This is a genomic window from Flagellimonas sp. 2504JD1-5, assembly GCF_053618295.1.
The window spans coordinates 1,219,350-1,334,692 of sequence record NZ_JBSIOU010000001.1; the positions used below are offsets into that span (position 1 = coordinate 1,219,350).

The window sequence follows — 115,343 nt, forward strand, 5'->3', positions numbered from 1 at the left end:
CTTTAGAAGGTTCGAATTGAATGTAGGAGACGAGTGGGGTAATGTATATTCCAGAGGTTTTGAGCGTGATGCCCAAGGTCGAGTGTTGGTTACTGCTGACGGATTACCTCAGGTAACAACTGGTCAAAGTGTTTTAATTGGAAACTTTAATCCAGATTGGCTTGGAGGTATTTTAAATAGCTTCGACTACAAAAACTTTAGCTTTAGTTTCTTGATAGATATTCGTCAAGGAGGTGTCGTTGGAACATTCACAAATGCCATTTTGGCTTCCGATGGGGCTTTAACAAGAACACTGCAAGGAAGAGATGGTTCTTTGGTATTTGGCCAAAACATCTTCCCAAATTTAGAAGTTGTAAATGCCGACGGTACGCCGAATACGACACAAGTTTCTGCTGAAGCATTTTGGGGACAAATTGGAGGTAGAAACTCCCCAGCGGGAGAAGCCTTTGCTGAAGATGCATCCAACATTAGAATGCGTGAAATGACTTTTGGATATAGATTTCCACAATCATTATTGGATAAAACCCCAATCAAATCAGCTAAGATCTCTTTAGTTGGAAGAAACTTGTTTTTCTTTTCAAATAACGCGACCGTAGATCCAGAGGTAACCACTGGTGTAGACACAAATGTTGATGGATTCAGTTCATTTGCACCTCCGGCTACAAGAAGTTTAGGCCTTAACCTAAAAGTAGGATTCTAAATCAAAAAAGTTGTAAATTTAAAAGAAAAAGACATGAAAAAATTAATTAGAAAAATTAGTTATTTAAGCTTGTTGGGCGCTATGCTCATAGGCTGTACCAGCGACTTTGCTGAAATTAACACAAATCCCTTGGTTTTGGATACTGGAGCATTGGAAGAGAGTCAGGTCCTTCAAGGACAGGCTTTTGCCCAAGCGCAGTATGTGGCCGTAAATGGATTGCACTGGCGTTTCCAAATTTCGCAGAATTTGTTTTCTGATATCTGGTGCCAGTACTTTGCCACTACGGCGTCTGGATTCGATTCCGATCGTTATGTACAGGTTGGTCGATGGGCCGATTTGGCATGGGGGTCTTTTTACGGACAAGCCGCTCCTCAGATTAAGTTGATAGAGGACTTATCGGAGGCAAACGGTAACGATGTTGGTAATGCGATGGCCAAGATATGGAGAGTACATTCATACCATAGGATTACGGATTATTGGGGTCCAGTTCCCTATTCCGCTTTTGGTAATGAGGAACTTACAGTTGCTTACGATTCGCAGGAATCTATGTACGATAATTTCTTCACAACCTTGGATGAGGCTGTAGCTCAGCTTTCGGGAGGAGGTTCTTCATACGCAGGAAGTGATAGAATTTATGGTGGCGACGGAGCAAAGTGGTTGAGATTTGCCAACAGTCTTCGTTTAAGATTGGCTATGCGAATCAGATATGCTGACCCAGGAAGAGCGCAAGCAGAAGCTGAAAAAGCGGTTAATGCTGGAGTTATTACTGACAATGCAGATAACGCTTTCGTTTCGGTTGACGACACCAATAGAAACCCATTGGAAACTATCACCGATTGGGGCGAGTTTCGTATGAGTGCTACCATGGAAAGTATCCTTAAAGGATATGATGATCCTCGTATGGCGGAGTACTTCGCACCTGCGGTTGATGGTGATTCCGACGGAGATGGTATTCCTTACGAAGGTCTATTGAATGGTCAAACCAGAGTTTCTTTAGAAACAAGCAAGAATGCAGGACATTCCGATTTGGCAACTAAGTTCATCGATGTGGCCAAAGGAGGAGAAAACCCGCCGATTGAGTTAATGAATGCTGCTGAAGTATTCTTCCTTAGAGCAGAAGGAGCTCTTGCAGGATGGTCAATGGGAGGAACTGCCCAAAGCTTATATGAGGACGGTATCAGAGCTTCCATGACTCAAAAGACAGGAGCTGATGGAGCTGCTATCGATGCATATATTGCAAGTGCAAATGTTCCTGTAATCTATGATGCTGGTACTACGGCAGTTTCCGATATCCCAATTGCATTTGACGGAGGCGGTAGCACCGAAAGACAGTTAGAGCAGATTATCACCCAGAAATGGATTGCTATATATCCTAACGGATGGGAAGCGTGGGCAGAGCTTAGAAGAACAGGCTATCCTAGACAGTATGCCAGAGTGGAATCACAAAACCCTGATGTAGGGGTGGACGAGATCATGAGAAGAATGGTCTATGTACAAAGTGAGTTCGACACCAATGGTGATGCCGTTAATGCTGCAATCGCACTTCCTGAAATGTCAGGTGGTGACAGAAACAGCACCAAAGTATGGTGGGATAAAAAATAAATAGTTTGAGTTAGGTTTAAGTAGTGAAAATACCAATGTGATTTTTAGCATTGGTATTTTTTTTCCCTTTTATTGTTCTTGCCCAACAAAGATTCAACTGCTGGGATAAAATAGTATTACCCTATTTATAGATATGAAAAATATTCTTCTTAAAGCGATTGTTTTGCTGTTGCTAGTGGCTCTTCAGCTATCGTGCGAAAATAAGCAACCCGAAACTATGTTCACACAACTGGATGCAGATGACACCGGAATTAATTTTGTGAACAAGCTACAGGAAACCGAAGAATTCAATGTATTGGAGTACGGCTATCTGTATAACGGGGGCGGCGTCGCAGTAGGTGACATCAATAACGATGGTCTGCTGGATGTGTATTTCACGGGCAATATGGTAGGGAGCCACCTCTATCTTAATCAAGGAGATTTTAAATTTAAGGAAATTGCAAAAAAGGCCGGTGTGTTTGCGGAAGGATTATGGAATACCGGCACAACCATGGCCGATGTGAATGCAGATGGATTATTGGATATATATGTCTGCCGATCAGCTGCAAAAGACCCAAACAAAAGAAGAAACCTATTATTCATAAATAATGGCGATTTAACTTTTACTGAAAAAGCCAAGGAATATAGCGTAGATGATTCAGGTTATACAACCCAAGCTTCCTTTTTTGACTATGATAATGATGGTGATCTAGATCTTTATGTGTTGAATCATTCCACGCAAGAATATGCGGGTTTTGATCGTATCACATATCGATTGAAGGACCGTAAAAATAGCGCGTATTCCGATAAACTCTATAAAAATGATAATGGGGTATTTAAAGACGTTAGCGAACAAGCTGGACTAATTTCCAATGTGTTGGGATTTGGTTTGGGCATTTCCGTTTCCGATCTAAACAATGATGGATGGTTGGATATGTACGTATCCAACGATTATAACGAACAAGATTATCTCTATCTAAACAATCAAGACGGAACCTTTACCGAAAGTTTGAAAGAATATTTGGGTCATACCTCACTTTTTTCAATGGGGAGTGATATTGCGGATGTCAATAATGACGGCTATACTGATATTATCACCTTAGATATGTTGCCTGAGGACAACTACAGGCAAAAAATGGTATCGGGGCCGGATAATTACGAAAAGCACAGTCTTCTTGAAAAATCCGGATTTTACCATCAGACCATGCGAAATATGATGCAATTGAACAATCAGGGGAATTCCTTCTCGGAGATCGGACAATTTTCAGGTATTTCAAATACCGATTGGAGCTGGGCTTCTCTAATTGCGGATTTTGATAACGATGGCTATAAGGATGTTTATATAACCAATGGTTATAAACGCGACTATACCAATATGGATTTCATCAATTATGCGGTCCAGGAAAAATTGAATGAAAATAAAACGGGCCAACGAACAGCTATTTCCGAACTTTTGGAAAATATGCCATCCGCAGTTGTAGAAAATTACATGTACCACAATAATGGTGATCTTACCTTTTCCAAAATGAATACCGACTGGGGATTGAACCAAAAATCCCTTTCCAATGGTGCAGCATATGGAGATTTGGACAATGATGGAGACCTTGACCTTATTGTGAACAACATTGATGAAAAAGCATTTGTATATAGAAACAATAGCGAGCTAATTGAAGGGAACAACTATCTAAAAATAAAACTCAAGGGAAGCAAAGACAACAAATTTGGTGTTGGTGCCAAAGTTGAAGTAGAGTACAACGGGAATACGGTGGTGCAGGAGATGATGCCGAGCAGGGGCTACCAATCCTCCGTGCCTTACAATCTCATCTTCGGATTGGGAAAAGACAGCGTGGTACAAAGGTTAAAAATCAATTGGCCAGATGGGAAGGAGCAAGTGCTGCAAAACATCAGCGCAAATACTACCCAAGAACTCTTCAACGATGATGCCATCACTATTTTGGAAAGTAAAATAAGCGAAGAATCGAGCGCTTTGATGATTGCCACAACTGATACCCTCATACGATATCGACATGTGGAAAATGAATACAACGATTTTAAAAGAGAACGCCTACTACCACATCAATTGTCAACACAAGGCCCACGAATAACCCAAGGAGACATCAATGGAGATGGCCTTGAAGATGTTTTTATTGGCGGAGCCAAGGGAAGTTCAGGGCAATTGTTTCAGCAGAGCCGAAGTGGTGATTTTTTGGTCCAAAACAATGATTTTCTCTTAGAGGATATTAATTCAGAAGATATTGGAGCAGAATTTTTTGACGCTGATAATGATGGAGACCTTGACCTTTATGTGGTGAGCGGAGGCAATGCGTTCGATAAAAATGCCCAAGAACTTCAGGACAGGATGTATATCAATGACGGGAAGGGCAATTTTAAAAAGAAAAAGGGCGCCTTACCACAAATGCTGACTAGCGGCTCATGTATAAGTGTAGGTGATTTGGACAATGATGGAGATTTAGACCTTTTTGTAGGAGGCAGGGTAGTGCCGGGAGAATATCCAACATCACCCAGAAGTTATGTTTTGATCAATGATGGCAATGGCAATTTTGAAGACAAAACCAAGGCAGTGAATCCAGATTTGGAATTCCCTGGCATGGTTACCGATGCAGTTTGGGCCGATATCAACTCCGATGACCAACTAGATTTAATTGTTGTAGGTGAATGGATGCCTATCAGGATATTTACCAACGATGGAAGTGTGCTAAATGAGATTGCAGATGCCCCAGGAACCGAAAATTCTGAAGGACTTTGGAACAAAATAATCGCCGATGACTTTGATGGCGATGGTGATATGGATTTTGTTTTGGGAAATTTTGGACTGAACTCACAGCTTAAAGCTTCAGCCGATGAACCAGTTTCATTGTACGTCAAAGATTTTGACAACAACGGTTCGGTTGATCCTATACTTTGCTCCTATACGATGGGAGAGGAATTCCCAGTTTTTTCGAAAGATGATTTGGTAGAGCAGCTCAATGGCTTAAAAAACAAATATGTGAGCTATGAAGACTACGCTAATGAAAAGATTACAGATATTTTTTCTGCTCAAGAATTGGAAAATAGCACTGTGTTTCAGGCAAAGAATTTCAACAGCGGGTATTTGGAAAACTTAGGCAACAATCAATTTCAATTTATCGCTTTGCCCAAAGAGGCGCAATTATCCCCAGTCTATGGAATACTATCTGCGGATTTTAATGGAGATGGCCATAAGGATTTGCTTTTAGGCGGTAACTTTTTTGGCACGCGGGTTAAATACGGAAGGTATGATGCCAGTAAAGGAACGTTGCTCTTGGGTAACGGAAAAGGAGGTTTTAAAAGTACTAGTGCAAGCGAGCATGGCCTAAATATAAGTGGAGAAGTGCGCGATTTGGCCCTTTTGAAGCTGACCGGCGATAAAAAAGTAGTGGTGTTTGTAAAAAATGATGCTCCGGTTGAGGTCTATTCTTTGGATTAGCAAACTGCCGGCATGCAATGTAAGAGGAACTTGGAAGTTCTTTTAGAACCGAAAATCAAAAGTAGATGAATTTTATTTTGATGGAGAATCATAAGCTCAAGAAGCTGATGCTTACGTTGATTTTTATAAGTGTTATCGTTAACACTAATGCTCAAGCCACAAAAAGAGAAAAGCAGGTCATTAAAATCCTCAGCTACAACATCCATTATGGAGTAGGCATGGATTTAGAAAAAAACCTGGATCGTATTGCAAAGGTGATCAAGAAATATGATCCGGATATTGTGGGGCTTCAAGAAGTAAGTGATTCGATTATGGTAGCAGAACTTGCAAGGTTGACAGGCATGGAAGGTGTTTTCGGAGCTTCTACTGAAATAGAGCCTCCAAATTTGTATCGATTATTGGAAATTCCTGTTCCAGCTTCACAATTATTCTACGGGGATGCTATTTTATCCAAACACCCCATCAAATATATAGGCAACGTGTCCATTCCCAGTGCAAGTAGCAGTAGATATGAAGCCATGTGTGTGGATGTGAAAATCTCAAGATTAAAAGGAAAAGAAGACCAAATAAGATTTGTGAACACGCATTTCGACTATTTGGAAACTATAGGTTCCAAGGAAGCAAGAAATGCAAGTGTAGAAGTAATTGAACAAACTTTTTTTGCAGAGCATGTGCCCCTGGCGATACTCACCGGAGACCTTAATGTTGTTCCAAATGCTGAACCCATGCAACTACTTGAAGAAAAAGGATGGATGTATGAAAACTTGGGAAAGGAGTTGTTCACAGTTCCTGTGGTTCAGCCCAAAAAGCAAATCGATTATATACTTCCAAGACCAAAATCAAAATGGAAGGTAATAGCTGTTGAAGCCGTACCAGAAACTATGGCTTCGGACCACTTGCCATTGTTGATGCACTTGGAATTGATTCAAAAAAAATGACAATTTAAACCCATTATCAAATGAGAACGCAATTAGAACAGATCACAGGCTCGTTAATGTCAAAAATGCTCGGAACCCTGGCAATTTTAGTTTGCTTGCCCAGTTTGTTGATGTCACAATCCGCTACCATTAGCGAAGAGGTACGACAGTTGGATACCTATGGTTTTGGAACCCCGAACCCTGTGCCGATCCTGACTGAAAATCCAAAGATATTTCCATACTTCAAATTTGAGGGCTACTCCCATACTGCACAAAAAAAAGGATGGAAGGTAATCAAGCTGGAAAATGAATATATAGAAGTATATGTATTGCCCGAAATAGGAGGAAAGGTATGGGGAGCCATTGAGAAAAGTACCGGCAATGAATTTTTGTATAGAAATGGGGTCGTAAAATTCAGGAATATTGCAATGAGAGGTCCATGGACCTCTGGTGGAATAGAATTCAATTTTGGGATAATTGGGCATCATCCCGGTACGGCAACACCTGTCGACTACACAACCAAAAAGAATGCTGACGGGAGTGTAAGTTGTGTAGTGGGCAACCTCGACCTTCCTTCCAGAACCTATTGGCAGGTAGAGATTAGGTTGGAAAAGGACAAGGCCTATTTTGAAACCAATGCTTCTTGGTATAATGGCACTCCCTTAAATCAATCTTATTACAATTGGATGACAGGAGCTGCACCGGCCACCAATGATTTGGAATTCTTCATCCCAGGAAATGGTTATTTGGAGCATGGCGGGAAATGGCAAAAATGGCCTATTGATGATGAAGGTAGGGACTTGTCTATGTACAAAAACAACAATTTTGGACCTTCAAAGTCGTACCATATAGTCGGGGATTATAAAAATTATTTTGGGGGATACTACCATGATTCCAATGTAGGCTTTGGACATTTATCACCCTATGAAGAAATGCCTGGGCAAAAATTATGGCTTTGGGCACTTTCAAGAGCAGGAGGCATATGGGAAGATTTGCTCACGGACACCGATGGTCAGTATATCGAATTTCAGGCAGGAAGATTGTTCAATCAATACTTTCCAGGAGAGGAAAACCCGGTGTCTCAAGCCAATTTTGACCCATATATGATGGATTCTTGGCAAGAGCTATGGTTTCCGATTAAGCAGATTGGGGGCATGGAAGCCGCTTCCGAATTTGGTGTTCTTAATGTGGAACGTGAAGGCGGTAGTGCTGTTTTGGGCATCAATGCCCTTCAGGCGTTTAATGAGTCCCTGCAGATTTTAATCAATGGAGAAGAAGTTTCCACCGAAAGTCTTCAAATGGAACCTATGCAGGTTTTTGAAAAAACATTCCCTTGTAAGGCGACCGATACCCTTGAGATATATGTAGGGAAAGATAAAATTCAATATACATCAGTGAATAAGACTTTACTCAAAAGAGATTTTGTGTATAAGCCAGAGGTTCAAATGTCCGATGTTGAAAAACTATATCACGAAGCTTCAGAAGCCATAAAATACCGTGAATATGATTTGGTCGATGAAAAATTGTCTGAATTGTTGGCCTTGGATGCAACCCATCCTAGAGCATTGGTTCTTTTGGCCGAAGCCGAATACAGAAAAACCAGATACAATATGGCTTTGAAGCATGCCAACACGGTGTTGCAACTGGATACCTACAATCCAGGCGCCAACTATATGGCAGGGATTGCGTATTGGGCCAAAAATGATGCCCTTAATGCTTTGGAATCTTTGGGGTGGGCTGCTAGGTCCGTGCAATATCGTTCCGTTGCCTTTGCGCAGATGGCAGAGATTTATTTGCATATGGACAACACAAAAAAGGCAGTGGAATATGCCAAAAAAGCCTTGGCTTTTAATAAATATAACTTAAATGCAAAGCAGGTTTTATTGGTTGCTTTCAGAAAGTCGAACAATAAAGAGGCTTTTAACAAGCAGCTCACTAAACTTGATCAAATTAGTCCGATAAGCCATTTTGCCACTTTTGAGAGAATACAATTTGAGCAAGGAAGTGCGAATTCCATCTTGGCAAATGTTCAAAATGAATTTGGTGAAGAAACCCTATTGGAACTTGCTTTGGAATACCTTAATCTGGGACAAGATCAAACCGCAATGGAATTGTTGCATTTGAATGGTGCGGATAGTAAATCCAAATTGCTGCTAGCTTACCTATTGAAAAGCAAAAACACAGATAAAAGCACTGCTTTGATTCAAGAATTGGCGAGCGGTTCTCCCAATTTCGTTTTTCCATACCGTAGGGAAATGATTCCTGCATTGGAATGGGCTGCTTCCATAAATGATAATTGGAAGTTTAAATATTACCTGTCCCAAAACTATATGGCCGTTGGATTAAAAGAGAAGGCACGTACACTTTTGGAACAGTGTGGAGATTCGCCTGACAATGATACTTTTTACAAGTTTAGGGCCAAAACTCTTGGTAATGCTTCTTATGAAAATAAGCTAAAGGATTATAGTAGAGCTTTGGATCTAAACAACAATTATTGGAAAAATTGGGATGACTTTATGCTGTTTTATCTGAAAAATGACAAAAACAAAGAAGCTGCTGCCATGGGCAAAAAGTCAGTTCGGAAGTTTCCCAATAATTACAATGTAGGTCTTAGTTATGCAAAGGCGTTGGTTGCCACCGGGGATTATCGTAGGGCGATTTCTGTTTTGGGCGAACTGAATATTCTCCCCTTCGAACATGCATCAGAAAGCAAAAACATATACAATTCGGCCCACATTTATTTGGCAAAACAGCATATGGACAAAAATCAGTTTGATAAGGCAATTGACTTTTTGGAAGATGCTAAATTATGGCCGGAAAATTTGGGAGTGGGAACGCCATACAATCCTGATGATAGATTGCCAAACTATTTGTTGGCACTTTGCCACCAAAAGTTGGGTAAAAGAGCTGAAGCGCAAAAACAATTTGAACTTGTGGCCGACCATGAAGGGAATAACATTGCCAACACAAATTCTCTGTTTAATTTACTGGCACTTGAAAAGGGAGGAAAGACAAACCAGAAAGAAGAATTGTTGTCAAAACTCAAGAAAATGTCAGATAAAAACTCAAATTCAGCTTTAATTTTGGCTTTATATGAAAGGGATTTTGATACGGTAGATTCGATTGCGGCATCCAAAAAAATGGACCAAAGGTTGATGGATATCTTGAAATATAGCTTGAACTGATTAGTATCAGTAATGAAAAAACATCAATTCTTTATTTATTCCATCCTTGTCTTTTTGACTGGGTCCATACAACTTATCCCCAATTCGGTTTACGCTCAAGAAAAGAAAGATAGGTTACTGTACTTGGATTTTGAAAAAAGCACTTTTACAGAATCTGGCGATTCTATCATAGAGCAGAAATATGTTAAAGGGATTAGTGGACGAGGATTGGATTTGTTTAATTCAGATTCCGGTGTCAAGTTAAAGAAATTGGATGCTGGGTGGTTTAACAACCAGAAGGACTTTTCGATAATCCTTTGGGTAAAATCCGATGTGATCTCAAAAGATACTGCCATTGTTCTTTCCAATGCCGATTTCAAGAAAGAAGACATGGGAATCTATGGAAAAAGAAGAATAAACAACGGTTTTACTTTGTACAGTACTAACGGAAGTTGGGGGTGGAATCTTGGAAATGGAAAATCACATTATAACTACGAACCATTAGTTATTGATCAACCAGTTGCCGATGGAAAATGGCATCAGATTGGTATTACTCATGATGCAGACCACAAAGAAGTACGGTTGTTTTACGATGGCGTTAATAGAGCAACCTTGAGCATTGGAGATTTATTAGATCAAGATTTTGCAAGCCAAAATCCTTTGCAAATAGGAAATAATAGAAGTATTGATGGGTATAATTCGTTCCCTGGGGTTGTGGACGAAGTGCAGATATGGGGGAAGACCTTATCTCGAGAACAGGTTAAAAACCTGTATTCTAGATATTTGAAAAATGTAATGGAACCTGAAATACAAAATGATATTTTAACTGTCTTGAATTGGAATATTTGGCATGGAGGCACCCATTTTTTGAAAGACAGGGATGGTTTTGATGGTGTAGAGCGGATTATTGAACTAATTAAACGTTCCAATGCCGATATTGTTCTAATGCAGGAAACTTACGGGGCAGGATCCAGAATTTCAAGTAGTTTAGGGTATTATTATTACGAAGCGTCTAGCTCAATTGGTGCAGTTTGGGGTGCTAACCTTTCTATAATGAGTCGATTTCCGATGGAAGAAGTTTATATGATCGAAGAAGCCTCCAATTATGGAAAAAATTATGCATTTAACAACGGAGGGGCCAAGATAAGATTGTCCGCAAACAAAAGTGTAGTAGTGTTTTCGAATTGGTACAATGGAAACAAACCGGAAGATTTGGAAGGAGCTTTAAAAAAATGGGAGACTTTAGTCAAAAAAGCCGGGAGCACTCCCATGATTTGGGCAGGGGACTTCAATTCAATTTCACATTTGGATGATGGAATGGGCAAATCAGGGCATAGCAAACTTATGACAAAAGCAGGGTTTACTGATGCATATAGAGAGCTGTATCCCGATTCTGTGGAATATGCAAGCCTTACATCTCCCAGTGGGCAGAGCAGAATTGATTTTATCTACTATAAGGGAACTAAATTAAAATTGATTGAAGCAGGAATGCTAATCAAAGACTTTCAGGGAAAGTTTAAGCATTCAGGTTATCCATCTGATCATTTGGGAATCACTGCAAAGTTCAAAGTGAATTAAAGCCAAAACATCAATAAATAAATTAACCAATCCAAAACAAATAAAAAAAATGAAATTAAAAATGCTACTGGTTCTTGTGTCAATCCTTGTTTTTTTACCTATTTCGGCACAGGAAAAAAAAGATGATAACAGAGTGGTAAAAGTACTTTCCTTCAATATTTTAGGAGGGCGTACCACCAAGGGAGACTTTAATTTGGACGTCTTGGCAAAACTTATTAAGGATGCCGACCCTGATTTTGTAGCAATGCAAGAGGTGGATTATAAGGTGAACAGGTCAAAAAAGTATGATCTGGTTACCGAATTGGGTTGGAGAACCAAAATGGCATCTATTTTTGCCCGGGCCATGTACTATGATGGAGGAGAATACGGAGAAGGTATACTGTCAAAATACTCTTTTTTAAGCACTAGAAATGTACCTTTGCCCTACTTGGATGGGCAAGAACCTAGAGCGGCAGCCGAAGTTATTGCAGAATTGCCTTCAAAAGATACGATTGCATTTGTAGGCACTCATTTTGCGCATGAAACTAATGAAGGAAGAGAAATACAAGCAAAAAAAATCAATGAGGTTTTCTCCAAGAACAATTATCCAACAATTCTTGTAGGTGACCTGAATGCGAAACCCGGTAGTGGACCAATCAATACCTTGGAAGAAGTGTGGCAAGCCACTTATGACAAGGACAATCCAGAACCCACTTTTCCTTCAGATAATCCACGAGTGAAAATAGATTATGTCATGTTCTATCCAAAAAATAGATGGCGTGTGCTGAATAAGGAGGTCATTTCCGATACCTATGCTTCCGACCATTGCGCATATTTGGTAACCTTGGAACTTTTGGATGAATAGGGGCCCTTACAAAATAAATTAAGATGAAATTGAAATTTGGAAAGCTCAAAAGCGCTAGCTGTTTTGTTATGATTTTGACCAGTACCCTCATAATGGGTCAGGAAATCAAAGTAATGACATGGAACATATGGCATGGTGGATTGCATGGAAAGAGAAGTGAAGAATTCAAAAAAGACACCCTCAATACTCAAAACGTTCTAAAAGTACTGAAGGCAAATCAGGCAGATGTGCTTTTAATACAAGAGACGTATTGTTGTGGAATGGAAATTGCACGCGAAGCAGGTTATCCTTACTCTTGGCGAAGCAGTTCCAACCTATCTATCCATAGTAAGTTTCCCATTATAGATACCCTCAATGTATATAAGCCTTTCAATAGTCAGGGTGTGGTACTGGATGTGAAAGGAAAAAAAGTACTATGTTTTAACATTTGGCTGGATTATCTTCCGGATACCTTTAAGATGTATCCAACACATACCCCAGAACAAATGATATCTGAAGAGAAACTGACTAGGGTAAAGGAGATCAAGGCTATATTGAAAGAAGTTAATGATCTAGCTGTTGATATGAAGACTCCAATAATTATGGGAGGGGATTTTAATTCTGCTTCCCATTTGGATTGGGTGGAGAGTACAAAGCAATGGCATTTTGGAAAGGTTATTGAATGGCCGGTAAGCAAGGTTATGGAAAGTAATGCATTTGTGGATTCGTTCAGGAAGGCCAATCCGGCACCTGAAGACACAATGCAAGGTACATGGGGATTTCTTTCTGACGGAGTAATTTCAGACCGGATAGATTACATATACTATAGAGGTGAAAAAATTGAGGCGAAAGGTTCTAAAATTATTTTGGAAGACCCTTTAGGAGGTTTTTTTAATTCCGATCATAGAGCGATAATCTCACTGTTCGATTTAGGGGAACGATAGTTTAAAAGGGCACTCATATACCGCGTATTGCTGGAAAATCATTTGTGGAGTAGAGATTCCCTTAAAAAAGACAATTTGAAATCTTTTGAAGAAAAGCAAAGTACTTAACTTGATAATAGTCTTTAAACAAAAAAGCCCCACTAATGTGAGGCTCTATCTTGCGGTCTGGACGGGTCCCAAACCTTGATTTTATCATACTGAAAAACAATTTCTTACGTGTTACAATCCTTTGCTGGTAACCGAATTGGTCGCCTCAAAATCCCAAAAACCGAAAGAACATCAATTGATTTTAAATATAGGCAAATTTCGAGAAAGGGCTTACAAGATTAGGATGGATGGATTCAAAAAATTACCTGGATACATTATTTTTCAAAATTTCACGCTGATTTTCCAGACTGATTGACCTAACTCTAAACTGAACTCAAAATGGTGTGTTCCAATGAAAGATTTATAGAATACAGAGATATAAATTCGATTGAATAGGTCAAGAGTAAGGAATAATTTAAACTTACGATTGCTCTATATAAATAGTTAGCCGCTGTGGACTGCTGAATAGCTTTCATAAAGTGAAATCATAGTTCTTATCCCATTGTAAAAATTTGAAATCCCAAAATGTTCATTGACTCCATGAACATTATCTGAATTTAATCCAAAACCAATTAGAATTGACTTGCTGCCAAGCTCTTTTTCAAAAGTACCCGCAATAGGTAAACTTCCACCACTTTTCAACTCATAAACATCCTTTTGATAAATTTCTTTTAGCGCTTTTTTTGCTATGCTCAACCATTTATTGTTACTATTTATGTGATATGGCTCTGCACATGGCAGCTTCAAGATTTTTATGGTGATATTACCAGCCACATTTTCTTGAAAGTAAGCTATTAATTTCTCTTGTATTTCCTTTGCATTTTGGTTTGCGACCAAACGCAACGAAATTTTGGTTGAAGCCTTATATGGAATGATGGTCTTGATTCCTTTTTCCATAAATCCCCCTTGTATCCCATGTACATCCAGGGATGGTCTTATTGAAACATGTTCAAGCGAGCTGTATCCATTTTCTCCATTAAGAAACCTCTTTTCCTTTCCACGAATCTTCAAAGGATATTGATTGAGTATAGCTCTGCCTTTGTCGTCCATTTCCAGTACATTTTCGTAGAATCCATCAATCTTTATCTTGGCATACTCATCCTTTAACCCAGCCACCAACCTACAAAGCTCAAAAACTGGGTTTATAAATGCTCCGCCGAACAGTCCAGAATGCAAATCATCTTCTGTTGTTTTTAGACTTACTTCAAGGCCGGTGAATCCTCTCAAGCCCGTTGTTATTGTGGGAACATCTTTTTCCACAAATGCGGTATCTGAAATTAACACAATATCCGATGCGAGAAGTTCTTTATTGTCCTTTACAAATGTGTGCAGATTTATTGAACCTATTTCCTCCTCTCCTTCTACAATAAATTTGATATTACAGTTGAGTTGGTTGTATTGAACCAAATATTGAAATGCCTTAATGTGAATGAACAATTGTCCTTTTTGATCTGATGCACCCCTTGCCCAAATAGCCCCTTGTGGATGTAATTTGGTAGCTTCTAAATATGGCACAAAAGGGCCATGATTCCATAATTTTTCATCTCCGGGAGGTTGTACGTCATAATGTCCATAAACCAAAATTGTAGGGTAGGATTTATCTTTGATATATTCCCCATAAACCAAAGGGTTTCCATATCTTGTTATTTTGCTGGTTTTCGTACAACCCGCTTTTTTTAAAGAAGAAAGAACAAAATCTGCTGCATCTTCAATACTCCCTGTGTAGGCTGAATCGGTACTAATGGATGGTATTGACAAGAATTCAAACAACTCTTGCAACCACTCTACTTTTTGATTTTCAAAATTTATTGTACCCAAAAGATTTCTTTTTATGATTCCATCCCCTTAGCTTCCAATGCTTTGCCAAAAACTTCAATGCTCATTTCAATATCCTTCGTTGTTGTTCTCCACGAACAGATACTTATCCTAATGGCAACTTCTCCTTTCCAAGTGGTTCCACCTACCCAACAAACTCCAGAGTTTTGAACATAATCAATAATTTTATTTGTTTTTTCATCAGATTCAAACCTCACCAAAACTTGATTGAACACTACCTCGTTTAATACGGTATATCCGATATTTCGTAAGCCTTTTTCCAGTTGTCTAGCATGTTGATGAAAGCCGAACACCATTTCATCAATTCCATGTTTTCCCAATGATTTCATAGTTGCCCATAATTCAATGGCACGGGAACGTTTTGAAAGTTCAGGGGTCGTCAACAAAGGATCTTTTTTCTCACTATACAGAATGTATTCACCAGTGGCTTGTAATGCTCCTATTAACGATTGTGGGTGTCTGCAAAGCACTATTCCAGAATCGTAGGGTGTATTTAAGGTTTTATGTCCATCGACCGCCCAAGAGCAGGCTTTTTCCATACCATCCGTTAGATAGGATAGTTTTTTTGTGGCAGCGGCCCACAATCCAAAAGCTCCATCTATATGTGTCCAGGCACCAACTTCATTGGCTAAGTCACACGCTGTATTGAAATCATCAAAAGAACCGGTGTTGGCGTTCCCTGCTTGCAGGAGTACCAAGCACGTATGGTCTAATTTGGGTATTTGATGAACGATTGCCCTTCCTTGATCATCGGAAGGAATCCATTCGATACTATTTTTACCATAACCAAGCATTGCCAATGTCTTCTTTATGCTGGCATGTATTTGATCATGTGCAATTATTCTTAGTGCTGGTGCTCCATTAAGTCCTTTTTCATTGACATGCCAGCCTTGTTTTTTTAATAAATGCAACCGTGCCGCGGCCAAAGCACTTAAATTGGCCATGGAGGTTCCGCTTACGAAACCGGCAATTGTTTCAGGAGGTAAATTGAACAGCTCCTTAAGCCATCTTTCACATACAATTTCCAATTCGGCATTTATAGGTGAGGTAAGGTACAAACCTCCGCATTGGTCCCAAACGTCTGCCAGCCATTTAACGGGTAACGATGCAGGTACCGCTCCTCCGTTCACAAAGCCAAAATAACGCCCCCCGGTCTGGGCTACCGTTCCTTTTACTCCGATGGTGGCCAGGGCGTCCAGTACCTCTACAGACGTGGAGGGCAAATTAGTCAAAGGGACGTGAAAAACCTTCAGAGCATCAATCTCATAGTCATTTGGATAGACCCTCGAACTATCGACATTGCTCATATACTTTATAGCGTATTCTTTTGCCTTTTCGAATGCGGTTGGGTCATTGCTTTCACCCAACATTTTATCTTGAATGTTCATATACAATTTATAATCAATTGGTTTGGGGTTTATATGTTAACCGTCGGGGTCCTCATAGGCGTTACTTTTCTATCAAGCCATTAAGATAGATTGCCAAAGGAGGTCTTTTGTTGACCTGCCATTTTCCAAAGCTATTATCCCTATGCAATACTTTATGTCTTTTATTTTTTGAATGTGAGAAAAATATTAGATTCTGACCTTTTTTGGCATACCAAACACGTACCCATTCCATAGTGACCAGTATTTCATGGTCAACCCGAACATCTTGGTCAATCATATTAAATGTAATCCAGTGATCGTGCTTTTTTGAGGTAACATACGCCGGTTTTTTCAATATGCTTTCAAAACTTAACTTATCAAGCACTCGATAAACATTAACCCGAAATAAAATGCTGTCTGCAGTGTTTTCTCTCAAATGAAATTTTATGTTCTTAATCTTATATTCTTCTTTTGACTTGGGCAATACAATTCCCCATTCCCCTCCCCAGCCAAATTCTTCATTTCCGGATTTACCCGTAGTCGTGGTTGAATTTTTATAGTTGCCCAGTTTGATTTTTTTAAATCCATTTTCTCTGGGATTCACCACAACCTCAGTAAGTGAAATTGTTGAAGGTTGCAGCACCACCTTAATATTTAAATTTTCAATTTTGCCGATCGAAACAGAAAATTCTTCATAACCCAACATTGAAAAGAAAAGACGTTCATCTTTTCCAATTCCATCCAAATCAATAAAAAAAGAACCATCATTTTTTGATATAACACCTTTGGATGTATTTTTTACACCTACGTGAACATAAGGTAATTTTTCTCCTGTCAGCCCATCTGTTATTATTCCTGTTATGGTTTGACCGTGACTATCCAAGCCTTTGTAACAGAAAAGAATTACAAGAAGAACACTGTTCAATTTTTTCAAAATGTCCACTTAATATTAACACAAGGGAAGTTTTCCATTTTCACTATACTAAATATGTTCAATACTCCATTATTTAAATCTATTGGGTTAGAGACCAAAGACGAGGGAGCGTTATATCTTTTTTAAATAAAACTCGCCTTGGGATAATACAATAACGTTGCCATAAATGGATTGCTCGGTTAAGTCAACACTTTTTTCTGACAGTTTTAGCTTTATCTGAAAACTACCTCTAATTTTGGTGCTATCTGAAGATATTGCATCTATGATAATATAATTCTCAAAATCTTTATCTTCAAGAACATCATAACCTTCTCCAAATACATCGCCATCTCCATAGGCGAGGTCAAAATAGGCTGTTGGTAAAACTGGTTGTTCGCTTCCTCTTTCTTCAAAATATAAAGGGACTTTTCCAGTTTTCAAATCAATATTTCGAATTCTGATTTGTTCTCTTAGGTAGCCAAGGTCATTGTACACCTCGAACTTGATAATTTTTTTATCATCCAATAAATCCCCATAGTAGGCAACTTCGCCATTTTTTATTAGGGTGTCATTTACTATTACATTGAAATAAATTCTGTCTTTGTCAACAACAATTTCATCAGAATTGGAACAGGATAAAAACAGTAATATAATCCCTATTGTAACCGCAAGACCTATTTTTGAATCAATCCTTTTATATATTGTCATTTCTTCTTTTTGAAATCTTCGGTTCTAATTCCTTCCATAAAATAAAAACCTACCTAAAGCTTGGCCCAACTTGTGCCCCGTGTTGCTGTTGGTGAACATCACGAAGCCCATTTTTTGCTTAGGGAAGATCACAAATTCGCTCTGAAAATCACCATTACTGCCTCCATGCATTATTGCTTTCCCTAAAGCAGTGTCCTGTGTAAAAAAGCCCAGACCCAATCCTTGATTCCAGTAGGGAAGTTTATCGGTTCTCGATCCCGTTAAAACCTCTGTATGGAACATTGCATCATACTGTTTCTCTGAGAGTCCTTCACGGTTTATCAAGGCATTGACAAAATAAGAGAAATTGTATGCTTCCGTAAGCAGACTGTGAGCCACTCCTGGCTCATCGACCATATCGTAGTAGGTAGGGTAATTTTGCACATGCCCCTGCACCATGCTTATGCTATCATTGCCGTTAAGATATAATTGGGGAATATTGAGCGGTTCAATTACTTCTTCCTGAAGCAACTGGGCTAAATTTTTATCTGTGATTTTTTCAACCACCCTTCCCAAATATTGAAAAGCCTCTCCAGAATACCCATAACCTTTACCAGGGGCAAATAGCAAATCTGTCTTTTGACCGTCCATCCATCCATTTGGTCCTCCCCAGGCCCAGTTGGGCAATCCAGATTGATGTGAAAGCACATGACGCGCCGTCATCCCCTCGTAGAGAGGATCATGCTCTATATTTTTAAAAACGAGATACTCATGGAGGGGTTTGTCCAATTCCAGAATACCGTTATCAACTAGCCGGTTTGCAATAAAGGCAAAAACGGGTTTGGTGACAGATGCCGCTTGAAACACGACCTTTTTATTAACAGGTAACTTGGTTAAAGTACTCTGCACACCGAAGGTTTTATAGTAAGCTAGCTTACCTTCTTTTATCAGGGCGATAGACGCTCCAGGTACATTGAAATAGTTTAAATACGTTGTCACAAAAGCATCTACCCTATTGGTGTCCAAACCATTTTTGTATGTTAATATTCCTTTTTTTGGAATCAAAAAATCTGGCACTGAAAAAGTTTTTAGTTCTAATAAGTTTGCCTTCAGATTGGATTGTAAATCGACTTCAACATTTTTTGTCTCGTCAATCCGAAACTGGTTTTGCTCTCCCCAGCTTGCCCAAGGATTGGATATTTTATATGCCGATGATATTTGGTATTCCCCTTTGGGTAGATTTACGGAGTAATTTCCAAAGGAATCCACTGCTGCGATCACCCATAAATCAGGGTTTTCTTTTGATGAAAACATAAGTTCATCTATAGTTTCTTGAATATATTTGTCTTTCCATTTTACATTCCCGGTTAGGTGCAGTAATTCCGTGTCTTTTTGGAGCAGGACCAAATCCCCCAATTGACCGCTATTGTATTCTTTTAAAAATCCGTAATAACCCTTGCCCCAGTTTAGATATTCCGTATCCTCATTTTTGTCCTCATCGATATACAACAGGTCAAAACCAATAGTTTTCAAGGGACGTAAATACCCCCCTAGCTTTATCTGGATTTCATAGTATTTTTGGTTTCCACTTTTCAAAATTTTATGGGAGACGTCATTTTTCGAAATTTTCGCATGTACAGGATCTTTAAAGATGTCGTGTTTGAAAAGAACAAACTGATCACCTTCAAACTTTAACATGAGGTTACTCGGTGCACGTTTATAATGGCCGGCATTGATATATATCTCGAGCACTTCTTTTGGTATGAAGTGGTTGTCGTTCACCATAAAACCTATGGATAACAATTGCTTGTCATAGTCACAAGCAAACTGAAGGGTCCCATAAAAATCATGCGGATTTTTTCCAATGATCACCTTATGGCCTATAGCCTTCCAATCGGCGAACTTGCCATCCACGATTATATTGTGGGCATTTACGTAGGCCACTTTACCGTTGTGACCTAATGCAAAAAGACCAAAGCACAGATGGAATATCAGTAGAACTCTTCTCATCTAGATTCTTTTAAACCATAAATTCCTGATTGCATCATTTCTTACATAAAACCCTGTTATGTTTTCATTGTCGTCTTTGGAGAATTCTATACTCCGCATGAACCATTTATCGCCTAAAAACAAGGTGGGTTTTATTGGAAGGTAAACCATATCCCCAATTTTTGCATTGCTCAACACCAAACCATTTTTTGCTGCTCTAGCCTTGAATACCACACCATACTCTTTGTTATAATATGTTCCTTCTAGTTTATTTTTGAAGTTTTGTGCGTTGTACGTTATCGGTTTATATTTTTCAAATTCTATAGGTTTAGCACCAAAATATTCGTAAAACATAGTGTTGGGATCATCCTTTGGGAAATTGACATACACCTTATCGTCGAAACGCATTTTCATTTGAAATTTGCCGCTATCCAATGGAATCAACGGCGTTATATTTTCACTAGATCTGATATATCGTAAGGTATCATCAACGACCTTTATCTCTCTAGTAAGTTCTCCTTCTTGATCCCAGTAAAATCCCTCGTGTTTTTTTAGGTCACGGGCATGTATTTTTTTGGTCTTTATCGTACTAAAATCGACGGTCTCAGGTTCGGTAAAGTGCTGCTCCAATATATTGTGGGCAGCAATTACCCCTGTATAGCCATTATAACCATTGCCATCGTTACTTAGCGCGATGGCAACATAATCTTGGTTCGGGAATTTAAAAATTGAACTGTCGTGTCCCCCCAAACTTCCAACTATGTAGGTTGAGAATACACCTCTTTCTTTATGTCCGTATAACTGGCCTAAAGTGAGGTCGCCCCAACTTGTGCTATTAGTTCTGCCATCATCCAATGTAACAGATGTATCCATTAGGTCAATGATTTGTTTGTGCTCATCATTCTTATTTGCAAGGTGTTTTTCCCATAGGATCAAATCTTCAATAGATGAGAAAATATTATTATTTCCTGATAATTCGTTCCTTGATTCATTGCCGAAAATCTTTTCGTCTTGATTGCGGTAAGCTTTGGCTATCCTATCATCCAGGCTGGTTGAATTAGTTCGCACAAAGGTGTCATTCATCCCGAGTGGAATGAAAATATCCCCCTCCATGTAAGCCTTAAAGCTTTTGCCCGATATTTTGGCTATCAATCTTGCCAATAGCACAAAGTTGGTGTCCGACCGGGTGTACGCTGTGCCGGGTTCAAACACCGGGTTTTTTTGTAATGAAATTAGTTTTAAGATGTTATTTTGGGAAAAATTGTCTGTGGGGCTCCAACCACAAATTCCCAGCAGCACATCATGATCATATATACCGCTTGAGCTTCTCAGTAAATCTTCCAAAGTAACTTTTTGGTCAAAATTGCTTAAGGGTTCCAAATGTTTTCTAACATCGTCCTTCAAACTAATTTTACCCTCTGTTACCAATTTTAGCATGGCATATGCCGTGAAATGGACCGATGTATGTGCAAGATTAAACCGTGTTCGCGAGGTGATAGGGATTTTATTCTCAATATCCGAAGCGCCAAAGCTTTTTTTATAGACTACGTTCCCGTCTTTTATGATGGCAAATGCAATACCCGCTGTGTGGGGCATTTTCCAACCTGCATCCTCAAATATTTTATCAACTTTTTTTTCCTGTTCAGGATCAAGAGTGGATATGTTTTGGGCATATGTTTTAAAAGTTACTATTAGTAAAAGGATATATTTTGATGTTTTCATTATGGCTTAATTTATGTTTTGATTTTCCAAAATCTCGATTACTCGCTGTGCCACCAGGCCAGAGCCGGTTGGGTCTTGTCCGGTTACTATCCTACCGTCTTGCAGGTAAAAACCATCCCATCCTTCCTCCGAATACTTAAAATCACCTCCATTTTCAATAATTTGTTCTTGGATTGAGAATGGAAACTCTTGATAGTAATCGGCGTTCTTGTCTTCAAATAAATCAGGGAATCCGGTGATTTTTTTCCCTGAAACCAAATAAGTGCCATCCGTTCTTTTGAGGTTGGCCATTCCTGCGGTGCCGTGACAGATGGCTGAGATGACCCCTTTGTTCTCTTCGTAAACATTCATTGAAATGGTCTGAATCTCTTTGCTATAAGGAACAGTGAACATGGCACTTCCTCCCCCAGTATAATAAACGGCATTATATGTCGTGTAATCAATTTCATGTGGCGCCTTGGTCCGTTGCAATTGGTTCATAAACTCGGCATCATAGAGATATTTTTTGGTGATTGTATCGGAACTGTAGATATAGCCCACAGCAACCTCTCCTCCTTTTGGACTTACAAAGTCCACCGCATATCCGTGCTTTGCAAATTCTTCATAAGCATATATGATTTCAGGGAAATGGTTGGTGCATTCTATTTCTGAATCTCCGTAATGATGTGCATTGCTGACTATGAAAAGGATGCGCTTTTGTTGTATGCCATCTAAAACAGATTCCCCAGTACCCTCCTGTTTTTTACTTGATGGTTGGCATCCAAGTAAAATGAAAATGCATAGCCATTGTATTGTTTTCTTCATGTTCTGAAATTTCAACACAATTAAGCACGAACTGTACAAAAAAAGATTTCTGGTAATAATTCAGGAATACTGAATTATAATCTAGGAACTAAAGATTCACCTCGGATTGTGAATTTCGATACTTCGCGGGTGTAGTTCCCGTGTGCTTTTTAAAAGCGACATAAAAGGCTGATTTGGAGTTGAATCCGCAGTCATATCCGATGGATTCAAAGGAATGACTACTATGTTGTTTTATTAGTCTTTGGGCAGATGTGATGCGTTTTTCGTTCACATAATCAGCAAAACTGACATTCATATTGTCGTTCAGCAAAAGTGAGAGTTTGTTAGGGAGTATTTTGAGTCGCTCCGAAACTTTGGGCATCGTAAGGTTGGCATCTTTGTACAATTCTTCTTCTTCCATCAACCTTTCCAGCTTGGTTATCAAGTGTGCTGCTTTTTCACCATCAATTCGCTTCTCCCGGTTCCTCGGAGGAACTAAAAATAGTAATTGGTTGCGCTTTTTGGCAAATAGCAACAATACTATGAGAAGGTAAAAAACAAATGAAAAAGATAGAGCTCCCACAATGTAAGAGGTGTAACTTGCCGTATTAAAGGCTATGCAAATAATTGCATTACCAATATATACGCTCAAGAACCAAAATTTAAAGGAGGGCAGCACTCCTTGAGCTTTGGAGATCTTATGAAAATTTTTCCTTATTAAAAAGCCGGTAATAACGACGTATGCAATCCATTGAAGATAAATAAAATCAAAAAACCAACTAATCCATAACTTCTCGTAGTTGCTTCGGGGAAACAATAAGAACAAAGCAAGGGCGACAGGTATTAATATTGCGAAATGTAATCTGGTTTCCTTGGCCAGGTCTTTGGAGACCATCAATGCGGACTTTACATAAAAATATAGAAAGGGACCAATGAACCAACAAGCGAACAATCCAATTTGTATGTAGATATCTGCTAAATCATAGTTAAAGAAAAAGAAGACCGATTTTCCTACACGCACGCTCAGAGCAAGTAAGAGCAAGCCCAAAAACAGATGACTTTTATGTTTTGGTCTCACATGAAAAAGAAAAAAAAGACCCATCAATACCCCGTTAAATGCTCCCAGGGCACTAAAAAAGAACAATAATTGTGATTGCAGATCCATAGATTCACAAGGCAAAATTAGAAAAGGCGGTACAGTAATATTAATAAAAAGATTGTTAAGGCGGCAAAAGCGAAGAGGTGGGAAAAGTAATTTCCATTGGCTTTGTTTAAGATATCTTAGATATCGAACTCTTCATTTTTATTTAATTCGCATTCGGAATCTATTTGGTTAGGGGCACCATCTTCAATAAGCCAATATTCATTTAGCAAGGAAGAATAACAGACACTGACTTTGATGTCCCGTATTTTTTTTTCCAAAAACCGGGTTTCCGGAGTCCATTTTAGGAATATTAGGGTTTTTGTTTCTCCTGGACCGATCATTTCATTCCTTATGTTTCCCGAAGTGCTTATCAAACTATAGTCTATGTTTTTTACTTCTGGAGTTAGCGTGCTTACTACATCGAACCATTCTTTAAAATAAATACTATCATTGTACACTTTGTATGAATGGACTTTTGCCAATCCATTGCCACTATTTTTAATTTGCACCCCAAAACCTTTTCCTGCATAAGTCCACCCTATGGTAACGTAAGGATACATAGTGGCTTTTTGTTGCGTGCGCATGATACGTACCTCCTGAGTTGAGATAAAAAGTGCACAGACACTAACAAATAGCGCACTCCCGGCAACCAATATATTTGTATTAATGGTTTTAATTCTTTCAATGAGTTTATCGCGAAATTTCATGTCAATCTTTGAATAATTTTAGCACACCATTCTTGTTGTCCTCACGGACAGTGACTAAATACTCTTTTACACCTATACCTTTGTCCCTATAAACTTTAGTGCCAATACTCCAGCGTTCTTTTTTGACGGTCCCGGGAAACATAGCAAACCCATAACTAAAGTGCCCTCCATCTTTTTTGGGACCAATTACCACAAACTTGTTTCTATTCCATGAATTGTTTTTGATTTTAAGGTTTATCCATTGAAGGTTTTCTTTGGGAAGAAATCTTTGTTTTTCAGTCAAATTATTTTGCTTAATGGTTTTGAATTTGGGTTCATTTTCTAAAACCAACACACCATCTTCATCAATTTCTGAACTTAATCTGTCTGTTACGTTTAAAGCAACTTTACCTCTGCCAGTTATATGGACATCTGCATTTTTGGCAATCAAGTTAGTGGCATCCACGGCACCGTGTTTTGCAATGATACTAAGGTGCTTAACATTGCCGGCGACTTTGATTTTCCCAATGGTTGCAGTCAATTCCAAACTATCTCTATTTACATTTGAAAGCCTTACAGTTTCATGTGTGTCCACTTCCAACCTTTTAAGTTTACGTGCAATAATTTTGATTTTTACCCTTTTGGAAGGCTCAATCCATTTTAATTGGCTTAAATGAACAGTAGAGTTTTTAACTTTTTTGTCAACCAAATCCAATAGGTTTTCATCAATGGTTATGGTCAATGACTCCTTGGTTCCACAGTCTATAACAACTTCTGCGTACATATCCAAAACGAAGTTTTCCACATTCTGTATGGCGTAGGTTTTGGTCACGATTTTTTTGTTTCCTTTTGTCTGCGCAATACTAGCTATATTGGTCAGTACTATTACCAGTGTAATCAATTGTTTCATGGTTATTTTGTTTTAATTAGTTCTAATACGCCATTTAATTCCGTGTCCACCCCTTTTACTAAATCATATGGATTCTTGTTTAGCATCATATTAGGCTTAACACCTCCATCCAATGGCACTTCACCAGTAGGGACATACATGTTTACTACTGGTATATCCACCACTATTTTCGTGTTTGGCAACCGTAAAAAGAAAATGAAACTTCCATTTGTGCCCATTTTGTTTCCACCTGTTTCTTGTCCAACTAGGGTTACATTGTCCAATTTTTTGGCATACATGGCCATAAGATGTGTTGCGGAACTGTTGGACGCATCTATCATCAAGTAAACATCACCTTTAAACCCATCTTTTTTGGGTTTGTACGTTTTTCCTTTTACCGAATACTTTTCTTTCAGCATATATCTGCCATTTTGCTCATGGGAGTATTTGCCGCTGAAATCATATGGAAACTTGTCCCAGGTACTGATATGTTTTTTGAACTCTATGGGAATCGTAACATATCTGACCGAAGCTTGCATGGGTGGCATTTGCAGGGGCTTCTCAATTATCCGTTCCAGAATATATTCGCCAACCTCGCCTTGTCCACCTTCGTTTCCCCTTATATCGACTATGAAATTTGCAATGGATTTTTCATTAAGTTCTTTAAAAACATTATCCAAATACCCTTTCCAATCAAATTCATTACGGTGAACTGCAAAAGACTTTATGGCTAGTTTGGCAGTATTGTTGTTTATGATTTCAAAATTCCACCCCTCTTGTAATGATATGGCCAATTCACCATAACGCTGAACCAATCTTCTGGTTCTATTGGTTTTGGATATTGCCTTTACCGTTGCTTCAAAAGTTTCTTGTGAACTGATATCTTTTAACTGAAGTTGAAATGTTTTTGCACTTCCAAATTCGATAGGAAAGAAAATATCGAATAATGAGAATTTTTCCTCGCCGGTTACCAAAAGCCTTTCAAGTTTCTTTTCGTAATTACTGCCATCTGAGGTTATATAATGCGCCAATTTTGACAACACTTGGTCAGTAGAAACTCCATTTATACTTAAAATTTCGAGCCCTTTTTTTAATTCGTTGTTTTCTGATGCATTTTTATCAATAAATAGCCTTTTCCCTATTCTGTTAAACGTAAAAGGAATTTTGTCGTGTTGCGAAAACAATGCCCGTCCTACAACATATCCCTGATTCCATGGGTTTGTAAATGTGTGGCTACACTTAACTTTTGCCACTGTTTTTGAAATGGCGCCATAAGCATTGGTCAAACTGGGATTTGCTTTTAAACTATCCTCTAGCAGCTTAAAATCGTTTTGCAAGCTGACCGAATCCCTGAACTTGTAAATGGCAGGATGTACGTGTTGTATTATCTTTTTTAGAATGTCCACGTCTTCTTCAATCTGTTCGCTGGTGTATGTCAGCGAGACCACTTTTTCCTTGTCATAAAAGTTGAATTCGTTAAATACGTAATCTTTTGTTATGCTTGGATCATTAAACCCAAGTGCTCTGTTATTGGAACCTTGAAGTTCTAACTCATCATTCACTTTAAATTTGAATTGCAATGCTCGTTTTGAAGTCTTGAACGGAATCGTAACTTGGTAAATGCCGTCACCATCTTCGTCAGTCATTGGATAGTCCTTGTCCCATGACAGTGGCGATATGTTACCCACCACGGCAGCTTTATTGACATTGTCCAGTGCATTGGTGTTGACCGAAAGTGTTACCTGATAATCTTGGGCACTGCAAGAAAGTATTCCAAAAATGAAGAATAGTCCCAATGTATTTATAGCATTGGAAGTTTTATGGAATATAATGTCAAATAATGGTTTGTTTAACAAATTATGGTCCTTCCAACTGTTGCGGATGATGTAATCAATTCCAAACCGGTCCGAATCCAATACCATACCGTATATCGCTACCCGTAAAGATCCCATTGTCAGAGGCATCTGCCAAAGTCCGTTGTTCCATTTTTGGCCAACCGTTGTACATAACTGTTCTATAAATCGTCTCATACCACATTTGTTTGGTTCAATGATTCAAAGGTGGTGAGAACCGCAAAGTCTAAGGTGTCAAATGGTGGCCAAAGGGTATCATCCACGAATTGAGACGTGTCGATTTGTTAGCCCAATGAAGTTTTTAGCGTTTTTAAGTACTCCGATGGCGAGGTGTTGAGTGCTTTTTTAAAAGCCCTGTTGAAGGTGGCCTTGCTATTAAAACCACATTCATATGCAATACCTATCAAAGATAGTTGTTGATGTTTTCCCTGGGCAAGACTATCCTTGAATTCTTCTATTCGATAATAATTGATAAAATCGTTAAATTTTAGATTGAATCCTTTATTGATGGTCTCTGATAATTCTTCTCTGGTGGTCCCCATTTTTTTTGCCAAGCTTACCAACGTCAAATCAGGTTCTAAATAAGGTTTGTTCTCTTTAAAATAGGATTCAATTTTATCTTTATGCTGTTGTAATTTTTTGGGCAATTCAATTTTTTTACTCCTGCTTTCGATTTCTTCAACAATTTCCAGTTCTTTTTTATCCTCTAAAAATGTTTGAACATCCAACCTTTTCAATACTCCCAGGTCCGTAAAATACCCTTTTATCCCAACATAAATAATTGCAATTCCTGATAGTAAATAGTACCACCATTCCTGAATCCAGCTTAAATCCGCGATAGTGGCATTAACTACAATTTGAATGCTGTAATAAGCGAACAAAAAGGTATAGATTATTAAGAATAGACGCAGCCAATTAAGCTCCAATTTATAGGTGTTTGAAAAATAATGCTGAATCTTCTCCCGATACCCGTAAAGAGCCTGAAAAGACAAAACCAAATAGGCAATCATCTGTACTATGGACAATAATGCAACTATTGGATCAAGGTATTTCCATTGAAAATTAATTACCAAATAACCGTTCTGTGTAGTGTTGAAACCTTCTTGATTAGCATCGTAGATCAAGATACATAGGTGAATCAATATTAGAATGGAGACGGGTATGAAATGGGTTAAATCCTTCGAGGAGAATTTCTTTTTTGGGTTGGTAATGGAACGAAAATAAAAATAGATAAGCGGTGCAAGAGCAAAAGATAAATTAACCAGATAATAGTTGATTTTAGTAGTTCTAAAAGTATCATACCATCCCATAAAGCCAATAGTGTAGGTGGTTTGGTGGTAGCAAGTAATTAATAATATTAGCCCTAGTAATAAATCTGAAATGTTTTTGCTTAAAGAAAATCTATAGAAAAGCAAGCTACAGAAAACTAATCCTTGCAGGGTCAATATCAGTAAAGGGGTACTGTATAGGTTGAAATCTGGAAACATGCTCCATAAAAATACTGAATTCGATTTTGATAAGTCCTACAACGTTGTTGACGAAGTTTAGGATCAACAGACAATTATACGACCTGTCTATAAAGGTAAAGGAGAACCCAGGAATAACTGGATTATGAAATACCCGCCTTTGTTATTTGAAGACAACTCGAAACTTGTTTTGACCCATGCCAGTATTTTTTAGCCCATCAGGGATGGGCGCCTAAAGAAATGTCTTCACTTTTAAGGTCCTTCTACTTGAGGATGTTATGGTTTTGAAAAAACATTTTGCAGGCATGTTTATTATGTAAGGTCAAATGGTGCGGTATGAACCTTTTTAGATACTATGGATTTTAAAATCAAAGAGGTGGTCAATTCACCATATTCGGCCAGTCTGGCGTTTAGGTTTTCCAAATGTCCAGGGTCTTTAACATACCCTTTCATGAGCATACAATCGTGACCTGTGAGTTTGTGGCATTCATGGATTTCAGGAACGGAACCAATGTAATTCTCAAAGCGCTCAACTTGTCCAAATCGGATTTTTATTGAAATATACACTCCCAAAGGATATCCTATACTACTCATATTCAATACCGAAGTGTATTGTTCTACAACCCCAAATTCCTCCAGTTTCTGAATGCGTTCTGCAACGGTGGGGGAGGATAAATTTACTGCTTTGGCAATCTCTTTGAGTGAGCTCCTAGCATTCCTTTGAAGAATTTCGAGTATTTTCCAGTTTATAGCATCTACCTTCATTTGTTAGGTGTTTTTATATTAAAACATTCAAAAGTAATAAAAATAGTTATTATGATATTATTTAATTAAATCAATATTTAATGCTATGTAATACCTTTGAAAGAACAAATTGGTGTAAAATGAGAAACGCAGAATTGAGCAAGAACGAGTTTGATGCCTATTATGGAAGATACATTTATAAGGTTGAACCTGAGGTGGATCTTAAAGAAAGATTTCAAAATGGGCACAAGGAGGTAATTAATTTCTTTAAATCCCTAACAAGGGAACAGCTTAACTACCGATATGCCATGGACAAATGGAATTGTAAGGAAATATTACAACATCTCATTGACACAGAGCGTATATTTATGTACCGATGTTTCCGTATCGCCAGGAATGATAAGACGGATTTGGCAGGATTTGACCAAAACATCTATATAGAGCCATCTGCTGCTTCCCAAAAATCTGTGGAAGCACTGCTCGAAGAATATACTACTGTCAGAAATGCTTCAATTTCATTGTTGAAAAGCTTAAGCGATAAAGACTTGGCAAATACGGGTAATGCGAATGCGGGGACCATGTCGGCTAGAGCTGCTGCTTTTACGATTATCGGTCATGAAATATGGCATATGGATATTATTAAAGAAAGGTATTTATGAAAAGAACATTTAAAGGCTTAGTTCAAGTTTTCATTTTGTTTGTTTTGGTCAATGTTATTGCTCAAGACAGAGAAGTGGGGTTCCATGTCAAAGGATTTCCCGATAGTGCAGCGGGATTTATGGGGATTAGAGGTGACACCCATCCCCTGTCATGGGATTCCACAATCTTGATAAAAGATGGGCATCTAACGGTAAAGTTTCCCGATTCCGTTACGCAAATCGAATATAAATACGTAATTGATAAGAATGGCGTGGCGGAATGGGAAGGTATCCAAAATAGACTTTTGAAATTAGATGATGAAAAGCTTTTGGTCAATGACATTTGGAACAAGGAGACGCCCGTCGACATCACCATGTTGCCAAATATTTCGAGCAAAGAACTTTTGGAAGATTTTAAGCTGATCAAGACCATGGTGCTAGAGGTTCACCCCGGAACCTACAGGTACAATTCAAGTACTTCCATCAATAATGCCTTGACCGAACTACAACATGAATTTCAGAAAAAGCTATCCATCGGCGAGGCATATTTGGCAATGTCAAAGTTAACCGCCGCCTTACAATGTGACCATACCAAAGTTGGGTTTAACAATCAAACCAGATATGTAAATACCGTTATCCATGAGCAAAAGGATAAGCTCCCATTTACCTTTAGATGGTTTAATGATAAAATGGTTGTTGAATACAGTGCAGCGACAAACCCTTTACTTAAAAAAGGCACACAGGTTTTAAGCATAAATGGACATGAAGTGGGTGATATTAAGCGTTCTTTAATGTCTTACGTTGCTGCGGATGGGGCGACCGATTTGAACAGGGAATCCAAATTGGAGGTAGACGGCTATGATTTTAGGTATAACGCTTTTGACATCTTTTTTCCATTAAAATTTCCTTCGGATAAGCAAAAATTTGATTTGAAAATCAAAAACGGGAATAAGATAGATTCAATTTCAGTAGACGGTATCCATCGTGAAGAAAGGGCGTCGATTTTGGGAGAGAAGTATTCCGATTTTCCCAAGAACAGGGACGCAATGTGGAATTTTGAGTTGGAGGGAAATGTGGGAATATTGACCTTGAATTCCTTTGGGTTATATGGATGGAAAGCCATGCGTTTGGATTACAAACAATTTTTGACCAAAGCATTTGATGTTTTGAATCAAAAAAAAGTGGCCAATTTGATTGTGGATATTCGAAAGAACACTGGAGGGAACGATGAAATGGCCGACGAACTTTTTAGTTATTTAAGTGATTCGAGCTTCAATTTTGAAAGGGAGGGTAGAACACGCTATTTAAATTTTCCAGAAACCATGAAACCGCATATACAAACCTGGGGCGATAATCCATGGTATTATAAGTTAAATCCAAGGAACAATACTTCCATGGATGGATACTATATTTTCAAAGAAAATTTTAAACCTTCCAAAAAGAACCATGATAAAAATACCTACAAAGGAAAATTGACTTTGTTGGTTGGACCCACAAATACCTCTTTGGCTTTTTATGTTGCCAATAGATTTAAGCTGCAAAGACTAGGGGTTATGATTGGGGAAGAAACCGGAGGGAATTTAAACGATATCAATGGAGGGCAAATACTTTTTTTAAGACTGCCCAACTCTGGTATTGAAATTGACTTTCCTGTTATGGGAGGTTTTACAAACTCTCCCCAACCAAATAGTGGAGTAATCCCCGATATTGTAGTAAAAGAAAACATTAAGGACTTTCTTTCCAACAGGGATGCAGTGTTGGAAAAAGCCATGGAACTAATACATGAGAACTAATGTTAACGTTGAGACCAAATTGTGAACATTGTGGTAAATCACTTCCCAGTACAAGCGAAGAGGCCATGATATGCAGTTTTGAATGTACTTACTGTGACAAATGTGCCATGGAAGTGTTTGAAAATGTTTGTCCGAGCTGTGGGGGGAATTTTGAGAAACGCCCTATACGTCCAACGGCCATGCTTCGAAAATATCCTGCATCTACGGAAGAAATCCTTGCTCCAAAAGAAGAAGGCTTAATTGATAAAATGAAGCTAAAATATAAACATCTAAAACCTAGTCAAAGATGAATATTTCTTTCGAAACCTATGAGCCTAGGAAGATTTTACCAGAGGGATTGATTTTGGTCAATGATTGGTATTTTAAAGTATATACTATTTCAAACAAATCGAATTTTGGATCATATGCCATTTTGGAAAATGTAAAAAGCAATTTTCCTGAATGGACCTCCATGATGGATAAATCAGACCTACCCAGTTATAAACAAGCATTTGTTATTGTCCACGAAGCCCGAGAGGGCGTTTGGATACTTCTCAACTGGTGGACTGGTGGTGAAATGGTTCAAACCAAGGTCTATTTTTCAGATTTTGAGGAACCGGGGCAAATTAAAAATTCGCCCTATGAAACAAATGCACTTCTTTGCGTTTGGGAATTGGAAATTTTTGCGCACGAACGCCGTGCTTGGATTCAGAACGTTTTACTTAAAGCACATTCACCAGATTTTGAAACGTATGGCAAAGATATGCTTGTAGGTATTGCCTAACATCTTATAAATTACTTATAATCAATTAATTATGCAAAAAGCATTGTTTTTTGCACTGGGATTGTTTTTCCTAGTGCCAGAGATCCTATTATCACAAGACTCCATCCCGAAAAGAGTATATAGCACCACTTTCGTCTCCGGGATTGATGCTCCAAAAATTGATGGTATCATGGATGACGCAGCTTGGGATTTGGTAGAGTGGAGTGGAAATTATGTGGAATGGAGTCCAGACGAAAATACCTCTCCTTCGTTTCCTACCAAGCTGAAAATTTTGTACGACCGTAAAAACCTTTTTGTGGCTTTTAGGTGCTACGATGACGAACCTGATAGGATAGTGAGCCGGCTCTCACGCCGTGATGGTTTTGATGGGGATTGGGTCGAAATAAATCTGGGAAGTCTTGGTGATAAAAGAACTGCTTACTCCTTCACCATTTCCGTTTCTGGGGTAAAAGGGGAGGAATTCATTACCAATGATGGTGGAAATTGGGACAATACTTGGAACCCTATATGGTATGCAAAAACCAAAATTGACAATGAGGGTTGGACGGCTGAAATTAGAATACCCCTTAGTCAAGTGAAATTTGGAAAAGGAAAAGATCAAATTTGGGGAGTACAGTCCACTAGACGCTTTTTTAGAAAAGAAGAACGCTCGGTTTGGCAACGAAGTCCACAAAATGTGGCGGGTTGGGTAAGTAGTTTTGGAGAACTTCACGGGCTTGATAATCTTCAACCACAACGACAATTGGAAATACAGCCCTATGCTGTGGCGAGGCTCAACACTTATGAGGCTGAAACCGGAAACCCTTTTAGGGATGGTAGCGACCAAGATTTGAATGTGGGCTTGGACGGAAAGCTGGGTATTACAAACGATCTTACCCTGGATTTTACGATCAACCCAGATTTTGGGCAGGTGGAAGCCGACCCATCTGCCATAGCATTGGATGGGTTTCAAATATTCTTTCCTGAGCAACGCCCCTTCTTTATTGAAAACAAAAACATCTTCGATTATAGGTTTTCCAATTCGATAAACAATAATTGGACCTTTGGTTTTGATAATTTGTTCTATTCTAGGCGAATTGGAAGGGCACCCCAGGGGTTTGCTACCCCGTCCGAAGGTGAATTCTCAAATCAACCCGGGGTGTCAACCATTTTGGGCGCGGCCAAGTTCAGTGGTAAAACACGTGATGGATGGTCCATTGGTATTCTGGAAGCAGCAACCGAAAAAGAATATGCCGAAATTTCAGATGGATCCACAAATCGTTCCGAGGTGGTGGAGCCTTTCACCAATTATTTGATTGCACGGGTTCAAAAAGATTTTAACCAGAACAATACCTTTATTGGGGGCATTTTTACCGCCACCAACAGAAGCCTTGAAGACAATGTTGATTTCTTACATAGCTCTGCCTATACCGGAGGATTGGATTTTCGTCATCAATGGAAAAACAGAAAATATTACTTGACGGGTAACTTGATCTTTAGCAATGTCAACGGGTCTTCAAATGCCATAACCAGAACACAAAGCTCCATTACTCATCTATTTCAAAGAGAAGGGGCGAGTTATCTGGCTGTGGATACCGATGCCGAATCATTGACAGGTACGGGAGGTAACCTTCAGGTTGGAAAGGCCTCAGGAAACTGGAGGTTTCAAACCGGAACAACCTGGAGGTCACCCCAATTAGAACTGAATGATATGGGTTTTCAGTTGAGGGCGGACGATTTGAGGTTATATGGATGGTTGGGATATAGAACAACTAAACCCTTAAAGTCCTTGCGTTCGTGGTTGGTGAATTTTAATCAATATGCCGCATTTGACTTCGGAGGAAATTTGAATGAGGTATTGTTGAATGCCAATGGATGGGTCAATACCAAAAACAATACATGGGTAAACCTTTTTGGACATATAAAGCCTACCAATTTTTCCAATTTTTTGTTGCGGGGAGGACCGCGTTTTAAACTCCCTACAGAGTTTAATGTTGGAAGTTTTGTAAATACGGATTTACGCAAAAAATTACGGTTTAATCTAAACACCTCTTATAGAAGATGGGATGAAAATGCCCTGAGTAGTGTCATCACGGGAGCAAGGATTACATATCAGCCAACAAATGCTTTACAATTGTCACTGTCATCTAATTATACCAAGACAAAAGATAAACTGCAATATGTATCGACTCAGAATTTTGGTGATTCCAGAAGGTATGTGATTTCAGAAATTGAGCAACAAACTTTGAGTATTCCATTAAGGCTTGATTATATTTTAACGCCTAATTTGAGTGTGCAATATTGGGGTCAACCCTTTATTTCAAGAGGAATCTATAGCAATTTTAAATATGTGACCAATCCCATCGCCGGGCAGCTTGAAGATAGGTTTGATTTTTACTCAGAAAATCAGCTCGAATTGGAAAATGGGATATACCATATAGATGAGAATATTGATGGACAGGCGGATTATTCCTTCTTTCAACCTGACTTTGCTTTTGTGCAATGGCGCTCAAACATGGTGTTGCGATGGGAGTATATTCCTGGCTCGGAGTTGTATCTGGTTTGGAGTCAGGACACTTCAAATTTTGGCGATTTTAACCAAGGATTGGTCAATGGCTTGAAGAACAATATCAAGGATATAAATAATATTTTTCTAATAAAACTGACCTATAGGTTTGCCCGATAGGTAGATGGAACAATACCTGTATTACAATGAAATTTAAAATTCGATTCGCCGAGCTTTATGATGTAAATGAGATTGTTAAAATGTGCCAACTTCACGCAAGTTTTGAAAGGGCCAGCTATGATATGTTTGGCAAAGCAGAAAAGTTGGCAAGAGATTTATTTGCTAAAAAACCTAAATTGTATTGTTTGGTAATCGCGGACGATCAAGTATTATTGGGTTACGCTACCTACATGAAACAATATGCCACTTGGGACGCCAACGATTATGTCTATATGGATTGCCTTTTTATCAGAGAATTTGCAAGGGGAAGAGGGTTGGGGGAGTCGTTAATGGAACGGATAAGGATGGAAAGCAAGCAATTAGGATGCGATCAGGTACAATGGCAAACACCAAGCTTTAATATAAGGGCAATGCAGTTTTATGAGCGGTTAGGGGCTGTTTCAAAATCGAAAGAGCGGTTCTTTTTACCAACTAACGCTCAAGTCAATTCGAAATCAAGTGATTAATAATAGCCATTATTATATTTAATTACCAGCATTTTTCTTAATGATTATTTGATTATAAATGGGATAACCTAAAACTTGCATTGTGATAACAAAAATAAAAGGGCGAGTGAAACGAAGTTTCACGCTGCAAGCCCTAAATCTTACCAGGGACTAATACTACTGAGCGAGGCAAATGTTCCATTTCAAAACAAAAATGGGTCAACTTTTTATACCGTTTATAAGGCTTTCAAGAGAATTTGACCCAATTTCTCAGAAAAAATCAATTAAAATAGTAGCAAGCCTATCCATTAGAGCTGAGTAGAAGGAACCATTACTTTACTTAAGATTTTCAGATTTTTACAGTAAACTTTTTCATTGTCTTTGGGAGTTCCCAGGGTTTTTACAGTAAAAAATGAAAATTTCATTAAGAGAATTAATTGGTAAAAGGCGGTGATTCTACTGGCCTTTTGGCCAGAAATTGGACAACGTAGCACCGCTTTAGCGTGCTACCCTCTCGCTATACCACCCAACTCCTTTTAGGTCGTTGTCTGGTATACCTTCGGCCTAACAAAAAGAAGGTTGCGCCCCTATCGTTTTTTTGCCTTGCGCTTATCTTTCCGAACGCTGCAAAAACCCGACAGGAACCAAGCGCAAAGTTTTGTAGTAAAATTTGGGACTTTATATTTGGCCTTGAGCTGGATTTGTCGGACCCATGAAGCTCTTTCCATCCAATCGTTCTTGAAGGCTGTCCATATCCTCACGAAGTTTCCTGTCCACCACTTTGGCATATATCTGTGTGGTCTTTAAGGAACGGTGGCCTAACATTCTGCTGACGGATTCTATAGGCACACCGTTGGAGAGTGTTACTGTGGTGGCAAAGGTATGTCTTGCTAAATGATGGGTAAGGTTCTTTTTTATTCCACACAGCTTGGCCACTTCCTTTAGATAAAGGTTCGTTTTTTGATTGCTGATTACTGGAAGTAGACCCGTATCTCCTCTCTTGGGAGATCTATCCCTATATTTTAAAATGATTTCCTCGGCCAATCCCAAAAGTGGAATATCACAACGTACCTTGGTCTTTTTTCTATTGATTCGAATCCATTTTTTTCCCTTTATGTCCATGGTCAAATCATTTTCAGAAAGTCGTTTTACATCGGAGTGGGCCAATCCAGTGAAACAGCAGAACAGGAATATGTCTCTGACCTCTTCTAGTCTTGTGGTGTTCATATATGCTTCTCTTAAACTTTTCAATTCTGATTCGCTTAACGCTTCCCTTTGTACCGGGGTCCATACGGCTTTCCAATGGTAAAAGGGATCATGTTCTATCCATCCATGCGCATGGGCGATCCGTACAATTTTCTTAAAGTTGGTCACATACTTGGTGATTGTGTTCTGCCTCCCAATTTTTTTGTCCTTCAGGTAGCGCTCAAAACGTTTTATGAACATAAGGTCTATGAGGCCCACAGGGATATCACTTACCCCATATTCTTTTTCCAAGTACGTACCAAGGTGCTGACACGTTCTTACGTGCTTCATATAGGCACTATGGGAATATCCAAAACCTATGTTGCTCCTAAGTTCATTATTGTGACCTCTGTAGATTTCTAGGAGTAGTTTCGGCTGTTCGTCTTTTCCCAAAAGGGTGTTGGATAATAGCTTCGCAGTATAGATTTTCCCTTCCTCAATGTATTGTCTCTGTATCCTACAGGTTCGCGATTCCATTTGTTGGAGATGGCCGTTAATCTCCTGCGCTTCTTGGCCATATCCCTTGGCCCTCCAAGCTTGTGGGTTCCAGGATGACCGCTTTATCTTTTTTCCGGTACTTACCTCGCTACGTTTTCCATCCACGGTCACTCTCATGAATATGGGGATCAGTCCATTGGAATCCATTCTGTTGTTCCTTAGGTAGAACAGCAATGAAAATTTCTGTCTCATAACATCGGCTTTACTGTTAATTTCACCAATCCTTTAGGTACAAAAGGCTGATGTACATTGTTTTAACATGATGTTCCCTAAGTTTTGAGGATTTTGTAAACGGTAGCAACGATGGTAACCGAATTGGTTACCTATTTTATTGGTTTCATATGATATTATATGATTGCCAAAAAAAGGAAAGCCCTGATAAACAACTGTTTATCAGGGCTTTTTGATTCTTCTTGAATCTTAAAAGCGGTCTGGACGGGACTCGAACTTTTCTTGAAAATGCCTTGTATTAAAGGGTTGCCAGAGGGTGCATTTTTGGACTCACCGCACGGCTCACCTTTTAACAAAGTTTAACATTTCCATGATTGTCTTTATTGGATTTTGGTGAGCAATCAGACAACAAAGCGAACTTAGTTTAGGATGACTCCGCATATTCAAAAACTTTAGCTTATAAATCCGGGACCAATATTTTGACAATGGATTTCGGGTCAAAAAGATTAAAACTTGCCACATTTGTTCGTTCCCCACCTTGTTCAATAAAGAAGATAAATTCATTGCTATTATGATTTTTAATGAATCCAACCCCTGCAAAATCTGAATATGATTTTACCTGATTGGCAATATCTTGTTTCAACTGATCAAGGCGGTCAAGTATTTCTTGAGTTGGCACAGCATCAAAAATGGCCTGGGCACTGATCATAATATCACTGGTTTCCGCAATGAACTTAACGTTATCCGCTGCTGTATTAAGTTGATTGACTTGAGTATTGGTTAATACTTGAAAATTTAGGCCAACATCCCTATTTGTGGTTAAGGGTACCAAGCACCCTGTGATTTTCCAATCACTTTGTATACTGGCAGTAACGGTCTTATTCACGTGATTTAAGCTTGCTAATTGCCGCAGGGACGCTTCAAGTTCGGTCCTCGTCTGGTCATTATCGTTTTCATTGTTTACTGCATTGCGCATCCGAATCAGGGCATCCTTATAAGGTTTGACTATAGTGTTGACCACACTTGGAATATTATCACTACAGAGAACCCTTCCGCGTTGATCAAGCTCTTGTCTGGCTCTTCTACGCCCTTCATCAATCCCTTCAGCTACTTTATCATCTATCGTTTGTAAAGCTGTAGAGATTACTCCTGGTAAAACTTGTCGTAACCCTCGTAGGCTCAACTCAAATTCATAGTCAGAGACAGCTTTTTCCAAATTGGCAAGGGCATCTTGGGCAACGGTCAAAGTCGAATCAATTCTTTGGGATATTTCCACATCCAGGCCAGAAACAAAATCGGTCGGTGCGCTGACCACCACTTCGCTCTCGTCTTTTTTTATGGCCGCTTGTACGGACCATTCTTTATCGTTTTTAAAGTATGTACCCCCTATTTCAAACGCAGGATTGGAAAAGCGCATGGCTCCCTCAATACCCTGTTGGTTGTTTGGTGTTTCAATACTAAAGGTTCCCTCAACCCCAATATCAAAAACTCCATCTTGGTTTACATAACCATCTGCACTCAAACTGCCATCGGGTTTAATAGGGATAAAATTGGGATACCATGATAAATCCGGATCTACTTCACCGTTTATAAAAGCCCTAGCTTCAATGCCATTATTGGTAGAAGCTTCGGCAACCACTGCTGCACTTCCTGAGGCTATCGGAAAACCGAAGGAGATGAACGAATTAATTTCAAGCGCTAGATCCATCTTTCCGTTGAAACCAGAGCGATAACCAACGCCAATATTAGAGGACAAGGGGTCTTGTAAATCAGCGTCAATACTAAAACCTTTGTTCTCGTACAAGAGCCCACTCATCTCAACTATTTTGAAGAGAGAGGCGGAACCACCCACTACGGTTTTGGCACCAAAGCTTACCACATCATCAACCGGATTAGTGGGTTCGTAAACGATATTACCCCCAAAAGAACCTCCAAAGCTGACACCTAACAATCTACCATCATTACTGCTATTACCATTATCCCCTCCATTATTGTCACCACCGTTATTGTTGTTGTCTTCTCCATCCCCGCCAGCAATGCCACCTCCAATAGAGAAAAAGAACATTGGATCTGTATAATCTGTTATAAGAGCTATACCGGCACTTCCTGGGCTTATTGAAAGTGGTTTGGTAGCGTTGGGATCGTCATTGACTCCAATTTTAAGCTCAATATTGGCTTGTATGTTGAAAACAAAATACGATCTATCGTCCTTGAGAACAATTTCATAATTGCGGTTTTCATTTAGATATTTCCCGGAATAGAATCCAATATCGGCCTGGAGCGGCTGTGCGAATTCAAAAAAGTTTTCCAGCGGAGGTACTTCAACATTTCCAGTTAAATCTTTTAATGTACCATCATCATTAAACGAGATATCGATATCGGCATTTTCGAATACAACTTCGCCGATGGAATCCAATGGAATGGTCAATTTACCCTCTAGCATATAGCCATCATCCGTTTCGGTGACAGTACCCTCTGTCACAAATGATTCTTGGTTAAGGCCCGTGGCCGGGTTTTCGCATTTGTCGGGGCATTCGTCAGGATTGGCGCAAGGGTCATCACAAGGTTCTACCCCAATTGGGTCAGTGGGGTCTGGCACTACAACATCTTCAATATCTTCGCTACCGCATGATAGGGTTAACGCAAGTATGAGCAAAAGACCTAATTTCTGAAAAAGAGCGTTTTTGGTTTTCATAATCCTTTTGTTTTGTGGGTTAAACTTGATTGGATTTTGTGTGACTCGCTCGGTAACTGTCCGGAACTCTTAACCGAGCAAGACCACAAAACGGTTGTCATTGCTTAGATTGGTTTTCAATGACATTTCAAACTTAAAGCGCTGGTTTCCAGTATAAAAAAATGCTGTGGGGACAAAAAGGGGACAAGCCCGTAAAGCCTTATTTTATTGGGTTAATGGGAGGTAGCTTCTAGTGATTAGAGCGCCGCAATAGTGGTTTCCAAAGAATCTTGACGTTCTAGATTCATTTTTTTTCGAAGGCGTTGGCGGGCTTTTTTAATGCCCTCACCGGAAATGTTCAAAATATTGGCGATTTCTTTGGATGAAAGATTCATTCGAATGAGTGCCATGAGTCGCAGTTCACTTTTGGAGATGGTGGGATAGGTCTGTGCTGCGTTTTTGGAGAAATCTTTATGTACCGCCTCAAAGTATTGGGTAAAGCTTTGCCAATGTTTATCGTCTTGTTGGTCAAAGGTAATGGTACTGATAAGCTCTCGGTAATCGCTTGACGTTTCTTTTTCTTGTATCTCCGTTACCCTTTGCTTTAAGTTTTCCAGCACTTCGTTCTTTTTTGCAAGATGAAGGGCGTGGGTGGTCAATTCTTTCTTTTTAAAAGCCAATTGGGCATCAACTTTTTCTTTTTCCAGCTTGTTTCTTTTAACCTTTTGATGAAAGCCATAGAAGCCCAGTCCCAGTACAATTAGTGCAAGGCCCAATCCGCCTCCTAAGAGTAATTTTTGCTGATAACTTATTTGAGCTTCTTTCTCCAAAACGGCGATGTCCTTTTCTTGCATGGCAATTTGCTGCTCTTTTTTTTCTGTTTCGTATATCGTCTTAAGCTCCTCTATTTGCTGTGATTTTGTGTTGTTATATATGGAATCACTTAACTGTTTGTGGTATAAATGATCATCATAGGCCAATTTGTGGTTATTTATCCTGGCGTGGAGCTCCGACCTCCCTTTATAAGCATTACTGAGATTTGCTTTCGAACCCCCTTTATTAATATTTTCAATGGACTTAGAATAATAAGAAATTGCCAAATTATTGTTGTTCAACCCGGCATGTACTGCCGCCAAGGCATTATACCCTTCCACCATTTTGTTTTTGGCTCCAATTTTTTCGGCAGTTTCAATTCCTTTAGAGATATAGTTTATGGCTTCACTTGGTCGATTCGATTTGGCATAAGCATTTCCCAAATTGGTTAAAACAGTAGATTTGAGACTTTGATTTTTAATAATCTTGTTTACCTCTAGGGCTTTTCCCAAATACGCAATAGCCTGTTCATAATTTTCAAGCGAATAGTAATTGAGACCAATGTCATTTAATACATTGACTTCGAATAATTTATCATTGAATTCTCGGTATACTTTTAGAGCCTCCAGGTTATACTCAATACTTTTCTCGTAATTGGCTTGAATGCTTTCTGTGCTTGCCAGCAAATTCAGAGCATCGGCCTTTTGGATAGGCCTGTTCAATTTTTCAAGAATCCGCAGTTCTTTGATAACCTGCTGTGTGGCAATTCTGTAATTCCCTTTAAATTTATGTATCAACCCTTTATTATGGTAAAATGGAATTAATGCTGTGCTATCACTGCTATGTTTGTTTAAGGTAGCTATACCCTCGTCTAAAATCTTAAGCGCCTCGTCATAATTGCCTAAATTGTATTCTACACCCGCAAAATTTCTGATGGCTACCGCTTCTAATCCATGGTGTTCAATATCTTGAAAAATGATTCTGGCTTTGCTGTAATCTATTTTGGCCGAATCCAAGTGGGAGCGATATTCGTCTAATACCCCAAAATGCAAGTAGGCCATTCCCACTCCTTTTTTGTAATCAAGTTTTTGGGATAATTCTAGCTCTTCAATAACGTACTTCTCTGCTTCCTTTAGATTATTGTTCAAGTAACTATCAAAAAGAAGTTTAATGGTGCCGATTTTGGATGTGTCTTCAGCTTGACTTTGGTATACTTTAAGTAAGCTATCAAGTGTTTTGGTATGTTGGGCACTGGCAATGGATGCCATGAGAAATGCGAATACTATATAGAGCGATGAGGATTTCATAGAGGTCGGTTTACCTTTTAAAAATAAGCAATTTCAACCAACGCTCTGTAAAAGAATTGATTATAGAAACGAGCGGTCAAAATGTGCTTTAACCTCAAAAAATATGGACTCTCAGTCGTCCACTGTGGGAATCTCATTTTTGTACATCTACAGAGTGTACAAGGCTGGATTCGGAACGTTTTGAATTAACGGTAACTCTATACGGGTGTTTTTACATCTGTATCGAATCGTTTAATTGAACTTTATTTATCGTATATACTATCTAATTCATGCAAGAAATCAATATAGTCCCAGCTGTCCTTTATGCTTGAAAAGTTAAGCCTAATCATGGTGTCTAGCTCTCTCCTTCTTAATCTCATATCCAAGGTTTTCTTCTCCTTAGTAACCGAGTCACCTACTTTTATGAACTTAAATAATCCACTCCACTCATAATCCAGCCTTATCTCCCTTGTTTCAGATTGGTTCACAAGAACTACTTTTCTAAATCCATGCTGCTCCCAATCAATAAATTTTTTAGATACGACCCCGCTAAAACAATCATTGTAATATGTGTTTGCAACTTTTATGAAGAAATCATCATTAAGCCCTACTGCTTCATCGACCTTTTTTTTCATTAAATAAAATCCAAAAATCCATCCGACAACAACCAAAACCACTATTACTAAAATCTTTAGACTTTTCACAATCGTTTATTTGAACTTTTATATTATTTAGGACCTCTAACGTAAATTGGATTATTCTATTTCAATTCCAACCAGTACCATTTTATCTGATTTTAACTCTACTATCCTAAAGATTGTTCCATTTCGATTAATTGGTTCAGATGTTGTCAATATCCATTCGTCTTCGTCCAAACTCCAGATTCCGTTGTAATTATGGGTTCGAAGCATTGAGTCGTTCCCGCAAGGTGCAGAATAGCGACTTCGAAATTCTCCACTCTTCAAAATCTGAATCCTTAGTCCATATTTGCGCACATTTTCTACTCGCCTTTCAAAAGTCAACTCAGTCGTTCTATTATCGTAGGTTGGATACCACGTTCCAATTAAATCATCAGCATTAAAATCAAGTATTGCATATTCTTGGCCAAAACTGAATTGAAGGCCAAACATGACTGTTAAGCTTAGCAAAAGGAATTTATTTTTCATGAGGTCGATTTTCAAACTTCAATCAAATACCGTTCCTTTTATATTCTGACGAAGAATTGCGCATACTTTATCCTTTATTTGAACTTTCAACGGACCGGCCATGAAGCATAGGAACGGTTTGGTTGGTTAGGTCTATGCTTTATAGCCATTGCTGCAGGTAGTTTTTTTATCAATTATTATATATCCAATAATTCCGATACTTGTTAGAATCAGTGCTATTATTCCAAACTTAACTCCTAGAGCTGGATTGTCATAAAATCTCTCGTTGAACAAGCCAAAAATTAAGGTAAATATTTTAGTTGGTACAAATGCCAAACTAATTAGTATGGCCAAATATTTTGGATTCGAGTATTTTGTTAAAACTGAATGAATAATTGGTGCAATATGTATTTCGGATATTGCCAAAAATGATAAGGAAACTAAAAAATAAATTGTGTGGTTATTTTTTGGCACTTCTGGTATAAACAATAAAGTTCCAAATGCAATTGCTCCGAATAAAAACCCAATCAGTAATTTAAAGAATTGAGAATTATAAAAATAAGTCCATACTATAATTGCAATTAAGCTGATTGGTAATGTAAAAACAGAACTCAATGATTGCCACATACTTTTTGATATTTCTAATGTTGAAATCTCTGCTAACTTAAGTTGTAAGTCAAAAATTCTAATATTAGATATCTCGTAAACTCCCCAAAAAAGTCCAACGATTATGAAAGTCATAATTATAGTTAAAACTCTTTTTCCAATTGATATTTTCTCTTTTTCTTGAAACTCACTTTCTTTTGTTTTTAGAATTGGAATTAAGGATAGTAGAGTCAAAAATCCACAAATCAAGAAGCCAATATTGTATCCAAATTTTTCGCCAGAATATCCAATGGCTAAAATTCCAAGAAATGAACCTAAATTAATCGCTAGATAAAAAATTGTAAATCCAGCATCCAGTAATTTGGTTCTGTTTAAATAAGATTTGCCATAATTGGATATGATATTGGGAGTAAAAAGACCAGTTCCTAGTACAACAAGGAATAATCCAATATAAAGGCCGTAGGTCGAGGGTAAACATAAAATAAATGCTCCCGCTGACTGTATTATTCCACCAATTATTATGGATTTTTTGTTACCAATTAGGAGATCTCCCAGTAAAGCACCAAATATTTGAGAGAAAATGATTGAACTTGTAAACCAACCATATATTACAATTGCTTGTTTGTCATCCATTTTCAGGACTCCTACTATCATATATAAAACCAACAGAGCACGTAGACCATAGAAGGACGCCCTTTCAAACATTCTGGCTAAACTGAAATAAAGAGTCTCTTTTGAGTGTTTTTGATTTTTAATTATTCCCATTCGGTTTATTTTGTTGGGTAAATTACTTACAACAATTGTGTATGATCATTAATCATATATCCATTATACGTAGAGCTGTATTAATGTTACTATTCGAATATTATTCATTTGTAAATGGTTATAGTTTATTTGAACTTTAGCTGTTAATCTTTTCTTGGTCCATAAGTTTACACTTAGGTAGTATTCTTAAGACACCCAATAAAGAATTAAATCTTTAAATCAATGTTCAGATTTTATCTTGTCCTCCGCCGGTTGCAAGGTAAAACCTCTGGTGATTTTGAATTTCTCACTATCCGCTATCTCTGAAAAATAAAAAGTGGAAGATAGCATACCCACAAGCTTACCCTCTTTGGACAAAATTGGTCCTCCAGAATATCCACCAATCACGCTGTCACTGCGAAAATTTATGAATTCGGTGTTTATATGATTGGACTTAATTTTACCTTTAGACAGAATAACCTCGGAGGCAGTTCTAAATTCTCCTGAATCAACGTCATAGCCAATGTAACGTATCTCATCCCCTGGCTCAAGTTCATCAAAACTTGTAGTCTCTAAGAAATCATCTGTTATGGGATTAAGGCTTTTAAAAATTACAATGTCAGCTGATTTATCAACAAAATAAATCTCCAATGGTATAAATTCCGATTTATCGGAAAATGGATTATAGAAAATCGACTTATAATCGCCAGCGCCATCCAAAACGTGTTCAGCGCTTATTACAAAATTATTTTGCATAAAAACGAAACCTGTTCCCTTAATCTTCCCCTTACCGCTATCATTATAAGTAAATGCAATAATACCAACAGACCTTTCTGGAAAATTCAACTGCCCTTGCATAGAATTAAAAATTAGTAGGGTTAATATTGCGGTAATTATTTCTTTCTGCATTAATTGGCAAAAAATCCTTTTTTTTAATTTTTAATGAAGAAAAATTCCTGCTAAATAACCCCGTTCAATTTGAACAGTTTCTCTTGGTTCCTTAATTGAATAAGAAATATAATCCTCTCCCTCCATAATTTCAAACATTATACACTCAATGGGAACATCGCTTTTCACATATGCACTTAAAAAATCATTTTGGCCAACAGCGTATAGATTCTCTGGATTGTGTAGTTCACAGACAACATAAAGAGGATTGTCTTTGTCAATGGGGTAGCTGAATATTTTTCTCTTCTTCATCTTTTATTTGAACTTTATTGATTTAAATATTGATTGTACATTATCATGGCCTTCTTAATGTCCTCCTCTATCAAATAATCTGAATTGTTTTCATTTGAACGGCTCAACTTGACGTCCATATTTCGATAACTCTTTTGTGCACCACCAACCAACCTGATGGCAGAATTAAGTTCATTTAAACTAGCAATCAAATGATGTTTAGCATCGATTGTCCATATCACTTCATGAAGCAAAACAGTCTCGTTTTTTGTAAATGTTCCTTTTAGAATGCTAGCAATTTCGTTGACTATTTGACTCTTCATATGTGAATCCTTTATTTGAACTTTCAACGGTCTCGGCTATTAATAGTTGCGTGGTTTAGCACTTAACTTTGCAAGCACACGCCAAACTGAAAATCCGCGAGGATTTTCAGAAGTAGGCGAGAATAAGCAATTATTTATAGCCATTGTTAGCAAACGTTTTTTAGTTGGTCAATTCGTAAAATTTAAATCGACCATTCTTTTTATTTTCTTTTTTATATCCTTTGGCGTCTTTATGTTCAGGAATTTCAAAGACACTGTTTTCAATTTCTTTATTATTGATTTTAACTAATTTATATTCCTCAGATAAGTCCGCATTTTTAACGTCCAACTTATAATAGAAGAGTATAGAGTTTTTCAATTCAGATGCTATTTGTTTTGGATGTATTTGTTCTCCGATATTCCTTAATATGTTTCGATTGTCAGTCAGCTTAAACTCTTCAGAATTCGAATAAACATAAGTTTCATTTCCATATTCTCTTTCTACGAAAAGCTTTTTTAATTCACGATTTTTTTTATCGAAATTTAGAATTGTGTCTGATTTGGATAATGAAACTATTTTTCCAAAATGTGAATTTTCTCGATTGTAAAGTTTTCCAAAATTCAGATTATCCTCATTCATTGAGAGGTGTTTTGATTTACTCAAGTTGTCTTTATAGATTACATAAATTTTTCTTAAAGAATCAATGAAAAGTATTTTTTTATAGTTCTTTTTGTTTGTCTGTTTAATGTAATTCTTGCCTTTGTATGTTATAGTTACAGTATCGTAAAATTTTCTTGATTCGGAATACTTTTTAGATTTCATTTTCATATCGTGATGATAAATTAATTCACCCTCAAATACTTTATCAGTAGATAAAAAGCTAATCAATACAATACAAAATATGAATGTCAATATTCTCATTTCTCAACTGCTTGCTAACTTGTTTATATGGATCTAAAATACATCTATATACCTCCATATGGGAATAGAATCAATGTATTTGATAATCGTTTATTTGAACTATTCTATTATTTTCTGCGTGTAACAAATCCAACTATACTCCATAAAATAATCAGCCCCAGCAAACCTATCTTTACATAACCAAAAAAAACACTTAATAATAGTAAAAGAGTAAGGGCTAGAGATATCATATTAAGGGTGTTTTTGTTGCTTCCTTTTGACTTCAATCCTTTATAGTGAATTGACTGATTTAGAAATATTTCATCCGATTTTTTTAAATAATACTGTATTTCAGAATCAGCAAATCCCTTCTCTTCCATTCTCTTTTTTATTTCCTCTGAGCCAAGGCCTTTTGCTCTTAATGATATGCTGTAATCCAATTTGTTCATTTAATCTAAAATTGTCGCTGATTGGTTTTAAATCCTTTGTTTGAACTCCTGTTAATTATATTCAATTTGTCTTTCCCATACATAACCCAACTCACCATTTGAGTATCTTTTCTTGGTAATCCATTTATTGTTTTTATCATAGACATATGAAAATGTGTTCCAATGTTTTTGATTTCCACTTTTATCATACCAATATTGAGAAATTACATTATTTTGATCATCGTACTCTGAAATGAATTTTGTGTAATCTCCGTTTGGCCTAGTTAAGTCAGATTCAATTTCGTTACCCTTATCATTATATTTAAAAGTTCTGATATCTTTAATTGAGTTATCAGGTTTAAAATCTGTTTCCTCGATTAATTGATTTGCTAGATTGTATTTACTTGTTGTTTTGAAGGTTTTGTTAGACACAGTATTGGTTCTTGACATCGATATGATGTTACCATTTAAGTCATATTCATTAATTTGACGAGAGGTCAACTCATCATTTGGATTGTATGTTTTGTATTCTATAATATTTCCATTATCGTCGAATTCTGTATTCATGTATTTTTTTAAATTCCCTTCGCCGTCGAAGGATATACTTTTGATTAGTTTCCCATGCTGATTCTTTTCGAGTTTCACCTTTTGATAAATTGTACCATCTCTTTCATATTTCCAATACTCAATTAATTCTCCTTTTTTATCGTAAAAATTCTTTCTATCAAGGCTTTGAGCAAACGCCTGTTCCCTAGTTATTTCACCAGTTCTTTTTGTACTATATCCGGCCATGGTAATTGATTTGAAAGTTACCTCTTTTGCTATTTCAAAATTTTTAACTGATGAACAGCAACATACTAATCCTAAAGTAATTATACTTAGTATGGTTTTCATACACATCGTTTATTTATACTTTATGATAATAATCGCAATCACCAAAATGATAACAAAAATTACTGCTGCTATATAACTGGCTCTTGTGTCGCTTCGAAAAAATTCTGCTATCAATTCTAGTAATTGTTCTAACATCTAATATTCGAATCGTTTATTTGAACTTTTTGTTATTACCTTGATTCTAGAACGATGTATCAATATAATACATAAGTAAAACTAAAAGTGCAAGGAGCACCATACCAATGTAAATTGGAATACTATCCTTGTGGTGCTTCCAAATCATCTTTCTTAATTTTTCATAATTGAACCACATGTAATCCTTTATTCGAACTTTATTGATTTAAATGCTGATTGTAAATTATCATCGCCTTCTTAATATCTCCCTCTATCAAATAGTCTGAATTGTTTTCATTTGACCGGCTCAACTTGACGTCCGTATTTAGATAACTCTTTTGTACACCACCAACCAATTTGATTGCAGGATTAAGTTCATTTAAACTAGCAATCAAATGATGTTTGACATCGATTGTCCATATCACTTCATGAAGTGAAACAGTCTCATCTTTTGTAAATGCTCCATTTAGAATTTTAGCAATCTCGTTGACTATTTGACTCTTCATATGTGAATCGTTTTTTTGAACTTTTACCTGTAGCGGTAATAGTTGTCAATTAAGTTTATTAGAGGAATGATGATGGTAAAAAATACTACTGCACCAATTATGAAATTATTTATACCATGTCCCATTTCGTCATAATAGTTCTTCTCTTTAGGGCCATTAATATATTCCCAGAAAGTGAATTTCTTTTTCCGTAGGACCGTTCTATAAATGCTACCCCATAACCATCTAGTCGTACCGCCTATAAAATTAAAAAACCTTCCAACTATGTATCTTCCCATCGTTTTATTGAACTTTGAGTTAAATTGTATTGCTATTCAAATTCTTCTTTGTCCTTTAGAATTCTATTTTCGTATAATTCTTTCCAAGAAACATACTGTTCGCAAATGGGAAACCGTCCGTCATTATGTGAATTATTGGTCCAAGTCAAATGAACGACAGCAAATGAGCTACCGTCCACAAGAAAAAGCACATCATCATTGTCCTGTCTTCTTGCAAGAGTTTCTACTTTCTTTTCAAACAAGATATGATTTGCACTAATTTCCCTTTTAAGCTGACTAACTAGATTTTGATTTGTCCAATACCAAGGTTCTGGGAGTTCAATATTTTTGTCAATTTTTTGCATTTACTCTAATCACTTCAAATATGCTTGAATCCTTTATTTGAACTCTACATTCCCTTGGATTTAATTATTCTATTCCTTGCCTTTATCCTAGATAAGGGGACAGAGATAAGCCCATTCTTACTATCAATGTTTGAGTAAAATATTTCCCAAAGTTTGTTGAAAATCATATTTAAATCAGAACTGATGTATGTCGGAGTTTTTGGCCAAACATGTAGCCATCTATTTGACATCAATTTATATAGTTCCAGGTTTGATGCGCAAATCAATGATGTGCAAACGGCCGCCGCCTCCTGTAATTGAGCATATTTGACTACTACTTGTACAGCATTTAATGAGTTTGGTAAATTCAATTTTACAGCATTTTTGCCACTAAGTTGGCCAGCGCTATGCACTATTGCATGTCTAAGTTCACACAAGCGCGAAAATTCTTTAAGAGGAGCGCTGATTTGACTACTATCATTATCCACATCTATATTGAATAGAGACTTAAAATTTTTTTGAATATTTCTGTAATCAGAAAAAGAAATATTCTCCAGGGCTCCTTTCTCCAAATTATTTGAACCAAACCAAAGCGAGGCGAGATTAATTGTTTTTTCTGAACTTTTTTCCTTGGAGATTGGGCAAATTCTAATCAATGAAGAGATTATGTCACGATAGTAATTTTCCACTGAAGAAATTAAACCAACTAGAAAAAGAGGAGAAACAGAAGGATGATTTGCTGCAAAATTAGGGTCACACGCTCTCAATATGGAATCTCTTGCACTGTAAAAACTATCTATTGGCGACAAATTAAAATTAGCTGCATCTGTATAATTATTAATGTCACTTATTGATACCGTAGTAGCTTGGTTACAAACACTTAATTTCCAGTCCTCCATGATTACGAAATATATTCTTCTGCCAAATAATAAATTTTTGAAGCCCAGTATTTACCAACTTGAGGAACAGTTTGTAATTCCGTTCCGCCAATATCATATAAAATATCTTTTATCTCCTTGATACTTGAGTGACTTTTGATAGTAGTTACTCTATGATCAGTTAAATTTAAATTACTAATTGAATCACTTATTAATTTTTCATAGGTAGATGCTGTAATCAGAGGCGCTCCACAATTATAGCAAAACAAAGCACTTTCATTAATTCTTTCGGTTTTACAAGATTGGCAAGGCGGTAGACTTAATTTAAGAGGCTCCATTCCTTTAGTAAGAAGTTTTTCAGATTGTGTTCTTGTAAATTCGTGAGCATTTCTACTTAGCAGAGAAGTTGCCAAATCTGCTAAATTAATTCCTTTAGTTGTAAGCAAAGCGTTGTTATCAATCAGAGCTCCAATATTAATCAGATATAATTCAAACGTTCCTTTCTCGCCTTTACTTAATTGGCCTTTATGACTTAATAATCCGGCATATTGATAAAACCCAATAATCTTTTTTAGATCGGGATTGACCTCTTTTCTTATCGCTATTGTAATACTTTTTCGTTCTGCTTTCTTATTTCTGTTATAAATTTTAACTAAATCAATTATTCGATCATAAACCTCTTGGCCCTCCTCTATATAACTAGAATAGGTTGGAATTTTATTCTTTAGAGAAGTAAAAACATTCATTGTGCTTTTGTAACTAATTCTAATTTGTTTGAAAATATTGGTTCTATTTATTTTAATTTCTATGTCACCATCTTTCTGCTCATTATACAAGTTTCTAACAATGTTTAGAAGTTGCCTAGGGATTCCAAATGCTGCATAACATATTATATATAATAGATATTTGTTGTCCGCTAAAATTTGATATACTTCATCTGGAACTCTTTTTTTAAGTAGCTCGTTCATGAACATGAAGTAAGACTCATTTTCTGGATCTAACCAAGCATTTATTTCCTCTGCATCATGTCCAATATTGAATGTTGGAGCGAAACTTGTTACCCCAGGATAAATTGCAGCTTTTGGCGAAATGTAGCGAGTTTTAATTTTTCTAAAAAAATCGAAGAAATCCCGTTGTTGTTCTACGGAAAATGCATGGGCGGCATCATCAAATAAAATTACACATCTATTCTTATTTAGTACTTTGAGAACAACATTTATATCATTTTCTAATGAGTAATAATTGATATCCTTTTCGTGAGTTTTTGCATTGTCAATATCTCCTAACTCTAAATAATTTAGTAAAACAATAGTGTCTTCCAAGGATATGCTTAAATCTTCCGAAGATTTCGAATAATCCTTCATCGTCTGATACAGACCTTCATAGATTTTTAAATACATCCAATAGGTAAACCAATAACTGCCATTCGCATTTGATTTATAAATGGGTTCTAACTTTAAAGATGATTTGAAATTGATATAAATTCCGAAGGCACTATTTTTTTTTGAAAGCAACATATTGTAGGCTTTCAAAATCAAAGTAGTTTTGCCACATCCCCGGGGACCAGTAATTAATTTGGCACCACTTTGGGTCAGTTTCTTCAGAATTACATCCTCATTTGGATGTATACTAGAAAGCAAAGGAAATTCCTCCTTAGGAATATACTCTGCTTGTTCTATGAATTTATTTTCCAATTTCATTTATCGGTCGCTTTTTGGCAAGTTATATAATTGGATTATCTATTTCAACTTTTCTCGTAAGGTCTTAACTTCCCATTAAGCCCTCGGTATCTTAAATACTTGTAATAAGTTGCCCTCGAAATATCCAAACGTTCGCATATTTCCGAAACAGTCAATCTTCCCTCTTTGAAATACTCTTCACAAAGTACAGCTTTCTGTTGATTTTTCTTACTAATCCCTTTGGGTGCTCCCAAAACTTTTCCGCGCCTCCTTGCCGAATCCAGTCCTGCTTTTGTCCGTTCAATAATGATGTCCCTTTCCAATTGGGCCAACGCAGCAAATATGTTGATGATGAACTCTGAATGAGAGGATTTCTCAGTGGTATCAATAAAAGGCTCAGTTATACTTTTGAACTTCACTCCTTTTTCCTCTAGTTCAGTCATGAGCTTGGTAAAATGTATTAGACTCCGTGCAAGCCTGTCCAGTTTCCAAACCACAATGGTATCACCTTCCCGTACATAGTTCAACAACTTTTTGAGGCTCTTTCGCTCCTCCTTAGTGCTCGATATCTTATCGGTAAAAATGTTCTTTTGGAGAATTCCCTCTTTGAGGAGTGCATCCAGTTGGAGATCCAAGCTCTGCTCCTGGGTGCTTACCCTGGCATATCCAAAAATCATATAGGTTAAGTTTAAATAAAGGTGAAAATGTAGACTATTTATTTAGTACGGACAAATAGACTTTATGGAAATAGCAAACCCCTTCTTCGGGAATAGTTCAATAAAACGGTTGATTTTGTAAACTTATTAATGTTGTTTTATGAATAGTCAACATTATTATCTACATGCTTAAACCAAGAATCTATTTCGGGCCAAAGAAATTTACATTGTTTCTTAAAAAATCTGAAATGCCCTATGGATTTCATACCAATTTCCCCTGGATGAATGTGCACATGCTCCTTAAAAGGGGTGCCATAAGAGTCGTACAGACGCTTTACCGATTTGAACGGGGCCAACATTTTATCATCCGAAAAGCTCAAAAATTTTGTAGGCACTTTTAGCTCCCCATATCTGGAGGGGGCTTTGGGGACATGGCCCAAAACACCCTGTTTACTTCTCCCCAATTTTGCCCATTCCACAGCTATTGATTTATGTAAGTCATGTTTACCCCCATAGGCCTTTGCCGGTAAATGCCCAAACGCACGTATGCAAAAAGGAATGACCATACGCCAAAAGATGGTTACCTTAAATTTGGGGAAACCGCTCCAATTGGAACTCGACACATTTTGGGAGGCCACAAAAAAAGCTGCTTTAATGGCATTACTACTTTTGGCCAATGGAAAGACTTGGCCAGCTATGCTGTGTCCAAGAAAATATAATTCTTGTTTTGGAAACTTTTTGGTCGCATACGTTATGATCGAGTCGATATCTTTAAACCCCCAATCACACAAGCTTATCTTTTCCTCCTCAAGTTTTTTATGTCGTACCATCCCATAATAATCCAGAGAAATAACACTATAGGATAAATCAAAAAAATAGGTGGCGATAGTTTTATAAAACCTTCTGGACACTCCAATGGCCGGAGCGATTATCAGAACCTTGGTACAATTGGGATTGTTCCAGATAGTGCAGTTAACCTCCCGGTTATCTTTTCTGATGCTCTTATCAATCCCTTTAAGGTTTATCTCACTATTCAATTTAGTACAGGAATACATGATTATGTTTTTTGCAGTTCGTTGATGAAGTTGTCAATCCCTTTAGCACATGCGGATGGTGCTTCTTCCATGGGTATATGCGCGGATTTTTCGATAACTTCCAAGCGTGCTGTTTTGATCCGTTCTAGAAACAAATTGGCTTGCTTCAACGGATATAATTTATCGTGCCTGCCCCAAAGGAGTAATACAGGAACCTTTATGGCAGCCAATAATTCCGTTTTGGGCAGTTGGCGCATCCTGACAATGTCTATAAAGGCTTGTCCATTTCCTTTTCTGAGCATTAATGCTTGGTAACGCGTTATCCAACTTTTTTCAATCTTAGGGGAATACAAAACTTCTTTCAGCCCTTTTTCCACCATCCATTTAGGCATTGAAGTCTTTAGCAACCACCTACCTGCTTTGGATTTTACCAACTTGAACCTTGTTGGCATTTTACTCATTTTAAATCCTGCTGAATTGATCAATATCAATCCAGAAATATGTTCAGGGTGCAGCGCGGCAAAGTTCCAGGCCAGCATACCGCCCCAAGAATTTCCCGCGACAATAAATTTGTGCAGCCCCAGAAAGTTGGCGAAATCATCGATAAAGCTTAAGTACATTTCCATGGAGTAATCCCTCTTTGGATGGGGTCCCGTTAGTCCACATCCAATTAAATCAATCCGAATGACCCTGTATTTAGGTTTAAGTAATGTGGTCAAACCGTCCCAGGTATGCAATGATGAAGAAGTGCCATGTAGGAATAAAATGGGGGTTCCATTGCCTTCATCCCTGTAATGTACCTGCATCCCATCCCACTTGAAAAAAATGGAGTCCTCATCGGTGTGTTTGGGATATTGTTTTCTTAAAGAAATTTGATGTTGTTCCATGAGTAAGGGTTTTCAGAATCAGGATTTCAATTTTTTTGAGCGCATTTTAGTGAAGGGAACGAGCATGGGTTTTCTCTTTTGGTATTCTTGGTATGGTCTTCCAAACTCTTTGACCAAATCGCGTTCTTCAAGGGTAGCACCAATGATTACATAAATGGTAATCCCCACGGCAAAAACCAAATGTGTCACTGTCATATTGGGTGTGGCCCATACCGCCAACAACATCCCAAAATAAAGCGGGTGGCGTACATGCTTATACAAGCTTCCCAACTTAAATTCCAGTGGTTTGTAAGGTTTGTTCTGAAGTTCCAAAAATGTCTGGCGCACTCCAAACATATCCAAATGGTTGATTAAAAAGGTACTCAGGAATAAGATAAACCAACCCGTAAAAAACAGCACATATATACCGTAGTAGGCTATGGAGAATTTTGGCACGGTCCAGATGGTTCCTCCCATGGGTTGCCATTCATATAACATTATCAGCAACAATAGGCTGGAGAATAGCACAAAAGTGCTTCGTTCCATGGGCTTGGGAAAATACTTGGCAAAAAAATCCTTAAACGGTTTTCTGGCCATAATGCTGTGCTGTAACCCAAAAAGCAAAACCAATCCGGTATTCGTCAACAATGCAACCCCCAATGAAACCTTGGGAGGTCGATCAATTGAGCATTCAGGAATCAGATTGCCCATGGACACGATCCAAAATGCAATGGAAATAAATGCTATGAGATAAGCGGCAATGGAATAGACGAACATCAATATTTTTTTCATGACGGCATAGTTTTTAATTTACTTTTCAAAAGTATATGCACTATGGCGGCAAACGCATCTACCAGAAGTATTGAAATCTATGCGAAGGGGATTTTTGGAGCGCCTAGATTTATTATTTTAGTCAATCATGCTTTTTGAAAAAACAAAATATGCAAAATCAGGGGGCACAAACCTGGCCTATCAAATAATTGGGAAAAGTGGCGATTATCTTGTTTTTATTCCTGGTTGGGTGACCAATATTGAAGAATGCTGGAACATTCCACAATTGGCGGCTTGGCTACGCTATCTGGCCTCTTTTAGCCGTTTGGTTCTCTTTGATAAACGTGGTACCGGACTTTCTGACCATGTAAATGAGTCGGATCTGCCCAGTATGGAGCAAAGAGCGGAAGATCTTAAGATTATCCTCTCGGCCATTGGTATTAATAAGGCCAATTTCATCGGTTTATCCGAGGGAGGGCCACTGGCGATTTACCTAGCCGCCAAGTATCCTGAAATGGTGGATAAACTTATCTTGCTTGGAAGTTTCCCCAAATGGATAAAAAATAAAGATTATCCCTGGGGGCTAAGCATAGAAAAGCATAACAAAATCAAAGAACACCTATTTGAACATTGGGGTGGGCCTGTAGGTCTACATTTGATGGCGCCAAGCATAAAAGGTGATCAAACGGCACAAGAACAATGGGCCAAGTTTCTTAGGAGAAGTGCTAGCCCCAACACAGCTAGGGTTTTCTACAGCATGAATATGGAAATTGATGTCAGGGATTATTTGACCAAGGTTTCGGCCCAAACTTTGATAATGCATAGAAAGGATGACGCTTTAATTGCCTCTGCCCATAGTGAATACATGTATAAAAAAATTCCCGATTCACAGCTTGTGATTACCGAAGGGATGGACCATTTGCCGTGGTTTAGCGTAAAACGTAATGAAATCACAGCAATTCAAACGTTTTTAAATGACGGTAAAGTGGTCAATAATCCTAAGTTGGATTTTTTGAATGTAGAGGACATCTTCATTCTGTATGCCGTCAAAAACCACATTCAGAGCTACTTTCAGGAAGCCATTTCAATTAAAGGGATTTCCAAAAACTTCGGAATCAACGATTATAAAATCAAAGCTGGTTTTAAACTGCTGTTCAATACCCCAGTAATTGGTTATTTGACCGACGTCCGACTGGAAAAGGCCAAGCAACTTTTGATTAACCCGAGGGAAACGATTTCGTCAGTTGCAGAACAAGTAGGATACACCCATTCCAATAATTTCTCGGTGGCGTTTAAGCGAAAGTACGGTATGACGCCGATGGAATATAAAGCCAAAACCAAACCTCTAAGTTCTAATTGAATGAGTGGAAATCGCTTTGTTCAAAAAATCAATAGGTTCTTTAAATTAACGCTTTTTGGAACCCAACGGGTTTTAGCAAGTTGGAATTAATGTCAGTTTTTTCTAGATTTTGATATGTAATTTCCAAAAGTTCAGTTTCCCATCCCTATTTATGAACTTCCATAAAGTTCGTTACCAAGGTTATTCAAATGACACAAAACGGGCCTTAATTTTTTATAGTTACTATGGAAAGCTGTTATATAGTGTTGAGTTAAATAAAATCAACAATCAACTCATATTTTTAGTATTTTTGAGCCGAATAATATTTCTAATCGGCTCATGCGCTACAATTGGCAACAAAAGGATTGGCCAAAATTTCAATATCAAACTGCAGATATCGAAGATTTACTCTTTGATTTCGCCCAAAGAACTGGTCGTATCAGTGGTGTGTTGGAAGGGCTTTCCGAAACCGAGCAAACCGAGGCAATGATAAATCTTATGGTTTCCGAGGCTATAAAGACCTCGGAAATCGAGGGGGAGTACCTGAGTCGAAATGATGTGATGTCCTCCATCAAAAGAAATTTGGGAATACAGCCCAATCTTCCTTTGACCAAGGACAAACGAGCAGAAGGTGTGGCAGAACTAATGCTGGCGGTTCGTAATGGTTTTAGTGAACCACTGACCGCTCAAATATTGTTTGGTTGGCATAATATGCTGTTGAAAGGAAATAATTTGGTGCAAGTTGGTAAGTGGCGCACCCATGAAGAACCTATGCAGATTGTATCAGGAGCTATGGGCAGGGAAGTAGTACATTTTGAAGCTCCTCCTTCAAAACGAGTTCCTGCTGAAATGGATGGTTTTGTCAGTTGGTTCAACCTAGCTCAGAGCAGCATCAAGAAACCAATTATAAGAGCAGCCATTGCCCATTTGTATTTTGAATCCATCCATCCTTTTGAAGATGGCAATGGAAGAATAGGGCGGGCCATTGCAGAGAAAGCACTTTCGCAAGGTATAGGCCGTCCAGTACTGTTCAGTTTGTCAAAATCCATTGAGGGAAATAAAAAAGCTTATTACAATGCATTGCAAAGAGCACAGCGTTCCAATGAAATTACGGATTGGATAAATTACTTCGTCAAGACCGTTCTCGATGCCCAAATTGATGCCGAACAAGAAATTGAGTTTACACTGAAGAAAACCAAGTTCTTCGATCAACACAAGGATGAACTCAATGTGCGTCAGCAAAAAGTGGTCCGTAGAATGTTGGAGGAAGGACATCAAGGTTTTGAAGGAGGTATGAATGCCCGAAAATATGTTTCTCTTACTGGGGCTTCAAAAGCTACGTCCACTAGGGATTTACAGGATTTGGTACAGAAAGGTATTTTCAAACCAATTGGTGGAGGGCGGAGTACGCGATATGAAATCAATATTTAAGCGAACAAAACAAAATTTGAAAGACTTTTACCATCACCGAGAATGTGAAACAATATCAGTCATATCGCAATAGCTTTCCTTTTTGCTTTAGTAGAGATTTCGCTTCGCTCCATTTCGGAAATTTATCAGCTTCCATAACCAAGGTTGTAACTTCATTTGCCATTGAAGCTGTCTTTTTCATGGCTGCCAAATGACTTCCACTTCTAGCAAATTGATTCATTTCTTCCCTATTTCTCCAAAGACTCATCGTATAGTGTTTTTTGTAAAAGCCAAGTTTTTGCAATGCAACACATTGGGAGCCTTTGATTTGGTTCACTATGTACATGGCGTGAAATGAGAGTTGAAAAAACTTCCACGGTGTTTTTAATTCAATGCAAGTGATTACAAGTATCATCTTTCCAGATTTCAATTGGCTTTGAAATATTCTCGAACCTTACGTACTAATGTATTGGAAATTTCTTGACTGGCATCACCGTTGTTGGTCAAAATAACCACTTCCAGATTTAAATCGGGGTTGAAAGAGAGCATACTTCTGTATCCATCAAAACCTCCAATATGCCAATAATCATTTGAATCTGTCAAATTGGCATCTTGATGCCAATAATTGGTTCCTGTCCCAAGAGTCCAACCAAGGCCATAATCTCCCAACCATGAAATGGATGATAAAGGCTGTACCATAGTTTGAAGTGACTCTTCTTTTATGATATCATTTCCCAATACGGCCTCGACGAATAGATTCATATCATTGGTGCTGCTCACAATACCACTTGCCCCATAAATCAGCGAATTGAAACCTTTGACCTTTATTTCCGTTCCAAAGTTGAGGGCATAATTGTCATTTGCATCCCCCATGTGTTCCTTTTCACTAATGACAAAGGTGTTGTTCATTCCCATAGGGTCGAAAATATTGGTTTTCATATACGTTGGATAGTCCATACCGCTCACCCTTTCAATAATCAAAGCCAAAAAGACATAGCCCGTATTGGAATACTCAGCGGAGGAGCCTGGTGCAAATATTAGGTTTTCCAGTCCAGAAATCGGTATCAAATCCAAGATTTGTGCAGTGGTCAGGCCATCCAAGCTAGTTATATTGGTATTGTCATCAATATAGTCCAATAGCCCAGCTCTATGGGTAAGTAAATGTGCAACCGTAATGTCTTGGAAGGCATCGGACAACTCGGGTACAACAGTCAATAATTTATCCTCCAGGGACATCAAATTTTGCTCTACCAATTGCATGATGGCCAAGGCTGTGAATGTTTTGGTAATGGATCCAATCCGAAATCCTGTGTCCGAATTGATGGGACGATTGCCTTGTATTCTGGCAAGGCCTTTACTCTCGTGATAAACGATGTTTCCATCTTTTCTTACCAATACGGTCAATCCCGGCTGATTGCTTGATTGCCTTTCGTCCAATATTCCATCGAGAATCGAGGGAAGGTCCTTTGGGATTTCAGTAATTACTTCGGAATCATCGCTACTGCAACTTTGAAAAAAAAGTAGACCAAAAAAGAACAATGTTACCGAGATATACCTGAGAGCAATGATAAATTTTGTTTTCATTTTTAAAGGAATCTTTGTGTGATTGATTGGGGCAAATATCCAGTGCTGACAAAGAATAAATGCCTCATTCGGGAAAGTGAGACCTTTTTATATGCAATAGAAGTTGATTTATGAAGGGATATCTTGTTGCAACTTTTGAAACTCCTTTGGAGACTGGCCCACAAAATTTTTGAAGACCCTATTCATGGATGCTTTTGAATTGAACCCACTTTCTATTCCAAGGGCTAGTATGGTGAATTTAAGCTTATCAGGATCTGAAAGTAGTTTTTTGAAATATTCCACACGATATCGGTTTACAAAATCGAAGAAGCTGTTATTCGATTTGGAATTGATGATCTGTGATGCCTTATGTACTGAGATATCCAATCTTTTGGCGATATTCTCTATTTTGAGCTGTGGCTCAAGAAACAATTTTTCCTCATCAAAGAGTTGGCAGATATTCCTGAAATGGGCATCAATGCTCTCGTCATCCAGATTGGATGAAAGATACTTTTCTTTAGGTTTTTCACGGCTGACCTCTTCTTCTTCTTCTTCTTCGAAACTTCTATTTAAGTTGACAAGAGAATACTGTCGAATTCCATTATAGCAAAAATAGAATAGGAGTATAACAAATAGAATGTACTCAATGCCAAATAGAATTTCAATGTCCTCAATGAGACCTATACTGAATAGGGTAAAGACCACAAAACCGAAACTGGTAAGACCCAGTAATGATTGAATAAAGAACCGAAACCAGTTAAGGTTTATATTTTCAATTGATGAGTAATAATTTTTGATGGACGAGGTGTAACGATTCAATTTTCTCCGCAACCATACCAAGACTACGATAACATACAAGTATTGGGTCAAGTAAAACAAAAGCTGGTACTTGGTGGGCTTAAAAAATATTTCCCGGATTTCAGCTAAGGAAGTATAGCTATTGAACACAAAAATATCGATCAATATAAAAACATTGTAGATGATCGGATAGGCATAAACCCATAGCCACTGTTTATTTAGCTTGTTTCTGCCGTCTAACAAAATCAGTCCATAAATAACTAAGACAGGGAAGTAGTACGTATTGAAGAATAGAACAACGAGATAGATTTCAATAGAAGGCCAGTTCTCCATTAAAATCTGTGAGCTGAGCATTCCCATAAAAAAGAGAATTATCGTAATCAGATAATAATCGCTTAAAACTTTATCCTTCTTTGATAATATAAAGAGAAGGAATATTGAAAGAATACTTAAGCCTATGACAATAGGGAAAATCATACTGAAACTGTCAAAAATAATAGTTAAGAAATCACTTCTTAGCCCTAAAAGAGAGAGCTGGCTTTTAATCAGTGTCAATTTAAGAAATTGGAAGCGAGCAAACAGGGTTTTGCGCTGCAAGTCCCAAATACTTACCTCAAAACTTAGTGTCGGATCCTGTTTAGATGGCATCGCGAATCGGGAGAATGAGCGAAAAATGCCGTCAAAATAGGGCACTACTACTTAGCATTAAAAGGTGTCAAAATTTATTGTGGATTCAGTTTTTACTGTAAAAATTTCCAGTATTTATTGAAGGTTTCAAGGTTTTTACAGTAAATACTCTTTTTGGCGGCTATCAAATAAGACGGTTTTCAATTCCGTATCAAACTTAATTTGAAAATATCAAATTTTACGGGAAAATTATGTTTTTACAACAAACTTTTTCAATCTTTATAGGAGCTCCCAGGGTTTTTGCAACAAAAAACGTAATGCCTTATTTGTGACTGAAAATTAATAAAATACTGATTTTACTGGCCTTTTGGCCAGAAACCGGACAACGTAGCACCGGCTTGCCGTGCTACCCTCTCGCTATACCCCTCAACTCCCTTTCGGTCGTTCTTTGGTATACCTTCGGCCTGGCTAAAAGCAGGTTGCGCCCTATCGTGTTTTTGCCATACGCCTATCTTTCCGAACGCTGTAAAAACGCGACAGGAAACATGCGCAAAAGTCAGGAGTAAGACTTTGGGACTTGATTATGTTTTAGATGGAGTTTCGTTCTCTGGTTTTTGACTCTCCTGTTCTTTTAACCGCACTTTTAGTAAATCCATTTCATCGGCAATTTTACTATCGAGAACTTTGGCATAAATCTGAGTGGTCTTTAAGGAACGGTGCCCCAACATTTTGCTCACTGAGGCAATGGATACACCATTGGACAAAGTGACCGTTGTGGCAAAGGTGTGTCTGGCCAAGTGGGTGGTCAGGTTTTTGTGGATGCCACAGACATCTGCTATCTCCTTTAAATACGCATTGGATTTTTGATTGGTCAATACAGGTAAAACCCCTTTATCATCCAATACATAAGGATGCTCGCTGTATTTTTGAATAATTGCTTCGGCAGATGGGAGTAGTGGAATGCTGCTTATGGCCTTGGTTTTCTTTCTTGCCATTTTAATCCATCTATCTCCATTGACACCGATTATAATATCACTTTGTTTCAATTGTTTCACATCGGAATAAGCCAAACCTGTATAGCAACAGAAAACAAAAATATCCCGCACCAAATCGAGACGTGGTAAAAAGGATTTTTTGTTTCTCAGTGTATCAAGTTCAGTTTGGGTAAGATATTGCTTCTCTTTGGTTTTCCATGTGGCCTTCCAATAAAAGAAAGGGTCTCTGTTTATCCATTGGTTGGCATAGGCAATCCGAATGATTTTCTTAAAGTTGACAACATACTTGACAGCGGTATTATGATCACAGTTCTTTTTGGATTTCAAAAAGTACTCCAACCCAGTGATAAATTTGTGGTCAACCTTTTTTACGGGAATGTCGTTCCGATGATAAGCATGTTTTATATAATCCGACACGTGTTTTTTGGCCGCGTTGTATCGTTGCAATGTCCCTTTGGTAAATCCTTTCCCGATCAGGCTCTCCATTTCATCATTATGGTCATGGAAGATTTCCAATACCATCCATTCCTTGCCCTCCTTTCCCAGATAAATGTTCTTAATGATGGAAGCGGAAATATCCTGATGCTCCCTGAGCAAGGTGTCGTAGATTTCAAAACAGCGATTTTTGACGGTATCCAAAAAACGGTTGAACTTGGATACCTCAATGCTTGTACCTCTTAGTCGCCCACCATGGGAATCCCATCTTTGTTCTTCGACACGACGCCCCAGACTGAGTTCCGCTCGTTTTCCATTGAAGGTTATTCTTGCGTATACCGTAACCATTCCATCAGTATCGGTATCGGATTTCTTAGGGTAAAAAAGGATGCTTATTTTTCCAGACATTGGTGAGTATTTTAAAAACTCACCGGAAGGTAGTAAAACCAAATGTTAAAATTTCTTCGTAAAGATTTCTTTAACAGTCAATTACAGCGATGGCGGTGAGTCTTTCAAAGGGGTATTTTAACGCACCGAATTACGCACCTTTTTTATGGTTTTATATGGTATTTTTTGATATCAAAAAAAATAAAAAAGCCCGTAAATACTTGATTTACAGGCTTTTTGCGAATTCTTCAACGAATTCCAGCGGTCTGGACGGGACTCGAACCCGCGACCCCCTGCGTGACAGGCAGGTATTCTAACCAACTGAACTACCAGACCAATGATTTTATCTTACTAGACTCTGACAACAGTCAGATTCAAATCTTGTTCATGCTTTTTGCAAAGCGAGTGCAAATATACATTGTCAATTCTTATTCAACAAGAGATTTTTTAAAAATAATGACTAAACAAATTTCTGCCGTTCAATCATGAAGGTATTCAATACTTGAGAAAAGTCAGAGCCTACATCCACGTCGAGATATTTGATTTTATATTGAGCGCATTTTAGCTTTAAATTTTCAATGTACTCTTCTACTTTTTGGCTATAAGCGTTTTTAATATTGTCAGCATACAAATCTAAATGGGCTCCACTTTCGACATCTATAAAACGTTTAGGTGTGTTTTCAAAGTCGAAGTTCAGCTCATGTTTATGATCTAACAAATGGAAAAGGACCACGGCGTGCTTATTGTACTTTAAATGACGAAGCGCTTCAAAAAGTTCAGCTTCTTCTGTTTCCGTTTGGAACATGTCCGTGAACAAAAATATCAAACTACGCCTGTGGATTTTTTCTGCAATTTGATGCAGATAGGTGTATGTTTTGGTTGTTTGTGACTCACTTACCGTATTTGAAACTTCATTAAGCTTTGAGTACAGCATTTGAAAGTGTCGTTCGCTATTTTTTTCAGAAGTATAGAAGTTGTAGGAATTTGAATAGATACTCAACCCAACAGCATCACGTTGTTTTTTCAAGACCTGCATTAAGGTAGCAATGGCCAAAACACCAAAGCCTATTTTGTTGAGGTTTTCCAATCCGAGCTTCTCAACCTTCGGATAATACATTGAAGCTGAATTATCCAAAATCATATGGCACCTTAAATTGGTTTCGTCTTCATATCTTTTGGTATATAAACGATCGGTTTTGGCGTACAATTTCCAATCAATGTGTTTTGTGCTTTCTCCTGGATTGTAGATTTTATGTTCTGCAAACTCGGCCGAAAACCCATGAAACGGACTTTTGTGGATGCCGCTGATAAAACCTTCAACAATTTGATTGGCCAAAAGTTCCAGGTTTTGGAATAATTGCGCTTTATGAAGTTCTGATCGGATGTCCATAATTGGATTAAGAGATCAAGATAAAACAAAAAAGGCTTGGCAAAAGCCAAACCTTTTTTAAAATATATGTTTTAGAAACTAATTTTATAACACAGCTTCAATTGCGTCAGTGTATGCTTTCTTTGGAGAAACGCCAACTTGACGGTTAACGATTTCACCATTTTTGAAAACAAGAACCGTAGGGATGTTACGCACACCATACTTGGCCGCAAATTGCTGATTTGCATCAACGTCAACTTTTCCAACTACCGCTTTTCCTTCATATTCATTACTTACTTCATCAATGATAGGGCCTACCATTCTACAAGGACCACACCATGCTGCCCAAAAATCCACAACAACGGGTTTGTCGCTTTTAAGTACTATTTCATCAAAAGTTGCATCTGTTATTTCTAGTGCCATGTTATTTGTTTTAATATTCGCAAATTTAGTCAAATATTGCCCATAATCCTTACGGGCCAAAGATTCATTTTTATTATTGCGCCATCAGCATAAACTATACAGGGTCAATTCAATTTGTAGTGTATCTCGTTCTCTTCCAAGGTGGAAAGTAGCTCACTGTTGATTTTTACTTTCTGTTTTCTGCTGGATAGATTGAGCTTTATTTCATCTTGCATTTCATAGACCACAAAATTGAGTGAATGATCTCCTTTATGGGATCTAAGGGTGTCTTTTAATACTTGAATTCGTTTTTCCTGCAAACGATCAATGTCCAATTTGATGGTCAGCTTTTTGGCAAAGGCATCCATCACATCTTGAAGCTGTTTAAAATCGTTGAACTGTAATCGGGGATCTCCCTTTTTACCTGTTTCCCGATTGACCCAACCTTCTCGAACAAATGCTTTGAGGTGTATGAACGAGTTGATCATCAAAAAATGTCGGAATTTAAGATACTCTTCACCAAAAATTCGAAACTCATGGGTGTCGGTATAATCTTCCAAGGTAAAAAGTCCCCATCCTTTTCCATTTTTGGAAATGCGATGTTGCACATCCGTAATTACACCAGCTACCGTTAATTCGCGATTCACATAGCGTTCCAAATCGGTGAAAGCCGAGATATTGCTATTGCAAAATGCATTGATTTCTTTTTTGAAATCATCCAAAGGATGCCCTGAAATATAAATGCCCACAACTTCTTTTTCCCTTCGGAGTTTTTCCATGGTTCCCCAATCTTCACATGGAGGCACTACGGGTTCGGCAATTTGTGCTTCGCTCATTCCTCCGAACATATCCATTTGCGAAGAGTTCTGATTTTCCTGGAATTTGGCTGCGGATTTTATCACTTTTTCCAAAAAGGTAATCCCATCTCCTTCATCATGAAAGTATTGTGCTCGATGTGTGTCTCCAAACGAATCAAAGCCTCCGGCAAGTGCAAGATTTTCGAACGACTTTTTATTGGCTGACCGCAGTTCAACCCGTTTCGCTAAATCGAATACGGATTTGTATGGACCATCCTTTTTTCTGTTCTCAACAATGGTCTCCACGGCAGAACGACCTACTCCTTTAATTGCACCCATGCCAAAACGGACTGCATTGTTCTGGTTTACCGCAAATTTGTAGTATGATTCGTTGACATCGGGTCCAAGTACTTCAAGTCCCATCCGTTTACATTCTTCCATAAAGAAAGTAACCTGCTTAATGTCGTTCATATTGTTGGATAGCACGGCCGCCATATATTCTGCAGGGTAGTGGGCCTTTAAATATGCGGTTTGATAGGCAATAAATGCATAGCAGGTAGAGTGACTTTTGTTGAAAGCATACGAAGCAAATGCTTCCCAGTCTTTCCAAATTTTTTCCAGAACATCTCTTGGATGTCCATTTTTCTCTCCTCCATCCAGAAATTGAGGTTTCAACTTTTGTAGTAAGGCAAAAATCTTTTTCCCCATAGCTTTCCGCAGCACATCGGCATCACCCTTAGAGAATCCAGCCAGTTTTTGGGAAAGCAACATCACCTGCTCTTGATAAACAGTAATACCATAGGTTTCCTTCAGGTATTCTTCCATATCCGGAAGGTCATAGGTGATTTCTTCCTCGCCATGCTTTCTGGCAATAAAGCTGGGAATGTATTCCATAGGCCCAGGTCTATACAACGCATTCATGGCGATAAGATCATCAAAAACCGTAGGTTTTAGGTTTTTCATGTGCTTCTGCATTCCCGGAGATTCGTATTGGAATATCCCCACCGTATCACCACGTTGGAAAAGCTCATAAGTCTTTTCATCATCTAGCGGGAAATCATCCGGGATTAACTCAACTCCAGTTCTTGCTTTGACAATCTTTACCGTATCCTTGATTAAGGTCAGGGTTTTTAGTCCCAAGAAATCCATTTTGAGGAGTCCTGCGCTTTCAACGACAGAGTTGTCAAATTGAGTCACATACAAATCCGAATCCTTGGCGGTGGCAACAGGCACAAAATTGGTGATGTCATCTGGGGTGATGATGACCCCACAAGCGTGGATTCCTGTATTTCTTAACGACCCTTCAAGTACTCGAGCCATTTTAACGGTCTGTCCCTCCAGATCATCTCCTTCAGAGATGTTCAGTAATTCATGCACTTTTTCAAGCTCGTCCGATCGGAACTTTTTCTTTAGCTCTGATTCCTCAATTCCAAAAATCTTATTCAACTTGGACATATTGGGGATAAGCTTGGCTATACGATCAGCATCGTTCAGCGGTAAATCCAATACTCGAGCCGTATCACGAATAGAGGATTTGGCGGCCATTGTACCGTAAGTGATAATCTGGGCGACCTGATTGGCACCGTACTTATTGATCACATAATCCATAACCTTTCCTCGACCTTCATCATCAAAATCAATATCGATATCAGGCATCGAAACCCTATCTGGATTCAGGAACCGCTCAAAAAGTAGATCGTATTTTAAAGGGTCAATATTGGTGATGCCCAAACAATAAGCAACCACGGAGCCTGCAGCAGACCCTCGACCGGGCCCAACGGACACTCCCATGTTTCTTGCTTCACGAATGAAATCTTCCACAATCAAAAAGTAACCAGGATAACCTGAGTTTTCAATAGTGCCTAATTCAAAATCGATTCGCTCTGTAATTTCATCTGTAATTTCACCATAGCGTTTTTCTGCGCCTTGATATGTAATGTGTTTTAGATAAGCATTTTCACCCCGCTTTCCACCATCAACCTTATCATCTTCTACATTAAACTCATTTGGAATATCAAATTTTGGAAGAAGCACATCTCGAGCTAAGTCGAAAGGTTCAACTTTATTAATGACCTCTTGAATATTGAGAATGGCCTCAGGAATATCTTTAAAAAGAGTCTTCATTTCGTCCGAAGACTTGAAATAATATTCCTGGTTGGGCAGTCCATAACGATACCCTCGACCTCTTCCAATAGGTGTAGTTTGTTTTTCGCCATCCTTTACACAAAGGAGAATATCGTGCGCTTCGGCATCTTTCTTATCGCAGTAATAAGTATTGTTGGACGCAATTATTTTTACTTCGTGCTTTTTGGCCAAGGGCACTAAAACCTGATTTACCCGATCTTCATCTTCTTGGCCATGGCGCATCATCTCCACATATAAATCCTCTCCAAACTGTTCTTTCCACCATAACAAAGCCTCCTCGGCCTGTTTTTCACCAATATTCAGGATTTTATTGGGAACTTCGCCATAGAGATTTCCGGTTAGGGCAATGACATCTTCCTTGTATTGTTCGACAATTTTCCTGTCAATTCTAGGGACATAATAAAAACCATCTGTATATGCAATGGAAGACATTTTGGCCAAATTGTGATAGCCGCTTTTGTTTTTGGCCAGCAGTACAATTTGATAACCGTAATCTTTTACATTTTTATTGGTATGATCTTCGCAAACATAGAATTCACAACCGAGAATTGGAGTGATTTCCTCGCTGGTCGGAGATTCACCATTCTCAACCAATGCTACATTCTTCTCCTTGACGGATTTATTATGAGCTTTCACTTCTTTCACAAAGTGAAAGGCGCCCATCATATTGGCATGGTCGGTTAGGGCAACGGCGGGCATCTGATTTTCTGCAGCGGCTTTGACCAGGCTTTTAATGTTTATGGTCGACTGAAGAACAGAAAATTGCGAATGGTTGTGCAAATGCGCGAAAGGAGCGTCGGTAAGACTTTCAACATTTTTGTTGATTTCATCCTCGGAAATTCCGCCGGTATCTTCGACCCAAAGCGCATCGGCAATTTCTTTGGAAGCCTTTTTAAGATTGATGTGCTTTAATCCAATGAGTTGAATGACCTGTGGATTCACCTCGGAGAAATGCTCAAAATAATCTGGTTGCACATCCAATTCCTCGATGGAATAATGTTTTTTGCGAACCAGTTCAAGAAAACATCGGGTAGTGGCTTCAACATCAGCTGTTGCATTATGCGCTTCAGCGAAGGGTTCGCCAAAAAGAAATTCGTGAAGCTCAGTTAACGTGGGTAACTTGAATTTACCGCCTCGACCACCAGGGATTTTACAGAGTTCTGCGGTGGCTTCGGTGCAGGTATCCAAAACAGGAAGTTGTGTCAGTGAATTTTCTACACCCATTCGATGGAACTCACAGCCCATAATGTTGATATCGAAATCAACATTTTGCCCCACAACAAATTTTGCTTTGTCCAAAGCGGCATTGAAAGCTTCTAAAACTTCGTTTAATGGTCTACCTTTTTGCTCTGCCAAAGCTGTGGAAATGCCATGGATTTGCTCTGCTTCGTAGGGAATGTTGAATCCATCTGGCTGCACCAACATATCTTGATGCTCGACCAGATTTCCCAGTTCGTCATGCAATTGCCATGCAATTTGAATACATCTGGGCCAATTATCCGTGTCGGTGATTGGGGCATTCCATCGTTTTGGCAATCCAGTGGTTTCGGTATCAAAAATTAAGTACATGTGAGCGCTGTTAGCCTGTGAAATAAATAGCGTTTAAAAATATGCAAACAAGAAGGTTTTATAAAAAGTAGTTTTTAGGAGTTATCAACTAAAGATTTTCCTATTTTGTTTTAATCATAACTGAGATGCTCTTTTTTTGAATTCGCAGTTTTTTTTGATGTTATTTACAATTCTTTTGAGTCTTAATAATATAGCCAAAAAACCATAACCAAATGAAAGTATATAAAAGGATATCGAGTCCTGTTGTTCTAATATTGTTCCTGGTCTTTTTCGGAATTTCTGTAAACTCCGACGCTCAGACAAGTGCCAAGGACCAGCCCAACTTTATTATCATTTTTGCAGATGACCTTGGATATGGTGATTTGAGTATATATGGGCATCCTACAATCAATACCCCAAATTTGGACCGAATGGCCCATGAAGGCCAAAAATGGACCAATTTTTACGTAGGAGCCAGTGTTTGCACCCCAAGTAGAGCGGCATTGCTTACAGGCAGATTGCCGGTGAGAAGTGGAATGGCCAGTAACAAACATCGGGTGCTTTTCCCAGATTCAAAAAATGGATTGCCCGCAAGTGAAATTACCTTGGCCGAACAATTAAAGAAAGCGGGATATAATACGGCCTGCATTGGCAAATGGCATTTAGGGCACAAAGAACAGTATTTGCCAACCAATAACGGATTCGATTATTATTTTGGGATTCCTTATTCCAATGATATGGATTATGTTGGAAAAGATATTCCGGGTTATAAAAAGCTGGTCCAACAAAATCCTGAAGGACTTAAAACGGAAAACTACAATGTTCCCTTATTGCGAAATTTGGAGATTGTTGAACGTCCCACAAATCAGAACACAATTACCAAAAGATACGCCGAGGAGACCATTTCCTTTATTAAACAAAATAAAAATCAACCTTTCTTTATTTATATGGCACATAGCCTTCCGCATATTCCCCTGTTTGCATCCGAAGAGTTTATGGGCAAAAGCAAGCGAGGATTGTATGGTGATGTAGTTGAAGAAATTGATTATGGGGTTGGAGAAATTTTAAAGGCTTTAAAAGATGAAGGTCTGGCAGACAACACTATTGTGATGTTCACCTCCGATAATGGCCCCTGGTTGCCATTTGAGACCCATGGTGGTAGTGCTGGCCTTTTAAGAGCTGGGAAAGGAACCACTTGGGAAGGTGGCATGCGGGAACCCGCTATTTTTTGGGGACCAGGACATGTCAAACCTGGTTTGATTACTGATTTAGGGTCGACCATGGACTTGTTTGCCACATTTAGTAGTATGGCTGGTATTCAAGTTCCAAAGGACCGAATTATGGATAGTTTTGATTTGAGTGAAACTTTAAGAGGTCATAATCCGAGTCCTCGAAAAAGCATTTTATATTATCGTGGAACAGAATTATATGCTGCCCGCTTGGGAGATTACAAAGCGCATTTTATCACACAAGGGGCATACGGGCAATTTGGAGAACGAGTTGAACATCAAATCCCAATTTTGTACAACCTGAATCATGATGCCTCCGAACAGTATAATTTGGCCGAAGGCAATGCCGAAATCCTTCAACAAATCCAGCAGCTGGTACAGGATCATCAATCTAAATTAATAAGAGGGAAAGACCAACTGGCAGAAAGGGAATAGAAAGTCTATATTGCCATTGCGCATTAAAAGAAATCAAGTATATTTGCACCCGCTTAAATACAGAGCGAATAAAATTGAATTAATAACCAGGGTCGGGCACCCTACAAATTAATGTGATATGCCAGTTAAAATTAGACTTCAAAGACACGGTAAAAAAGGTAAACCATTCTATTGGGTGGTTGCTGCAGATTCAAGATCAAAAAGAGATGGTAAATTCTTGGAAAAATTGGGAACTTATAACCCAAACACCAATCCTGCTACCATTAATTTAGATGTTGATGGATCTGTTAAGTGGTTGAATAATGGAGCACAACCTACTGAGACTGCAAGAGCTATTCTTTCTTATAAGGGAGCATTGTTGAAGCACCACTTGTTAGGTGGAGTTAGAAAAGGAGCTTTGACCGAGGAACAAGCAGAAGAGAAATTCAATGCTTGGGTCGAAGAAAAAGAAAAAGCAGTTCAAGCTAAAAGAGATGGTTTGAGTAAAGCTGAAGCTGAAGCTAAAGCCAAAGCTTTGGAGGCTGAAAAAGAAGTAAGCGACAAAAGAGCTGCTGCTGCATTACCAGAAGAAGAAGCTGTTGAGGAGGTTGCAGAGGAAGTAGCAGAGGCTACTGAGGCCGTTGCAGAAGAAACCGCTGCTGTTGAAGAGCCAGCTGCTGAAGAAGCTCCTGCCGCCGAGGCCGAAGCCAGCAAAGAAGAAGAGTAAATTTTTCTGACGATGCGCAAGGAAGATTGCTTCTACCTGGGCAAAGTCGTTTCAAAATATAGTTTTAAGGGAGAGGTATTGGTAAAACTCGATACCGATGAACCTGAAATTTACGAAAACATGGAATCAGTTTTTGTTTCATTGGGAAACAATCTGGTTCCATTTTTTATTGACCGATGTCGTCTGCATAAATCAGCGCTACTTCGTATCGATTTTGAAGAAGTAAAAGATGAATCCACTGCGGATAAGATTATTGGTTCTGAACTATATCTTCCCTTGGAAATGCTTCCTCCGCTTACCGGGGACAAATTTTATTTCCACGAAGTGATAGGCTTCACTTTGATGGATGAGATTTATGGAGATATTGGTGTCATAAAAGCCGTAAACGACAGCGCTTCCCAAGAACTTTTTGAAGCCGAAAAGGATGGTAAGGAGTTGTTGATTCCCATCAGCGATGACATCATAACCAAAGTGGATAGGAAATCCAGGACTATTCATGTAATAACACCGGAAGGTCTGGTAGATCTTTATTTGGGAAACGAATGAAAACCATCAATAAAAAATAAAGAAAAAGGGAACCAATTTGGTTCCCTTTGTATATGATATTGTAATCGGAAATTAGTTTTTCCACTTACCACCACCAACATAGAACCCTAAAGAGATTCCGATATAAGAGTTTTTTATCTCAGATCCATCAATGTCAGACTTTCCGATTAAATTGTATGTTGCAGCCATTCGGAGTTTGCCTAGCTCAAACCCTGCGCGAACAAGCCCTCCAAAGGCTCCATCTACTTCGGCTTCATCAGTGAATTCTCCGATGCTTATTTCAGCGTTGGCCAAGGAACTGTATCCAACACCTCCACCTAAAAAGGGAGCAAAAGAAGAACTTCCGGAGGCAAAATAGTAATCAAAAGTACCTGTAAATGATGTGCTTGCTGCCAATTCGGTCTCTAGGGCGACACCTTCACTGCTTACATTTTTGGCCATAACCGCTGATTCAACACGGAGACCCACGTTCATATTGTCGGCAATATTATATTTGGGTTCCAGCGAGAAAAGAATACCACCACCTCCATCTGGAATGGCATATCCTAGATCGAGCCCTGCTCTGAACTTATTTTGTTCCTGCCCATGGGAAAATTGACACATTGCAGCTACAGTAACAAAAACATAAAAGATTTTTTTCATAATAAATGTGTTTGGATGTTTTGAAAATTAGCTGTGAATGTACATTGAGTACGAAGAGATTTTGCTCCCTATTTAATGGATGGGCTGTTTGACTTTATAGAACCCCTAATTGAACTGATATAAGTATTAGGGCTATATTTATGTCTAACTTTTATTTCCAACCATGATTCGTTATTATTTTATTGCCCTATTTTTTTGTTTCCTCTCCTGCGGAGAGAAAAAAGCCGAAAAGGAAAAACCAAATTCGCCCCCAAACGTTGTACTTATTTTTACCGATGATCAGGGCTATCAAGATGTGGGTGTTTTTGGTTCGCCAGATATCAAGACACCCTATTTGGACCAAATGGCTTCCGAAGGAGTGAAGCTTACAAGTTATTATTCAGCCCAGGCGGTTTGTTCGGCGTCCAGGGCCGGGATTTTGACCGGGTGTTACCCTAATCGCATAGGCATCCACAATGCTTTGGGCCCAGACAATACTCATGGAATAAATTCCTCTGAAACTACCCTTGCAGAAATGCTCAAGAATAAAGGTTACGCCACTGGAATTTTTGGAAAATGGCATTTAGGACACCATGCCCAATTTTTACCTACAAGGCACGGATTTGATGAGTGGTTTGGAATTCCGTATTCCAATGATATGTGGCCTTTTCACCCCCAACAAGGTCCTATTTTCAATTTTCCTGATTTACATCTGTATGAAAATGAAACAGTAATTGATACACTGACCGAACAGTCACAACTAACCACTCAAATTACAGAACGGAGCGTGGATTTCATTAAAAGAAATAAGGACAATCCCTTCTTTTTATATGTGCCACACCCGCAACCTCATGTTCCTTTATTTGTTTCGGACAAATTCAAGGGAAAATCAGAAAGAGGACTATATGGCGATGTGATTATGGAAATTGACTGGTCTGTGGGTCAAATTATAAACGCTTTAAAAGAAAATGGACTGGAAGAGAATACCATTGTCATCTTTACCTCGGACAACGGTCCTTGGCTTTCCTACGGAAACCATGCAGGAAGTGCTTTGCCACTTCGTGAAGGAAAAGGAACTGCTTGGGAAGGTGGTCAACGCGAACCTTTTATTATGAAATATCCGGCCAAACTTAAACCAGGACAAGAAATTAGTGTTCCTATAATGGCTATAGATATTTTACCTACCATCGCCGAGCTTACGGATTCAAAACTACCTGAAAAAATCATTGACGGCAAAAGCGCTTGGAAAGTATTGACGGGAGAGAGCAAAGAACCCGTTCAAGAAGCCTATTTCTTTTATTATCGTGTAAATGAATTATTCGGGGTACGGTATGGAAAATGGAAATTATACTTCCCACATCGTTACCGTACTATGGATGGTCAAGAACCGGGAAAAGATGGTCAACCCGGAGAATACCGAATGATTGATATGGAAGAAATTGAATTGTATGATATGGAAAGCGATATCAGTGAGACCAAAAATGTGGCTTCAGAAAATCCAGAGGTAGTGGAAAAAATCAAACTATTGGCGAACGATATGCGTACACGACTTGGAGATTCATTACTGGAGTTGGAAGGAACAGAAACTAGGGAGCCAGGAAGGTTAAACTAAAACTCCAATTAACAAATTCCAAATACCAAAAATGTGCAAAACATGCCCATGGAATTTGGTGCTTGAAATTTGCCAGTTATTGCAGAGCAATGAAACCATTTAAGTTTAAACAATTCACCATCCACCAAGACCGTTGTGCCATGAAGGTGGGTACCGATGGAGTCTTATTGGGCGCTTGGACATCACTTGACGGAAATCCAAATTCCATTTTGGATATAGGAGCTGGAACAGGACTTATTGCGTTGCAAATGGCACAACGATGCGATGCCGAGCTTATTGACGCCATTGAAGTAGATGAGGATGCGTACGAACAATGTGTGGAGAACTTTGAGATTTCGCCATGGGGTGATCGCTTGTTCTGTTATCATGCCGGGCTGGATGAATTTGTTGATGAGATGGAGGAAAAATACGATCTGATCGTCTCAAATCCACCTTTTTATTCTGAGGAAGTTACAAGTGGAGATTCAGCTCGAGATGCGGCACGTCAAAATAATTCTCTTCCGTTTGATGAACTCTTGGAAGGAGTGTCCAAATTACTGTCTCCTAAGGGAGCTTTTTCAGTGATTATCCCATTTAAAGAAGAAAAAGATTTTGTGAGTTTGGCCGAAAGCTTTCGTCTTTTTCCAAGCAGAATAACCCGAGTAAAGGGTAATTCAAACACCGAGGTGAAACGAAGTCTTCTCGAGTTTGGTTTTTCAAAAGTAATGGTCCAAGAAAATGAATTGACCATAGAGTTGGAACGCCATCAATACACCAAAGAATATATCGACTTGACCAAGGACTTCTATTTAAAAATGTAACAAAAACAACTTGCCCTGTTGTTTTTCATTCTTACATTTGAAAAATTAATCACTTGTCATTCCTGCGAAGGCAGGAATCCATGTTTTAAATTCTTTTGGATTCCGTATCAAGTACGGAATGACAAATATGTATTTTGTTTTCCATGAAACCTGATTTATTTGAAGCCCCGGATTACTATAATCTTGATGATTTACTTTCCGAAGAACATAAGTTGGTACGTGACGCGGCCCGCCAGTGGGTAAAGCGTGATATCTCTCCCATCATTGAGGAATATGCCCAGAAAGCTGAGTTTCCAAAGGAAATTATTGGAGGTTTAGCTGAAATAGGTGCCTTTGGTCCGTACATCCCCGAGGAATATGGTGGGGCTGGATTAGATCAGATCAGTTATGGTTTGATCATGCAAGAAATTGAAAGAGGCGATAGTGGCGTTCGTTCAACTGCGTCTGTACAATCTTCTTTGGTGATGTATCCCATTTTCGCTTATGGAACAGAAGAACAGCGCAAAAAATATTTACCAAAATTAGCTACAGGAGAATGGATGGGCTGTTTTGGACTTACCGAACCCAACCATGGTTCCAATCCTAGCGGAATGGAGACCAAATACAAAGATATGGGCGACCATTTTTTGTTGAATGGTGCCAAACTTTGGATTTCAAATTCACCATTTGCAGATGTCGCCGTAGTGTGGGCCAAAAATGAAGAGGGACGTATCCACGGATTGATTGTCGAGCGTGGAATGGAAGGCTTTTCAACCCCGGAAACCCATAATAAATGGTCTTTACGGGCATCCGCTACTGGAGAGTTGATTTTTGATAATGTAAAAGTACCCAAGGAAAATCTATTGCCGGGCAAAACTGGTTTAGGTGCACCATTAGGATGCTTGGATTCTGCCAGATATGGAATTGCATGGGGAGCCATTGGAGCTGCCATGGATTGTTACGATACAGCACTTCGCTATGCCAAAGAACGGATCCAATTTGGTAAACCCATTGCTGCTACGCAATTGCAGCAAAAGAAATTGGCCGAAATGATTACCGAAATTACAAAAGCCCAGTTGTTGGCTTTCAGATTGGGCCAGCTTAAAAATGAAGGTAGAGCTACTACAGCTCAAATCTCTATGGCCAAGCGAAATAATGTGGATATGGCCATCAAAATTGCCCGTGAAGCAAGGCAAGTTTTAGGTGGAATGGGTATTACTGGAGAGTATAGCATCATGCGTCACATGATGAATCTTGAAAGCGTGATTACCTATGAAGGTACTCATGATATCCATTTATTGATTACAGGTGCCGATATTACCGGGATGCCTGCCTTCAAATAATAAAACTATTTTAGGGCGAAAGAATAAACATTGAATTTGGTAGAAATACCAGATAATGATTAGCTATGGAATTACACGAAAAGCAAAAGGCTTTTTTTTCGACCCAAAAAACAAAGGACCTCTCCTTTAGGAGAGATGCCCTAAAGCGATTACGGAATGAAATTGTAAAGCAAGAAGATGCCATTGCAGAAGCTATCTATACCGATTTCAAAAAACCACGGTTCGAAACCCTTATTGCAGAAACGCAGTTTGTATTGGCGGAAATCAATACCATGCTTAAGAACCTGGAGTTGTGGGCTCGACCAGAAAGGGTTTCAGGGAATTTGGCCAATTTTCCATCTAAAAATTATATTTATCGAGAGCCATTGGGGCAAGTACTTATTATTGCTCCATGGAATTATCCTTTTCAGTTGGTTATGGCCCCTATGGTAGGGGCAATTGCCGCTGGCAATACTGTTGTGGCAAAACCCTCTGAATTAACACCAAATACAGCTGCAATCGTTGAAAAGATCATTCATGCCGTTTTTGATAAGGAGCACGTTACAGTAGTTCAAGGCGGGGTAGGGGTGTCTCAAGAATTATTATCTAAACGATGGGATCATATCTTTTTTACGGGAAGTCCGCGGGTTGGAAAGATCATATATGAAAGTGCAGCGAAACATTTGACCCCGGTCATATTGGAGTTGGGTGGAAAAAACCCTTGTATTGTGGATGAAACCGCAAGTGTTTCCCTGGCTGCAAAACGTATTGTATGGGGTAAATCCTTGAATTTAGGTCAAACCTGTCTTGCTCCGGATTATCTTTTGGTTCATCATACAATTAAGGACAAATTTGTTCAGAAACTCAAGGAGAAAATTACCGAAGCCTATGGCGAAAACCAAACCGAATCATCAGATTTAGCTCGAATTGTTAATGAGCAACACTATGGTCGCTTAAAATCGCTTTTGGAAGGCCAGCAAATACTTTATGGAGGTGAAACAGTGGATGAGGATAATTTTATAGGCCTTACTTTGGTCGATGAACCTGATTTGGACAGTCCAATGATGCAAGGGGAGATTTTTGGACCTATCCTGCCTATTTTTTCCTATAAGAATCAATCTGATATCGATGCAATTGTAAAACGATATGAAAAACCTTTGGCGGCCTATATTTTTTCAAACAAAAAGAATTCCCAAAAAGAATTTATTTCGAAATATGGCTTTGGAGGCGGGGTGGTCAACGATACGGTAATCCATATTGCCAACAAAAAGCTTCCTTTCGGAGGAGTTGGGCATAGTGGAGTTGGCGCCTATCACGGTAAAACGTCCTTTGATGTGTTCTCTCATAAAAAAGCCATTGTAAAAAGAGGAAATTGGATTGATCCTCCTTTGCGGTATGCACCTTACAAATTACCGGAACGAATTGCTAAGTGGGTGAAACATCTGTTTTAGGTTCACCTAGACTATTGGAGATTTTACTATCAAATACTTTTTTGCTTGTTTTCATTTCAGCATAGCGAGGATCGGGAACATAATCCTGTTTTTGCATTTTAATGACCTCAATGCTCAAAAAACCAAATTCCTCTACCACTTTTCCATAAAAACGGTAAATACCCTTACCTCTAAAATAGTATTTGGCAGCTACTGGCGGAAAAAGTACGGTATCAAAAACTTCTCCGTGCTGATCTACAAGAGTGGCAAAGTACATCCGCTTACCAGTATGGGTATTGGTGTTTTTTACTGTGACCAGATAACCGTATATATCGATATGCTTATTTAAATAGCGAATTAAATCTCGTTGTCCGTTGGAATTCTTTGGTGGTTCGGCCAAGAGGTTGAAGGGACTACAAAGACAAAAGCCTAAAAGTTCCAATTGTTCAAAAGCAGTTTCCAGATTAGTGGTGTGCAATTTTGGAATCTGAAATTTTTGATGACGAGGCGGAAAGAGTTTGGGGTGTTCCAAGCGATCATTTTTTGACAGCATCAAATGGGCTTTCCATAATAGTTCGTGTTTGTTGATTTCGGTAAACCGGAAGGCATCAATCCGGATGAGAATGGTCAGTTGTTCGACAGAAATGATAGTTCGGTCCAAAAAATCTTCCAAAGAAGCAAAGCTTCCGTTGAGAGTTCGCTCTTTGATGATACGCTCCATCACCCTGTTTTCCAAATCGCGGAGGTACATCAACCCCAAATAAATATGTGAGCCATAAATACGGTTGTTTATATTGCTGTTGTTAATGCAAGGCGGGTGAATGGTGGCGCCAATCATTCGAGCATCGTGAATGTAGAATTCGGAACGATAAAAACCTCCTCCATTGTTTAGAACGGCTACCATATATTCCAAGGGAAAGTAAGCTCGTAAAAAGAGACTTTGATAGCTTTCCACAGCATAGGAGGCAGAATGCCCTTTGGCAAAGGCATAACCTGCGAAGCTTGCCACTTGGTTCCAGATTTCAAAAATGAGGGTATCCGAATAACCTTTTTTTCTGCAGTTGGAGATGAATTTATCCTTCACTTTTTGGAATTCCTCACGCGAACGGAACTTTCCGCTCATACCTCTACGAAGCACATCCGCCTCTCCCAAATCCAAACCTGCAAAATGGTGTGCTACTTTGATCACATCTTCTTGGTAGACCATTACACCATAGGTGTCGGGCATAATGTCCAACATAATGGGATGGGCTTTTTCCTCGGCTCTTCCTTGATTACGGTGACGTAAAATATACTCTCGCATCATGCCACTTTTGGCCACTCCAGGGCGAATTATGGAGCTAGCGGCTACCAATCCCAGATAATTATCCACTTCCAGCTTTTTGAGCAACATTCGCATAGCGGGGGATTCCACATAAAAACATCCCATACATTGAGCGGTTTTGATCATGTTGTTTATAGAAGTGTCTTTTTTAAAACCTTTAATGTCATGGATGTCGATTTCTTGATGCTTTTCGGGTTGATTGTAGGCAACGATTTCCAAAGCTTCTTTGATCTTGCCCAATCCGCGTTGACCTAGAATGTCAAATTTGTACAGGCCAACATCCTCAGCAATGACCATATCGTATTGTGTGGTGGGAAATCCTTTGGGAGGAAGATGAGTAGCCGAAAACCAATGTAAAGGCTTTTCACTGATCAATATCCCTCCTGCATGAATGCTCAAATAATTGGGTTTGTCTTTTAAAAGCCTTCCATATTTGAGAACGAGCTTTGACATACTGTCCAATTGTGAGGGATTGTACCTTCCTGTGATCAAAAAGTCAATTTCTTGTGTCGGGAGCCCAAAAACTTTGCCCAATTCCCGAATTACACCTCGTTCTTTAAAAGTAACATAGGTGCCCAAAAGCGCTACGTGATCAAAACGTTCAAAAATATATTCAGTCATGGCCGGTCTGTCTCGCCAAGAGAAATCAATATCAAAATCAGGAGGATTGGCTCGATAGAGGTTGATAAAACGCTCAAAATAGAGGTCTAATTCCATGGGGTCCACATCGGTAATACGAAGTAGATAAGCGACAATGCTGTTGGCACCGCTACCACGCCCCACATAATAAAAACCCCTTCGTCTGGCTTCGGATACAATATCCCAATTGATGAGAAAGTAAGACACAAATCCCATTTTTTTGATGAGATTCAGCTCTTTGTCCAACCGATTTTGAATGGACTTAGTTACTTTTTCATAGCGATAGGGCAATCCTTCACAACATAATTTCTCAATGAGCTTTTCATCTTCTTCCACGCTTCCTAAATAACTGCTAAGATTTTGAGGTTTTCGTCCCTTGGAAAAATCAAAATGAATGCTACAGCGATTGAGCAGTTTTTCGGTATTCTCCAGAATGAAACTAAACTCTGAAAATGCAGCTGCCAGATTTTGGACGGGAAACATTTTTTCATTTTCGTTGGCTTCTTCTTCCTTTGGAAGTTTGCTCAGCAATAGATTGTTGTCAATGGCCCGAAGCAATCGATGGGCGTTAAAATCATTCTTGTTGCGAAAAGTGACAGGTTGTTGCACCACCAATTTGTCTTTGAGCTTAACCAATCGGGAAAAAGGCAAACGTCTTAAATCCTGAATGGAAATTCCTATAAATTCATGGTCGGAGAAAGTTTGTAAGTCATTCAACAATACCTGTTCAAAAGGATAGATGACAAAAGCATTTTTGAATACGGGTGCCCGTTCCGGAATTTCCAAATCTTCTTGGAGGTGATGGGACAAGAAATTGTTCAGCTCCAGATATCCTTCGTTGTTTTGGGCAATTCCCAAGAAGCACGGTTGAGCGCCATTTCTAAAATCGATACCCAAAATAGGTCGAACTTCATATTCTGGAGCTTTCCGGACAAAGTTGAGGCAGGCAGAAGTATTGTTGATGTCGGTGAGCACCAGTTGGGTCACTTGGTTTTGTTGGGCAAGTTCCAATAGCTCCAGTTCGGAAAATGTTCCGTAACGCATGCTGTAATATGTGTGGCAGTTTAGGTACAATTTTCAATTACCGATTATCAGTTGTCAATTAATTTTGTCATTGCTCATTGTTGATTGCCCATTGTAAATTGTTCATTGTTTACGATGTGCTAAAACCACAGGAGGTTGCCCATTAAAGGGGTTATGCATGCTACCAATAGTCTTGGCGCCCATGGCGGAAGCTCTTACTACACTTCGACTGCCAAACCTGTTTCGCACATGATCCATGGCCTGGTAGAGATTTAGGGTCTCTTCGGTATCTTCAAAAAGATTAATTTGATAGTTTCCTGAGACCAAATGACTGAACCGAATTCCTATCAACCGCACCAACATTCGCTTGTTGTAAAGAACTTTAAAAAGCTCCAATATTTTTGGGATGAGAATATGGTCTGCACTGGTATAAGGAATGCGCAATTGCTTAGAGTACGTATTGAAATCTGAATACCGGATTTTTACGGCAATGCATGCAGTCAGTTTATCTCCTCTACGTAATTGATAGGCTAAATTTTCGGTCATGGCAATCAAAATGCCCTTTAATTTGACCACATCAATGGTGTCCTTGTCGAAAGTACGCTCGGTTGAAATTGACTTTCGATCACAAAAAGGAATTACGGGAGTATTGTCCATTCCATTGGCTCGTTTCCAAATCACTCTTCCGTTGGCACCCAATACCCGTTGCATAATATCCATGGGCATTTCCTGTACCGTTTGTACTTTTCGAATGCCTAAATTCCGAAGGGTTTGATACGTTTTGTCACCCACCATCGGAATCTTTTTAATGGATAGTGGGGCCAAGAATGTTTTTTCTAGACCAAAATCTATCTTCAGTTGATTATTGGGCTTTGCCTCATTGGTGGCCACTTTGGAAACGACTTTGTTTACTGATAGGCCAAAAGAAATGGGTAACCCCGTTTCCTTGATGATCTTTTGGCGCATCTCCGAGGCATATTTATAGGAACCGAAAAAACGGTCCATTCCCGAAAGATCTGCGTAAAACTCATCAATGCTCGATTTTTCAAAAAGGGGCACATGCTCTTTGATAATATCCGTGACCACATCCGAATATTTACTATACGTGCCTGCATTGCCTCGAATGACTACTGCTTCAGGGCAAAGCTCCTTGGCCATTTTCATGGGCATGCCCGAATGCACGCCAAAGCCTCGGGTCTCATAACTACATGCGGCAACTACACCCCGATCACTGGTGCCGCCTACCAATAAAGGCTTATGCCTAAGCTCTGTGTTGATAATGCGCTCCACGGACACATAAAAAGTGTCCAAATCTAGATGTAGAATGGTCTTTTCCATTGTTTAGTTGAGAGGAATGCTAAATTATGGAATAATTCCTAAAAAATGGAAAATATCCAATAAAAGAAATGTGGATATAGAAAAGAAGGGATAGCAGGAATTTATTCCTTATTTAAATAAATCGGAGTGGCTCCCAATACGAACCAGCTTAATAACTTTTGGAGATTCTATTTGTATCCAGATTATTAGTAGGTCTGGTTTGATATGGCATTCCCAATTATCGCTATACTTTCCTGAAAGTCTATGGGGTTTCATCTTGGCGGGAATGCCCATTACACCTTTCAATTGTAGTACTTTAAGTATAGTAGAGGTCAGTTCAAAATCCTTTTTATTGTTTTTTACTTTCTTCAGATCCTTTTTAAACCTAGTCGTAGGCACTAATTGGTACATGCTATTTTGATTAAAGCTCGTCTAAGAACTTGTCCAAATCATCTATTGGGGTTAAATCATTACTGTTCTGAGCCTCCTCAATAGCTAATTTGGTATCCTCATTGGGGATATTCCCGACATCATTATATAATAGAAACTCAATATAATTATTGAGGCTCCTTCTTTGGGCCTTTGCTTTTGCTCTGACGAGTTCTATTAACTCCTCATCAAAACGAAAAGCCATTTGTTTCGTTTTCATAGGCTTTTATCTTTAATGTAAAATGTAAATATAATGTATATCATAATGATATACAAATGATATATTATTGATGAATGGATAAGATAAAAATCTTGACCGTTTTAAGCTCGACACATGGTAAATAGAGAGGATATATAACTTGTGGGCAATTTGTCAAAAATCCTTCCTATCTTTGCCACGTTGTGTTGGATTTCAATCCATAGGATTGGAATCAGGTTGAAACATCAAAAAACGATGTTCGCCAATGAAAGGCTTTCCATATGGAAGGCTTTTTTTGTTAATGAGAACCTGAGTTTTAAAAAGTTCTAGATAAAATTGTCCCTGGATGCTGAGCGTAGTCGAAGTATGAGGGGACTTTAGGGGTGTTTTTTTGAGAACGCACTCACGCCTTATACAAAGTGTGGATTACATGATGGATTAAGGAAGCGGCCAACTTTGCCGTTTGTCCATCAATGTCATACTTCGGATTCATTTCGGCGAGATCCATGCTTATCAATTTTCCAGAACCAATAATGGTCTTAAGACATTCCAAAACAATTTGAGGGGTGAATCCCATAGGAGAAGGGGCACTGACCCCTGGCGCATAAGCAGAAGAAAACCCATCCAAATCAATGGTCACATATACTTTATCAACTGTTTTGATAAAAGCATGGATCCAAGTGTTGATTTCATCCAAAAATTGGATTTGAAAGGTGTCCGACAAAATAAAATTGACGTTCAATTCCTTTGCCGTTTGAAAAAGTGATCGGTCATTGGCATCTTTTCGGATGCCCAAGCAGAGGTAATTAAAATTACTATCCTCTTTTTGGGATTCCATTGCTATTTGATAAAATGGTGTGCCCGAATTGTTGCTATCAGTATTCTTTCGAAGGTCGAAATGTGCATCAAAATTGATGATTCCGATGGTCTGCCCTTCTTTTTTTGAATCGAGATAACTTTTGATGCCATTATAATGTCCATAGGCAACATCATGCCCTCCGCCCAAAACAATGGGAAAGTGCTTGTTGTCCAGAAGTGTGGCCACCGCTTCTGAAAGTGCATTTTGAGCGGCTTCCATATCCTCATTTTTACAGGTTATGGAACCTGCATCGTACAGTTGTACATGGCTGGGAAGATGGTTGGGAAACTTCCCAAAGCTGGTTTTTATAACTTCCGGCCCCGTGACGGCGCCAACTCTTCCTTGATTTCGTTTTACGCCCTCATCACATGCATATCCCAATAAGGCAATGGACTTTTTTGGCGGTTCTGGAATTTCTTCCAAAGGAACACACTTCACTTTTTCATGAAGATAAAGGCTCTTGTTGCTAATTCGCCCTTGCCAAATATCCTTTTTAGGTTTGCTGTAATGTTTCATTATACATCAAAGAGATGGTCCAAAATATCGGTTTCTACCAGATTAGGCAAAGTTACTTTAAGATTTGGAGTTCGCTCCATTTCTCTTTTAATGGCAAACAGAGCTTCTTTGTTTCTAGCCCAACTTCTGCGAGAAATACCGTTGTTCACATCATAAAACAACATATTTTTTAATCGGTTTGAAGCTTCTTTTGTGCCATCAAGCACCATTCCGAACCCACCATTCATAACTTCACCCCAACCAACACCACCTCCGTTGTGGATAGAAACCCAGGTAGCTCCCCGGAAACTATCACCAATCACATTATGGATGGCCATATCAGCAGTAAACCTACTACCGTCATAAATGTTACTGGTCTCCCTAAAGGGAGAATCGGTGCCGCTAACATCGTGATGATCGCGCCCCAAGACCACAGGAGCAGAAATACTACCATTGGAAATGGCTGTATTGAAAGCATCTGCAATTTTAGCCCGGCCTTCAGCATCGGCATATAAAATACGAGCTTGCGAACCGACCACCAACTTATTCTGTTCCGCTTCCTCAATCCATTTAATATTATCCTGCATCTGCTGTTGGATTTCCTCCGGAGCCTCAGTTTTGATTTGTTTCATCACTTCCAAGGCGATGGCATCTGTTTTTTGCAAATCCTTTGGATTTCCTGAGGTACAGACCCACCTGAACGGACCAAAACCATAATCAAAACACATGGGTCCCAAAATGTCTTGCACGTAGGAAGGATATTTAAAATCGATGCCGTTTGCTGCCATGACATCGCCGCCTGCTCGCGATACTTCAAGCAAAAAGGCATTACCATAATCAAAGAAATAGGTGCCTTTTTCAGTATGCTTGTTGATGGCGGTAATCTGTCTTCGCAACGATTCCTGAACTTTTTTCTTGAATTCGTCTGGATTTTCGGCCATCATGGTATTGGATTCTTCAAAAGATAGTCCAACCGGATAATACCCCCCGGCCCATGGATTGTGCAATGAAGTTTGGTCGGAACCCAAGTGAACAAAAACATCTTCTTCATAAAATCGTTCCCACACCTCCACAACATTTCCAATGTAAGCTAAAGAGATCACTTCATTTTGGGCAATGGCAGTTTTTGTCCTTTGAACAAGCTCGGATATGTCCGTCAACAACTCATCCACCCACCCTTGTTCATGTCTTTTTTTGGCCGCTTCGGGATTTACTTCGGCACAAACGGTTATGCATTCTGCAATGTTTCCTGCCTTGGGCTGGGCGCCGCTCATTCCGCCCAAACCTGCGGTCAAGAAAACCTTTCCCTTTGGGGAATCGCCTTTGTCCAATACTTTTCTGAAGGCATTCATCACGGTAATTGCTGTTCCATGTACAATGCCTTGTGGCCCAATATACATATAAGAGCCAGCGGTCATCTGACCATATTGAGTAACGCCTAACGCATTGAATTTTTCCCAATCATCGGGTTGAGAATAGTTGGGAATCATCATCCCGTTAGTCACAACAACCCTCGGCGCTTCTTTCGAGGAAGGAAACAATCCCATGGGATGTCCCGAATACGTGTGAAGGGTTTGTTCCTCGGTCATTTCGGCCAAATATTTCATGGTCAACAGGTACTGCGCCCAATTTTGAAAAACGGCTCCGTTGCCACCATAAGTAATGAGTTCTTCGGGATGTTGTGCCACGGCCGGATTCAGATTGTTCTGAATCATCAGCATGATGGCAGCTGCTTGTTTGGTTTTTGCGGGATACTCAGAAATTGGACGAGCATACATTTTGTAATCGGGTTTAAAACGATGCATGTAAATTCTACCAAAAGTTTTGAGCTCTTCGGCAAATTCCAACGCCAATTCTTGATGCCATGCTTTTGGAAAATAGCGCAACGCATTTTGAACGGCCAATTTTTTCTCTTCTTTGGATAAGATGTCCTTGCGTTTGGGGGCTGGATTTCCGCCTTCTGGATAGGTTCTGACTGGAGGTAGCTCCGAAGGGATACCTTGTAGAATACTAGATTTAAACTCTTGTGTTGTCATGATTTCTTTTCGTCACCCTGAATTTATTTCAGGGTCTCATTATTTTATTTGTGCGATTCTGAAACATGCTTCGACTCCGCTCAGCATCCGTTCAGAATGACGTTACTTGCTTTCCATTCTTCCAAACCGCATTTGGCTTTAGCTGCCCCTGATGATAAGTAATCTCTTGATAGTTATTTGTTGGGAAAGCCACAAAATCGGCCTGGGTTCCGGTTTGCAGAGTGCCCCTGTCCGTTAATTTCAAAGCAGCACTTGCCCTGAAGGTGATTCCGGACAATACTTCCGCATTCGACAACTTTTCAAAAGTTCCCAAAATACTCGCTTGGGTTAGCAAATCACCCATCGGGGCTGAACCAGGATTATGGTCACTGGCAATGGCCAATGCGCCACCAGCATCCAAAATTTTACGAGCAGGAGTATAGGCACACCCTAATCCCAGGGAAGCTCCTGGTAAAGCCATGGAAATCACATCGCTTTTTGCCAAAAGTTGGATTTCTTTTTCGGCACTGGCTTCCAAATGGTCGGCACTAACGGCACCAAATTGTACGGCTACTCCGCTACCTCCTGCCGTGAATTGGTCAGCATGAACGGTAATGTCGAAACCCATTTCTTTCGCTTTTTGAAAATATGGCGCGATTTCCTGAGGAGAAAATGCACTTTCTTCCACAAACGCATCCACTCGGTTTGCCAAATTTTCTGATTTGATTATGGGAAATAAAGTAGAAATCATTTCCTCCAAATAGGTCTTGTCACTATTCCAATCTTTGGGTTTGATATGGGCAGCCAAACAGGTGGCTACCAAATCAGCTTCGGTTTTTTCGTTTGCATGCTTAATAGCTCTGAGCATTTTTAATTCTTCTTCCACAGATAGTCCATAGCCACTTTTTACCTCAATGGTGGTGATACCATGTTGCAAGTGTCTCTGACTTCTTTCCAAAATGCCTTTGACCAACTCCTCTTGCGTAGCTTTCCGGGTTTGGGTAACGGTATCCCAGATTCCACCACCAGCTTTAGCAATTTCCAAATAGGAAACTCCAGCATTTCGCATAGCGTAATCCCTTGCACGGGTGCCGCCAAAACAGATATGGGTATGGGCATCTACAAAGCTGGGGAGGCAAACTTGCTCTCCTTTTACGTAGTGGATGTCAACGGGATCAGATTTTAAATCATTAAAAACCCCAACTTTTTGAATTTTTCCTTCGGAAACCAGAATTCCGCCATTTTCAATAATGGGCAATTGCTCATCAGACAACGCACCTTTTAAAGGTAGACCCGACATGGGCAATAGTTGGGTAAATGGGCCTATTAATATGGGTTTGCTCATGGATTAATATGTTTCAAATTCCGTTAGATGCGGCGCATTCCATTGCAGGTTTTTGTCCTTCATGGTTTTTTCAACCAAACCGATGATTTCTCCCTGTTGGATCATATCGATTCCTTTTTCAATATCATCAGCAAAAACACGATCGCTTTCAGCAAAAGGCACTTTGGTTCGAATGAATTTATGGATTTCATCCAACACCACACCAGATTTTAAGGGTTTTCTAAATTCGAATGCCTGAGAGGCGGTAAGTAATTCAATGGCTAATATTTTTTCAACGTTTTCAATAATCTGGAGTGCTTTTCGTCCACTTATGGACCCCATACTCACATGATCTTCTTGACCTAACGAAGTAGGGATGCTATCCGCACTCGCAGGAAAGCACAAACTTTTATTCTCGCTTGCCAATGCTGCTGTGGTGTATTGCAGAATCATGTACCCTGAATTGATTCCTGTGTCTTCCATCAACAATTTAGGAACTCCGGGGCTATTGCCCTCGAGGGCCAAATAAATTCTTCGATCCGAAATATTGCCCAGTTCCGATGCTGCTAGGGCTGCATAATCCAAAGCCATGGCCAAAGGTTGCCCGTGAAAGTTTCCTCCGCTAATGGTGAGGTCATCATTGATGATGACGGGATTGTCCGTTACCGAATTCAACTCTACTTCCAACAATTCTTTTAGATGCAACCATGCATTTCGTGATGCACCGTGCACTTGTGGCATGCAGCGAAGTGAGTAAGGATCCTGCACCCGTTCACAATCAATGTGATCTTCCAAAATTTCAGAACCTTGGAGCAAAGTTCGGATTCTTCCAGCCACGTGTTGATTCCCTTTAAAGGGACGAAGCGCATGCAATTCCTCAAAAAATGGTTTCATGGAACCTTGGAGTCCTTCCAACATCATGGCTCCAACAATATCAGCATGACGTAAACAATGTTGCAATTTTTGAACCACCAAAACTCCGTGTGCGGCGATAAATTGGGTGCCATTGATCAGTGCTAAACCTTCTTTGGGGCCAAGTTCCAAGGATTTGAGTCCAGTTTTTCTGAACAATTCTTCTGTTGTGATTATCTTTCCTTCGTAATTGACCTTTCCCAAGCCAATCAACGGTAAAAACAGGTGGGAGAGAGGGGCCAAGTCGCCCGAAGCGCCTACGGAACCTTGAGAGGGGACTACAGGAATTGCATCATGATCTATATGCCATAACATTCGCTGAATGGTGGTTTCTGCTATGCCGGAATACCCTTTGGCCAAGGCATGGATTTTCAAAATCAGCATGAGTTTGGACAATTCCGCAGAGATGGATTTGCCCACCCCAACGCTGTGGCTCTGCAAAATATTCGATTGCAGAATTTTGGTGTCCTCTTTGGAAATTTTGGTATTGCACAAAGGGCCAAATCCTGTATTGATCCCATAGACGGTTTCTCCTTTGTCCACAATCTTTTGAACCCGGGCTTGACTTGCCTTGATTTTCTGTAAACAGGAATCGGACAAAACACCTTTGACCTCGCCTTTTGAGATGCCAAGGGCAATGCCAGCGGTCAAATAATCTTCGCCAAACTGAAATGTTTTGGGTAGCTGCATGGTCTTTATTTTGAAATATAAAGGTACTTTGTCTTTTTAATAATTACCAATACTTATTTTTGTAATAATCAATAAGTATGAATTATCAAATAGAATTACGACACTTTATCTATTTTTTGGCTGTGGCCGAAGAGTTGCACTATAGAAAAGCGGCTGAAAAACTGTTTATCTCACAACCTGGGTTGAGCACGCAAATCAAGCAGATGGAAGAGATTTTGCGAACCCAACTTTTTGTGCGGGATAAGAAAAAGGTGAGTTTGACTCCGGCCGGGGAATTTTTAAAAGGAGAAGTGGAGTTTATCCTAAACCATTTGGAGCAGACCCAGAAACAACTAAAACTTATTGGTGATGGGCATTCGGGTGAAATCCGAATTGGATTTTTAGGCTCTGCCATGCAGAATGTGGTGCCCAAACTGTTGTTGGATATGAAAAAGAAGTATCCTCTAGTGCATACCAGTTTGGATGAACTTTCAAACAAAGCCCAGATAAGCGCCATTTTACGGGATAAACTGGATCTTGGTTTTGTGCGGTTGTCACGAGTGCCCAAGGGATTAAAAATCAAACCGGTATTTGAGGACACTTTCTCATTGGTTTTGCCAAAGGATTATCCGCTGGCTGAAAAAAGTTTTAAAGGGATCCGTCAGGTTTCCCAAGATGATTTTATCCTTTTTTCCCAAGATTACAGCCCTCTGTATTATGACACAGTAATGAGTATATGTGAAGATGGAGGTTTTACACCCAATGTTTCCCATAAATCGGTACATGCCCAGACCATTTTTAAATTAGTAGAGAATAAATTGGGTATTGCCATTGTTCCAACGGCCTTGCAATATGGTTTTCAAATGGATGTAAAATTTATTGAGCTTAAAAAAATAAAGCAAAGAGCAACCTTATCCATGGTATGGAAGGAGGACAATAGAAATCCGGCACTTAAAAATTGTTTGGATTTACTTCCGGGGCGTAATTGAAAAATGGCAATACTTACCTTTGCACGATATAAAATTGAACATGGTATTTGATTTAATAAAGAAGAGAAGAAGCATTTTTCCTGCTCAATATAATGACAGGCCTATTTACAAGGAAACCATTGAAAAAATATTGGAAGCCGCCAATTGGGCGCCAACTCATAAAAAAACCGAGCCATGGCGTTTTAAGGTGTTAATGGGAGAATCTAAAGCTAAGTTGGGCATGTTCCTTTCCTATAAGTATATGGAAACAGAACCTAAACCTAAACAGATTAAAGTAAAAAAGTTAATTGAAAACCCTAAACGTGCAGGGGCCATTATTGCCATTTGCATGCAACGTGATTCCAGCGAAAGTGTACCTGAATGGGAGGAGGTTGCCGCTACCGCCATGGCAGTTCAAAATATGTGGTTATGTTGCACGGAAATGGGTATTGGATGTTATTGGAGTTCACCTGGACTCATAAAATACATGGATGAGTTCGTTGACTTGGAAGAGGGTGAAAAATGCCTAGGCTTTTTTTATATGGGATATTATGATGAGGAACCATCTTCGGTGGAACGCAGACCCATTGAAGAGAAAGTGGAGTGGTTAGAATGAGAAAAGCTCTGACGCGTACTTTACAGTCACTATGATAAAGAAAACCAAGTAACCGGCCGTTAACACAAACTTCATAAAAGTTCCGGTCAAAAATCCTAAAAACGAACCAAAGGCGGCTTTCATAGCGATTTTTTGTTCCGTTTTGTTCATCAATTCTCCCACTAGAGCACCCACAAATGGCCAAATGATGATACCAAAAGGACCAAATATGGGAAAGAAAATAGCCACTAGTAATCCAACGATGGTGCCCCACATACCCGCTTTGCTTCCTCCAAACTTTTTAGTTCCGGCGGCTGGAATGATATAATCCATAACAGTAACACCAAGAGCTAGAACTAAAGTTCCCCCCAAAATCCACCAATTATCGGGTACTGCTTTGGTAAGGTATAACAATAACAATCCTACCCAGCTAATAGGAGGTCCCGGTAAAACTGGAAGAAAACTACCCAAGATGCCCACGAGCATTAAAAGGAATCCAATAATAAGGAGAGCTATATCCATGGTTCAATTTCCTATAAGACAAATGTAAGAGGGATTTGTTACAATTTGGAATATAGTTTTTAACTAAAAAATTAGTTTAAACTAAAATTTTAGTTATATTTGCTTGAGAGTAGAACTAAAAACCTAGTTGAAAAAATGAAACAATTAACAAAAGCAGAGGAGGAGGTGATGCAATTGTTATGGCAGTTGGAAAAAGCCAATGTTGCTGCCATACTTGAAGAATTGCCTGAACCTAAACCTGCCTATAATACCGTATCAACCATAATCCGCATTTTAGAGGATAAAGGTTTTGTAGATCATGAAAAAGTGGGCAAGGGGCATGTGTATTTTCCGCTTGTAAAAAAAGAGGAATATAGCAATCAGTCCATATCAAAATTGGTGGATGGCTACTTTCAAGGTTCTTTTAAAAGTATGGTGTCCTTTTTTATGAAGAAGAATGATATCAGCCTTAGCGAGTTGGAAGAGATCATGCAGAAAATTAAAAACGAGGAAGAATGATCACCTATATTTTAGAATGCATCACCATTCAATTAATCTTTTTGTTAGTGTACGACCTGTTTTTGAAAAAAGAGACTTTTTTCCAGTGGAACCGAGCTTATCTTTTGGGCACGTTTGTATTTTCCTTGTTTCTTCCCTGGATAAAAATTGAAGCTTTTAAAACTTCCGTTCCAGAAAATCTTGTGCAATATCAACAATTTATTTTACAATTGGATGAGGTTGTTTTGTTCGCCAATAATTCAGAAAATGGATTTTGGGAAGGCATTAATTGGACTTTTACAGTTTTAGGGGCAGGAACGTTTATGATGATCGTTTGGCTGGTTGTGAAATTAAGCCGAATATATAAACTCAAAAAAAGTGGTGTTGTTTCTCAAGAAAGGGATTTTGTTAAGGTGGTCATTCCTAAAAGTGAACAAGCTTTTTCCTTTTTCAAAAATGTATTTCTCGGTGAAAGTATACCTCAAGAAAAACAGAAAAACATTCTGGCCCATGAAATGGTGCATGTAAAACAATGGCACTCTTTGGATCTTATGCTTTTTGAGGTTATGCGTATCATATTTTGGTTCAATCCATTGGTTTATGTGTATCAAAATCGCATTTCCGAACTTCATGAATTTATTGCGGATGCGCAGGCATCCAAAGAGGATAAAAAGGTACAATATGAAATTTTGCTGTCAGAAGTTTTTCAAAGTCAGAATTTTAGTTTGGTCAATCAATTTTTTAAACAATCATTAATCAAAAAACGAATAGTCATGTTAACAAAAGAAAAATCAAAAGCGATTTATCAGTTTAAATATGGGCTGTTGCTGCCCGTAGTTTTAGGGATGCTGATCTATACATCCTGTGATTCAGGAACTAACCAAAACATTGCCCAGGAAAACTCCTTGTCTCTACAGATAGCCTCACTTCAACAAGAAATACAGAAGAGAGATTCATTGACGGCCCAAGAGAAAGAAGCTCTAGCTGGAATGATCTATAAAGTGTTTCCTAAAGATGTAAAAGGAATTTCAGGTAGGGAGGGAAGTATTGAGTTCAGTGGCGTTCCTTTTGCTGTAGTGGAAGAAGTTCCCATTTTTCCAGGATGCGAAAATGCAGCGGACAAAGAAAAATGTTCTTTGGAAAAAATCACAGAACATATCCGAAAGAATTTTAAATATCCAGAAGAAGCTCAAAAACAAGGAATTCAAGGAAAGGTAAATGTGATTTTTGACATCGATAGTGAAGGTCATATAAGTAACATTAGAAAAAGAGGTCCGCATAAATTATTGGAGGATGAAGCTGAACGCATTATATCTAAATTACCCAAAATGATCCCAGGCAAACATCAAGGACGACCGGTAAATGTACCTTTTAGCATACCGATTTCTTTTAAACTGGATTGATGCTTCAAGAATTTAAAATAAAAAGCCCGGGAATATTCTCGGGCTTTTTGTATTTGACCAATCTTGTCAAAAAATCGTAATTTCAGCCAAATATTAGGGGCGGTATGCGGAAGCTTATATTGTTGATGTTTTTAAGTTTGTTTGTGTCCTGTGAACTTTTCACATCCAAGGAAGAACAGACTAAAAAAAGGGTCAATGAAGAACTTTTGACGATTGATTGGAATGATGTTGACCAATACCCACTTTTTGAAGGTTGTGATGAAACAGCGCCAAAAGAAATTCAACGGGATTGTTTTCAGAACCAAATGCTGCAAATTGCGTCCGATACTTTGGACAGTCTATCTTTTGAAGTGGATAATGAGTTGGAAGACACCTTATACATAGATTTTGAGGTTGATGAGCATGGCTTTATTTCTATTTTGGAAATGGAGGAAAAACAATCAGTTTTAAATGAAATAGCCGATTTTAATGAACAAATAACAAAAAGATTGAACAGTTTAACGGTAGCCCCCGCCTTAAAAAGAGGGATACCTGTAGGCCTTAGATTTCGACTACCCCTTGTTCTAAATACGCAATAACGGTTTGGCATCAGAGAAAATCATTTTAGGGATTGACCCGGGAACAACGGTGATGGGTTTTGGAATCATCAAGGTGGTGAACAAACAAATGCACTTTGTTCAGATGAACGAGCTAATGTTGCGAAAATATGATGACCCCTATACCAAGCTCAAACTGATTTTTGAACGTACTTTGGAACTCATAGACACCTATCACCCAGACGAAATCGCAATTGAAGCTCCCTTTTATGGAAAAAATGTACAGTCTATGCTTAAGTTAGGTCGAGCACAAGGAGTAGCTATGGCGGCCGGACTCTCCAGACAAGTTCCTATAACGGAATATATGCCCAAAAAAATTAAAATGGCCATCACAGGTAACGGAAATGCGAGTAAGGAACAAGTAGCTAAAATGTTGCAGAGTGTATTGAAACTCAAATCACTTCCCAAAAATTTGGACAGTACCGATGGGTTGGCCGCTGCCGTTTGTCATTTTTATAATGAAGGTAGGGTTGAGGTTGGTAAAAGTTATACTGGTTGGGAGGCTTTTGTGAAACAAAACCCTAAAAAGGTGAATTAAGATGGCAGGAATTTATATTCATGTGCCTTTTTGCAAACAAGCTTGCCACTATTGTGATTTTCATTTTTCTACACAGATGGGGAAGAAGGAAGCCATGGTTCATGCTCTTCAACAAGAAATTGAATTACGAAAGGATGAGTTTGCATCAGAAGTAGTTGAAACCATTTACTTTGGAGGAGGAACACCCTCAGTATTGGAAATTTCCGAAATAGAAATTCTAATAGCAAAGGTTTACGAAAATTACAATGTCGTTGAAAATCCTGAAATTACCCTTGAGGCAAATCCCGATGATTTATCCAAAAATCGAATAATCCAACTGTCTAAAAGTCCAATCAATCGTCTTAGTATAGGAATTCAATCTTTTTATGATGAAGATTTGAAACTGATGAATAGGGCTCACAGCGCCATTGAGGCCGAAGATTGCATTCAAGAGGCAAAAAAATACTTTGACAATATAACTATCGACTTGATTTACGGAATTCCGGGAATGGATAATGAAAGATGGAAAGCCAATATTGAAAAAGCACTCGCTTTTAACCTACCGCATATTTCGAGCTACGCTTTGACCGTTGAGCCTAAAACCGCACTCAAAAAATTTATTGAAAAAGGAATGGTTCCAAACGTAGATGACGAACAGGCGCAAGAGCAATACAATATTCTGGTTGATGTTTTGGAAGGGCATGGATTTGTAAACTACGAGATTTCCAATTTTGGTAGGCCCGGTTATTTTTCTAAAAACAATACTTCGTATTGGTTGGGAAAGAAATATATAGGTATTGGCCCGTCTGCTCATTCTTTTGACGGGAAAAACAGAAGTTGGAACATCAAGAACAATATTAAATATATTAAGGCTTTGGAAAATGAATCCTTGCCCATGGAAATAGAGACGCTATCCTTAGCTGATAGGTATAACGAATATGTAATGACAGGACTTCGAACTGTTTGGGGCGTTTCCCTTGAAAAAGTTGAGCATGATTTCGGAGAAATCCATTCGAAATATTTGAACAAACATGCCAAAAAATACATAGATCGGAACCTGTTGTATTTGAACGAGGGGAATTTGCTAGCTACCAAAAAAGGAAAATTTTTGGTTGATGGAATTGCATCAGATCTTTTTATGATTAACTTGAAATCATGATTGCCAGTATAAAATACAACTCCAAAAACCATAAAATAGATTTATCCAAACCGTTGGATATTTCCATTCCATTACAAGGCGGAAAAGGAAATGTAAACGCTTGGTACTTGGAACCACCCAAGATTCAAGCGCATCAAGAAGGAGATTTTATTGGAAAAGTATCGGAAGGTGCACCGGTGAATTTCAATGATATTTGGTTCAACCCCCATTCGCATGTGACGCACACCGAATGTTTGGGTCATATAACCGAAAGCTTTCATTCCATAAACCAAAACTTGAAACAGTTCTTCTTCTTGGCAGAAGTGATTACCGTAGCACCGGAAAAGCGAGGGGAAGATTTTGTAATATCCGATAAACAGTTAAAATATGCCTTGGGCAACAAAAAAAGGGATGCATTGGTACTACGTACCATTCCCAATCTGAATGATAAACTTTCACAGCAGTATTCCAATACTAACCCCCCGTACCTTTTGGAAGAAGCCGCAAAATATTTAGTAGAAAAAGAAGTAAACCATTTGTTGGTAGATCTCCCATCTGTTGATAAGGAAAAAGATGATGGAGCTTTATTGGCCCATAATGCCTTTTGGAACACAAAGGGGGAGCCAAGAACAAATGCGACGATCACCGAGTTTATTTATGTGGCCAATACAATAGAAGATGGAAGCTATTTTTTGAATCTTCAGGTAGCACCTTTTGAAAACGATGCTAGTCCCAGTAGGCCGGTGTTGTACAGACCTATTCGAGAATAAATTCCTTTCAATCTTCATATATTTAAACATGGATGGCATTTTAGAAACTTTTTTGGGTCTTGTTCTTGGAGCAATACTTATGTATTGGTTGTTCTCCGTGTTTCGGAAAAAGAAAAACAAAGAGTTGACCCATCAACAGTCCACTGTGTTATTGGATAAGATCAAAAGTGTATGCAAATTGATTTCCGTGGAAGGCGATTTTGCGGAGATTTATCACTATGAGAACACCAAGGGAAGTCTAATGAACCTATTGACAAGTAAGAAGAAAGCGCTGGTCATTGTAAAGGCCAAAGCACATATTGGATATGATTTGCAAAAGTTGGGTTTAAAGGCGGATAACAAAACCAAAACAATCATCCTCACCCAATTCCCCGAGCCGGAGGTTTTGTCCATAGAGCCGGAACTTCAATATTATGATGTTAAAAATGGCTTGTTCAATAGTTTTTCTTCGGAAGACTTGACGAAGGTAAACCAAGAGGCGAAAGAACATATCAGACAAAAGATTCCGGAAAGCGGTCTTATGCAAACGGCCAGAAAGGAAGCATTGCAAGCTGTGTTGTTAGTTGAAAAAATTGTAGCGACCATTGGATGGACCTTGGACTATTCCGCTCTGGAAATAACAAATCGGGAAAAACAATTGTTGGAAGAATAAGATAATGAGAAAGGAAATTTTTACTTTGGTGCTGACCTTTATTTTAACAACCACCGGTTTTGCACAAACAGAAGACAGCATGAAAACCTTTGACCCAGCTTTTGCCCATACCGTTTACTTTTGGTTTAAAGACCCTGACAGCAAAGCGGACAAGGCAAGGTTTGAAACTTCATTGAAGACCTTTTTAAAAAACTCCAAGTTTGCAAAGACCAATTTTATAGGTACACCTCCAATGGCAACGCGGGATGTTGTGGATGGGTCATTTACCTATTCCTTAATAGTGACCTTTGAGTCTGCCGAGGCCCAGGAAGCTTACCAGACAGAACAGGCTCATTTAACCTTTATAGAGGAATGTAAGGATCTATGGGAAAAAGTTATTGTTTATGATTCTTTTGGTTTGAAGCAATGAATGTAGAAGAACTCAGAATTTTCTGTTTAAACATAAAAGGAGTAACGGAAGAGTTTCCTTTTGACGAACATACTTTGGTGTTTAAGGTTATGGGAAAAATGTTCGCGTTGATTCCTCTGGAAAGGATTCCGCCACAGTGCAATTTAAAATGTGATCCTGAAAAAGCTGTTGAACTTCGTGAAGAATACGATGGTGTTATTACGCCTGGTTACCATATGAGCAAAAAACATTGGAACACACTTTTTTTGGAACACATTCCTCCAGAATTGATCAAGGACCTTGTACATCATTCCTACAACTTGGTAGTGTCCGGTCTTACCAAGAAACTAAAAAACGAATTGGACGCTTTGCCCTAAGAATAATAAAAATCTGCCAGATTTCACCGAAACATTTTTACCATTCATCGACAGTTTTCTTGGATTTAACTATTTTGTAGTCCTTTTCTGAGGATAATTTTCAAATTTTGTATCCTAAATTATTTGTGCCATGAATGTATTGTTCATAGAAGATGATATGATCGAAACAATGAAGTTGCAGCGTGCAATTTCAAAGTTCGAATGCAAGCACAAGATTATTGAGGCTAAAAATGGAGAAGAAGCTTTGGAAATCTTAAAGGATGGTGTACTGCCCGATATTATTCTTTTAGATCTTAATATGCCACGTATGAGTGGAATAGAATTTCTTACTACAATCAAGTCGGATGACAGACTCAAATATCTTCCGACCATAATTTTGACCACATCTGAAAATCGGGTGGATTTACTAAAATGCTTCGAGATTGGAATCGCAGGCTACATTATAAAGCCCTTAAAATATGAGGATTACGAATCCAAACTCAAAAAGGTTTTTGACTACTGGGAAATCAGTGAATTGATCAAAGGCTAACAAAAAACCGTATTTCACAACATAATTTTTATAAATAGGTAGTACAATTCCTACTTTTAAATCATAATATTCTTATTATGAAAGGAATTGTTTTTACCGAGTTTTTAGAAATGGTCGAGGCAACCTATGGTTTAGAGGTTGTCGACACCATAATCGAAAACTGTGATCTTCCTTCAGGCGGGGCATACACTTCCGTAGGTACTTACAGCTTTAATGAAATGGTAAGTCTGTTGTCAGAACTTAACAAGACCACTGGCATATCCCAACAAAACTTATTGTACTCTTTTGGACATTATCTGTTTGACGGCCTCGTTGCTGCCCATCCCGATGTGGTATCAAGCTATAAAAGTCCAATTGGTCTTTTAAACTGCATTGAAGACCACATACATGTTCATGTAAAAAAGCTCTATCCAGATGCTGAGCTACCCCAATTTAAAATCCTGGCCAAAACGGAGAATTCACTGGAGATGATCTATAGCTCATCCCGAGGCCTATATGCTTTGGCGCATGGATTAATTGTAAAGACATTCGAGTATTTCGATAAAATGGTAAAAGTGGAATATAAACTATTAAATGAAAGCGGCACAGAGGTCAGGTTCAAGATCGTCCAAAACGGATAGTAACGAAGTATCGGTACTAAAGCGGGCACTAGCAAGGGAAAAGAAATCCCGAAAAGTGGCCGAAAACCTATTGGAAAGTAAAGCTAAAGAGCTTTATGATGCCTCCTTGCACCTAAAGGAAGCAAATGGCCGTTTAGAAGCACTATTAGACAACAAGGGAGACCGTATTGACAGTGCTTTTATAAACATAATTGACCCATACGTGGTCATGGACATGATGACCAACGTAATCAACATGAACGTTTCGGCCAAGGAATTTCTGGGATATGATCATACTAAAGAGGAGGTAAATCTTTCCGGTTTGGTGCATCCAGATTATTTGGAATATACCGCCGAATCATTCAAAACGCTCATGCAGGTCGGAATTCTAAAAAACTATTCGGCCAAAATCATAACCAAAAGCTTAGGAGAGAAATACGTGAATATTAATGCGAGCCTTATTTATAACGAGAATGGAAGCCCAATTGCCGCCCAAGGTGTAATTCGTGATATCACCCAAGAAGTTGAGATCCGAAATCTTTTGGAAAATCAAAAAAAGCAGCAGGATATCATTGTAGACAATTCTCCCTTAGGGATTTTGTTGATTGTTAAGGATAAAATAATCAAGGCAAACAAGTCCTTTGTAGAGCTTTTGGGGTATTCTGAATTGGAACTAAAAAAACTTTCTATCAACGATATATCCTCTTTGGAAGATAGTAATCTTTATGAAAACCTGGTGCAGAAAAGCCTAGAGGATGATTCCAAGAAATTTTCGATTGTAAGAAAGTTTCACAAAAAAAATGGGGACACGTTGTATGGAAAAACATCAATGAGTTCTTTACTGGATTCCAGTGGAGACATTGAATATAGTGTAGCCATGATCGAGGATATTACCCAGGAAAAGATTTCTGAAGAAAAATTGAGGGCTTCCGAAGAACGGATGGCCACTTTGATCAAGAATCTTCAAACCGGCATACTGCTCGAAGACCAGAACCGACATATAGTACTGGCCAATAAAAAATTCTGCGACCTCCTAGCGATTCCTGTTTCACCTGATGTGTTAAAAGGAGTTAACAGCAAAAAGTCTATCCATAAATACAAACATATGTTCTTGGAACCTGAGAATGCCATTAAAAGAATAGATCAGGTCATTCAAAAAAAGGAAGTTGTTACTGCAGACGAAATGGAACTGTTGGATGGAAGGACTTTCGAACGTGATTATATTCCATTGTTCAACAATGGTGAGTATCAAGGACATCTCTGGAGTTACAACGATGTCACGCTCAAAAAGAATTACCGCAGAAATCTTGAAATTCAAAAAGAGAAGTACAGCAGCATAATTGCCAATATGAATCTTGGCTTGGTCGAGGTTGACAACGATGAGAATATTCTGATGGTCAATCAGAGTTTTAGCGATATGGTCGGGATTTCTTCGGACAAACTAATCGGTAAAAATGCGAAAGATGCCATTCATATTATAGAAGAAGATCGCGAAAAATTAGAGCTCCATAATAAGAAAAGAAAAGAAGGGATATCGGATTCGTATGAAGTGGAAGTGAAGCTTGGCAATGGCGAAAGACGATTTTGGCTGATCAGCGGAGCACCACGTTATGATGATGCCGGACAAGTGGTGGGGTCAATTGGCATCCATCTGGATATAACGGCACAAAAGAACCTCGAACTTCAAAAAGAAGACTTGTTACAAGAGCTCGAATCCAGTAATAAAGGCCTTCAAGAATACGCACATATTGTTTCCCATGACCTTAAATCCCCTTTGCGAAGTGTAAGTGCTTTGGCCAGCTGGCTGTATGATGACTATAAGGATGCCTTGGATGAAAATGGGAGGTACAACCTAAAAATGATGCAAGAAAAGATTGAGGGAATGGATAAACTGATCACCGGAATTCTCAAATACTCAACGGTGAACAGTGGTATCTTGGATAACACCAATGTGGACATGAACGAGGTGATTCAAGAAATAGAAGAGATTATATACATTCCTGAAAATGTATCCATTAAAACCAAAAAGAAATTACCTACCATCAAGGCCGATAAGACCAAAATGCACCAGTTGTTCCAAAACTTTCTGAGCAATGCTGTGGTGAATATTGATAAAAAGAATGGTCTTGTTGAAATAGATTATAAAGAAAATAAGACCCACTGGGAGTTTAGTATTAAAGACAATGGCGTTGGCATTCCAAAGGAATATCACGAAAAGATTTTTCAAATATTTCAATCCATTGGTAGTAATGAACGCTCCACAGGAATTGGGCTTTCCATAGTCAAAAAAATCATTGACAGGTACAACGGAAAAGTATGGTTGGAAAGCGAAATAGGTGAAGGCACCACCTTCTATTTTACATTACAAAAAGACTCTAAAATTAAAAAGCAATGAAAGTAAATCAAGCAAAACGTTTTAAAGACGGAGAATGGGAAATTATTCAAGATCAACCCCTAAAAGAACCCCTGGTATTGGTATTTGGAGACCGATTTTTATTGGAATCCAAGACTATTTATGAAGAGGTGCGAAATTTATATCCAGATGGGCATTTGGTTTTTGGTTCCACCTCCGGGGAGATTATAGAGACCAATGTGTTTGAAGAAAGTATCTCATTAACGGCGATTGAGTTTGAACGGACCAAATTTGAGATTATAAGCGCCAATGTCTCCGATTATGTGGATATAGAAAAAATGGGCTTGGCCATTTCAAATCAATTTGATGCCAAAAAACTGAATCACATGTTTATTGTCTCCGATGGAAGTTTTGTAAACGGAAGTGGATTGATTGAGGGATTGGAGTCGGCTGATGGATTTGAAGCATCCATAACCGGCGGGTTATGTGGTGATGGAGCCCGATTTGAAAAGACACTAACCGCTTACAACGAAAATCCGAAACAAGGCGAAGTGGTCGCGATTGGTTTTTATGGTGAAGACCTTGAAGTTTCCTATGCAAATTTTGGAGGATGGACACCTTTTGGTCCAGAGAGGACCATTACCAAATCAGAAGGAAACATTCTTTACGAAATTGATGGCAAACCAGCACTCGATCTATATAAAATGTATTTGGGAAGCAAGGCAGATGAACTTCCCCAAGCTGCACTGCTATACCCATTAACGGTGCAACAAGATGAAGAGTCAGAACCTTTGGTGCGTACCATTCTAAACATCGATGAAGAGGCAAATTCCATGATTTTAGCGGGAGATGTGCCCCTGAATTCCAAGGTGCAATTAATGATGTCCACAATGGACGATATAGCTGAAGGAGCATCTAACGCAGCAGAATTGGCGATGAGAGATAGAAAAAACAAACCCGAACTGGCCATTTTGGTTAGTTGTGTGGGAAGAAAACTGGTATTGGACCAACGAACGGAAGATGAGATAGAAGAAGTAGCCGACATTATCGGGGAGCAAGCGAGAATCACAGGATTCTATTCCTATGGTGAGATGGCCCCTTTTGCTGGAAAAAATGAATGCCAGTTGCACAATCAGACCATGACCCTAACCTTATTGAGTGAATAGATGCATTCGCTGCTTAAAAGACAGATAAAGAAATTCTTGCCCAAAGAATTGGTAGAACATCCTGAAATGGAAAGGTTCTTTGATTCTATAAACAAGTCATATTCAGATTTCGACGAAAAACTGAAAATGATTCAACGGGCTACGTCTTTGAGTTCTGAAGAATTATATGTTGCAAACCAACGCCTGAACAAGGAGGCGGAAAGCCAGCGAAAGGTGTTAGATTCATTAAGTCGGGCAGTGGCTTCCATGCAAGACAAAACCTCTGATCGTATAAATGGAATTATAGACCTAAATCCACAAAAATTGGTGGAGGACATTGCAAAACAGGCACATATGCTGGTGGAGATTACGGCAGAAAAAGATATGCTCCTTAAAAACCTGGAACAGCAGAATGAGTCATTGAACAATTATGCCCATATGGTATCACACGATTTAAAATCACCCATTAGAAATGTGCATTCATTGGTGAGTTGGGTTTTTGAAGATGGTCAGCAAGAGTTTAAGGAAAAAAGTAAGGAAAACGTGCAGCTCATTTTTCAGAACCTGGCTAAAATGGATAGCTTGATTGATGGTATTTTAAGACATTCCACAATAGATTCCATTCAAGAAAGTGCCAGCCCGGTAGATATTTATCAGCTTATTGCCGAAATAGAACAGACCATATTCGTGCCCGATAATGTCACCATAAAAAAGAGTAAGCATCTGCCCAAATTGTTAACCGGTAAATATCGAATTGAACAGCTGTTTAAAAACCTGATTACAAATGCGATTGCAGCTACCGAGGAAAAAGAAGAAGGAAGCATTATGATCGATGTGAAGGAAGAATTTGATGGATGGCTGTTCAGTGTAACAGACAACGGGAAGGGGATACCCAAACATTTGCAGACCGGAATATTTGGAATGTTCAAAAAACTGGAAAACAATTCTGGAGCTACCGGAATTGGTCTGGCCCTGGTCAAGAAAATTATAAACTATTATAAAGGAGATATCTGGCTGTCCTCAGAAGAGGGCATGGGAACCACCTTCTTTTTTACTATTAAAAACATTCGAAATGACTGAGCAACCCAACCTTGATTATATAAAGGAGATTTCTGGAGGCAATGAGGATTTTGAAAAGAAATTCTTGACCATTATCCAGACAGAGTTTCCAAAAGAAAAGAATGATTACCTAGAAAACCTGGAAAGTAACAATTTGGAAGAATCCGCAAAAATTGTCCATAAAATAAAACACAAATTGGGCATTCTCGGATTAACAGGAGGATACAAATTGGCCATTAAGTACGAGGAAGACCTAAAGTACGGAGACACAAAACTCGAAGATGAGTTTAAACAGATATTACAATCAGTGGAGGAGTTTATTTTAAAAATAGCTTAAGGTGAAATGTATAATAGTAGATGACGAAGCGAGCGCACGGGCCATTGTTTTGGAACTGTGCAAGGCTATTCCCGAAATACAGGTGGTGGCAGAATTTCCCAATGCGTTGGAAGCATTAAAATTCTTAAAGCACAATACGGTGGACTTGATTTTTTTGGATATCCATATGCCAAAACTCACCGGGGTCGATTTTATTGAAACGGTTAATGACCCGCCCAAAATTGTCTTGACCACATCCGACAAAGATTTTGCAATAGAAGCCTATGCATATGAATTTATTGTGGATTATTTGGTAAAACCCATTACACAAGAACGTTTTCAAAAATGTGTGGTAAAACTAAATAATGCTTTCAGGCAATCCGCTACAGAACAAACAGATAACCAATCGTTACTGGCGGAAGATGAAGATCTATATATTAATATTGATCGTCGATTGATCAAATTAAAATTTCATGAGATACTGCTCATTGAGGCACAGGGCGATTACATAGAAATCAAAACGCAAAACAAAAGGTATCGGGTACATTCCACCCTGAAAAAGATAAAGGAAAAGTTACCGCAATCCCGGTTTTTGCAGATTCATAGGTCGTTCATAATCAACTTTACCCAAATAATAGATATTCAGGATAACAGCGTACTCATTGAACGAAGTGTTATCCCCATTAGTCGGTCAAACAGACCAGAATTGATGCAAAGATTGAATCTTTTATAAAAAGAAAGAAAAATACTACAATTTAACGGTTAATTTACGTTATACATAAGAGCACTTCATGAAAATGTTAAAACAAATAGTTCATAACCAACTAAATTTTTTAGCATATGTCATTGGAAATTAAAGAACACCGAGGGATTTTTGAAATCCTTGGAAGGGTAACAACACAACATGTTGGAGCACTAAACTCCTATTTTAGTCATATTATGGAACAGCACGATAATATAGTTGTGAGCTTGGAAAGGGTTACAGAATTGGATTCCGCTTCTGCACATTTTTTTGAAAGACTGTACCAAAATTCAGCACGCCAAAACAAAGTGGTTTCCTTGATAGGAAGACAGAATACACGTGTGACTGAAATACTGAATGCGACAAAAACAAATTATATTCTGAGTCCGGATAGGATATAAAATGCATAAAAAAGGGCCTTACTTAAGTAAGGCCCTTTTTTGTTCTACCTAATAATTAGGCGATGGGTTTCCGATTTTTCTTCAGAAATTACTTTTATAAAATAAAGCCCGGCCCGATAACTTTCCACATTAAAGGGAGTGCCCATAATATATTTGCCTTCATACATTAACTTACCATCTAGGTTGATAATCTGAATGGTTGGATTTTTCATTTGCCGGTTCCTAAGATAAAAAGCGGACTTAGTGGGATTTGGATAAAAAACTGTGGATTCCTGATTTTTTGGAAGCTCATCGATTAGTTCAGGTTCTTCTGGAATCCTGGCTCTTAATGAAGTGCCTCCAGAGACCTGGTACTCATATGCGCCAATATCAAAAGTAGTGCCCGAAGGCCGGGTTTCATTTTCAAGGTCAAAAGTTACCCCCCAAGACGAAACATTGGTGCCGGCATCCACAACATCCGAGGTTTGTGAACTGGGACTATAGTCATCATTCAAAATGTCTGTCAACCCCAAAGTGTCCATTTGACGTGTCATGATGTTATCATAAATGTTGGCTAATAAACTGTCGCGAGCAGAACGGTCGTTAAAGTCAAAATAACTTTCCTGATCTTGTTTCCAGGTATTGCCACCCTCATAATCGTTGCCGGGATCTACCACTAAATTGTTCACAAAATAGGAAGGAACCTCATCTTGCGAAGCATAAAGTTTGTTGGGGTCATTGGTCTCGGTGATTTTAGTGTTATACAACATTCCGGAGTCACCGGGTTCTATAATGGTGTTGTTCAATACATAATAGCCTTCGTTAATATCATCGAACTCATGTCTGTTATGCATAAAGATGCCATGAAAATCCGGGCGAACAATGACATTGTTATAGATTTTGGTACCACTTTCGGCACTTATAAACTGTATGCCCTGGCCATTTCCGCTGGAACCATTGATCATGGTATTGTTGTACACCTCATAAATTCCACCCCCAATGCTCATGGCAAAATCTTGAAAATATACATTGTCCCGTCCATAATTGCTAATGTGATTGTCCCGTATTTTTCCATTTTCCCTCACCAGATTTAATTGAATGCCGTCCCAATCTACATCTTCGATAATGTTGTGGTGTATGTCCACATTTTCTAACCAGTGGCCAAAGATCTTTGTGCCATTGCAGCTTCGGTTGGAGTTAATTTTATATCCCCCTGTAAAACCCACATAAATGCCTTCACCGCCGGTATCGTGAATGTAGTTGTGATGAATGTTGAGATTTTCCAGAACGAACCCATTAACACGCCATGTGTCTGGGTCGCTACAATAGGGATCCGTCTTGGCCATAATTCCCGCAAAACCGGCTGAGGAGATTTCAATATGGTCTATTTCAATGTCGGTGCTGAAATTTTCCACATATATGCCAACAGCTCCACTCCCGGTACCTGCGATTTCAATACCGTATGTATGGGCAGCATCACCGGTTCCGGTCAACCGGATAAACTTACTTTTTTTAAAGGAGATTCCAGTATAGACACTTTCAGTCAAAACCACCTTCCCACCACAATTTTTAATGGTAAGTGGTTGAGCGGCGGTGCCTTCAAAATCATAAAATCGAATACCGGCATAATTTCCAGCCGGAATGCAAATGGTGTCCCCAGGGGAATAGGTCGTCTGCGAAGCCCAAATAAGATTCAAAGAGGTTGAAGAAAGCCCAGACAAAGTAACATCGCAGTTACAACTCTGGGAAAATGAGAGGGTGGCCCAGGGCAATAAAGCCAAGAGTAAAAATCCATTTTTCATAATATATAGTTTTGGTTGTTCTATGCTGCGCACCTATTCGGATACCAAAAAAGCACCAATAGGATTCGGGGGAAGTTGGAGGGGATAGCTAAAGGTATATAGAATGTAATATAAATCCTACAAATTATGATTTTATTAACTGTTGATAAGCACCAATAACAAATGAATGGATACTATTATGATTCATAACAATTAGCAGGGAAATAGAGGTATAGGTTTATGTCTGTGGGAATTTCATATACATTAATGCGGCATACACAACATAAATAGGAAAATACTTACATAAAATAGTGAAATTACGTTTTGTATTTCAATAATACAATTGTAAACCAACAACCATGATTTTTAATTCCCTTGAATTTACCATTTTCTTGCCTGTGGTATTCATTCTTTATTGGTATGTATTTAATAAGAACCTAAAACATCAAAATCTACTGATTTTAGCTTCAAGTTATTTGTTTTACGGATGGTGGGATTGGAGATTTCTTTCGTTGATCATATTTAGCACCCTCGCCGATTATTTGATAGGAAATGCTTTGATAAAACAAGAAAAACAACGAACACGAAAGGCACTTTTATGGACCAGTATTTTGGTTAATCTGGGGTTTTTGGGCTTTTTCAAATACTACAATTTTTTTCTGGACAATTTTGTAGCTGCGTTCACCTTTTTTGGAAATGAGATCAATGCCAATTCGTTAAATATCATATTGCCTGTTGGAATCAGTTTTTATACGTTCCAAACCCTCAGCTATACCATAGATGTATACAAAAGAAAATTGCAACCAGAGCAAGACTTTGTGGCTTTTGCCGCTTTCGTAAGCTTTTTTCCACAGCTTGTTGCCGGCCCAATTGAAAGAGCAACGAACCTTTTGCCACAATTTCCAGTAAAGCGAAAGTTTAGTTACAGCAAGGCGGTTGATGGTATGCGGCAAATACTTTGGGGCCTTTTTAAAAAGGTGGTTATTGCCGACAATTGTGCCGAGTTTGCCAATATGATTTTTAATAATTCCGATGGCCAATCAGGGAGTATGTTGGTATTGGGCGCTCTGTTCTTCACTTTTCAGATTTATGGCGATTTCTCTGGCTATTCCGATATCGCTATTGGTACGGCCCGGCTTTTTGGATTTAACCTAAAGCGCAATTTTGCCTACCCTTATTTTTCTCGGGATATAGCCGAATTCTGGCGAAGATGGCATATTTCATTATCTACTTGGTTCAGGGATTACCTATACATTCCGTTGGGAGGTAGCCGGGGTGGAACCTCTATGAAAATAAGGAACACCTTTATCATTTTTATTGTAAGTGGATTTTGGCATGGCGCCAATTGGACCTTTATTGTTTGGGGTGCCTTGAATGCTATCTACTTTTTACCATTACTACTTACCAAAAAGAATAGAAACAATCTAGAAGTTGTTGCAAAAGGCAAGTTGGTGCCTTCCCTTCGGGAAGTTTGGGCGATGTCAACCACTTTTGCATTAACAGTTTTGGCATGGATTTTCTTCAGGGCCGAAAATCTGGGTCATGCACTAACCTATATCTCGGATATTTTCTCCAATTCCCTTTTTACCATACCAGAGTTCGATGCGTATATGGGCATTAAGGTACTTCTGATTTTTGTGTTGTTGACTTTCTTTTTGATTATTGAATGGATGGGACGCGAAAATGAATACGCGATAGAAGGATTGAGGGTAAAAATGAACAAGAGGGTCTATCGCTGGTCGTTCTACCTGATCATTTGGAGCTTTATATTCATTTTTTCCGGTAACGAACAAGAATTTATCTATTTCCAATTTTAAACAAGCAATTATGATAAGTAATTTGATCAAACAAGTATTGGCATTTGCAGTGATTTGGTTTGTGCTTGTGTATCTCATATGCCTGTTTTTACCATTTCATTACTTCAACACGGAGTATCCCATGTGGAAAAGTAAAATGGAAGTCATGGAATCTGAAAACACATTCAGCAATTTTATAATTGGCGACAGTAGGGTAATCGCTGGGATTGACCCCGATGACTTGGGGTCAAAGTACTACAACTTGGCTTTGGGCGGTGGCACACCAATGGAAGGATATTATTCTTTAAAAAGAATGCTCAATGCCGATAAAAAAATAGATACCATTATCATTTCGTATGGACCTCTCCATTTTGAGCAATCCGAAATGTTTTGGGATCGACAGGTAAAATATAATTTCTACAACCTGGATGAGATTGACCATATTTTTAATGACCTGAACACTGAAAATGAAACTTTTTGGGAATACGAAGGAGAAACAAATTTTAAAGAATCGGAAAAAAGCTCGCTGATAAGAAGAGCCTATAAGACCTATTTTAAATTTCCAACAGAATTAAGGACGGAATTGAGTAAATCATTCTTATTGCGCGGCTATATCAATTATACCGTTTACAATGAGATAAGAAATAGGAGAGGATGCTTTGATTTTGGAAGAGCGGCGCATTCCAATGATTTGAATGTTGAAGCGCAACGAACAAAATTCAGACCTAAAAAGGTTTTGGTTTCGTCATTGGAGATGTTGTTTGAGCTGGCGCACAAAAACAACATTACCATTATGTATACTTCGCTCCCAATGAATCGAACTTCGTATAGTGCGTTGGATGTGGAATACCGAAAGGGGGTGGAACAAATGGATGATTATCTAAAGCAAACCCATCCTTATGTGAAGTACGTAAATCCTGTATTGATGCCCTATGACGATACTTACTTTGGCGACGCTTCGCACCTTAACAAAAAAGGAAGGAAAAAATTCACTTTTGAGCTTAAACAACTGGTCACCCAAAAACTTTTCCACTCCGATAATTCCTTAACAGGATTGGAGTTTGAAGAATAGAAAGCGAACTATTTTCCTCAAAATTCAAGAGGGTAGCTGTCCAAAGAGTTGCTGCCAAAAATTACTGTTGAGCTAAGGCAATATCACAATTAAAAGCCCTCACCACATAAAGCCCAGCTTTTACAACATTCAATTTATATAACGTAATACAAATCCTACTTTTAAACTAAAATAAGTACTACAAAAATAGATATTATGAAAATACTGGTAGTAGATGACAAACAATCGCTGAGTGAACTGGTCGCCCAATTTTTGGGACAATCCCACTCAGTAACAACAATGGATAATGGTTTGGCAGCCATTTCGTGGCTTCAAGCTGGCAATTTACCGGATTTGGTGATTACAGACCTTGAAATGCCGGAAATGGATGGTTTTGAATTGATTAAAAGAATCAAGGAATCTGGAGTTTTTTCCGATATCCCCATTATTGTATTGAGCTGCAGGGACAGTAGTTCTGATCGTGTGGAGTGCCTTCGTTTGGGAGCCGATGATTATATCGTGAAACCATTCAATCCGGAGGAATTAATGATTCGGGTAGACAAGCTGCTCATTAGACAATAGCATGGAAATACTTACAAAGAAAAAAACAAGGATAATTTATCTGGGCACCAACCAAAGATTTGCCGATGAATTTCATCGCTTTTCCAAAGATGTTGAGGTCAGTGCTGCGCAAACTGGTGTGGAAGCCATTAGATGGCTGCATCAAAATTGCGATTTCAAGGCCAAAAAGTGGATAAATGCAAATCAGACCGTAGATGCAATTCTTTGTGAGCGAAACATTCCCTTTAAAAATCTCAGCGAATTTGAAGAATATGTTGAGGAAGTATTTGATCCGGCCCGAAAAATACCTTTCGTCCTTTTAAGCGATAAGGTGAGTAGGGAAGATAAATTAGAGGCCCTTGAACGCGGTTTTGACGATATTTTTATTCATCCCATAAGCTTTGAACAAGTTCTTGAAAGAATCAATTTTTTGAAGGAACTGAAGTCAAACCTTAGGGAACAAAAGATTTCTTCCGGTCAAGAAGGAGTCAAGGAATATAAAATAGGATTCTGGAAAAGAAGTTTTGATATTGCTGTTGCGTCGACGGTATTGTTCCTGGCCTCCCCATTTTTATTGCTGGTGATCTTGGCCATTCGTCTAGAATCGAAAGGAAAAGTGTACTACATCTCCAAAAGAGTGGGAACCGGGTATAAAATCTTCAATTTTTTAAAGTTGAGGTCCATGTACCCCGATGCCGATAAACGTTTAAAGGAGTTTCAGCATTTAAACCAATATGTACATGATGATGAAGAGGAAACTGAGATCACTTCACCAGCACAAACTTTGGAAAAGGGGAATGTGCTCATTGGTGATGATACCGAAGTGGATGAATTAATGCACAATCAAAAAAGAAAACAAAGTGCAGAAAGTGCGTTTGTCAAGTTTGACAACGACCCAAGAATAACAAAAGTTGGAAAGATAATTAGGAAACTGAGCATTGATGAATTACCACAATTAATCAATGTATTAAAAGGCGATATGTCCATTGTAGGCAACCGGCCCTTACCCCTTTACGAAGCAGAAATGCTTACAACCGATGAGTGGACCGAAAGATTCAATGGCCCTTCGGGGATAACAGGTCTTTGGCAAGTCGAAGCAAGGGGGAGGTCGTCAAAAATGTCGCCCGAAGAACGAAAGCAATTGGATATCAAGTATGTAAAATATGCAAACAGCAAGTATGCATTCTTGATTGATATGTGGATTGTACTTCGAACCTTCAAGGCAGTTTTTCAAAAAGAAAACGTATAACAATGAAAATGAAACACATTGCCATAGCATCATTGTTGCTGCTGTGCAATTTTGCCTTGGGCCAGGATATAGATGAGTTCATAGCCAAGAATCTTGAAAAAAATGACATCACCAAAGTGCTTCCACCTCTGGATAGCCTAATTGCCTTGGCACATGAAAATTCACCCGAGCTAAAATATCGGGATGCGGACCAAAAGTATTGGAAGGCCAGACAGCGTTTGGCTCAAACCCGATGGTTGGACTATTTTTATTTGGAAGCAGTTTACAGTTATGGGGTGTTCGATAATTTGACATCATCGCAATTGGCAGGAATTCCACAACCCAGTCAAACCTTATTTTCCACAGAACAGGACCGGTATACCTTTGGGCCTTCGCTTAAAATTCCAATTTCAGCAATCCTTAATCGGAAAAATACCATTAGATCGGCAAAGGCAGAAGCCGAACGGTCGGTTTATGAAAAAGAAGTGGATAAGGCAAAGCTTCGCGAAGTGGTTATTGTTCGATACAATGAACTGGTTAAGGCACATCGGTTGCTCTTTGTTTATGGATCTATTGTTGATACTTATAAAATACAGTCGCTTAGAGCGGAGACCGAATATAAAAATGGGATTATTTCCGTACCAGAGTTCACCCGTCTTAGTCAAATGCTTAACGAAGCCATTGTGGCTCACGAAGCTCAAAAATCTGAATTGAGTCTGGCAGTTTTGCTGTTGGAAGAAGTAGTTGGGATAAAATTGAACATTTAGGAAATGAAATTCAATCTGCTGTTTTTTGTTAGAATCCTGCTCCGACACATTTGGCTGCTGATTTCGGTGCCCATTTTGTTGGGGAGTTTGGTGTTTATTCTGACTAAAAATCAGCCCAAGGTCTATGATTCCAAAGCAAGGATTTATACTGCGTTTGCTACGGGGTCTACCATTGAATTGGACAATACAAAGTTTGATTACAGCAAAACCAACATCGCTTATGATAACCTTTTAAATCTCATAAAATCGAGGACCACGTTAGAAACTGTGGCATTAAAGCTATTTGCACAGCACATGCTGTTGGATGGTGCCGATATAAGAATCATCTCGGAAAAAAAGTATAGAGAATTAATGGAGATTGTTCCAGAAGAGGTGCAAGCTTTGGTGGTCAAAGGAGATTTGGAAAAAACATATTCCAACTTTTTGGAATATAAAGATGGAAGCCATGACAATTTCATCAATGAATTGTTGAATCTAGAGCATCCGGATTATAGCGTCGGAAAAATATTGGAAAAAATTGGGGTTAGACGTATTTCGATAAGTGATTTTGTGGATATTTCCTATCAGTCCGAAGACCCTGGTATTTGCCAGAATACACTTTTAATCCTTACGGAGACATTTATCAAGGCCAATGCTGATATAAAGGCCAACCAATCAGATGCAGTTGTAAGCTACTTCGAAAATCAATTGAACAGAACCACTGATCAATTGAATGCAGCCGAAAAGGAATTGCTCGATTTCAACAAGGGCAACAAAATCATGAACTACTACGAACAGACCAAGCAATTGGCCTCCCGCAGAGAGAATTTTGAGCTGCGATACCAAGAAGTCCAGCAGCGTTTCCATGCTTCCAAAGCAGTGCTCCCTGAATTGGAAAAAAAATTGGGGACACACGAAAAAAAACGATTGCAAAGCAAGCGGATAATTGAGCTGCGAAATGAATTGGCGGAACTCAATTACACCATATCCATGAAGAGTTTGGACCTCTCCAGAGATTCCACGGTTCAGATAGCTAATGCCAAGAAAATTGCAGAGTCTACCAAAAAATTAAAAGCTATAAAGGCTCAGCTTAAACAAGCTGTTGATACTGTTTTTGTGGTAGATCATGACAAAAATGGAGTGGCCACTTCGAGCATTCTGGGTGATTGGCTGGAAAATACCATTACCTATGAAGGAGCCAAGGCCGAACTTAAAATCTTAGATCAAAAACGTATTGAATTTGATGAGCTCTACACTTGGTATGCCCCTTTGGGAGCGACCATGAAAAAATTGGAGCGCAAAATCAATATAGAAGAGCAAGAATATTTAAGCCTTCTGCACAGCTTGGGATTGGCAAAATTACGGCAACAAAATGTTGAGTTACAGTCCAATTTAAAAATAACCGAAGCACCATTTTATCCCATTAAACCAAACCCCAGCAAGCGGATTATTTTGGTAATTGTAGCCGCTGTATTTGGTTTTATTCTGGTGGCAATAACCGTTTTGGTCCTTGAATTTTTGGATGGTAATCTGAATACCGCAAAACGAGCCGAGGAAAAAATTGGATTGGAAGTTTCGTCTATTTTTCCAGTCATTTCAGAGAAAAATAAGAAAATCGATTTTGAATATTTGACCAACAAGGCGGTCAATGCCATATCAAAAAACATGATTCTCAACCAATTCAAGAAAAAACAAGAGGGTCCGGTGGTGAATATGGTTTTTTCAACCCAAGAAAATGAGGGGAAATCATTTATCTGTGAACATTTGGTGTCAAAACTCTGTGAATTAGGGTATAAAATCCTTCACATCACCTATGATCCGTACGAAGTTGAAATGTCATATCAGCGAGATACTGCCATTTCCTATGTGGTCAACGATCAGTACGAAATTGAGGTGATAGACGAACGCTATCAAAAAGCCATGGATGAGTTTGACATTGCATGTGAAGTACAACCAATAGATGACCATTATGCCCAGATTGTTTATGAAGTTACTGACAAACTATACAAAATTTCGACTATAGAAGAATTTGATAGCAGCCGTCGAATTTTGGACTTCAACTTTTTCGATTTTGTAATACTTGAGCTGCCGAGCATCATCAAAAATCCGTTTCCTGTTAAATTGGCATCTACCATCGATTTTTCCTTTTTGGTGGCCCGGGCAAACCGATCATGGAGCAGTGCCGATGCAAATGCATTGAAAGTTTTCACGGAGGCTACGACCGGACCGGAACCAACGATTATTCTCAATGGAGTTAAGGTGTTGGAAATGGAAACTGTTGTGGGGGATCTTCCCAAAAAGCGGTCAAAATTTAGAAAATGGATGAAAAAAGTGGTTCAACTCCGATTCTTTACTAAAAAATCAATAGCCTAATGCTAAAAAGATTGGGGAACATAGCAAAAGAAAAAAACATGAGCTCTTTGATGACCAACGTGCTCATAGCGGCTTTGGGATTGGCAAGTTTTATGTTGTTGACCAGACAGCTGAGCAAAGAATTGTTTGGTGATTGGGTTTTATATGTTACCCTGGCCACTTTTGTGGATTTATTGCGCTTTGGGTTGACCCAGACCTCCTCCGTGAGGTTATTGGCAGGAGCCAAAGAAGGGGATTATAAAAAACTGATGGGTTCAAGTTTTAAGATCAATCTTAAACTACTTGCAATCATAACCCTAGTTTGTTGGAGCTTGTATGTCTTAGTAAAAGCTTGGGATGTTCAAATCAATTATGGATATTTTCTCTTTTTAACCTGGTATCCCATTTTGGCATTGACCAACTTGAGTTGGAACAATTCCATGGCTTTGTTTCAAGCTAAACAAGATTTTACAGGGATGATGTATGTACGCCTTTCCAATATTGGATTGTTTGTGGTTTTTCTGATACTGAATCAGTGGTGGTTGCATTTGGGAATTCTAGAAATTCTGTGGGTGCATCTAGGTGTAAACGTGGTGTCGAGTATTTGGTGTGTCATTAAAAAATGGGATGGATGTTTATATCTGCGATATGCAGAAAAGAATACCACCAAAGAACTGATCAATTTTGGAAAATACTCAATGGGAACCCTTATTGGGTCAAGCTTGTTAAAAAGTGCGGATACGTTTATCATTGGATTGAGTCCCGTTTTGGGGTCTGCCGGCATAGCCATGTACGCCATTCCTTTGAAGTTGACTGACCTTTTGGGAATTCCGTTACGGAGTTTTACCATGACGGCCTACCCCAGAATGTCCAAAAAATGCATCGATGGGGATATGCAAGGAGTGCGGAAAACCTTTTATGCCTATTC

100 protein-coding genes and 1 tRNA gene (2 of these 101 cut by a window edge) are annotated in these 115,343 nt (G+C 38.8%); 49 read left to right on the forward strand and 52 right to left on the reverse strand.

The window, feature by feature from the left end; all coding sequences use genetic code 11:
- The 8 genes from ACULLG_RS05440 to ACULLG_RS05475 form a co-directional block, all read left to right on the forward strand.
- Positions 1-700, forward strand: the 3' portion of a protein-coding gene (locus tag ACULLG_RS05440; RefSeq protein ID WP_452125753.1) for a SusC/RagA family TonB-linked outer membrane protein. Its footprint begins 2,564 nt before the window's first position; 700 of the gene's 3,264 nt are visible here — the last part of the coding sequence; the start codon falls outside the window, past its left edge; it ends in the stop codon at positions 698-700.
- A gap of 33 nt (positions 701-733) precedes the next feature.
- Positions 734-2,302, forward strand: coding sequence for a SusD/RagB family nutrient-binding outer membrane lipoprotein (locus ACULLG_RS05445; RefSeq protein WP_452125754.1), 1,569 nt, complete (start codon positions 734-736; stop codon positions 2,300-2,302).
- A 133-nt stretch (positions 2,303-2,435) separates the two neighbouring features.
- The gene (locus ACULLG_RS05450) at positions 2,436-5,747 is read left to right on the forward strand and encodes a VCBS repeat-containing protein (protein ID WP_452125755.1); all 3,312 of its coding nucleotides are present in this window, start codon (positions 2,436-2,438) and stop codon (positions 5,745-5,747) included.
- Positions 5,748-5,812: 65 nt separating this feature from the next.
- Positions 5,813-6,685, forward strand: coding sequence for an endonuclease/exonuclease/phosphatase family protein (locus ACULLG_RS05455; RefSeq protein WP_452125756.1), 873 nt, complete (start codon positions 5,813-5,815; stop codon positions 6,683-6,685).
- Positions 6,686-6,705: 20 nt separating this feature from the next.
- Positions 6,706-9,849 (forward strand): DUF5107 domain-containing protein, encoded by a 3,144-nt coding sequence (locus tag ACULLG_RS05460; protein ID WP_452125757.1) that lies wholly within the window; start codon positions 6,706-6,708, stop codon positions 9,847-9,849.
- Positions 9,850-9,861: 12 nt separating this feature from the next.
- On the forward strand, positions 9,862-11,406 hold the full coding sequence (locus ACULLG_RS05465; protein WP_452125758.1) for a LamG-like jellyroll fold domain-containing protein: 1,545 nt from the start codon (positions 9,862-9,864) through the stop codon (positions 11,404-11,406).
- Between the two features lie 49 nt (positions 11,407-11,455).
- Positions 11,456-12,250, forward strand: coding sequence for an endonuclease/exonuclease/phosphatase family protein (locus ACULLG_RS05470; protein WP_452125759.1), 795 nt, complete (start codon positions 11,456-11,458; stop codon positions 12,248-12,250).
- A 23-nt stretch (positions 12,251-12,273) separates the two neighbouring features.
- The gene (locus ACULLG_RS05475; protein ID WP_452125760.1) at positions 12,274-13,173 is read left to right on the forward strand and encodes an endonuclease/exonuclease/phosphatase family protein; all 900 of its coding nucleotides are present in this window, start codon (positions 12,274-12,276) and stop codon (positions 13,171-13,173) included.
- A 531-nt stretch (positions 13,174-13,704) separates the two neighbouring features.
- Here ACULLG_RS05475 and ACULLG_RS05480 read toward each other — a convergent pair.
- The 13 genes from ACULLG_RS05480 to ACULLG_RS05540 form a co-directional block, all read right to left on the reverse strand.
- Positions 13,705-15,078, reverse strand: coding sequence for a M20/M25/M40 family metallo-hydrolase (locus tag ACULLG_RS05480; protein ID WP_452125761.1), 1,374 nt, complete (start codon positions 15,076-15,078; stop codon positions 13,705-13,707).
- 11 nt (positions 15,079-15,089) lie between these two features.
- Positions 15,090-16,484 carry a pyridoxal phosphate-dependent decarboxylase family protein gene (locus ACULLG_RS05485; protein WP_452125762.1) on the reverse strand — a complete coding sequence of 465 codons (1,395 nt, stop codon included), beginning with the start codon at positions 16,482-16,484 and terminating at the stop codon, positions 15,090-15,092.
- 61 nt (positions 16,485-16,545) lie between these two features.
- Positions 16,546-17,397 (reverse strand): carboxypeptidase-like regulatory domain-containing protein, encoded by an 852-nt coding sequence (locus ACULLG_RS05490; protein WP_452125763.1) that lies wholly within the window; start codon positions 17,395-17,397, stop codon positions 16,546-16,548.
- Positions 17,398-17,508: 111 nt separating this feature from the next.
- Positions 17,509-18,084, reverse strand: a complete 576-nt coding sequence (locus ACULLG_RS05495; RefSeq protein ID WP_452125764.1) for a hypothetical protein — start codon at positions 18,082-18,084, stop codon at positions 17,509-17,511.
- A 24-nt stretch (positions 18,085-18,108) separates the two neighbouring features.
- Positions 18,109-20,073 carry a serine hydrolase domain-containing protein gene (locus ACULLG_RS05500; protein WP_452125765.1) on the reverse strand — a complete coding sequence of 655 codons (1,965 nt, stop codon included), beginning with the start codon at positions 20,071-20,073 and terminating at the stop codon, positions 18,109-18,111.
- Complete coding sequence (locus ACULLG_RS05505; protein WP_452125767.1) at positions 20,074-21,774, reverse strand: serine hydrolase domain-containing protein; 1,701 nt, start codon at positions 21,772-21,774, stop codon at positions 20,074-20,076.
- Positions 21,775-21,780: 6 nt separating this feature from the next.
- Positions 21,781-22,578 (reverse strand): type 1 glutamine amidotransferase domain-containing protein, encoded by a 798-nt coding sequence (locus ACULLG_RS05510; protein WP_452125768.1) that lies wholly within the window; start codon positions 22,576-22,578, stop codon positions 21,781-21,783.
- Between the two features lie 88 nt (positions 22,579-22,666).
- Positions 22,667-23,722: a helix-turn-helix domain-containing protein gene (locus ACULLG_RS05515; RefSeq protein WP_452125769.1), complete on the reverse strand. Its 1,056-nt coding sequence runs from the start codon at positions 23,720-23,722 to the stop codon at positions 22,667-22,669.
- A gap of 116 nt (positions 23,723-23,838) precedes the next feature.
- A complete protein-coding gene (locus ACULLG_RS05520; protein ID WP_452125770.1) occupies positions 23,839-24,408 on the reverse strand; it encodes a hypothetical protein in 570 nt (189 codons plus the stop codon).
- Position 24,409: 1 nt separating this feature from the next.
- Positions 24,410-25,297: a GIN domain-containing protein gene (locus tag ACULLG_RS05525; RefSeq protein WP_452125771.1), complete on the reverse strand. Its 888-nt coding sequence runs from the start codon at positions 25,295-25,297 to the stop codon at positions 24,410-24,412.
- 2 nt (positions 25,298-25,299) lie between these two features.
- Positions 25,300-27,306: a S41 family peptidase gene (locus tag ACULLG_RS05530; RefSeq protein WP_452125772.1), complete on the reverse strand. Its 2,007-nt coding sequence runs from the start codon at positions 27,304-27,306 to the stop codon at positions 25,300-25,302.
- Between the two features lie 107 nt (positions 27,307-27,413).
- On the reverse strand, positions 27,414-28,439 hold the full coding sequence (locus tag ACULLG_RS05535; RefSeq protein ID WP_452125773.1) for a helix-turn-helix domain-containing protein: 1,026 nt from the start codon (positions 28,437-28,439) through the stop codon (positions 27,414-27,416).
- Positions 28,440-28,907: 468 nt separating this feature from the next.
- The gene (locus ACULLG_RS05540) at positions 28,908-29,360 is read right to left on the reverse strand and encodes an Lrp/AsnC family transcriptional regulator (RefSeq protein WP_452125774.1); all 453 of its coding nucleotides are present in this window, start codon (positions 29,358-29,360) and stop codon (positions 28,908-28,910) included.
- 119 nt (positions 29,361-29,479) lie between these two features.
- On the opposite strand from ACULLG_RS05540, the gene ACULLG_RS05545 reads away from it, so the two are divergent.
- Genes ACULLG_RS05545 through ACULLG_RS05570 form a run of 6 tightly spaced genes read left to right on the forward strand, consistent with a single transcriptional unit; the run spans position 29,480 to position 35,704 of the window.
- Positions 29,480-29,998, forward strand: coding sequence for a DinB family protein (locus ACULLG_RS05545; protein ID WP_452125775.1), 519 nt, complete (start codon positions 29,480-29,482; stop codon positions 29,996-29,998).
- Positions 29,995-31,770 carry a S41 family peptidase gene (locus tag ACULLG_RS05550; RefSeq protein ID WP_452125776.1) on the forward strand — a complete coding sequence of 592 codons (1,776 nt, stop codon included), beginning with the start codon at positions 29,995-29,997 and terminating at the stop codon, positions 31,768-31,770. Before ACULLG_RS05545 ends, ACULLG_RS05550 begins: the two co-directional genes overlap by 4 nt.
- Positions 31,770-32,060 (forward strand): DUF1272 domain-containing protein, encoded by a 291-nt coding sequence (locus ACULLG_RS05555; RefSeq protein ID WP_452125777.1) that lies wholly within the window; start codon positions 31,770-31,772, stop codon positions 32,058-32,060. The genes ACULLG_RS05550 and ACULLG_RS05555 overlap by 1 nt, the downstream gene beginning before the upstream one ends.
- On the forward strand, positions 32,057-32,533 hold the full coding sequence (locus ACULLG_RS05560) for a hypothetical protein (RefSeq protein ID WP_452125778.1): 477 nt from the start codon (positions 32,057-32,059) through the stop codon (positions 32,531-32,533). The genes ACULLG_RS05555 and ACULLG_RS05560 overlap by 4 nt, the downstream gene beginning before the upstream one ends.
- Positions 32,534-32,564: 31 nt before the next feature.
- Positions 32,565-35,198 carry a DUF5916 domain-containing protein gene (locus ACULLG_RS05565; protein WP_452125779.1) on the forward strand — a complete coding sequence of 878 codons (2,634 nt, stop codon included), beginning with the start codon at positions 32,565-32,567 and terminating at the stop codon, positions 35,196-35,198.
- A gap of 26 nt (positions 35,199-35,224) precedes the next feature.
- On the forward strand, positions 35,225-35,704 hold the full coding sequence (locus tag ACULLG_RS05570; RefSeq protein ID WP_452125780.1) for an N-acetyltransferase family protein: 480 nt from the start codon (positions 35,225-35,227) through the stop codon (positions 35,702-35,704).
- A gap of 657 nt (positions 35,705-36,361) precedes the next feature.
- Here ACULLG_RS05570 and ACULLG_RS05575 read toward each other — a convergent pair.
- The 20 genes from ACULLG_RS05575 to ACULLG_RS05670 form a co-directional block, all read right to left on the reverse strand.
- A complete protein-coding gene (locus tag ACULLG_RS05575) occupies positions 36,362-37,618 on the reverse strand; it encodes a site-specific integrase (protein ID WP_452125781.1) in 1,257 nt (418 codons plus the stop codon).
- Positions 37,619-38,054: 436 nt separating this feature from the next.
- Positions 38,055-40,292: a hypothetical protein gene (locus ACULLG_RS05580; protein ID WP_452125782.1), complete on the reverse strand. Its 2,238-nt coding sequence runs from the start codon at positions 40,290-40,292 to the stop codon at positions 38,055-38,057.
- 236 nt (positions 40,293-40,528) lie between these two features.
- Complete coding sequence (locus ACULLG_RS05585) at positions 40,529-42,391, reverse strand: tetratricopeptide repeat protein (protein ID WP_452125783.1); 1,863 nt, start codon at positions 42,389-42,391, stop codon at positions 40,529-40,531.
- A gap of 242 nt (positions 42,392-42,633) precedes the next feature.
- A complete protein-coding gene (locus tag ACULLG_RS05590) occupies positions 42,634-43,074 on the reverse strand; it encodes a hypothetical protein (protein WP_452125784.1) in 441 nt (146 codons plus the stop codon).
- 51 nt (positions 43,075-43,125) lie between these two features.
- On the reverse strand, positions 43,126-43,500 hold the full coding sequence (locus ACULLG_RS05595; RefSeq protein WP_452125785.1) for a hypothetical protein: 375 nt from the start codon (positions 43,498-43,500) through the stop codon (positions 43,126-43,128).
- A gap of 168 nt (positions 43,501-43,668) precedes the next feature.
- Positions 43,669-44,886 carry a POT-type proton-dependent oligopeptide transporter gene (locus ACULLG_RS05600; protein ID WP_452125786.1) on the reverse strand — a complete coding sequence of 406 codons (1,218 nt, stop codon included), beginning with the start codon at positions 44,884-44,886 and terminating at the stop codon, positions 43,669-43,671.
- A gap of 219 nt (positions 44,887-45,105) precedes the next feature.
- Positions 45,106-45,774 carry a S1 family peptidase gene (locus ACULLG_RS05605; protein ID WP_452125787.1) on the reverse strand — a complete coding sequence of 223 codons (669 nt, stop codon included), beginning with the start codon at positions 45,772-45,774 and terminating at the stop codon, positions 45,106-45,108.
- Positions 45,775-45,804: 30 nt separating this feature from the next.
- A complete protein-coding gene (locus ACULLG_RS05610) occupies positions 45,805-46,065 on the reverse strand; it encodes a hypothetical protein (protein ID WP_452125788.1) in 261 nt (86 codons plus the stop codon).
- Positions 46,066-46,079: 14 nt separating this feature from the next.
- Positions 46,080-46,367: a hypothetical protein gene (locus tag ACULLG_RS05615; RefSeq protein ID WP_452125789.1), complete on the reverse strand. Its 288-nt coding sequence runs from the start codon at positions 46,365-46,367 to the stop codon at positions 46,080-46,082.
- A 160-nt stretch (positions 46,368-46,527) separates the two neighbouring features.
- Complete coding sequence (locus ACULLG_RS05620) at positions 46,528-47,268, reverse strand: hypothetical protein (RefSeq protein ID WP_452125790.1); 741 nt, start codon at positions 47,266-47,268, stop codon at positions 46,528-46,530.
- Positions 47,269-47,375: 107 nt separating this feature from the next.
- Positions 47,376-47,696 carry a hypothetical protein gene (locus ACULLG_RS05625; RefSeq protein WP_452125791.1) on the reverse strand — a complete coding sequence of 107 codons (321 nt, stop codon included), beginning with the start codon at positions 47,694-47,696 and terminating at the stop codon, positions 47,376-47,378.
- A gap of 51 nt (positions 47,697-47,747) precedes the next feature.
- Entirely contained in the window at positions 47,748-48,569 is an 822-nt protein-coding gene (locus ACULLG_RS05630) for a hypothetical protein (RefSeq protein WP_452125792.1), read from the reverse strand.
- A gap of 332 nt (positions 48,570-48,901) precedes the next feature.
- Positions 48,902-49,189, reverse strand: coding sequence for a hypothetical protein (locus ACULLG_RS05635; RefSeq protein WP_452125794.1), 288 nt, complete (start codon positions 49,187-49,189; stop codon positions 48,902-48,904).
- A gap of 310 nt (positions 49,190-49,499) precedes the next feature.
- Positions 49,500-49,811, reverse strand: a complete 312-nt coding sequence (locus ACULLG_RS05640; protein ID WP_452125796.1) for a hypothetical protein — start codon at positions 49,809-49,811, stop codon at positions 49,500-49,502.
- A 44-nt stretch (positions 49,812-49,855) separates the two neighbouring features.
- Positions 49,856-50,689: a hypothetical protein gene (locus ACULLG_RS05645; RefSeq protein ID WP_452125797.1), complete on the reverse strand. Its 834-nt coding sequence runs from the start codon at positions 50,687-50,689 to the stop codon at positions 49,856-49,858.
- Between the two features lie 2 nt (positions 50,690-50,691).
- Positions 50,692-52,368, reverse strand: coding sequence for a hypothetical protein (locus ACULLG_RS05650; protein WP_452125799.1), 1,677 nt, complete (start codon positions 52,366-52,368; stop codon positions 50,692-50,694).
- A 44-nt stretch (positions 52,369-52,412) separates the two neighbouring features.
- Positions 52,413-53,024 carry a recombinase family protein gene (locus ACULLG_RS05655; RefSeq protein WP_452125801.1) on the reverse strand — a complete coding sequence of 204 codons (612 nt, stop codon included), beginning with the start codon at positions 53,022-53,024 and terminating at the stop codon, positions 52,413-52,415.
- Positions 53,025-53,161: 137 nt separating this feature from the next.
- The gene (locus ACULLG_RS05660; protein WP_452125802.1) at positions 53,162-54,058 is read right to left on the reverse strand and encodes an alpha/beta hydrolase family protein; all 897 of its coding nucleotides are present in this window, start codon (positions 54,056-54,058) and stop codon (positions 53,162-53,164) included.
- A 2-nt stretch (positions 54,059-54,060) separates the two neighbouring features.
- The gene (locus ACULLG_RS05665; RefSeq protein WP_452125803.1) at positions 54,061-54,924 is read right to left on the reverse strand and encodes an alpha/beta fold hydrolase; all 864 of its coding nucleotides are present in this window, start codon (positions 54,922-54,924) and stop codon (positions 54,061-54,063) included.
- A gap of 18 nt (positions 54,925-54,942) precedes the next feature.
- Positions 54,943-55,695 carry a methyltransferase family protein gene (locus ACULLG_RS05670; RefSeq protein WP_452125804.1) on the reverse strand — a complete coding sequence of 251 codons (753 nt, stop codon included), beginning with the start codon at positions 55,693-55,695 and terminating at the stop codon, positions 54,943-54,945.
- A gap of 127 nt (positions 55,696-55,822) precedes the next feature.
- Here ACULLG_RS05670 and ACULLG_RS05675 point away from each other — a divergent pair, with 127 nt between their 5' ends.
- Both ACULLG_RS05675 and ACULLG_RS05680 read left to right on the forward strand, forming a co-directional pair.
- A complete protein-coding gene (locus tag ACULLG_RS05675) occupies positions 55,823-57,034 on the forward strand; it encodes an alpha/beta fold hydrolase (RefSeq protein WP_452125805.1) in 1,212 nt (403 codons plus the stop codon).
- 318 nt (positions 57,035-57,352) lie between these two features.
- Positions 57,353-58,444: a Fic family protein gene (locus tag ACULLG_RS05680; RefSeq protein WP_452125806.1), complete on the forward strand. Its 1,092-nt coding sequence runs from the start codon at positions 57,353-57,355 to the stop codon at positions 58,442-58,444.
- Between the two features lie 55 nt (positions 58,445-58,499).
- On the opposite strand, the gene ACULLG_RS05685 is transcribed toward ACULLG_RS05680, so the two are convergent.
- From ACULLG_RS05685 to dnaE, 8 genes are all read right to left on the reverse strand, one after another.
- Positions 58,500-58,769 (reverse strand): DUF3291 domain-containing protein, encoded by a 270-nt coding sequence (locus ACULLG_RS05685; protein WP_452125807.1) that lies wholly within the window; start codon positions 58,767-58,769, stop codon positions 58,500-58,502.
- Between the two features lie 80 nt (positions 58,770-58,849).
- The gene (locus ACULLG_RS05690) at positions 58,850-60,007 is read right to left on the reverse strand and encodes a serine hydrolase domain-containing protein (protein WP_452125808.1); all 1,158 of its coding nucleotides are present in this window, start codon (positions 60,005-60,007) and stop codon (positions 58,850-58,852) included.
- A 108-nt stretch (positions 60,008-60,115) separates the two neighbouring features.
- Positions 60,116-61,144 carry a helix-turn-helix domain-containing protein gene (locus tag ACULLG_RS05695; RefSeq protein WP_452125809.1) on the reverse strand — a complete coding sequence of 343 codons (1,029 nt, stop codon included), beginning with the start codon at positions 61,142-61,144 and terminating at the stop codon, positions 60,116-60,118.
- Positions 61,145-61,992: 848 nt separating this feature from the next.
- Positions 61,993-63,249, reverse strand: a complete 1,257-nt coding sequence (locus tag ACULLG_RS05700; RefSeq protein WP_452125810.1) for a site-specific integrase — start codon at positions 63,247-63,249, stop codon at positions 61,993-61,995.
- A 241-nt stretch (positions 63,250-63,490) separates the two neighbouring features.
- A tRNA-Asp gene (locus tag ACULLG_RS05705) sits at positions 63,491-63,564 on the reverse strand.
- Between the two features lie 124 nt (positions 63,565-63,688).
- Positions 63,689-64,618 carry a DUF58 domain-containing protein gene (locus tag ACULLG_RS05710; RefSeq protein WP_452125811.1) on the reverse strand — a complete coding sequence of 310 codons (930 nt, stop codon included), beginning with the start codon at positions 64,616-64,618 and terminating at the stop codon, positions 63,689-63,691.
- An 84-nt stretch (positions 64,619-64,702) separates the two neighbouring features.
- A complete protein-coding gene (trxA, locus tag ACULLG_RS05715) occupies positions 64,703-65,035 on the reverse strand; it encodes a thioredoxin (RefSeq protein ID WP_452126534.1) in 333 nt (110 codons plus the stop codon).
- An 89-nt stretch (positions 65,036-65,124) separates the two neighbouring features.
- Positions 65,125-69,510: a DNA polymerase III subunit alpha gene (gene dnaE, locus ACULLG_RS05720; RefSeq protein WP_452125812.1), complete on the reverse strand. Its 4,386-nt coding sequence runs from the start codon at positions 69,508-69,510 to the stop codon at positions 65,125-65,127.
- Positions 69,511-69,722: 212 nt separating this feature from the next.
- On the opposite strand from dnaE, the gene ACULLG_RS05725 reads away from it, so the two are divergent.
- The 3 genes from ACULLG_RS05725 to rimM all read left to right on the forward strand — a co-directional run bounded on the left by ACULLG_RS05725 (position 69,723) and on the right by rimM (position 72,405).
- Entirely contained in the window at positions 69,723-71,153 is a 1,431-nt protein-coding gene (locus ACULLG_RS05725; protein WP_452125813.1) for a sulfatase family protein, read from the forward strand.
- A gap of 118 nt (positions 71,154-71,271) precedes the next feature.
- The gene (locus ACULLG_RS05730; protein WP_452125814.1) at positions 71,272-71,859 is read left to right on the forward strand and encodes a 30S ribosomal protein S16; all 588 of its coding nucleotides are present in this window, start codon (positions 71,272-71,274) and stop codon (positions 71,857-71,859) included.
- A gap of 12 nt (positions 71,860-71,871) precedes the next feature.
- Positions 71,872-72,405, forward strand: a complete 534-nt coding sequence (gene rimM, locus ACULLG_RS05735; RefSeq protein WP_452125815.1) for a ribosome maturation factor RimM — start codon at positions 71,872-71,874, stop codon at positions 72,403-72,405.
- A 72-nt stretch (positions 72,406-72,477) separates the two neighbouring features.
- Here the strand turns inward: rimM and ACULLG_RS05740 are convergent, their stop codons facing one another.
- Positions 72,478-73,047 carry a hypothetical protein gene (locus tag ACULLG_RS05740; protein WP_452125816.1) on the reverse strand — a complete coding sequence of 190 codons (570 nt, stop codon included), beginning with the start codon at positions 73,045-73,047 and terminating at the stop codon, positions 72,478-72,480.
- 163 nt (positions 73,048-73,210) lie between these two features.
- Here ACULLG_RS05740 and ACULLG_RS05745 point away from each other — a divergent pair, with 163 nt between their 5' ends.
- From ACULLG_RS05745 to ACULLG_RS05760, 4 genes are all read left to right on the forward strand, one after another.
- Entirely contained in the window at positions 73,211-74,638 is a 1,428-nt protein-coding gene (locus ACULLG_RS05745) for a sulfatase family protein (RefSeq protein WP_452125817.1), read from the forward strand.
- Positions 74,639-74,727: 89 nt separating this feature from the next.
- On the forward strand, positions 74,728-75,438 hold the full coding sequence (locus ACULLG_RS05750; RefSeq protein WP_452125818.1) for a tRNA1(Val) (adenine(37)-N6)-methyltransferase: 711 nt from the start codon (positions 74,728-74,730) through the stop codon (positions 75,436-75,438).
- 143 nt (positions 75,439-75,581) lie between these two features.
- Positions 75,582-76,760, forward strand: a complete 1,179-nt coding sequence (locus ACULLG_RS05755) for an acyl-CoA dehydrogenase family protein (protein ID WP_452125819.1) — start codon at positions 75,582-75,584, stop codon at positions 76,758-76,760.
- Positions 76,761-76,825: 65 nt separating this feature from the next.
- Positions 76,826-78,190 (forward strand): aldehyde dehydrogenase, encoded by a 1,365-nt coding sequence (locus ACULLG_RS05760; RefSeq protein ID WP_452125820.1) that lies wholly within the window; start codon positions 76,826-76,828, stop codon positions 78,188-78,190.
- Here ACULLG_RS05760 and ACULLG_RS05765 read toward each other — a convergent pair.
- The 8 genes from ACULLG_RS05765 to hutH all read right to left on the reverse strand — a co-directional run bounded on the left by ACULLG_RS05765 (position 78,165) and on the right by hutH (position 89,395).
- Positions 78,165-81,206, reverse strand: coding sequence for a DNA polymerase III subunit alpha (locus tag ACULLG_RS05765; protein ID WP_452125821.1), 3,042 nt, complete (start codon positions 81,204-81,206; stop codon positions 78,165-78,167). The genes ACULLG_RS05760 and ACULLG_RS05765 overlap by 26 nt on opposite strands.
- Before the next feature lie 72 nt (positions 81,207-81,278).
- Positions 81,279-82,493 carry a DNA polymerase IV gene (gene dinB, locus ACULLG_RS05770; protein WP_452125822.1) on the reverse strand — a complete coding sequence of 405 codons (1,215 nt, stop codon included), beginning with the start codon at positions 82,491-82,493 and terminating at the stop codon, positions 81,279-81,281.
- A gap of 108 nt (positions 82,494-82,601) precedes the next feature.
- The gene (locus ACULLG_RS05775; RefSeq protein WP_452125823.1) at positions 82,602-82,883 is read right to left on the reverse strand and encodes a type II toxin-antitoxin system YafQ family toxin; all 282 of its coding nucleotides are present in this window, start codon (positions 82,881-82,883) and stop codon (positions 82,602-82,604) included.
- A gap of 10 nt (positions 82,884-82,893) precedes the next feature.
- Positions 82,894-83,121 (reverse strand): hypothetical protein, encoded by a 228-nt coding sequence (locus tag ACULLG_RS05780; RefSeq protein ID WP_452125824.1) that lies wholly within the window; start codon positions 83,119-83,121, stop codon positions 82,894-82,896.
- A gap of 382 nt (positions 83,122-83,503) precedes the next feature.
- The gene (gene hutG / locus ACULLG_RS05785; RefSeq protein ID WP_452125825.1) at positions 83,504-84,475 is read right to left on the reverse strand and encodes a formimidoylglutamase; all 972 of its coding nucleotides are present in this window, start codon (positions 84,473-84,475) and stop codon (positions 83,504-83,506) included.
- On the reverse strand, positions 84,475-86,490 hold the full coding sequence (locus tag ACULLG_RS05790) for a urocanate hydratase (RefSeq protein ID WP_452125826.1): 2,016 nt from the start codon (positions 86,488-86,490) through the stop codon (positions 84,475-84,477). The genes hutG and ACULLG_RS05790 overlap by 1 nt, the downstream gene beginning before the upstream one ends.
- Before the next feature lie 91 nt (positions 86,491-86,581).
- Positions 86,582-87,814 (reverse strand): imidazolonepropionase, encoded by a 1,233-nt coding sequence (gene hutI, locus ACULLG_RS05795; protein WP_452125827.1) that lies wholly within the window; start codon positions 87,812-87,814, stop codon positions 86,582-86,584.
- Positions 87,815-87,817: 3 nt separating this feature from the next.
- Positions 87,818-89,395 carry a histidine ammonia-lyase gene (gene hutH / locus ACULLG_RS05800; RefSeq protein ID WP_452125828.1) on the reverse strand — a complete coding sequence of 526 codons (1,578 nt, stop codon included), beginning with the start codon at positions 89,393-89,395 and terminating at the stop codon, positions 87,818-87,820.
- A 77-nt stretch (positions 89,396-89,472) separates the two neighbouring features.
- Here hutH and ACULLG_RS05805 point away from each other — a divergent pair, with 77 nt between their 5' ends.
- A complete protein-coding gene (locus ACULLG_RS05805; RefSeq protein ID WP_452125829.1) occupies positions 89,473-90,363 on the forward strand; it encodes a LysR substrate-binding domain-containing protein in 891 nt (296 codons plus the stop codon).
- Between the two features lie 40 nt (positions 90,364-90,403).
- Positions 90,404-90,958 (forward strand): nitroreductase family protein, encoded by a 555-nt coding sequence (locus ACULLG_RS05810; protein ID WP_452125830.1) that lies wholly within the window; start codon positions 90,404-90,406, stop codon positions 90,956-90,958.
- Here ACULLG_RS05810 and ACULLG_RS05815 read toward each other — a convergent pair.
- Positions 90,950-91,459, reverse strand: a complete 510-nt coding sequence (locus tag ACULLG_RS05815; RefSeq protein ID WP_452125831.1) for a DUF456 domain-containing protein — start codon at positions 91,457-91,459, stop codon at positions 90,950-90,952. The two genes, ACULLG_RS05810 and ACULLG_RS05815, sit on opposite strands and share 9 nt — an antisense overlap.
- A 135-nt stretch (positions 91,460-91,594) precedes the next feature.
- Here ACULLG_RS05815 and ACULLG_RS05820 point away from each other — a divergent pair, with 135 nt between their 5' ends.
- The 17 genes from ACULLG_RS05820 (at position 91,595) to ACULLG_RS05900 (ending at position 104,921) form a co-directional block, all read left to right on the forward strand.
- Positions 91,595-91,957: a BlaI/MecI/CopY family transcriptional regulator gene (locus ACULLG_RS05820; RefSeq protein WP_452125832.1), complete on the forward strand. Its 363-nt coding sequence runs from the start codon at positions 91,595-91,597 to the stop codon at positions 91,955-91,957.
- Positions 91,954-93,339, forward strand: coding sequence for a TonB family protein (locus tag ACULLG_RS05825; protein WP_452125833.1), 1,386 nt, complete (start codon positions 91,954-91,956; stop codon positions 93,337-93,339). The genes ACULLG_RS05820 and ACULLG_RS05825 overlap by 4 nt, the downstream gene beginning before the upstream one ends.
- Before the next feature lie 104 nt (positions 93,340-93,443).
- Positions 93,444-93,917 (forward strand): hypothetical protein, encoded by a 474-nt coding sequence (locus ACULLG_RS05830; RefSeq protein WP_452125834.1) that lies wholly within the window; start codon positions 93,444-93,446, stop codon positions 93,915-93,917.
- Between the two features lie 4 nt (positions 93,918-93,921).
- Positions 93,922-94,473: a crossover junction endodeoxyribonuclease RuvC gene (ruvC, locus tag ACULLG_RS05835; RefSeq protein WP_452125835.1), complete on the forward strand. Its 552-nt coding sequence runs from the start codon at positions 93,922-93,924 to the stop codon at positions 94,471-94,473.
- 1 nt (position 94,474) lies between these two features.
- Positions 94,475-95,611: a radical SAM family heme chaperone HemW gene (gene hemW / locus ACULLG_RS05840; RefSeq protein WP_452125836.1), complete on the forward strand. Its 1,137-nt coding sequence runs from the start codon at positions 94,475-94,477 to the stop codon at positions 95,609-95,611.
- Positions 95,608-96,360, forward strand: a complete 753-nt coding sequence (locus tag ACULLG_RS05845) for a cyclase family protein (RefSeq protein WP_452125837.1) — start codon at positions 95,608-95,610, stop codon at positions 96,358-96,360. The genes hemW and ACULLG_RS05845 overlap by 4 nt, the downstream gene beginning before the upstream one ends.
- A gap of 28 nt (positions 96,361-96,388) precedes the next feature.
- The gene (locus ACULLG_RS05850) at positions 96,389-97,012 is read left to right on the forward strand and encodes a DUF4230 domain-containing protein (RefSeq protein ID WP_452125838.1); all 624 of its coding nucleotides are present in this window, start codon (positions 96,389-96,391) and stop codon (positions 97,010-97,012) included.
- Positions 97,013-97,016: 4 nt separating this feature from the next.
- Positions 97,017-97,421 (forward strand): Dabb family protein, encoded by a 405-nt coding sequence (locus ACULLG_RS05855; RefSeq protein WP_452125839.1) that lies wholly within the window; start codon positions 97,017-97,019, stop codon positions 97,419-97,421.
- Entirely contained in the window at positions 97,418-97,777 is a 360-nt protein-coding gene (locus ACULLG_RS05860; protein ID WP_452125840.1) for an MmcQ/YjbR family DNA-binding protein, read from the forward strand. Before ACULLG_RS05855 ends, ACULLG_RS05860 begins: the two co-directional genes overlap by 4 nt.
- Positions 97,778-97,907: 130 nt before the next feature.
- On the forward strand, positions 97,908-98,306 hold the full coding sequence (locus ACULLG_RS05865; RefSeq protein ID WP_452125841.1) for a response regulator: 399 nt from the start codon (positions 97,908-97,910) through the stop codon (positions 98,304-98,306).
- Positions 98,307-98,383: 77 nt separating this feature from the next.
- The gene (locus tag ACULLG_RS05870; protein WP_452125842.1) at positions 98,384-98,926 is read left to right on the forward strand and encodes a heme NO-binding domain-containing protein; all 543 of its coding nucleotides are present in this window, start codon (positions 98,384-98,386) and stop codon (positions 98,924-98,926) included.
- Positions 98,880-101,300: a PAS domain S-box protein gene (locus ACULLG_RS05875; protein ID WP_452125843.1), complete on the forward strand. Its 2,421-nt coding sequence runs from the start codon at positions 98,880-98,882 to the stop codon at positions 101,298-101,300. Before ACULLG_RS05870 ends, ACULLG_RS05875 begins: the two co-directional genes overlap by 47 nt.
- Complete coding sequence (locus tag ACULLG_RS05880) at positions 101,297-102,424, forward strand: FIST signal transduction protein (RefSeq protein ID WP_452125844.1); 1,128 nt, start codon at positions 101,297-101,299, stop codon at positions 102,422-102,424. The genes ACULLG_RS05875 and ACULLG_RS05880 overlap by 4 nt, the downstream gene beginning before the upstream one ends.
- Complete coding sequence (locus tag ACULLG_RS05885) at positions 102,425-103,483, forward strand: sensor histidine kinase (RefSeq protein WP_452125845.1); 1,059 nt, start codon at positions 102,425-102,427, stop codon at positions 103,481-103,483.
- On the forward strand, positions 103,476-103,799 hold the full coding sequence (locus ACULLG_RS05890) for an Hpt domain-containing protein (RefSeq protein WP_452125846.1): 324 nt from the start codon (positions 103,476-103,478) through the stop codon (positions 103,797-103,799). Before ACULLG_RS05885 ends, ACULLG_RS05890 begins: the two co-directional genes overlap by 8 nt.
- A 1-nt stretch (position 103,800) precedes the next feature.
- Positions 103,801-104,511, forward strand: coding sequence for a LytR/AlgR family response regulator transcription factor (locus ACULLG_RS05895; protein WP_452125848.1), 711 nt, complete (start codon positions 103,801-103,803; stop codon positions 104,509-104,511).
- 107 nt (positions 104,512-104,618) lie between these two features.
- Positions 104,619-104,921: an STAS domain-containing protein gene (locus ACULLG_RS05900; RefSeq protein WP_452125850.1), complete on the forward strand. Its 303-nt coding sequence runs from the start codon at positions 104,619-104,621 to the stop codon at positions 104,919-104,921.
- A gap of 44 nt (positions 104,922-104,965) precedes the next feature.
- On the opposite strand, the gene ACULLG_RS05905 is transcribed toward ACULLG_RS05900, so the two are convergent.
- The gene (locus ACULLG_RS05905; RefSeq protein WP_452125851.1) at positions 104,966-106,702 is read right to left on the reverse strand and encodes a T9SS type A sorting domain-containing protein; all 1,737 of its coding nucleotides are present in this window, start codon (positions 106,700-106,702) and stop codon (positions 104,966-104,968) included.
- 338 nt (positions 106,703-107,040) lie between these two features.
- Here ACULLG_RS05905 and ACULLG_RS05910 point away from each other — a divergent pair, with 338 nt between their 5' ends.
- The 7 genes from ACULLG_RS05910 to ACULLG_RS05940 form a co-directional block, all read left to right on the forward strand.
- Positions 107,041-108,498, forward strand: a complete 1,458-nt coding sequence (locus ACULLG_RS05910) for an MBOAT family O-acyltransferase (RefSeq protein ID WP_452125852.1) — start codon at positions 107,041-107,043, stop codon at positions 108,496-108,498.
- A gap of 10 nt (positions 108,499-108,508) precedes the next feature.
- Positions 108,509-109,549 (forward strand): hypothetical protein, encoded by a 1,041-nt coding sequence (locus ACULLG_RS05915; RefSeq protein ID WP_452125853.1) that lies wholly within the window; start codon positions 108,509-108,511, stop codon positions 109,547-109,549.
- A 195-nt stretch (positions 109,550-109,744) separates the two neighbouring features.
- Positions 109,745-110,110: a response regulator transcription factor gene (locus ACULLG_RS05920; protein WP_420321450.1), complete on the forward strand. Its 366-nt coding sequence runs from the start codon at positions 109,745-109,747 to the stop codon at positions 110,108-110,110.
- 1 nt (position 110,111) lies between these two features.
- Positions 110,112-111,338, forward strand: a complete 1,227-nt coding sequence (locus ACULLG_RS05925; protein WP_452125854.1) for a sugar transferase — start codon at positions 110,112-110,114, stop codon at positions 111,336-111,338.
- Positions 111,339-111,340: 2 nt separating this feature from the next.
- Complete coding sequence (locus tag ACULLG_RS05930; RefSeq protein WP_420321452.1) at positions 111,341-112,084, forward strand: TolC family protein; 744 nt, start codon at positions 111,341-111,343, stop codon at positions 112,082-112,084.
- A 3-nt stretch (positions 112,085-112,087) separates the two neighbouring features.
- Positions 112,088-114,436, forward strand: coding sequence for a GumC family protein (locus tag ACULLG_RS05935; RefSeq protein ID WP_452125855.1), 2,349 nt, complete (start codon positions 112,088-112,090; stop codon positions 114,434-114,436).
- A protein-coding gene (locus ACULLG_RS05940) for an oligosaccharide flippase family protein (RefSeq protein ID WP_452125856.1) crosses the window boundary here: on the forward strand, positions 114,436-115,343 show its 5' portion. The gene runs 439 nt beyond the window's last position; only the first 908 of its 1,347 coding nucleotides appear in the window; the start codon lies at positions 114,436-114,438; the stop codon falls past the right edge of the window. Before ACULLG_RS05935 ends, ACULLG_RS05940 begins: the two co-directional genes overlap by 1 nt.

Coding starts and splice junctions, on each gene's coding strand:
- ACULLG_RS05510 (WP_452125768.1), bottom strand. CDS start 22,578: ATGAAGAAAACAATACAATGGCTATGCATTTTCATTTTACTTGGATGC.
- dinB (WP_452125822.1), bottom strand. CDS start 82,493: ATGGAAAAGACCATTCTACATCTAGATTTGGACACTTTTTATGTGTCC.
- ACULLG_RS05860 (WP_452125840.1), top strand. CDS start 97,418: ATGAATGTAGAAGAACTCAGAATTTTCTGTTTAAACATAAAAGGAGTA.
- ACULLG_RS05575 (WP_452125781.1), bottom strand. CDS start 37,618: ATGAGACAGAAATTTTCATTGCTGTTCTACCTAAGGAACAACAGAATG.
- ACULLG_RS05525 (WP_452125771.1), bottom strand. CDS start 25,297: ATGAAACAATTGATTACACTGGTAATAGTACTGACCAATATAGCTAGT.
- ACULLG_RS05625 (WP_452125791.1), bottom strand. CDS start 47,696: ATGAACAAATTGGATTACAGCATATCATTAAGAGCAAAAGGCCTTGGC.
- ACULLG_RS05870 (WP_452125842.1), top strand. CDS start 98,384: ATGAAAGGAATTGTTTTTACCGAGTTTTTAGAAATGGTCGAGGCAACC.
- ACULLG_RS05470 (WP_452125759.1), top strand. CDS start 11,456: ATGAAATTAAAAATGCTACTGGTTCTTGTGTCAATCCTTGTTTTTTTA.
- ACULLG_RS05495 (WP_452125764.1), bottom strand. CDS start 18,084: ATGACAATATATAAAAGGATTGATTCAAAAATAGGTCTTGCGGTTACA.
- hutH (WP_452125828.1), bottom strand. CDS start 89,395: ATGCAGCTACCCAAAACATTTCAGTTTGGCGAAGATTATTTGACCGCT.
- ACULLG_RS05450 (WP_452125755.1), top strand. CDS start 2,436: ATGAAAAATATTCTTCTTAAAGCGATTGTTTTGCTGTTGCTAGTGGCT.
- ACULLG_RS05650 (WP_452125799.1), bottom strand. CDS start 52,368: ATGAAATTGGAAAATAAATTCATAGAACAAGCAGAGTATATTCCTAAG.
- ACULLG_RS05875 (WP_452125843.1), top strand. CDS start 98,880: ATGAAAGCGGCACAGAGGTCAGGTTCAAGATCGTCCAAAACGGATAGT.
- ACULLG_RS05630 (WP_452125792.1), bottom strand. CDS start 48,569: ATGAAAACCATACTAAGTATAATTACTTTAGGATTAGTATGTTGCTGT.
- ACULLG_RS05475 (WP_452125760.1), top strand. CDS start 12,274: ATGAAATTGAAATTTGGAAAGCTCAAAAGCGCTAGCTGTTTTGTTATG.
- ACULLG_RS05665 (WP_452125803.1), bottom strand. CDS start 54,924: ATGGAACAACATCAAATTTCTTTAAGAAAACAATATCCCAAACACACC.
- ACULLG_RS05700 (WP_452125810.1), bottom strand. CDS start 63,249: ATGTCTGGAAAAATAAGCATCCTTTTTTACCCTAAGAAATCCGATACC.
- ACULLG_RS05610 (WP_452125788.1), bottom strand. CDS start 46,065: ATGAAGAAGAGAAAAATATTCAGCTACCCCATTGACAAAGACAATCCT.
- ACULLG_RS05660 (WP_452125802.1), bottom strand. CDS start 54,058: ATGTATTCCTGTACTAAATTGAATAGTGAGATAAACCTTAAAGGGATT.
- ACULLG_RS05845 (WP_452125837.1), top strand. CDS start 95,608: ATGATTGCCAGTATAAAATACAACTCCAAAAACCATAAAATAGATTTA.
- ACULLG_RS05825 (WP_452125833.1), top strand. CDS start 91,954: ATGATCACCTATATTTTAGAATGCATCACCATTCAATTAATCTTTTTG.
- ACULLG_RS05505 (WP_452125767.1), bottom strand. CDS start 21,774: ATGAAAACATCAAAATATATCCTTTTACTAATAGTAACTTTTAAAACA.
- ACULLG_RS05760 (WP_452125820.1), top strand. CDS start 76,826: ATGGAATTACACGAAAAGCAAAAGGCTTTTTTTTCGACCCAAAAAACA.
- ACULLG_RS05805 (WP_452125829.1), top strand. CDS start 89,473: ATGAATTATCAAATAGAATTACGACACTTTATCTATTTTTTGGCTGTG.
- ACULLG_RS05530 (WP_452125772.1), bottom strand. CDS start 27,306: ATGAGACGATTTATAGAACAGTTATGTACAACGGTTGGCCAAAAATGG.
- ACULLG_RS05740 (WP_452125816.1), bottom strand. CDS start 73,047: ATGAAAAAAATCTTTTATGTTTTTGTTACTGTAGCTGCAATGTGTCAA.
- ACULLG_RS05515 (WP_452125769.1), bottom strand. CDS start 23,722: ATGGATCTGCAATCACAATTATTGTTCTTTTTTAGTGCCCTGGGAGCA.
- ACULLG_RS05500 (WP_452125765.1), bottom strand. CDS start 20,073: ATGAGAAGAGTTCTACTGATATTCCATCTGTGCTTTGGTCTTTTTGCA.
- ACULLG_RS05855 (WP_452125839.1), top strand. CDS start 97,017: ATGAGAAAGGAAATTTTTACTTTGGTGCTGACCTTTATTTTAACAACC.
- dnaE (WP_452125812.1), bottom strand. CDS start 69,510: ATGTACTTAATTTTTGATACCGAAACCACTGGATTGCCAAAACGATGG.
- ACULLG_RS05690 (WP_452125808.1), bottom strand. CDS start 60,007: ATGAAAACAAAATTTATCATTGCTCTCAGGTATATCTCGGTAACATTG.
- ACULLG_RS05485 (WP_452125762.1), bottom strand. CDS start 16,484: ATGAACATTCAAGATAAAATGTTGGGTGAAAGCAATGACCCAACCGCA.
- ACULLG_RS05810 (WP_452125830.1), top strand. CDS start 90,404: ATGGTATTTGATTTAATAAAGAAGAGAAGAAGCATTTTTCCTGCTCAA.
- ACULLG_RS05620 (WP_452125790.1), bottom strand. CDS start 47,268: ATGAGAATATTGACATTCATATTTTGTATTGTATTGATTAGCTTTTTA.
- ACULLG_RS05710 (WP_452125811.1), bottom strand. CDS start 64,618: ATGGACATCCGATCAGAACTTCATAAAGCGCAATTATTCCAAAACCTG.
- ACULLG_RS05935 (WP_452125855.1), top strand. CDS start 112,088: ATGAAATTCAATCTGCTGTTTTTTGTTAGAATCCTGCTCCGACACATT.
- ACULLG_RS05890 (WP_452125846.1), top strand. CDS start 103,476: ATGACTGAGCAACCCAACCTTGATTATATAAAGGAGATTTCTGGAGGC.
- ACULLG_RS05615 (WP_452125789.1), bottom strand. CDS start 46,367: ATGAAGAGTCAAATAGTCAACGAAATTGCTAGCATTCTAAAAGGAACA.
- ACULLG_RS05830 (WP_452125834.1), top strand. CDS start 93,444: ATGCGGAAGCTTATATTGTTGATGTTTTTAAGTTTGTTTGTGTCCTGT.
- ACULLG_RS05685 (WP_452125807.1), bottom strand. CDS start 58,769: ATGTACATAGTGAACCAAATCAAAGGCTCCCAATGTGTTGCATTGCAA.
- ACULLG_RS05880 (WP_452125844.1), top strand. CDS start 101,297: ATGAAAGTAAATCAAGCAAAACGTTTTAAAGACGGAGAATGGGAAATT.
- ACULLG_RS05790 (WP_452125826.1), bottom strand. CDS start 86,490: ATGACAACACAAGAGTTTAAATCTAGTATTCTACAAGGTATCCCTTCG.
- ACULLG_RS05545 (WP_452125775.1), top strand. CDS start 29,480: ATGAGAAACGCAGAATTGAGCAAGAACGAGTTTGATGCCTATTATGGA.
- ACULLG_RS05730 (WP_452125814.1), top strand. CDS start 71,272: ATGCCAGTTAAAATTAGACTTCAAAGACACGGTAAAAAAGGTAAACCA.
- ACULLG_RS05745 (WP_452125817.1), top strand. CDS start 73,211: ATGATTCGTTATTATTTTATTGCCCTATTTTTTTGTTTCCTCTCCTGC.
- ACULLG_RS05645 (WP_452125797.1), bottom strand. CDS start 50,689: ATGGAGGACTGGAAATTAAGTGTTTGTAACCAAGCTACTACGGTATCA.
- ACULLG_RS05915 (WP_452125853.1), top strand. CDS start 108,509: ATGATAAGTAATTTGATCAAACAAGTATTGGCATTTGCAGTGATTTGG.
- ACULLG_RS05820 (WP_452125832.1), top strand. CDS start 91,595: ATGAAACAATTAACAAAAGCAGAGGAGGAGGTGATGCAATTGTTATGG.
- ACULLG_RS05905 (WP_452125851.1), bottom strand. CDS start 106,702: ATGAAAAATGGATTTTTACTCTTGGCTTTATTGCCCTGGGCCACCCTC.
- ACULLG_RS05655 (WP_452125801.1), bottom strand. CDS start 53,024: ATGATTTTTGGATATGCCAGGGTAAGCACCCAGGAGCAGAGCTTGGAT.
- ACULLG_RS05850 (WP_452125838.1), top strand. CDS start 96,389: ATGGATGGCATTTTAGAAACTTTTTTGGGTCTTGTTCTTGGAGCAATA.
- hemW (WP_452125836.1), top strand. CDS start 94,475: ATGGCAGGAATTTATATTCATGTGCCTTTTTGCAAACAAGCTTGCCAC.
- ACULLG_RS05565 (WP_452125779.1), top strand. CDS start 32,565: ATGCAAAAAGCATTGTTTTTTGCACTGGGATTGTTTTTCCTAGTGCCA.
- ACULLG_RS05460 (WP_452125757.1), top strand. CDS start 6,706: ATGAGAACGCAATTAGAACAGATCACAGGCTCGTTAATGTCAAAAATG.
- ACULLG_RS05780 (WP_452125824.1), bottom strand. CDS start 83,121: ATGAAAACGAAACAAATGGCTTTTCGTTTTGATGAGGAGTTAATAGAA.
- hutI (WP_452125827.1), bottom strand. CDS start 87,814: ATGAGCAAACCCATATTAATAGGCCCATTTACCCAACTATTGCCCATG.
- ACULLG_RS05605 (WP_452125787.1), bottom strand. CDS start 45,774: ATGCAGAAAGAAATAATTACCGCAATATTAACCCTACTAATTTTTAAT.
- ACULLG_RS05750 (WP_452125818.1), top strand. CDS start 74,728: ATGAAACCATTTAAGTTTAAACAATTCACCATCCACCAAGACCGTTGT.
- ACULLG_RS05670 (WP_452125804.1), bottom strand. CDS start 55,695: ATGAAAAAAATATTGATGTTCGTCTATTCCATTGCCGCTTATCTCATA.
- ACULLG_RS05520 (WP_452125770.1), bottom strand. CDS start 24,408: ATGAAATTTCGCGATAAACTCATTGAAAGAATTAAAACCATTAATACA.
- ACULLG_RS05455 (WP_452125756.1), top strand. CDS start 5,813: ATGAATTTTATTTTGATGGAGAATCATAAGCTCAAGAAGCTGATGCTT.
- ACULLG_RS05595 (WP_452125785.1), bottom strand. CDS start 43,500: ATGTTTGGCCTTCAATTCAGTTTTGGCCAAGAATATGCAATACTTGAT.
- ACULLG_RS05580 (WP_452125782.1), bottom strand. CDS start 40,292: ATGAAAACCAAAAACGCTCTTTTTCAGAAATTAGGTCTTTTGCTCATA.
- ACULLG_RS05600 (WP_452125786.1), bottom strand. CDS start 44,886: ATGGGAATAATTAAAAATCAAAAACACTCAAAAGAGACTCTTTATTTC.
- ACULLG_RS05910 (WP_452125852.1), top strand. CDS start 107,041: ATGATTTTTAATTCCCTTGAATTTACCATTTTCTTGCCTGTGGTATTC.
- ACULLG_RS05550 (WP_452125776.1), top strand. CDS start 29,995: ATGAAAAGAACATTTAAAGGCTTAGTTCAAGTTTTCATTTTGTTTGTT.
- ACULLG_RS05865 (WP_452125841.1), top strand. CDS start 97,908: ATGAATGTATTGTTCATAGAAGATGATATGATCGAAACAATGAAGTTG.
- ACULLG_RS05920 (WP_420321450.1), top strand. CDS start 109,745: ATGAAAATACTGGTAGTAGATGACAAACAATCGCTGAGTGAACTGGTC.
- ACULLG_RS05465 (WP_452125758.1), top strand. CDS start 9,862: ATGAAAAAACATCAATTCTTTATTTATTCCATCCTTGTCTTTTTGACT.
- ACULLG_RS05930 (WP_420321452.1), top strand. CDS start 111,341: ATGAAAATGAAACACATTGCCATAGCATCATTGTTGCTGCTGTGCAAT.
- ACULLG_RS05585 (WP_452125783.1), bottom strand. CDS start 42,391: ATGAAATCCTCATCGCTCTATATAGTATTCGCATTTCTCATGGCATCC.
- ACULLG_RS05640 (WP_452125796.1), bottom strand. CDS start 49,811: ATGCAAAAAATTGACAAAAATATTGAACTCCCAGAACCTTGGTATTGG.
- hutG (WP_452125825.1), bottom strand. CDS start 84,475: ATGAAACATTACAGCAAACCTAAAAAGGATATTTGGCAAGGGCGAATT.
- rimM (WP_452125815.1), top strand. CDS start 71,872: ATGCGCAAGGAAGATTGCTTCTACCTGGGCAAAGTCGTTTCAAAATAT.
- ACULLG_RS05900 (WP_452125850.1), top strand. CDS start 104,619: ATGTCATTGGAAATTAAAGAACACCGAGGGATTTTTGAAATCCTTGGA.
- ACULLG_RS05885 (WP_452125845.1), top strand. CDS start 102,425: ATGCATTCGCTGCTTAAAAGACAGATAAAGAAATTCTTGCCCAAAGAA.
- ACULLG_RS05695 (WP_452125809.1), bottom strand. CDS start 61,144: ATGGGAATGCTCAGCTCACAGATTTTAATGGAGAACTGGCCTTCTATT.
- ACULLG_RS05755 (WP_452125819.1), top strand. CDS start 75,582: ATGAAACCTGATTTATTTGAAGCCCCGGATTACTATAATCTTGATGAT.
- ACULLG_RS05540 (WP_452125774.1), bottom strand. CDS start 29,360: ATGAAGGTAGATGCTATAAACTGGAAAATACTCGAAATTCTTCAAAGG.
- ACULLG_RS05725 (WP_452125813.1), top strand. CDS start 69,723: ATGAAAGTATATAAAAGGATATCGAGTCCTGTTGTTCTAATATTGTTC.
- ACULLG_RS05680 (WP_452125806.1), top strand. CDS start 57,353: ATGCGCTACAATTGGCAACAAAAGGATTGGCCAAAATTTCAATATCAA.
- ACULLG_RS05635 (WP_452125794.1), bottom strand. CDS start 49,189: ATGAAGAGTCAAATAGTCAACGAGATTGCTAAAATTCTAAATGGAGCA.
- ACULLG_RS05535 (WP_452125773.1), bottom strand. CDS start 28,439: ATGGGATGGTATGATACTTTTAGAACTACTAAAATCAACTATTATCTG.
- ACULLG_RS05560 (WP_452125778.1), top strand. CDS start 32,057: ATGAATATTTCTTTCGAAACCTATGAGCCTAGGAAGATTTTACCAGAG.
- ACULLG_RS05815 (WP_452125831.1), bottom strand. CDS start 91,459: ATGGATATAGCTCTCCTTATTATTGGATTCCTTTTAATGCTCGTGGGC.
- ACULLG_RS05555 (WP_452125777.1), top strand. CDS start 31,770: ATGTTAACGTTGAGACCAAATTGTGAACATTGTGGTAAATCACTTCCC.
- ACULLG_RS05675 (WP_452125805.1), top strand. CDS start 55,823: ATGCTTTTTGAAAAAACAAAATATGCAAAATCAGGGGGCACAAACCTG.
- ACULLG_RS05570 (WP_452125780.1), top strand. CDS start 35,225: ATGAAATTTAAAATTCGATTCGCCGAGCTTTATGATGTAAATGAGATT.
- ACULLG_RS05775 (WP_452125823.1), bottom strand. CDS start 82,883: ATGTACCAATTAGTGCCTACGACTAGGTTTAAAAAGGATCTGAAGAAA.
- ACULLG_RS05925 (WP_452125854.1), top strand. CDS start 110,112: ATGGAAATACTTACAAAGAAAAAAACAAGGATAATTTATCTGGGCACC.
- ACULLG_RS05445 (WP_452125754.1), top strand. CDS start 734: ATGAAAAAATTAATTAGAAAAATTAGTTATTTAAGCTTGTTGGGCGCT.